Here is a 112,569-nt window from a genome sequence, read left to right as displayed (position 1 = left end):
ATGAGGCTCCTGCGCGGTGGGGACGGGCAGGGGTTATCAGAGCGCTTAATTGAAAATTGCGCACCTGTCAGATCTGACAGGTGGCGACGAGTGGTCATTGGCGCGAACATCAAAAGCAAAAGATCGCAGCCTTCGGCAGCTCCTACACCGGTCTATGTAGGAGCTGCCGAAGGCTGCGATCTTTTGAACTAAAAAGCGGGAAAGCTTCGTCGTGCCCCATTTAGCCGTTTGTGTTGGCGGTGAGATTGCCTTCGCGAGCAGGCTCGCTCCCACAGGGTTCGGCGTATAAAAACAGGTTTGTGATCGACGCCGATCCCTGTGGGAGCGGGCTTGCTCCGGGCGGCGATCCGACGAAGACGTCAGCCGCTGCACCGATTCATTCAAGGCTTGTCACCGAACCGTGCTACTGCGGCAATTCCAGATTATCCATCACCCGATTCACCGCCAGTTCGCCGAGCATGATCAATTGCGCAATCCCCAGCAGCGTTCTGCGCTGCGATGCGGGGATGAGGTGGGCGAAGTCATGGGCGATGGTTCTGGCTGAGGCGAGTGTTTCACTGGCATCGGCCAGCAGCTCCTCGTTCTTGAAGTCGGCGGTGACGGCGTACATCCGACGGGTTTTACGGGGCGGTGGGGTTGAGCCGGGTGGGCAGAGGTAGTGATCGAGGGCGCGGTCGGCGGCTTCGTGGAGTTTCTTTGAATCGAGGGATTCGTAGGGGGAGGTGGGGTCGGTTTCGGGTGGGTTTGGCGTTGGTTTGATCATCGGTAAAGCCTCTAGAGTAGTGAAGCTGCCACCGTTCGCTGCTAACGAAGGAGGTGGCGGCTGTACGCGGGTTAGCAGACCAGGACTCTAGAACCCGGCGCACCGAAGTGCCCCACGCAAAGCCGCCATAACTGCAACGGACTTTGTGCGTCTAGAGTTAATCCGGGCTGCTAAACCCGATCGCTGAAGTAATGAGCGACCGACCCACAATAGAACCCGCCCCCAAGGCGCACAAGCCGGCGGATTCTGGCTTGGCTGTAGGCAATGACGCAAGAATTTGTAGCCTCGAAGGCGTGTCTGGAGGTGTCTTTTAAACATCGTGGTTTAAAGGCAAAAGTTTGGGCGATCAGTCCAGATGAAAACGTTTTCTGTTCCTGAAGAAACCTCAAGGACAATTGGACGATCCCAACCGATTTACGGCGCGACTCAAGATTTACCTTTCGTCTGAAAAGACGTCGCACCTGTCAGGTTTTACAGGTGTGGAATAGATTTCTTTGCGATTTGATTGTTGGTGATGCCGCACGCTTTGTGCGCGCACTTCTGCACGAAAGGGAGAGATAAAATGAAAGGTACATTCGTAAGGTATGACGAGAGCACGGGTACGGTCTTTATCAAGGCTAACGCCGAAGCCGAAGCCGAAGTCGAAGCCGATGCTGAAGCTGAAGCTGATTTTGACTCCCGAGCTTCCTTCATTCGAGACGCAAGAGAGCTGGCGCGGCAGATAAAAAAAGCCCCGGGCTCTCAGCTACTTTCTGAGCTTGAGGATGAAAATTACTACCTCATCGTTCCGGAAGAGCATCGGCGCCAGATGAGTATCAAACCGGGCGCGGAGGTCGACTTTGATCTTGTGGGAAATGGGTCGAAGGAAGTGGCCAGGATGCGTTTCTAGAAAATCTGATTTTGTTGAACAAGGGGGAGCAGCAGGCAGATTTTCAGTCTTTCAACGAGACTTTTCCGATTCCGTTTGATTCACGGAGGCTGCTCGCCAGCCAACAGAACAATCCTCGGTAAAATCCCTCTGTTTGATTTCGCGGCAAAAGTCGGAAGGCTTGTTGATCATTCCCACGCTTCGCGTGGGAATGATTTTCTGTCGTGTGATCAGGCGTTAATTCGGTAATTCCAGATTATCCATCACCCGATTCACCGCCAGTTCCCCGAGCATGATCAATTGCGCGATCCCCAACAGCGTCCTGCGCTGCGATGCGGGGATGAGGTGGGCGAAGTCATGGGCGATGGTTCGGGCTGAGGCGAGTGTTTCGCTGGCATCGGCCAGCAGCTCCTCATTTTTGAAGTCCGCGGTGACGGCGTACATCCGGCGGGTTTTGCGTGGCGGTGGCGTGAAGCCGGGCGGGCAGAGGTAGTGATCGAGGGCGCGGTCGGCGGCTTCGTGGAGTTTTTTGGAATCGAGGGATTCGTAGGGGGAGGTGGGGTCGGTTTCGGGTGGGTTTGGCGTTGGTTTGATCATGGTGAAGCTCCTGGAGTCATTGGAGCTGCCAGCGTTCGCTGCGAGACGAATGAGGGTGGCAGCTATACGCGGGTCGCAGACCGGGACTCTAGAGCCGGCAGACCCGAAGGTCTCCCACGTACAGCCGCCATAAGCAAAGCGGATGTTGTGCGTCCAGAGATCGACGGGCTGCGAGACCCGATCGCTGATGTGTCAGCGACCGACCCACAATAGAACCCGACCCCAAAGCGCACAAGCCGGCGGATTCTGGCTTGGCTGTAGGCAATGGCGCAAGGATTTGTAGCCTTGAAGGCGTGTCTGGAGGTGTCTTTTAAACACCTGAGTTTAATAGGTGATTTGCGCTGACTTCACTGGCCCCTTCGCGAGCAAGCTCGCTCCCACATTTGGATTGCATTCCAATCCCACCTTTGGTTGCATCACATTCCCAATTTGGAATGCATTCCCCTGTGGGAGCGAGCCTGCTCGCGAAGGGGGCATCCCGGTCAGTAGAAAACTCTCGGTTAAACCTCTCTGTTTCAATCCTTGGCAAAAGTTGGAAAGCTTCTTGCAGTACCCGCCGTGAGCCCGCTCTGGGCGTCAAAAGTTTGCTTTAAAGGAACGGGGAAAACCGGTGGATCGCTCTCAGTTATTCAACACTGCTCGCACGAATGTTGCCGACCTCAGTCGAGGCAATCTGGGCGTGCCGTTGTTGCTGCTGGTCATGTTGGCAATGATGATGTTGCCGATTCCGCCGTTCCTGCTCGACGTGTTTTTTACCTTCAACATCGCGCTGTCGATTGTCGTCCTGCTGGTCTGCGTGTATGCACTGCGGCCGCTGGATTTCGCCGTGTTCCCGACGATCCTGCTGGTCGCGACGTTGTTGCGGCTGGCGTTGAACGTGGCTTCGACGCGGGTGGTGATGCTCCACGGTCAGGATGGCCACGCCGCTGCCGGTAAGGTGATTCAGGCCTTCGGTGAGGTGGTGATCGGCGGTAACTACGTGGTCGGTATCGTGGTCTTCGCGATCCTGATGATCATTAACTTCGTCGTGGTAACGAAAGGTGCCGGGCGGATTTCCGAGGTGAGCGCGCGTTTCACCCTCGATGCGATGCCCGGCAAACAAATGGCGATCGACGCCGACCTCAACGCCGGTCTGATCGACCAGAACCAGGCCAAGGCGCGCCGTCAGGAAGTCGCCCAAGAGGCTGAGTTCTACGGTTCGATGGACGGTGCCAGCAAGTTCGTCCGCGGTGACGCCATCGCCGGCCTGCTGATTCTGTTTATCAACCTTATCGGCGGCATGGCCGTCGGTATCTTCCAGCACAACATGAGCTTCGGCGATGCGGGCCGGGTTTATGCCTTGCTGACCATCGGTGACGGTTTAGTGGCGCAATTGCCATCACTGTTGTTGTCGACAGCGGCAGCGATCATGGTGACCCGTGCTTCCGGTTCGGAAGACATGGGCAAGCAGATCAATCGTCAGATGTTCGCCTCGCCGAAAGCGCTGGCGGTGGCGGCCGGTTTGATGGCAGTCATGGGCCTGGTGCCGGGCATGCCGCACTTCTCCTTCCTGACCATGGCGGCGCTGGCCGCTGGCGGCGCGTACCTGTTCTGGAAAAAGCAGAACGTGGCCAAGGTCGTAGCGCTGGAAGAGGTCAAGCGTCAGCAGGAACTGCTGCCGTCGCCGGCCCGCGCCATGGAAACCAAAGAGCTGGGCTGGGACGACGTGACACCGATCGACATGATCGGTCTGGAAGTCGGCTATCGCCTGATCCCGCTGGTGGATCGTAATCAGGGCGGGCAATTGCTGGCGCGGATCAAGGGTGTGCGCAAGAAGCTCTCGCAGGATCTGGGCTTCCTCATGCCGACCGTGCACATCCGCGACAACCTCGATCTGGCGCCCAGCGCCTATCGCCTGACCCTGATGGGGGTGATCCTCGCTGAAGCCGAGATCTATCCGGACCGCGAACTGGCGATCAACCCGGGCCAGGTCTACGGCACGCTCAACGGTATCAACGCCAAAGATCCGGCTTTCGGCCTCGAGGCGGTGTGGATCGAAATCAGCCAGCGCGCGCAGGCACAATCGCTCGGTTACACCGTGGTCGATGCCAGCACCGTGGTTGCGACGCACTTGAACCAGATTCTGTACAAGCACTCCAGTGAGCTGATCGGCCACGAAGAAGTGCAGCAACTCATGCAATTGCTGGCCAAAAGCTCGCCGAAGCTGGCTGAAGAGCTGGTGCCGGGCGTGGTCACGTTGTCGCAGTTGCTCAAAGTGCTGCAAGCGCTGCTCGCCGAACACGTGCCGGTGCGCGATATCCGCAGCATTGCCGAAGCCATCGCCAACAACGCCGCGAAGAGTCAAGATACCGCCGCGTTGGTGGCTGCCGTGCGGGTCGGCGTATCGCGCGCCATCGTCCAAAGCATTGTAGGCACTGAGTCCGAGCTGCCTGTGATCACCTTGGAACCAAGGTTGGAACAAATATTGCTCAATAGTCTGCAGAAGGCAGGACAAGGCTCGGAAGAGGGCGTTCTGCTGGAGCCAAGCATGGCCGAGAAGCTGCAGCGTTCGCTCATCGAAGCGGCGCAGCGTCAGGAAATGCAAGGTCAGCCGGTGATCCTTTTGGTCGCTGGCCCGATCCGCGCGATGCTCTCGCGCTTTGGCCGCCTCGCAGTCCCTGGATTGCATGTGCTGGCCTACCAGGAAATACCGGACAACAAGCAAGTGACCATCGTTGCGACAGTAGGGCCCAACGGCTGAGGTAGTGGTTTATGCAAGTTAAGCGTTTCTTTGCCGCCGATATGCGTCAGGCCATGAAGCTGGTTCGTGATGAGCTGGGCGCTGATGCCGCCATCATTGGCAACCGCCGCATTGCCGGCGGTGTCGAGCTGACGGCGGCACTGGATTACAAATTGTCGGCGCTGGCGCCACGGGTTCCGAACATGGAACTCGAAGACGAGCTGCGCAAGACCCAGTCGCGCATCGTCACCGCCCAGGCCGAGCTGAGCCTGCGTGGCGAAGCCGACGGCAATAGCAATCGCCAGATTTTCGCCGGGCTGCCGTTGACGGCCGGCCTGCCGCTGACCGCCGCTGAACCGCTGAGCGAGCCGACCTATGCCGCACCGGCGCGTCCAGCCCCGGCGCCTGCGCAGTCCTCCGGCGGTGTTGATCCGCGTGCACTGGATTCGATGCGTTTCGAATTGAACAGCCTGCGCGAGCTGATGGAAGTTCAGCTCGGCACCCTGGCCTGGAATCAGCTGCAAGGTAGCCGTCCGGCGCAAGCCAACCTGTATCGTCGTCTGCAACGTATCGGTCTGTCCGGCCCGCTGTCGCGCGATCTGCTGGCGATGATCACTGATATCGAGGAGCCGCGTCAGGCTTGGCGCATGCTGCTCGCGCACCTGGCGCGGATGATTGCCGTACCGGAAGTCGAGCCGCTGGAAGAGGGCGGTGTGATCGCCATGGTCGGCCCTGCCGGCATGGGCAAGACCACCACGCTGGCCAAGCTCGCCGCGCGTTACGTGCTCAAGTACGGCGCGCAAAACGTCGCGCTGGTGAGCATGGACAGTTTCCGCATCGGTGCGCAGGAACAACTGAAGACGCTGGGGCGCATTCTCAATGTGCCGGTGACCCACGTCGATCCGGGCCAATCGTTGGTGCAAGCGCTTGATCCACTGCTGCGCAAACGCGTGGTATTTATCGATACTGCCGGCCTGCAAGCCAGCGATCCAGCCCTGCGCATGCAGCTCGAAAGTCTGGCCGGGCGTGGCATTCGTTCAAAAAATTATCTGGTCTTGGCAACCACCAGCCAGAAACAGGTTCTAACCGCCGCTTATCACAGTTACAAGCGTTGCGGGCTAGCCGGCTGCATCCTGACTAAACTGGATGAAACGGCCAGCCTTGGCGAAGTGTTGAGCCTGGCGATCAGTCATGAATTGCCGGTCGCGTACCTGACCGATGGCCCACGGATTCCGGATGATTTGCATCTGCCGCGCCGTCATCAATTGGTCAGCCGCGCCGTCAGCGTGCAAATGCAGGAAGAACCCAGCGAAGAAGCCATGGCTGACATGTTCGCTGATATCTATCACAGCCCGACCAAGCAGGTTGGCTGAGGTATTCATGAACAGTTTTTGTACCTACATCGATGGTCTGCCATGCATTGTTCCGGTTGTGAACGCGCAGCCAGTAATGTGGCCTCCGTCTATGCAAGACAAGGTAAAGAAATAACATGGGCAGCATGCATCCCGTACAGGTGATCGCGGTGACCGGCGGCAAAGGTGGCGTCGGCAAGACTAACGTGTCAGTGAACTTGTCTCTGGCGCTGGCAGAGCTTGGCCGTCGGGTCATGCTGCTGGACGCCGATCTGGGACTGGCGAACGTCGACGTTTTGTTGGGTCTGACTCCTAAACGCACATTGGCCGACGTGATCGAAGGCCGCTGCGAATTGCGCGACGTGCTGTTGCAAGGCCCCGGTGGCATTCGCATCGTCCCGGCCGCGTCCGGCACGCAAAGCATGGTGCACCTGAGCCCGGCGCAACACGCCGGTCTGATTCAGGCGTTCAGCGATATCGGCGACAATCTCGACGTACTGGTGATCGACACCGCTGCGGGTATTGGTGACTCGGTAGTCAGTTTCGTACGCGCAGCGCAAGAAGTGTTGCTGGTGGTCTGCGACGAGCCGACCTCGATCACCGACGCCTACGCGCTGATCAAATTGCTTAACCGCGACTACGGCATGAACCGCTTCCGCGTCCTCGCCAACATGGCGCAGAGCCCGCAGGAAGGGCGCAACCTGTTCGCCAAGTTGACCAAGGTCACGGATCGCTTCCTTGACGTGGCCCTACAATACGTCGGCGCCGTGCCTTACGACGAAAGCGTGCGTAAAGCGGTGCAGAAGCAGCGTGCGGTGTACGAAGCCTTCCCGCGTTCCAAGTGCGCACTGGCGTTCAAGGCGATCGCGCAGAAGGTCGACACCTGGCCGCTGCCCGCCAACCCGCGTGGCCACCTTGAGTTTTTCGTCGAGCGCCTCGTGCAGCAAACGGCAGGGCCCGTGCTATGACCGCAAGCGGTATGAACTACTACAAGAAGTCGGCACGTGACGCGCAGTACGAACTCATCGAGCGTTACGCGCCACTGGTCAAACGCATTGCCTACCACTTGCTGGCACGCTTGCCGGCCAGTGTGCAGGTCGAAGACCTGATCCAGGCCGGGATGATCGGCCTGCTCGAAGTCTCGACCAAATACGACGCCAGCAAAGGCGCCAGTTTCGAAACGTACGCGGGCATACGAATCCGCGGCGCGATGCTCGACGAAGTGCGCAAAGGGGACTGGGCGCCACGCTCGGTTCACCGCAATACCCGTATGGTCAGCGACGCAATTCGCTCAATTGAAGCTAAAACCGGCCGTGATGCTAAAGATCACGAGGTTGCGGCCGAACTCCAATTGAGTCTCGACGATTACTACGGGATTTTGAATGACACCTTGGGCAGCCGCCTGTTCAGTTTCGACGACCTGTTGCAGGACGGCGAACATGAAGGGCTGCACGAGGATGGCGCGAGTGCTCATCTTGAGCCGTCACGCGATCTGGAAGATGAGCGTTTCCAGGCGGCGTTGGCGGACGCGATTGCCAATTTGCCGGAGCGTGAGCGACTGGTGTTGGCGCTGTACTACGACGAAGAGCTGAACCTCAAGGAGATCGGTGAAGTCCTTGGCGTCAGTGAATCGCGGGTCAGCCAGTTACACAGCCAGTGCGCGGCCCGTTTGCGGGGGCGTTTGGGAGAGTGGCGAGCGCGCTGAAGGCAGTGTGGGGACACTGCGAACGAGGCTGGTGCGGTGGTGAACGGCACCGGTCTTGCTCTGTTGTGCTCCAGACAGTCTTTGAGTGCTGCGCCGATTGATTGAAGTGGCGCGTCCAGGTGCTGGGCGCGTTTAAGACTGCTTGGAGGTCGAATTGAACAAAGACATGAAAATCCTCATCGTTGATGACTTCTCAACGATGCGGCGGATCATCAAGAACCTGCTGCGTGATCTTGGGTTCACCAACACCGTCGAGGCTGACGATGGCGTGACTGCCATTCCAGTGCTCAACAGCGGCAGCATCGACTTTCTGGTAACGGACTGGAACATGCCGGGCATGACCGGTATCGACCTGCTGCGCCACGTGCGTGCCGATGAAAAACTCAAGCACCTGCCAGTGCTGATGGTGACTGCAGAAGCCAAGCGCGAGCAGATCATCGAGGCCGCTCAGGCCGGTGTGAACGGCTACGTAGTCAAACCTTTCACGGCTCAGGCGTTGAAAGACAAAATCGAGAAGATTTTCGAACGCATCGGCTGATGAACGCGCGGGGGAGCTATGGAGCATAACGAATCTTCACAGGGCGATTTCGAGTCGACCCTGAAAAAACACGCGGTCGAACTGGTCGAAAGCCTTGAAAAAGGCAGGTTCGGCGACGCTGTGCAACTGATCCATGAGCTCAATCAGACCCGTGACCGTGGCCTGTATCAGGAAGTCGGCAAGCTCACACGTGAACTGCACAGTGCGATCGTCAATTTCCAGATCGACCCGAACATGCCGCAGGCCGAGGAAGTGTCGCAAATCACCGACGCCACCGAACGCCTGGGTTATGTGGTCAAGCTGACAGAGGCCGCGGCCAACCGCACCATGGATCTGGTGGAAAGCGCCACGCCGGTGGTCAACAGTCTGGCTGATGAAGCCCAGACCTTGAGCGCCGATTGGGGTCGTTTCATGCGTCGTGAGGTCGGGGCTGAAGAGTTCCGTGAACTGGCGCGCCGGGTCGACGGTTTTCTGTCACGCAGCAGCACGGACAACCGTGCGGTGTCGAGCAATCTCAACGACATCCTGCTGGCCCAGGATTACCAGGACCTGACCGGTCAGGTGATCAAGCGTGTGACCCAACTGGTCACCGAAGTCGAAAGCAATTTGCTCAAACTCGTGCTCATGGCCAGTCAGGTCGACCGCTTTGCGGGCATCGAACATGACCGCGCCGCGATGCTTGCAGAAAAAGATCCACAAAAACATCTCTCGCAGGGTGAAGGTCCGCAGATTCATGCCGATAAACGAGAAGACGTTGTGTCCGGTCAGGACGATGTGGACGATTTGTTATCCAGCCTTGGATTCTAGAGTTTTTTGGAATTTCAGGTTTTTTGGGTTTTTAGACCTGTAGGAGCACCCCATTAATGAGCTTCGGCGCCGATGAAGAGATCCTTCAGGATTTCCTGGTTGAGGCCGGCGAGATTCTTGAGCAACTGTCTGAACAACTGGTCGAGCTGGAAAGCCGCCCGGATGACGCAGATCTGCTCAACGCAATTTTTCGCGGTTTCCACACTGTAAAAGGGGGCGCCGGCTTCCTTCAGCTCAATGAGCTGGTGGAGTGCTGTCACATCGCCGAAAACGTGTTCGACATCCTGCGTAAGGGTGAGCGTCGCGTTGATGCAGAACTGATGGACGTTGTCCTCGAAGCACTGGACGCGGTGAACAGCATGTTCACTGAGGTTCGTGAGCGTGCTCCGATCACCGCCGCTACCCCGGAACTGCTGGCCGCTCTGGCGCGCTTGGCCGAACCGCAATCGGCGGACGCGGCCCCGGCTTCGCCAGTGGCCGAGATGATCGAAGAACTCGTCGTTGAAGGCGACGCGTCGGGCGACATCACCGATAACGAATTCGAACAGCTGCTGGATTCGCTGAACGCCGTCAAGGCTGAAGCTGAAGCCCCGGCTGCTGCCGCACCTGCGCAAACGGCTGCTGAAGCTGCGAGCGATGAAATCACCGATGCCGAGTTCGAGTCGTTGCTCGATCAACTGCACGGCAAAGGTCAGTTCGCGGTGGACGCAGTTGCACCAGCGGCGGCAGCCCCTGCGGCACCGGCCAAGGGCGACAGCTCCGACATCACCGACGACGAATTCGAAGCCCTGCTCGATCAGTTGCATGGCAAGGGCAACTTTGCCGTCGATGCGCTGGAGTCGGCGATTGCCTCGGCACCTGCGCCTGCTGCTCCAGCGGCCGCCGCGGCTGGCAGCGATCTGATCAGCGATCACGAGTTCGAGTCGCTGCTCGACGAATTGCATGGCAAAGGCAAGTTCTCCGAAGTCGGCACCGCCGCTGCTGGCAGTGCTTCGACCGTCGCCACGCCAGCCGCCAAGGCACCGGCCGCTGTTGCTGCGCCCAAGCCTGCCGCCAAGCCTGAACCGAAAGCCGAAGCACCGAAACCGGCCGCCGCTGCTGCCCCGGCTCCGGCCCGTGCGCCGGCGACACCGCCACCGGAAAAACCGGCGAGCGAAGCCGAAACCACCGTGCGCGTCGACACGGCACGTCTCGACGAAATCATGAACATGGTCGGCGAACTGGTGCTGGTGCGTAACCGTCTGGTGCGCCTGGGTCTGAATAGCGGCGATGAAGCCATGCAAAAGGCCGTGTCGAACCTCGACGTGGTCACGGCTGACTTGCAGACCGCCGTAATGAAGACGCGGATGCAGCCGATCAAGAAGGTCTTCGGGCGCTTCCCGCGTCTGGTTCGTGACCTTGCGCGTCAGCTCAAGAAAGAGATCAACCTGGAACTGGTGGGTGAAGAAACCGACCTCGACAAAAACCTTGTCGAGGCCCTGGCCGACCCGCTGGTCCACTTGGTGCGCAACGCCGTCGACCACGGCATCGAGTCGCCGGAAGAACGCGAAGCCTCGGGCAAGGCCCGTGGCGGTCGCGTGGTGCTGGCGGCCGAGCAAGAGGGCGACCATATCCTGCTGTCGATTTCCGATGACGGCAAAGGCATGGACCCGAACGTCCTGCGCGCCATCGCGGTAAAACGCGGTGTGATGGACAAGGACGCGGCCGATCGCCTCAGCGATACCGAGTGCTACAACCTGATTTTCGCCCCGGGTTTCTCGACCAAGACCGAGATCTCCGACGTGTCCGGCCGCGGTGTCGGCATGGACGTGGTGAAAACCAAGATTTCCCAGCTCAATGGTTCGATCAACATTTACTCGACCAAGGGCCAGGGCTCGAAGATCGTCATCAAGGTGCCGCTGACCCTCGCGATCATGCCAACCCTGATGGTCATGCTCGGCAATCAGGCGTTTGCGTTCCCGTTGGTCAACGTCAACGAAATCTTCCACCTCGACCTGTCGACCACCAACGTCGTCGACGGTCAGGAAGTGGTGATCGTGCGGGACAAGGCGCTGCCATTGTTCTACCTCAAGCGCTGGCTGGTCAGCTCCGCCGCTCACGAAGAGCAGCGTGAAGGCCACGTGGTGATCCTTTCGGTGGGCACGCAGCGGATCGGCTTCGTCGTCGATCAACTGGTCGGTCAGGAAGAAGTGGTCATCAAGCCATTGGGCAAAATGCTGCAGGGCACTCCGGGCATGTCCGGCGCCACCATCACTGGTGACGGCCGCATCGCGCTGATTCTCGATGTTCCAAGCATGCTCAAGCGTTACGCCGCACGGCGTATTTGAATCCGGGGCGGCGGGGCGGCAACGTCCCGCTGCACCTAATGGAGTGTTTATGGCAGTCAAAGTCCTGGTGGTGGACGATTCGGGTTTTTTCCGCCGCCGCGTCTCGGAAATTCTTTCTGCGGATCCGAGCATTCAGGTGGTCGGCACCGCAACCAACGGTAAAGAGGCGATCGATCAGGCGCTGGCACTCAAGCCGGACGTGATCACCATGGACTACGAGATGCCAATGATGGACGGCATCACGGCAGTGCGGCACATCATGCAGCGCTGCCCGACCCCGGTGTTGATGTTCTCCTCGCTGACGCACGAAGGCGCCCGGGTCACCCTCGATGCGCTGGACGCCGGCGCGGTGGATTTCCTGCCGAAGAATTTCGAAGACATCTCGCGCAATCCCGAGAAGGTCAAGCAACTGCTGTGCGAAAAGGTGCATAGCATCTCGCGCAGTAATCGTCGTTTCAGTGCTTATAGCGCACCGGCTCCCGTTGCTGCCCCAGCACCGACGCCTGCTCCGGCGCCGTCGAGTTTCGGCAGCCACAGCAGCAGCCACAGCACCAGCGCACCGGCACGTCCGGCACCCGCGCCTGTGCATGCACCTGCTCCAAGCCGTGCCCCAGCCGCCAGCGCGTCGTCGCCGGCACCGAAACGCAAAGCCTACAAACTGGTTGCCATCGGCACCTCGACGGGCGGCCCGGTTGCCTTGCAACGCGTGCTGACTCAGTTGCCAGCGAACTTCCCTGCGCCGATCGTGCTGATCCAGCACATGCCGGCAGCATTCACCAAGGCCTTCGCCGAGCGTCTTGACAAGCTGTGCCGCATCAGCGTCAAGGAAGCCGAGGATGGCGATATCCTGCGTCCGGGCCTGGCGTTGCTGGCTCCGGGTGGCAAGCAAATGATGATCGATGGCCGTGGCGCGGTGAAAATCCTGCCGGGAGACGAGCGTCTGAATTACAAGCCGTGCGTGGATATCACCTTCGGTTCGGCGGCGAAATCCTACGGTGACAAAGTTCTGGCGGTGGTGTTGACCGGTATGGGCGCCGACGGCCGTGAAGGCGCGCGTCTGCTCAAGCAGGGCGGCAGCGCGGTGTGGGCGCAAGACGAAGCCAGTTGCGTGATCTACGGCATGCCGATGGCCATCGTCAAAGCTGATCTCGCCGACGCGGTGTACAGCCTCGACGACATCGGCAAACACATTGTCGAGGCGTGTATCTGATGGATGTTTTAAGCCTTATCGGGATCATCATGGCGTTCGTCGCCATCATCGGTGGTAACTACCTTGAAGGTGGTCACCTCGGTGCGCTGGCCAACGGCCCGGCGGCATTGATCGTACTGGGCGGCACCATCGGCGCCGCACTGCTGCAATCGCCGATGAGCGCGTTCAAACGCGCCATGCAGATCCTTGCTTGGATTCTGTTTCCGCCACGGGTCGATCTGGCCGGTGGCATCGATCGCGTCGTCAACTGGAGCCTCACCGCGCGCAAGGAAGGCCTGCTGGGTCTGGAAGGCGTGGCCGATGCCGAGCCCGACAACTACTCGCGCAAAGGCCTGCAACTGCTGGTCGACGGCGCCGAGCCGGAAGCGATCCGCAGCATCCTCGAAGTGGATTTCTACACTCAGGAAGCCCGCGACATCGAAGCCGCGAAAGTCTTTGAAAGCATGGGCGGCTATGCGCCGACCATCGGCATCATCGGTGCAGTGATGGGCCTGATCCACGTGATGGGCAACCTCGCCGATCCGACGCAACTGGGCAGCGGTATCGCCGTCGCCTTCGTCGCGACCATCTACGGCGTGGCCAGTGCCAACCTGGTGTTGCTGCCAATCGCCGCCAAGCTGAAGTCAATCGCGTTGCGGCAGTCGCGTTATCGCGAAATGTTGTTGGAAGGGATCCTGTCGATCGCCGAAGGTGAAAACCCTCGCTCCATTGAGTTGAAGCTGCAAGGCTTCATGGATTAAGGGAATAACCTCATGGCTCGTCGTCGCCACCAGGAAGAGCATGTAAACCACGAACGCTGGCTGGTTTCCTACGCTGACTTCATCACGTTGCTGTTCGCGTTCTTCGTGGTCATGTACTCGATTTCGTCGATAAACGAAGGCAAGTACAAGGAAATTTCCGAAGCGCTGGTCGGTGTCTTCAAAGACTCCGATCGCGCGCTCAAACCGATCCAGATCGGCGACGAACGGCCGAAAACCGTGACCCCGGCCAAGCCACTGGTCAAGGACGCCGAGCAGATCGATGCCGGTATAGCCGGTGCCAGCGATCCGCTGAAAAGCATCGCCGATGACATCAGCGCCGCATTCGGCGACTTGATCAGCTCCAACCAGATGACCGTGCGCGGCAACGAGTTGTGGGTCGAGATCGAACTCAACTCCAGCCTGTTGTTCGGCAGTGGCGATGCCATGCCAAGCGACATCGCCTTCAACATCATCGACAAGGTTGCAGCGATTCTGAAACCGTTCGACAACCCGATTCACGTCGAAGGCTTCACGGATGATCAACCGATCCGCACCGCGCAGTACCCGACCAACTGGGAGCTGTCCTCGGCGCGTTCGGCAAGCATCGTGCGCATGCTGGCGATGCAGGGTGTCAATCCTGGCCGGCTGGCGTCGGTGGGTTACGGTGAGTTCCAACCGGTGGCCAATAACGCCACTGTTGAAGGCCGCGCGAAAAACCGTCGCGTGGTGCTGGTGGTGTCGCGCAATCTCGATGTGCGTCGCAGCCTGACGGGCACTGGTACCGCTAATGCGCAACCGGATGCCGCGTTGAAGCGTGCTGGCACACAAACTGCACCGACCCCGGTCAAGACGCCGGGACGCGAGAGTGCCGTCAATTCTCCGTCACCCGCATTAACACGCTGAGCTATGTCTCGGTCGAGCATATCGGCCGGGAGGAACGAACTGAATGAGAGTCTGGGCAGTCGCCAATCAAAAGGGTGGTGTCGGTAAAACCACATCTTCCATCGCTTTAGCCGGATTGCTGGCCGAGGCGGGCAAGCGCGTGGTTGTGGTCGATCTCGACCCGCACGGCTCGATGACCAGCTATTTCGGCTACGACCCCGACAGCCTGGAACACAGCAACTACGACCTGTTTCTGCACAAGGGCAGCGTGCCGCAAGGCCTGCCAGGGCAGTTGCTGTTGTCGACCAGTGACGAACGTATTTCCCTGCTGCCGTCGAGCACCGCGCTGGCAACCCTCGAGCGTCAGTCGCCGGGGCAGAGTGGTCTGGGTCTGGTGATCGCCAAGAGTCTGGCGCAACTGTGGCAGGACTTCGATTACGCGGTGATCGACAGCCCACCGTTGCTCGGCGTGCTGATGGTCAACGCCCTCGCAGCGAGCCAGCAATTGGTGATCCCTGTGCAGACCGAACACCTGGCCGTCAAAGGTCTGGAGCGTATGGTCAACACCCTGGCGATGATCAACCGCTCGCGCAAACAGGCATTGCCGTTCAGCATCGTGCCGACCCTGTTCGATCGCCGTACGCAAGCTTCGATGCATACCTTGCGCGTGCTGCGTGACAAATTTCCCGACGAGATCTGGCAGGGTTATATCCCCGTCGATACCCGTCTGCGCGACGCCAGCCGGGCCGGTGTCACGCCTTCGCAATTCGACGGCAAGAGCCGTGGCGTGCTGGCGTATCGCGCGCTGCTCAAGCATCTGTTGGCGCAACAACTTGTTCCGCAGGTGGCTTGAATGATTTTGACTTGTGTAGGAGCTGCCGAAGGCTGCGATCTTTTGATCTTGCTTTGTGGTGTTTCTGAAAAGATCAAAAGATCGCAGCCTGCGGCAGCTCCTACAGGGGACTGTGCATGAACCGGCCTTTGAAGTTCACGTCGAAGCCGCAGTTGGCCTTGCAGTCGTATCTGGACAGTTTGCTCCAGGAAATTCCTGACGCGTTGCCGACGCCAGTCGAAGTTGTCGAAGAAAGCACCGAAGCGCTGGACGAGTTCCAGGCAGCGGTGCTGGAAGAGCAAGCGCGTGATGCGCAGAAGGCTGCCAAACCTGTCGCACCGGTTATCGCGCCTGCCGCCGCACCGGTCGCCAAAGCGCCGGTGGCATTGATCGAAGAGGCCGAGCCGGTTCGCGCGCCAGTTTCGACGCTCGCGCCGTTGCTGCAAACCCAGTTGCTGAAAACCGCGCCGGAACCCGCAGTGGTCGAACCGTCTCCAGCTCCGGTTGCACCCGCACCCGCTGAGCAGACACTGGTCCCGCCGCTGGTGGAAGTGCATCTGCCGCCGAACAACACGCCGCCACCGGTGGAAACCGATGGTCGTCCGGCCTGGGCTTCGGAAGCGTTCGAATGTCTGCTGTTCGACGTCGCCGGCCTGACGCTGGCGGTGCCGCTGGTGTGCCTTGGTTCAATCTATTCGCTGGCCGGCCACGAGCTGACGCCGCTGTTCGGTCAGCCGGAATGGTTCCTCGGGATCCTGCCGAGTCAGGCCGGCAATCTGAAAGTGTTGGATACCGCGCGCTGGGTCATGCCGGATCGCTATCGCGATGACTTCCGTCAGGGCTTGCAGTACGTGATTTCGGTACAAGGTTACGAGTGGGGGCTGGCGGTGCATCAGGTCAGCCGCTCGTTGCGTCTGGACCCGAATGAAATCAAATGGAGAAGTCACCGGGGTCAGCGGCCATGGCTCGCCGGCACCGTGATTGAGCACATGTGTGCATTGCTTGACGTTTCCGCACTGGCCGAATTGATCGCCAGCGGTGGGGCAAAGCACCTCGGCGGCCACAAGCCGCTACATAAACCGACATAGCAGCCGACATAACAATCAGGCGACGGCATTGTTGAATGCCGCCACACAGAACACACACCGCTCAGCGCGGTTTTTTCGAGGGGTCAGGGTATGAGTAGTCAGGCGACGAATGCAAAAGGTTCTGAAGATCCGATCCTGCAATGGGTGACCTTCAAACTGGACAACGAAACCTACGGCATCAACGTGATGCGCGTGCAGGAAGTGTTGCGCTACACCGAGATCGCTCCGGTGCCGGGCGCGCCGAGCTACGTGCTGGGTATCATCAACCTGCGCGGTAACGTGGTTACCGTGATCGACACCCGTCAGCGCTTCGGCCTGAACAGCGGCGAGATCAGCGACAACACCCGTATCGTCATCATCGAAGCCGACAAGCAAGTCGTCGGCATCATGGTCGACAGCGTGGCCGAAGTGGTTTACCTGCGTCAGTCGGAAATCGAGACGGCGCCGAACGTCGGCAACGAAGAGTCGGCCAAGTTCATCCAGGGCGTGTGCAACAAGAACAACGAACTGCTGATCCTCGTCGAACTCGACAAGATGATGAGCGAAGAAGAATGGTCGGATCTGGAGAACATCTGATTGATTCTCGAGGTTGCGGTCATTGTCCTGTTCCTCTTCTGGGCAGGCACGCTGGCAATGTTTGTGTCGTACATCAAGGCGCAGCGGGTAATCGCTGCGCAACAGGCTCAGGGCGATGCGCTGCGTGATCAGCGCATCAAGGACCTGGCCAAGCGTGTCGACGACTACCAGAACGGCAACGTGCGCATGGGCGAAGCTCTGCACGAGTTGCGTGCGGTCGTCAGTCCGTTGCCGGACAAGATTGTTGCGCTGGAACAGCGCGACCCGTCTAGCCTGTCATTCGCCCAAGCGGCGAAACTGGTGGGCATGGGCGCAAGCGTCGATGAACTGACTCAGTCCTGCGGGTTGACCCAGGCTGAGGCGGAGTTGATGCGCAAGTTGCATAAAAGCAGCTAAGAGCTTCGAACTTCGAGCTTTTAGCGGCAAGCAAGATCAAAAGATCGCAGCCTTCGGCAGCTCCTACAGGGGAAACGCTAATCCCGATGTAGGAGCTGCCGAAGGCTGCGATCTTTTGCTTTTAAGGCTTAATAATCATCCCCGCGATCGGTGACGTCCTTCTCGACCATCGGCGCATTCGGGTCCTGCCCCTCAGGGAATTTGCCCTTCAGATTCCACGCAAACGCGATGATTTCGGCGATCGTGCGATACAACTCCTCTGGAATGCTGTCGCCCAATTCCATCCGCGCCAGCAAGCGCACCAATTCAGCATTCTCATAAATCGGCACCTCGCAATCGCGAGCAATGCGCAGGATTTCTTCGGCCAGTTCGTCATCACCTTTGGCGGTGAGGGTCGGGGCGTGGTTGCCGTCGTATTTGAGGGCGATGGCCTGGCGTGGGGTAGTGGAATCGTTCATGCGGTTTCGTCGACCCAGCGGTGTTCAAGACGGGTTTGGTTGCCTTGCGGCGGGGTGCCGAGGTGGCAGTCGATGTCGCCGACGTTGAGCCCGCGATCAAGCAGGCGCTGGCGCAGGGCGAACAGGTTGTTTTCGATCAGGTCCGCGGTGTACGGCCGTTCGGCCCACAGTTGGCTGGACAGGCTGCCGGCGATCAACTGCGCCTGAATTTGCATAGGCCCGAGCGGCTCCATGTCGAACGCCAGATCGACGCGCCACAGTTGTTGCTTGGGCTCGCGCTCATCGCGACGTTCGTTCGGCTGCGGTTCGCGCTCCGGCGCTTCTTCACGCTGGAACTTGACCTGCAACGGCACGATGTCCTGCAGGTTGCGCATGGGAATTTCCAGCTGCCAGGTGCTGAGCAGGCGCCCGTCGTCGGTGACGCCGGTTTGTTCCAGGCTCGACAGTTGATGGCTTTGCAGGCGCGAAACAGCGGCGGCGGCGAGGCGCAACAATTGTTCCAGATCACCTTCGTCGTCCAGACTTTGCAACAGGCGGTCGGGCAGCGGGAAGCTGCTCGGTACCGGTTTCGCGCTGACCTGGCCGAGCATGCCGAGGGCGTTGCGGACGAAACTCGGCAGCGCTTGCGCCAGGGTGTTGGCGGCGATGATCGCATTGAAACTGGTACTGCTCGGCAGGCCCGGAGTCAGCTGCGCGATCAGCTTGAGCAGGTCGGCTTTCATGTCCGGGGCCAGCGTCGGGTTTTGTCCGCTCAGCAGTTTGGCTTCGAGGAACGCGCCGCTGTTGGCCAAGGCCAGTGCCACGCCTTTGGCGGTACTCAGTTGTTGCACGTCCGGGAGGTTGGCGAGCAGTTTGTCGACCACGGCGCGCAAATCCTGCGATGTCTGATCGCTATCGCTCGGCAGATTTTGCAACGCGTTCAGTAACCCCGTCAGGGAGGCCTGGCGACTTTGCTGACCGAGCAGTTGCTGACTCACGGCCAGTTGTTCCTGGCGACTGCTCATCGGCAGAAACTTGAGAGTTTGAGAATCTTCGACCAACGCCGAGAGCAAAGTGCCGATGCGCAGCGGCTGCGGGCTGTCGATGGTCAGTGTGCTGCCGCTCTGCGCGGTGTTGAGCAGGCTGACCAACGAGCGGAACACGGCTGCCTGCCCCGGCGTCTGCGGCAGCGCCTGCGAGGTCAGCACTTTGCCTTGCAACAGCGTACCGACCGGCAATTGCGCGGTGTCGATGCGGGTGAGGGCGGCGACGCTGCTGGCAATGGCTTGCTGCACGGTAATCGCCAGATTGCCCGCCGAGGGCTGAGTGATCGCCAGACTGGTGCCTTGGGGCAACGGCAGATTGCTGGTCGCTTGCACGGTGGTCTGGCGGCCACCGTCGACGGTGACCTTGAGCAATAACTGAAAGGTCTGATCCGCCTGCTTGAGCGACAACACCTCGGCCTTGGCGCTTTGCCCGGCGCCGATCAGGCCTTCGACCGGGGTCAGCAGCTTGAGCAGCTCACCGACCTGCGGGCGAACGGTCGCCGGGGCAGTGGGCGGGAGCGGGAGGATGTTCATTTCGCCTGTCATACGCGGACACAACCTGAGGAAAATGCACTCTTGAGAGTAAGGCACGACATGTATAATGCCGCCCGTCTTGCGCTTCGAATAAAAAACATAGCAATTGTTTGACCCAGCTCTCTAGATCGAGCCGTCAATGCATCTATGCTGCATCTCTTTAACGGCCGCGCCAGAGCCGACTTGAACCGTATAAGGCCCGTGATCCCTTGACCAGTCCTGTCCTGCAAACCGTTGCTCTCGCGTGTGAACGTGATCTGCGGCTGCTCTTCGAAAATCTCGAATTGAGACTCGCCGGTGGCGATATGGTGCAGATCAGCGGACCCAACGGTAGCGGCAAGACCAGCCTTTTGCGCCTGTTGTCCGGGCTGATGCAGCCGACCGCCGGGCACGTCCTGCTCAATGGCCAGCCGCTGACCGAACAACGCAGCGAACTCGCCCGCAACTTGCTGTGGATCGGCCACGCCGCCGGGATCAAGGATTTGCTGACCCCCGAAGAGAACCTCTCTTGGCTCTGTGCCCTGCATCATCCCGCCGAACGCGAGGCCATCTGGCAAGCGTTGGCAGCTGTAGGATTGCGCGGTTTCGAAGATGTTCCCTGCCACAGCCTGTCTGCCGGTCAACAACGCCGCGTGGCGCTGGCACGCTTGTATCTTGACAGCCCGCCGCTGTGGATTCTCGATGAGCCGTTCACCGCGCTGGACAAGCAAGGCGTGGCGCAGCTCGAAGAACATCTGGCTGGGCACTGTGAGCGCGGTGGTCTGGTGGTGTTGACCACGCACCACACGCTGAGCCGCATGCCGGCCGGTTATCGCGACATCGATCTGGGGAACTGGGCAGTATGAGTGTGTTCGGCCTGCTGGTTGCCCGTGAATCCCGTCTGCTGTTTCGCCGCCCGGCGGAGCTGGCCAATCCGCTGATTTTCTTCGCCATCGTCATCGCTTTGTTCCCGCTGGCCGTCGGCCCGGAAACTCAAGTGTTGCAAAACCTGTCCCCCGGGTTAGTCTGGGTGGCGGCGCTGTTGTCGGTCCTGCTCTCGCTGGACGGGCTGTTCCGCAGTGATTTCGAAGACGGGTCCCTGGAACAGTGGGTCCTTTCGTCGCACCCGCTGCCACTTCTGGTCTTGGCCAAGGTGCTGGCACACTGGCTTTTCTCCGGTCTGGCGCTGGTTCTGCTCTCACCGCTGCTGGCGTTGATGCTCGGTTTGCCTGCCGCCTGCCTGCCGGTTTTGCTGTTTTCGTTGCTGCTGGGAACACCGGTGCTGAGCTTGCTCGGCGCGGTGGGCGCGGCACTGACGGTCGGCTTGAAGCGTGGCGGCCTGTTGCTGGCGCTGCTGATTCTGCCGTTGTACATCCCGGTGTTGATCCTTGGCAGTGGCGCCTTGCAGGCCGCCTTGCAAGGCATGCCGGCGACCGGGTATCTGCTGTGGCTGGGTAGCCTGACCGCCCTGGCGATCACCCTGACACCCTTTGCAATAGCTGCTGGCCTGAAGATCAGCGTCGGCGAATAATGAGGTCTGGTTAAAATTTAACCAGCAAAGACCCTGAGACTGCTCACACCGATGAGCGGCACCCGTGATGGAAACAGTATGAACTGGACCTGGTTTCACAAGCTCGGCTCGCCCAAGTGGTTCTACGGCATCAGCAGCAAGTTCCTGCCGTGGTTGAGCATCGCAGCGTTGCTGCTGATTGGCGTCGGCGTCGTTTGGGGCCTGGCCTTTGCGCCGCCGGATTATCAGCAAGGCAACAGCTTTCGCATCATCTATATCCACGTGCCTGCTGCGATGCTCGCTCAGTCGATCTACGTGATGCTGGCGGTGTGCGGTGTGGTCGGGCTGGTGTGGAAAATGAAACTGGCCGACGTCGCCCTGCAATGCGCCGCACCGATCGGCGCGTGGATGACCGCCGTAGCGCTGGTCACCGGGGCGATCTGGGGCAAACCGACCTGGGGTTCGTGGTGGGTCTGGGACGCGCGCCTGACTTCGATGCTGATTCTGCTGTTCCTGTATTTCGGCGTGATCGCGCTGGGCAATGCGATCAGCAACCGCGACAGCGCCGCCAAGGCCTGCGCGGTGCTGGCCATCGTCGGTGTGATCAACATTCCGATCATCAAATACTCGGTGGAATGGTGGAACACTCTCCACCAGGGCGCGACCTTCACCCTCACGGAAAAACCGGCAATGCCGGCGGAAATGTGGCTGCCACTGTTGCTGACGGTGTTGGGCTTCTACTGTTTCTTCGGCGCCGTGCTGTTGCTGCGCATGCGTCTTGAAGTGCTCAAGCGCGAAGCCCGCGCCAGTTGGGTGAAAGAAGAAGTGCAGCACAGTCTGGAGGCTGCTCGATGAGTTTTGCTTCATTCGGCGACTTCCTCGCCATGGGCCATCATGGCCTGTATGTCTGGTCGGCTTACGGCATCTGTCTGGCGGTGCTGATCCTCAACGTGGTGGCGCCGATCGCGGCCCGCAAGCGCTATCTGCAACAAGAGGCGCGTCGTCTGCGCCGGGAGAACGGCAAGTGAATCCGCTGCGCAAGAAACGTCTGATCATCATTCTGGCCATTCTGGTCGGGGTCGGCGCTGCCGTCGGCCTGGCCCTCAGCGCCCTGCAGCAGAACATCAATCTGTTCTACACCCCGACCCAGATCGCCAACGGCGAAGCGCCGCAAGACACGCGCATCCGCGCCGGCGGCATGGTTGAGGCCGGTTCGCTGCAGCGCTCGAAGGATTCGCTGGACGTCAAATTCGTTGTCACCGACTTCAACAAGTCCGTGACCATCGCCTATCGCGGCATCCTCCCGGATCTGTTCCGCGAAGGGCAGGGCATCGTCGCCCTCGGCAAGCTCAACGCCGACGGTGTGGTGGTGGCCGATGAAGTGCTGGCCAAGCACGACGAGAAGTACATGCCGCCGGAGGTGACCAAAGCCTTGAAAGACAGTGGTCAATCCGCACCAACGCCAGCGAAGGAGGGTTGATCGATGACGTCGACGATTTTTATTCCTGAGCTCGGTCATCTGGCGATGATTCTGGCGCTGTGTTTCGCGCTGGTGCAGGCCGTGGTGCCATTGATCGGTGCCTGGCGCGGCGACCGTTTCTGGATGAGTCTGGCCCAGCCTGCCGCGTGGGGTCAGTTTGCGTTTCTGCTGTTCGCCTTCGGCATTCTGACCTACGCGTTCATGACCGATGACTTCTCCGTCGCGTATGTGGCGAACAACTCCAATACCGCGTTGCCGTGGTACTACAAATTCAGTGCAGTGTGGGGCGCCCACGAAGGGTCGTTGCTGCTGTGGGCGTTGATCCTCGGTGGCTGGACCTTCGCGGTGTCGGTGTTCTCCCGGCAGTTGCCGCAAGTCATGCTGGCGCGGGTGCTGGCGGTGATGGGCATGATCAGCACCGGTTTCCTGCTGTTCCTGATCCTCACGTCCAACCCGTTCAAACGCATCCTGCCGCAAATGCCCAGCAACGGCGCTGACTTGAACCCGTTGTTGCAAGACATAGGCCTGATCGTTCACCCGCCGATGTTGTACATGGGTTACGTCGGTTTTTCGGTGGCGTTTGCCTTTGCCATCGCGGCGTTGATGGGCGGTCGACTGGATGCCGCGTGGGCACGTTGGTCGCGGCCATGGACCATCGTCGCCTGGGCCTTCCTCGGCATCGGCATCACCCTCGGTTCGTGGTGGGCCTACTACGAACTCGGCTGGGGCGGCTGGTGGTTCTGGGACCCGGTGGAAAACGCTTCCTTCATGCCTTGGCTGGTCGGCACGGCGCTGATTCACTCGCTGGCGGTCACGGAAAAACGTGGCGTGTTCAAGAGCTGGACGGTGTTGCTGGCGATTGCCGCGTTTTCGCTGAGCCTGCTCGGGACGTTCCTCGTCCGCTCCGGCGTGCTGACCTCGGTACACGCGTTTGCCTCCGATCCTGAGCGCGGCGTATTCATCCTGATCTTCCTGTTGTTCGTGGTTGGCGGCTCGTTGACGCTGTTCGCCCTGCGCGCGCCAGTGGTCAAGAGCCAGGTCGGCTTCAACCTGTGGTCGCGCGAAACCCTGCTGCTGGGCAACAACCTGGTGCTGGTCGTTGCCGCCTCGATGATTCTGCTCGGCACGCTGTACCCGCTGATTCTCGATGCCCTCAGCGGCGCGAAAATGTCGGTCGGCCCGCCGTACTTCAACGCACTGTTCATTCCGTTGATGGCGTTGCTGATGATGGTGATGGCGGTCGGTGTGATCGTGCGCTGGAAAGACACCCCGGTGAAATGGCTGGCCAGCATGCTGACGCCAGTGCTGCTCGGCAGCGTCGCGCTGGCCGTGGTGGCCGGTGTCGCTTACGGCGATTTCAACTGGGCAGTGATCGCGACCTTCCTGCTGGCCGCGTGGGTGTTGCTCGCGGGCGTGCGCGACATCGTCGACAAGACTCGCCACAAAGGTTTGATCAAAGGCCTTCCAACCCTGACCCGCAGCTATTGGGGCATGCAGATCGCCCACCTCGGCATCGCCGTGTGTGCGCTGGGCGTGGTCTTGTCGAGCCAGAACAGTGCCGAACGAGACCTGCGTCTGGCGCCGGGCGAGTCGATGGACCTGGCCGGTTATCACTTCATTTTTGAAGGCGCCAAGCACTTTGAAGGGCCGAACTTCACCTCCGACAAAGGCACTATTCGGGTGATCCGCGACGGCAAGGAAATCAGCGTACTGCATCCGGAAAAACGCCTGTACACCGTGCAGAACTCGGTGATGACCGAAGCCGGGATCGACGCCGGTTTCACTCGCGACCTTTACGTTGCCCTTGGCGAACCGCTGGACAACGGCGCGTGGGCGGTGCGCGTACACGTCAAACCGTTCGTGCGCTGGATCTGGTTCGGCGGCTTGCTCACTGGTTTTGGTGGATTGCTGGCGGCGCTGGATCGACGTTATCGGGTCAAGGTGAAAGCCAAGGTGCGTGAAGCACTGGGCATGACGGGAGCGGCGGCATGAGACGTTGGTTGATGCTGGTGCCACTGGCGATTTTCCTACTGGTGGTGGTATTTCTTTATCGCGGTCTGTACCTCGATCCGGCGGAACTGCCGTCGGCGATGATCAACAAGCCGTTCCCGGAGTTTTCCCTGCCAAACGTGCAGGGCGACAAGAACCTGACCAAGGCTGACATTCTCGGCAAGCCGGCGCTGGTCAACGTCTGGGGCACCTGGTGCATTTCCTGCCGGGTCGAGCATCCGGTGCTGAACAAACTCGCCGAGCGTGGCGTGGTGATCTACGGCATCAACTACAAGGACACCAACGCCGATGCCTTGAAATGGCTGGCCGAATTCCACAATCCGTATGCGCTGGATATTCGTGACGACGAAGGATCGCTGGGCCTGAACCTCGGCGTCTACGGCGCGCCGGAAACCTTCTTCATCGACGCCAAGGGCATCATCCGCGACAAGTACGTCGGCGTGATTGACGAACAAGTCTGGCGCGAAAAACTCGCCGCGAAATATCAGGCGCTGGTCGACGAGGCCAAGCCATGAAGCGCTTTATGGCTGCGCTGATATTGGGTTTGAGTCTGGTCGGTGTCGCCCAAGCCGCCATCGATACTTATGAGTTCGCCAAAGAAGGCGATCGTGAGCGTTTCCGCGAATTGACCAAGGAACTGCGCTGCCCCAAGTGCCAGAACCAGGACATCGCTGACTCCAACGCACCGATTGCTGCGGACTTGCGCAAAGAGATTTTCCGCATGCTCGGCGAGGGCAAGGACAACCAGCAGATCATCGACTTCATGGTGGATCGCTACGGTGATTTCGTCCGCTACAAACCGGCGCTCAACGCCAAAACCGCACTGCTGTGGTTCGGCCCGGCCGGGCTGCTGCTCGGTGGTCTGGTGGTGATCGCGGTGATTGTCCGTCGTCGCCGCGGGCAACGCGCCGAGACTCCGCAAGCGCTGTCCATCGAAGAGCGTCAGCGCCTCGACCAACTGTTGGATAAAAACCAAGAATGATTGATTTCTGGCTTGCCGCAGGGCTGTTGCTTCTGGTCGCCCTGAGTTTTCTGCTGATCCCGGTTTTGCGTGAGCGTCGCGCCCAGCGTGAAGAGGATCGTACTGCCCTGAACGTTGCGTTGTATCAGGAGCGTGTCGCCGAGTTGCAAGCGCAACAGGCTGAAGGTGTGCTCGACGCGGCGCAAATGGACAGCGGTCGTGCCGAGGCTGCGCGTGAATTGCTGGCAGATACCGAAGGGGTTGCCGCACCGCGTATCTCGAAACTGGGCAAACCGTTGCCGTTGCTGGCGGCGGTGTTGGTGCCGGTGTTGGGCCTGGGCCTGTATCTGCATTTCGGCGCTGCCGACAAGGTCGAACTGACCCGCGAATTCGCCCAGGCGCCGCAGTCGATGGAAGAAATGACCCAGCGTCTGGAACGTGCCGTCGCGGCGCAACCGGACTCTGCGGAAGGCTTGTACTTTCTCGGCCGTACTTACATGGCGCAAGAGCGCCCGGCGGACGCGGCGAAGATGTTCGAACGCGCCGCCAATCTGGCCGGTCGCCAGCCGGAACTGCTCGGCCAGTGGGCGCAGGCGCAGTATTTTGCTGACGGCAAGAAGTGGTCGGCGAAGATTCAGGCGCTGACCGACGAAGCGCTGAAGGCTGATCCGAAAGAAGTGACCAGCCTTGGTTTGCTCGGTATCGCCGCCTTTGAGGGTGAGCGTTATCAGGAAGCCATCGATTACTGGAACCGCTTGCTGGCGCAATTGCCGCCGGAGGATAGCTCCCGCGCCGCACTGCAAGGCGGAATCAAACGCGCCGCCGAGCGTCTGGAAGCCAGTGGCGGCAAAGTCGCTCAGGCACCCGTAGCCGCGAAAGCCGCGCTGTTGAAAGTCAGCGTCGATCTGGCCAGCGAACTCAGAAGCAAAGTGCAACCGGGTGACAGCGTGTTCATTTTCGCCCGCGCCACCTCCGGCCCACCGGCACCGCTGGCGGCCAAACGCCTGACCGTGGCCGATTTGCCGGTGACCGTTGAACTGGGCGATGCCGACGCAATGATGCCGCAGTTGAAACTGTCGAACTTCCCTGAAGTCCAACTGGTTGCGCGCATCTCCCGCGCCGGCCAACCGACTGCCGGCGAGTGGGTCGGTCGCAGCGGCCCTCTGGCCAGCAGCACCACCGCGCTACAAAAACTGACCATCGACAGCCCGGACAAATAGCCGGACACAACAGGAAAGCACCGCCATGCACACCATCGCCCGAATCACAGTCCTCACACTGGCCCTGGGCTTGAGTGCATGTGCGGTGCAACGACCGGAACCGACGACGAATTTGCCACCAATCCCGCCGTCGCAACCAAGCCCGACCCCGTCGACCTCACCGACCCCGGGCAAAAGTATCCCGGCGAAACCGGCCAAACCAGTGCCGCGCACCTCGGCCAGCTTCGCCCCGCCACCGGGCGGCAACAGCCACTGGGATCAGAAACTCGGCGTCTACGTCCTCGACGACCAGACCAACACCTTCTACCGCCAGCGCACCTACTACCGCTGGAACAACGGCTGGAGCCGCTCCGTCAGCCCCAACGGCCCGTGGGAAGACACCAACATCCACGGCGTGCCACCTGGGTTGGGCAAACAGTTCGGGCAGTGAATGCAAACGGCGATCTTCGGATCGCCGTTTTTTTGTCTGTCGATTGCGTTGGTGATTTCACAGGATCGCGCGATAGCTGCCGAGCGCTTGAATCGACTTCTTCAACCCCTGACGTTGCAGCAAACTCAGAAACGATTCGACGTCCATCGTGGGTGCTTTCAATTGTTTGCGTTGGTGCTGCGCGGCTGCGACAACGGCTGCCGAATCCAGATGAAACAGGTTTTCGACGAACTCATCCGGGTGTTGCGCCTCAATACCGAAAGGGGCGAGGTATTTGTCGGGAAAATCTTTCAAATTAAACGTCACGATCACGCCAGCATTGCAACGAATCGCTGCTGCCAGAACATGGCGGTCATCCAGATCGGGCAATGACAATCCACTGACCAAATTTTCATAGTCGTAGACGCAGGCATCGGGAATCGCCTGATCCATCAGCTCCGAGGTGCGATCCAATTGCTCGATTGTCAGGTCAGTGCGGTTCTTCAACAGATTGCGTTTCCATTCGCCGTGAATCTCCTTGGTCCATCGTGCCCGGAATAGCCCTGAGAGGGCTAACCACATCAAAAAGTCTCTCAATGGGGCTGGGTACAAAACACATGCATCGGCTCTTTATTGGCGAGGCAGCAGTGAAAGAGGAATGCCTCACTCGTAACCTGTCCTTAACGCTTGTGCCTGCTCTGCGAGAAGCATCATTGCCTGCTCGCTGGCGCTGTCACGCCGGGTCTTATAATCCATCAGATCGGCAAAGCGCACACGTCGGTGCTTGCCGGTTTTGTGGTAGGAAATCTCGCCACTTTCCAGCAGTTTAATCATGTGCGGGCGTGAGACGTTGAGCAGGTCGGCGGCTTCCTGGGTAGTTAGTTGGGCGTGTATTGGCACGACTTTAACGGCGTTACCTTCTGCCAGCGCCGCGAGAATATCGGCTAGCAGGCGCAACGCGGAGGTGGGCAACTCGACACGATGGGCTTCGTTCTGCTCATCGAAGATCTGGATGTGCTGGGTTTCGAATTGAGTTGCCAAGTAAGCGGCCAGGGTTCGTTGGCCTTCAATGGCTGCTTTGATCTCGCGTTCTACGGGGAGGTTGATGGGGGGATGAACAATGATCGACATGACTTTTCCGACATTTTGAATAAGGAATGCCGGAACGTTATTCGAAATAAACGAATATCGCAATAAACGAAACGCTTGGTGTTAATGCTCGCTGTTCAGAATCCCCCTGCACAAACTCAACAAACGCCCGCGCCTTGGCGCTCGCCATTCTTCCCGTCGGAAATACCGCCCATAAGGCCGCGAGTCGAGCGCAGGAGCAGGCTGACGGCCAGGCGTTTTTCCAGATGCGCGATGGTTTTCGAGGCGGCGGGCTGACCGGTATTCAGGCGCCGGGCGGCGGCAGAAAACGAGCCGGTTTCGACGATGCAGACGAAGGTTTCCATGGCGGCGAGGCGGTCCATCAATGCTCCTTTAAAAGTCTGGAAGTTATCGTGGATCCCTGTGGGAGCGAGCCTGCTCGCGAAGCTTTCGCCAACTTACGCCGTTGCCAATGAACCACGCTGCGAAACACTCAAAAACCGCAACAACGCCAACAGCGGAAACACACTGCCGACAATCACGATCCACAACCAGCCGCCATGCTCATACACCGCGCTGGCCACCGACGAACCAAAGGCGCCACCAATGAAGATGCTGGTCATGTACAGCGCGTTGAGGCGACCACGGCTTTTTGCGTCCAGCGAGTAGACCGCGCGCTGGCCGAGGACCATGTTCATCTGCACGCAGAAGTCGAGCACCACGCCGGTCACGGCCAGGCCTATCACGCTGTAGGCGGGGTGAATGAAGGCGGGCAGGAAGCTCAGGCTGGCGAACAGCATGGCCAGCAGCGAGGCGATGCGGGTGTGGCCGGCGTCAGCCAGGCGTCCGGCGATGGGTGCGGCGATGGCACCGATGGCGCCGACCAGAGCGAAGATCGCGATGCCGCTTTGCGACAGGCCATGGTTACGCGCCAGTTCCAGCGGCACCGCCGTCCAGAACAGGCTGAACGTGGCGAACATGCAACCCTGGTAAAACGCGCGCTGACGCAGCACCGGTTGCTGGCGCAGCAGCGTCCACAGCGAACCGATCAGTTGGCCATACGTGGCGCTGTGATCCGGCTGGCGCTTGGGCACGGTCAGCGCCAGCACTACGCTGATCACTGCCATCAGCGCTGCGGCAATCATGAACATCGCCCGCCAGCCCAAGTGGTCGGCCACCACGCTCGACACCGGCCGCGCCAGCAGAATCCCCAGCAGCAAACCGCCCATGATCCCGCCGACCACCCGGCCACGGGATTCTTCCGGTGCCAGATGCGCCGCCAGTGGAATCAGGATCTGTACCGATACTGAACTGAAGCCGACCAGCAGCGAGATCAGCAAAAACACATTCGGCTGATCGGTAAACGCCGCCGCCAACAGGCTGGCAATCGCCACCACGGTGGTGATGATCATCAACCGACGGTTTTCCAGCAGATCGGCCAGTGGCACCAGGAAAAACAGGCCCAGCGCATAGCCGATCTGCGTCAGCGAGACGATGAAGCTGGCCATGGTGTCGCTCAGGCCGATATCAGGGGCGATCAGGCCGATGATCGGCTGTGCGTAGTAGATGTTGGCAACGATCGCGCCGCAGCAGAAGGCGAACAGGAGCACCATGCCTCGGGTCATTGCGTGAGTGGTGGTGGTCATAAGGTTTCTCGATCCAGCGAAAGGGGATGCGCTAAGGCTAAGGAGCAAACCGCAGGGGCAGAAGGCGCCTTCGGTTGATATCAGTTATTCCGTTGCGGAATCACTGGGTGCTATCGGTTTGTCATCCATCGGCGAACCTTGCGTCCGACCGTCGGGGGTCGATGATACATTCACTTACATACTGTTCGATAGCGTGCTTATGTTTGTATTGGCTTGTTCAACATTGATGACCGGAGGATTGCAATGTTTCGTCAGACGCTTCGCCACACCGTAACGATTGCCCTGATCAGCCTGCTCGGCGCGATGAGCGCACAGGCCGCCGACGCACCGGGGATGCGCATCGGTGTGCGCGGCGAGATCACCGGGGTCAGTGCCGACTCACTGAAAGTCCACGTCAACAGCGGTGAAAACGTGGTGATTCAGTTGACCGGTGACACCAAGGTTCGCGCCGTCACCCTGGCCAATATCGAAGACATCAAACCCGGCAGTTACATCGGTTCGGCGGCCATGCCGCAGGAGGACGGCACGCTCAAGGCGCTGGAAGTGCATGTGTTTCCGCCGGAGCTGGCGGGGAGTGGCGATGGCCATCGACCGTTCGATCTGGCCAAGGGCAGCAGCATGACCAATGGCAGCGTCGGCGATCTGGTGGTGAGCAACGGGCGGGTGCTGACGGTGAACTACAAGGGCGGGCAGCAGAAGATTCTGGTGCCGGAGGATGTGCCGATTGTGAATTTGGTGCCGGGGGATCGGGGTTTGTTGAAGGTTGGGGTGAAGATTGTCACGTTTGTCACGCAGAGTGCGGATGGCACGCTGACGGCGCAATCGATTTCTGCCGGCAAGGACGGTGTCACTCCGCCGATGTAAAAGCCCCTCACCCTAGCCCTCTCCCAGAGGGAGAGGGGACTGACCGAGGTGTCTGGCGCTATACATCGACCTGAAAGACTTGCAGCGATTATGGATTCACAGCAGCACTTTCAGGTCGGCAAATCTTTTGAGCATCCCACGGTCGGCCCCCTCTCCCTCTGGGAGAGGGCTGGGGTGAGGGTAAAGCGGCCACAAAAAAGGCGACCTTAGTGGGTCGCCTTTTTCGTTGCACTTAAACCTTACTGCCCGCTGTAAATCTGATCAAAAACCCCACCATCATTGAAGTGAGTCTTCTGCACCGTACGCCAGTCACCAAAGGTCTTCTCCACCGAAAGGAAATCCACTTTCGGGAAACGATCGGTGTACTTCGCCAGCACCGCCGGATCACGCGGACGCAGGTAATTTGCCGCGGCAATCTCCTGACCTTCCGGCGACCACAGGTACTTCAGGTACTCATCAGCCGCCGCACGCGAGCCTTTCTTGTCGACCACTTTATCGACTACGGAAACCGGTGGCTCAGCCTCAGCGGACACACTCGGGTAGATCACTTCAAACTGATCACGACCAAACTCGCGGGCAATCATTTCCGCTTCGTTTTCGAAGGTCACCAGCACGTCGCCGATCTGGTTGGTCATGAACGTGGTAGTCGCGGCGCGGCCACCGGTGTCCAGTACCGGCGCTTGCTTGAACAGTTTGCCGACGAAGTCCTTGGCCTTGTTTTCGTCGCCACCGTTCTTCAGCACATAACCCCAGGCTGACAGGTAGGTGTAGCGGCCGTTACCCGAGGTTTTCGGGTTTGGCACGATCACTTGTACGCCGTCCTTGAGTAGATCCGGCCAGTCTTTCAGCGCTTTCGGGTTGCCTTTACGCACGATGAATACAGTGGCCGAGGTGAACGGTGCGCTGTTGTTGGGCAGACGCGTGACCCAATTCTCCGGCACCAGTTTGCCGTTGTCGGCGAGGGCGTTGATGTCGGTGGCCATGTTCATGGTGATGACGTCTGCCGGCAGGCCATCGATCACCGAGCGCGCTTGCTTGCTCGAACCGCCGAAGGACATCTGTACCGTGATGTTTTCGTTGTGCTCGGCCTGCCAGTGTTTCTGGAACGCAGTGTTGTAGTCCTTGTAGAAATCGCGCATCACGTCGTAGGAAACGTTGAGCAGCGTCGGGGCTGCCTGAGCGATGTTGGCCAGGGCCAGACCGGCGGCGAGAAGTGAGGCGCCAAAGAGTTTTTTCACTGCGCATTCCTTGTTTTATCTGTGTAGGAGCAGGGGGTGATGTTCAATTGCCACTGACTATAACGGGGCACGCATAGTCGTTTAAAGATTAAAAAGCTCTTTGCTTATTCCAGTTTCTTGAACAGTGCATTGCCGCATCGCGAGCAAAATGCCGCGCCGTGTTCATGGCTGTTTTTCTTGCACACCGGGCAGTCGTGTTGCAGCTGTTCGCCGCGCATGGCATTGGCCAGTTCAGCGGTGAAAATCCCCGTAGGAACGGCGATGATCGAGTAACCGGTGATCATCACCAGCGACGAAATCACCTGGCCCAGCGGGGTCTTCGGCACGATGTCGCCGAAGCCGACGGTGGTCAAGGTGACGATAGCCCAATAGATGCCTTTGGGAATGCTGGTGAAGCCATGCTCCGGGCCCTCGATCACGTACATCAAGGTGCCGAACACCGTCACCAGGGTGCAGACGCTGACCAGAAACACGACGATCTTCTGCTTGCTGCCACGCAGCGCCGACATCAGGTAATTGGCTTGCTTGAGGTACGGGCTGAGTTTGAGCACACGGAAGATCCGCAGCATGCGGATGATCCGGATGATCAGCAGGTACTGCGCATCGCTGTAATACAGGGCGAGGATGCCGGGCACGATCGCCAGCAAATCCACCAACCCGTAAAAGCTGAAGGCGTAGCGCAAGGGTTTCGGTGAGCAGTACAGACGCAAGATGTACTCGCCGAGAAAGATGATCGTGAAGCCCCACTCGATGTAGGCCAGCACGTCGGCGTAGTTCTGGTGAATGCTGTCGATACTGTCGAGCATCACGATCACCAGACTGGCGAGGATGATCAACAGCAGGATGCCGTCGAAGCGACGCCCGGCGCGGGTGTCGCTCTGGAAAATCATCACGTAAAGCCGTTCGCGCCAACTGTTGCTGCTGTCCATGGATAACGCCTGAATCGAAGATCAGCGCAGCCTAGGTTGATTCTCCCCGTGAGCGCAAGGCGCACGCTCGACGGTGGCTTTGCCGAGCATCTGAATCCCGGCGCGGATCAGCCAGCCGGCGAGGATGAATGGCGCGGTCAACGTGGCGAGCCCCACCGCTGCAAACAGCGGTGTAACTAGCAGCGCTAACACGATGCCGACCAGCGGCAGCCAAGGTTGTTGACGTTGCGTGCTGAAGGCGAGGGCGGCGAGCACGGCGTTGTAGCTGCCAAGACCGAGCAAAGCGGCGCTGGTTTCGTGATGCAACAGGCTCGAACCTAGGCCGATCGCCGACGCCAGCAGCGCCCAGCAGAATGCACGGCGATCAGCGATCAGCAAACCAATGGCGATCAATGCGCCGGCCAGTGGATGACCAAGGAACATCACCTGGCCCAAACCGCGCAATTCGGCGGCAAGCACGTTCAGCGTGTTCATCTCGATGTGCGCCATCGGCGCCGACGGTTCGGCAAACAGCAGCAATACCCAGCTCATGGCCACGAACGGCGAGGTGTAGGCCGGAATCGATCGGCTGCTGTAGACATGTTTGAGCCATTGCTGCGTGACCATCGCACTCAAGCCGCCGGCGGCGAGAATCAGCGGTGGCAGCAGCGGCGACCACGGGAAATACAGGCTCAGCAACAGGCCAAGCAAAATGCCGTTGTAGCTGAACAGCCCGGCCTGGCGATCAGCCTTGGCGTAGTTGCGCCGTTGCGCAGTGAGCAATCCGGCGACGGCACCGAGCAGCGCTCCGGCGAACAGCACCGGCGCGGTCAGCAGGATCGCCAACAGGCACAGCAGGCCGCACAGGGGATGGCGCTGGAGGAATATTTGACTGAAACCGTTGAGCAAAGCCTCGGCCCAGTCGGGGCAGTGGGTGTTGAAATGATTGGCAGGCATGGCAGGTCATTCGATACTGATCGTTCCCACGCTCTGCGTGGGAATGCCTCAAAGGACGCTCTGCGTCTGCTCTTGGGACGCAGAGCGTCCCGGGCCGCACTCCCACGCAGAGCGTGGGAACGATCATGGTGGGGGGCTTAAATCAATGTTTCGATCCGCAGCGAGTTAGTCGAGCCCGGCTGGCCGAACGGCACGCCGGCAGTGATCAACAGTGTGTCGCCACGCTCGGCCATGCCTTGGGCCTGGGCGATTTCCAGCGCGGTCGAGCAAACCTCATCGACCTGACGCAGGCGATCGTTGACCACCGAGTGAATCCCCCATGCCACGCTCAAACGCCGCGCGGTCTGCAGGTTTGGCGTCAGGTTGAGGATCGGCGCTTTCGGCCGTTCCCGCGCCGCACGCAAACTCGACGTACCCGACTCGCTGTAATTGACCAACACCGCTACCGGCAGCACGTTGCTGATACGCCGGATTGCGCAACTGATCGCATCGGAAACGGTCGCTTCAGCTTTCGGCCGACTGACGTCGAGCTGGGTCTGATAATCCGGGCCGTTTTCCACCTGACGAATGATCTTGCTCATCATCTGCACGGCTTCCAGCGGGTACTCACCGGAGGCGGTTTCCGCCGACAGCATCACCGCATCGGCACCTTCGGCCACGGCGTTGGCAACGTCAGTCACCTCGGCGCGGGTCGGAGCAGGGGAGAAACGCATCGATTCCAGCATCTGCGTCGCCACCACCACCGGTTTGCCCAGTTCACGGCAAGTGGTGATGATGTTTTTCTGAATCTGCGGCACGCTTTCCGCCGGCACTTCGACGCCGAGATCACCGCGAGCGACCATGATCGCGTCGCTCAATTCAGCGATTTCACGCAGTTGCTCAACGGCCGAAGGCTTCTCGATTTTCGCCATCAAAAAGGCTTTGTCGCCGATCAATGCGCGCGCTTCGATGATGTCCTGCGGACGCTGCACAAACGACAGCGCAACCCAATCCACACCCAGCTCCAGACCGAAGCTCAGGTCGCGGCGATCCTTGGCGGTCAGCGGGCTGAGATCGAGCACCGCTTGCGGCACGTTGACGCCTTTGCGATCCGACAACTCGCCGCCGTTGAGCACGGTGGTGTCGATGGCGTCGGCGTATTTGGTGACCACGCGCAGACGCAGTTTGCCGTCGTCGAGCAGCAGATCCATGCCCGTTTCCAGCGCGGCAATGATCTCCGGATGCGGCAGATTCACCCGACGCTCATCGCCCGGTGTCGCGTCCAGATCCAGACGGAACGCTTGCCCACGATGCAGCTGTACTTTGCCGTCGGCGAACTTGCCGACGCGCAGTTTCGGCCCTTGCAAGTCCATCAGAATGCCCAGCGGATAGTTGAGCTGGCGCTCGACTTCGCGGATCCACTGATAGCGCTTGGCGTGGTCGGCGTGATCGCCGTGGCTGAAGTTCAGGCGGAAGATATTCACCCCAGCCTCGACCAGCTCACGGATGTCTTCGATGCCATCAACAGCAGGCCCGAGGGTGGCGAGGATTTTGACCTTTTTATCAGGCGTCATGATTTGCAGTTCTCAAGGATCAGAATGGCGCGGAAGTCGTTGACGTTGGTGCGGGTCGGCTCGGTGACGATCAGCGCATCGAGCGCCTGGAAATAGCCGTAGCCGTTGTTGTTATCCAGCTCGTCGCTGGCGCTCAGGCCAAGGGCGGCGGCGCGGGCGTAGCTGTCCGGGGTCATGATCGCGCCGGCGTTGTCTTCCGAGCCGTCGATGCCGTCGGTGTCACCGGCCAGCGCATAGATGCCGGGCTGGCCTTTAAGGTTTTCGGTCAGGCTCAGAAGGAACTCGGCGTTGCGCCCGCCACGGCCATTGCCGCGCACGGTTACCGTGGTTTCACCGCCGGAGAGAATCACGCACGGCGCTGCCAATGGCTGACCGTGATGGATGATCTGGCGGGCGATGCCGGCGTGGACTTTCGCCACTTCCCGGGATTCGCCTTCGAGGTCGCCGAGGATCAGCGTGCTGAAACCGGCCTGACGGCATTTCACCGCAGCGGCATCCAGCGATTGCTGCGGGCGGGCGATTAGCTGGAAGTGACTGCGCGCCAAGGATGGGTCACCGGGTTTGACGGTTTCCGACTCCGGGCTTTGCAGCCAGTTGCGTACGGAAGCGGGTATCTCGATGCCGTAGCGTTTGATGATCGCCAGCGCTTCAGCGGAAGTGCTTGGGTCGGCCACGGTCGGGCCGGACGCGATGACCGTGGCGAGGTCGCCCGGGACATCGGAAATCGCGTAGGTATAAACAGTGGCAGGCCAGCAGGCCTTGCCGAGACGGCCACCCTTGATCGCCGAGAGGTGCTTGCGCACGCAGTTCATCTCGCCGATGGTCGCGCCGGATTTGAGCAAAGCTTTGTTGATCGACTGCTTGTCGGCGAGGGTGATGCCTTCGGCCGGCAACGCCAGCAGGGCAGAGCCGCCACCGGAGAGCAGAAAGATCACGCGGTCGTCCTCGGTCAGGTTGCTGACCAGCTCCAGCACGCGTTTGGCCACGGCCAAGCCGGCAGCGTCCGGCACCGGGTGCGCGGCTTCGACCACTTCGATTTTTTCGCACGGGGCGCCGTGACCGTAACGGGTCACCACCAGGCCAGACACTTCACCTTCCCAGCAACGCTCGACCACTTGCGCCATCGCGGCGGCGGCTTTGCCGGCACCGATGACGATCACCCGACCGGTACGATCGGCAGGCAAATGGGCTTCGAGGACTTGGTTCGGATGAGCCGCGTCGATGGCTGTGGCAAACAGCTCGCGCAGCAGTTGTTGCGGATCGACCGACATGGCGGGCTCCCGGAATTCTTGTTATTCGAAAGGGCAACTCGGAACCCTTGTGGGAGCGAGCCTGCTCGCGAAGGCGGTGTGTCAGCCAACATGGATGTTGAATGTGCAACCGCTTTCGCGAGCAGGCTCGCTCCCACAGGGTTTTGTGCAGGCTTTATTTGTTGTCGCGAATCGAGAAGTTGGCCATGTGCTCCAGACCCTTGATCAGCGCCGAGTGGTCCCAGTTGCTGCCACCGATGGCCGCGCAGGTGCTGAACACTTGCTGAGCGTTGGCGGTGTTCGGCAGGTTGATGTTCAGCTCTTTGGCGCCTTGCAGGGCCAGGTTCAGGTCCTTCTGGTGCAGGCTGATGCGGAAGCCTGGATCGAAGGTGCCTTTGATCATGCGCTCGCCGTGCACTTCAAGGATCTTCGAGGAAGCGAAACCGCCCATCAGTGCTTCACGCACCTTGGCCGGATCGGCACCGTTTTTCGAAGCGAACAGCAGGGCTTCAGCAACGGCCTGAATGTTCAGGGCAACGATGATCTGGTTGGCGACTTTGGCGGTCTGACCGTCGCCGTTGCCTCCGACCAAAGTGATGTTCTTGCCCATGGCCTGGAACAGCGGCAGAGCGCGTTCAAAGGCATCGGCGTCGCCACCGATCATGATGCTCAGGGTCGCGGCTTTGGCGCCGACTTCACCACCGGAAACCGGTGCGTCGAGGTACTGCGCGCCTTTCTCGTTGATCTTCGCCGCGAACGCTTTGGTGGCAGTCGGCGAAATCGAGCTCATGTCGATAACGATTTTGCCTTTGCTCAGGCCGGCTGCAACGCCGTCGGCGCGGAACAGGACGTCGTCGACCTGCGGGGTGTCCGGGACCATGACGATGATGAATTCAGCTTCCTGCGCCACTTCGCGCGGGTTGGCCAAGGCGACGGCGCCAGCGGCCACCAGATCGGCAGGGGCAGCGTCGTGGTGCGCCGACAGGAACAGGCTGTGACCGGCTTTCTGCAGGTTCGAAGCCATTGGGTGGCCCATGATGCCGGTGCCGATAAATCCGATTTTAGCCATGAGAAAATCCTCTTGTTTTTATAAACAGCCGTAGGAGCTGCCGCAGGCTGCGATCTTTTGATTCTGCTTTTGAAGGTCAAGATCAAAAGATCGTCCGAACGCGGCCCGAGCCTTCGGCAGCTCCTAAAGGGTCATGTGTTCGTTTAGATTGCGTTGTGGGTTTTCAGCCAGCCGAGGCCTGCTTCGGTGGTGGTCAGCGGCTTGTATTCACAGCCAACCCAACCCTGATAACCGATGCGGTCGAGGTGTTCGAACAGGAAGCGGTAGTTGATTTCACCGGTGCCTGGTTCGTTACGGCCCGGGTTGTCCGCGAGCTGCACATGGTTGATCTCGCCCAGGTGCGATTGCAGGGTGCGGGCCAGATCGCCTTCCATGATTTGCATGTGATAGATGTCGTATTGCAGGAACAGATTGGCGCTGCCGACCTGCTCGCGAATCGACAGGGCTTGCGCCGTGTTGTTCAGGTAGAAGCCTGGAATGTCGCGGGTGTTGATCGCTTCCATCACCAGTTTGATGCCCGCGGCCTGCAGCTTGTCGGCGGCGTATTTGAGGTTGGCAACGAAGGTTTTTTCTACGGTTGCATCGTCAACGCCTTGCGGACGAATACCGGCCAGGCAGTTGATCTGGGTGTTGCCCAGCACTTGTGCGTAAGCGATGGCCAGATCGACACCGGCGCGGAACTCCTCAACCCGATCCGGTAGGCAGGCGATGCCGCGCTCGCCCTTGGGCCAGTCACCGGCCGGCAGGTTGAACAGCACTTGGGTCAGACCGTTGGCCTCCAGTTTTGCCTTGATTTCGGCGGAGCTGAAGTCGTACGGGAACAGGTACTCGACACCGCTGAAACCAGCCTTGGCGGCGGCGTCGAAACGGGCAAGGAAATCCTGTTCGGTGAACAGCATGGACAGGTTGGCTGCGAAACGCGGCATGGTGGTCTCCTAAAAACGGATGTGACACGGTTGGTCAGACTGAACGCGATCAAGTCCCCTCTCCTGGGGGAGAGGGTTAGGGTGAGGGGGAATCCTGAGTCTGATCCGAATTTTGCGAGCACCGCAAAACCTTTCCCTCACCCCAACCCTCTCCCGGAGGGAGAGGGGGCTAGTTACGATCAATCAAGCAGCGAAATCGCCGTTGGCGCATCGTTGCCGACCAGCGCCAGGTCTTCGAATTCGTTGACGGCGTTGATCTCGGTACCCATGGAGATGTTGGTCACACGCTCCAGAATGATCTCGACGATCACCGGCACTTTGAACTCTTCGATCATCTGTTCGGCCTTGCGCAGGGCAGGGGCGATTTCCGATGGTTCGAACACACGCAGTGCCTTACAGCCGAGGCCTTCAGCCACTGCGACGTGGTCAACACCGTAACCGTTGAGTTCCGGCGCGTTCAGGTTATCGAAGGACAGCTGCACGCAGTAGTCCATTTCGAACCCGCGCTGTGCCTGACGGATCAGGCCCAGGTACGAGTTGTTCACCACGACGTGGATGTACGGCAGTTTGAACTGAGCGCCGACCGCCAGTTCTTCGATCATGAACTGGAAGTCATAGTCCCCCGACAGGGCCACGACTTTGCGGTTCGGATCGGCCTTCACCACGCCCAGCGCTGCCGGAATGGTCCAGCCCAACGGGCCTGCCTGGCCACAGTTGATCCAGTGACGCGGCTTGTAGACGTGCAGGAACTGCGCGCCGGCAATCTGCGACAGACCAATGGTGCTGACGTAGCAGGTGTCTTTGCCGAACACCTGGTTCATTTCTTCGTAAACGCGCTGCGGTTTTACCGGCACGTTGTCGAAGTGGGTCTTGCGGTGCAGGCTGGCTTTGCGCTGCTGGCAATCTTGCAGCCAGGCACTGCGGTTTTTCAGCTTGCCGGCGGCTTGCCATTCACGAGCGACTTCGATGAACACGGTCAGTGCTGCAGCGGCGTCGGAAACGATGCCCAGATCCGGCGTGAACACACGACCGATCTGCGTGCCTTCGATGTCGACGTGAATGAACTTGCGGCCTTCGGTGTAGACGTCAACCGAACCGGTGTGACGGTTGGCCCAACGGTTACCGATACCCAACACCACGTCGGATTTCAGCATCGTCGCGTTGCCGTAACGGTGCGAAGTCTGCAGACCGACCATGCCCACCATCAGCGGGTGATCGTCCGGGATGGTGCCCCAGCCCATCAGGGTCGGGATCACCGGAATGCCGGTCAGCTCAGCGAATTCAACCAGCAGATCGCTGGCGTCGGCGTTGATGATGCCGCCGCCGGCCACCAGCAATGGACGTTCAGCCTGATCCAGCAAAGCCAGAGCCTTTTCGACCTGCACGCGGGTGGCGGTCGGTTTGGCCAATGGCAGCGGCTGGTAAGCGTCGATGTCGAATTCGATCTCGGCCATCTGCACGTCGAACGGCAGATCGATCAGCACCGGGCCTGGACGGCCGGAACGCATTTCAAAGAACGCTTTCTGGAACGCGTAAGGCACTTGGCCCGGCTCCAGAACAGTGGTTGCCCACTTGGTGACTGGCTTGACGATGCTGGTGATGTCGACAGCCTGGAAGTCTTCCTTGTGCATACGGGCGCGGGGTGCCTGGCCAGTGATGCAGAGGATTGGAATCGAGTCGGCCGAGGCGCTGTAGAGCCCGGTGACCATGTCGGTACCGGCAGGGCCGGAAGTCCCGATGCACACGCCGATGTTGCCGGCCTTGGTGCGGGTGTAGCCCTCGGCCATGTGCGAGGCGCCTTCAACGTGGCGAGCAAGGACGTGATCGATGCCACCGACTTTCTGCAAGGCGGAGTACAGCGGGTTGATGGCAGCGCCCGGGATGCCAAAAGCGGTATCAACCCCTTCACGGCGCATCACCAGAACGGCGGCTTCGATTGCTCTCATTTTGCTCATGGTTTTGTGCCTCTTTACGTTTTGTAATTGTATACAAGTGGCTTTGCGCAGAGTGTATTCACGGCGGACGGCGCAGGTCAATCCATTTTCTCAAGCACCTGTTTCATTCGTCGGAAGCCTTTCTGAGTGTGGCTTTTCGTCGCATGTGGCGCTTTTCGAGAATTATTGTATACAAAAAAATAACTCATTGTGTTCTATTTGTTGCATCGGCCTGCGGCACAAAACCGCAGGCCCACGACTTTCCCTATAACAAAATGAGGACGGCACCATGAGCGCTTTAACCTTGAAAGTCGCAGTCAACCTGGTCAATGAAGCCATCAGTGCAGGGCGCGGCATCAACGCCGCGCCGCTGACCATCGCGGTACTCGATACCGGCGGCCACCTGATCACCCTGCAACGCGAAGACGGCGCCAGCCTGCTGCGCCCGAACATCGCCATCGGCAAAGCCTGGGGCGCGATTGCCCTGGGAAAAGGTTCACGCCTGCTGGCACTCGACGCGCAACAACGCCCGGCGTTTATTGCCGCACTCAACAGCATGGGCCAAGGCAGCGTCGTGCCAGCACCGGGTGGTGTGTTGATTCGGGATCAGGCGGGGAATGTGCTGGGCGCGATCGGCATCAGCGGCGATCTGTCGGATATTGATGAGCAGGTGGCGATCAGGGCGGTGGAGGCGTTGGAGTTGCGGGCGGATGCGGGGGTGGCTGCTTGATCTATAGCGTCTGATTAACCGCCTTCGCGAGCAGGCTCGCTCCCACATTGGATTTGTGCTCAGACACAAAATGTCTGAATACCCCAAGTCCCCTGTGGGAGCGAGCCTGCTCGCGAATACGATCTCAAAAACACATCCTGCTAAAAACCTGGCACTTGCTCCCACATTCACAGAACTAGCCTTTTCATGATCAAGACATGAAAAGGCGAAGGAATGCTGAATCCATCTGCTTCAAATCGTTTGCGCATTGGTCGTTACTCCGAACACAACCGCATCTACCTGCTGACAACCAATACGGCGGGAAGGCAGCCTGTTTTCAGCGACTTTGCACTGGGTCGATTGGTCGCCAGCCAATTTCACGTCGCAGAGGAAATGGGCATTGCCAGTACGTTGGCCTGGGTAGTCATGCCAGATCATTTTCATTGGCTGATTGAATTGAAGCGCGGTTCGCTCGGCGAGTTGATGCAGCGTACAAAATCCCTCAGCACCAAAGCCGTGAATCTCTCGACGGGTCGACAGACCAGTCTTTGGCAATCAGGCTTTCATGATCGTGCATTGCGCAGAGAGGATGATCTGGTGAAGTTGGCTCGGTATGTCGTGGCTAACCCGTTGCGGGCTGGTTTGGTTAAGAAGCTTGGCGACTATCCGCTGTGGGATGCGATTTGGGTTTGAGCGTTATTCTGTGTTGCCGCCATTCGCGAGCAGGCTCGCTCCCACAGGGGATTTGTGAACGCCACAGATCCAATGTGGGAGTGAGCCTGCTCGCGAAGCCGTCACTGCGGTCTATCAGTCCGGCTCACACCCCTTCAACACCAACCGGATAATCGTCTGCGCCGCCGCTTCATAATCCGCCTCGTCCAGCTTGTCCTTCCCCGTGACCGCAGAAATCTGCCAGTCAAAGTCGGCGTAGGTCTGGGTTGCGGCCCAGATGCTGAACATCAGGTGATTGGGGTCAATCGGGGCGATCTGGCCGCGATCGATCCAGCTCTGGATACAGTCGATGTTGTGCTTGGCCTGACCGTTGAGCTGTTCGACCAGGTCGGCACTCAAATGTGGCGCGCCGTGCATGATTTCGCTGGCGAACACCTTGGAGGCGAAGGGCAGGTCGCGGGAGATGCGGATCTTCGAGCGGATATAGCCGCTCAGCACTTCGCTCGGTACGCCGTCCGGGTTGAACGGGGTCGAGGCCTGCAAAATCGGCACGATGATGCTTTCCAATACCTCGCGGTAGAGGTTTTCCTTGGACTTGAAGTAGTAGTAAACGTTGGGCTTGGGCAATCCCGCCTTGGCGGCGATGTCGCTGGTTTTGGTCGCAGCGAAGCCCTTGTCGGCAAACTCCTCACTGGCGGCACGCAGGATCAGTTCTTTGTTGCGCTCGCGGATTGTGCTCATAAACCCGGTGGTTCCTTGCCTGTTCTGGCGGTTGCGCATGGTAGCACCGGCCTCGCGCAGCGCTCAAGAATGCCCCGCGTGGTCTAAGGTCGCGTTATGCTTCGCAACATTCATACATAAAAGGAAACAGGATTCATGGCAGGAAGCAGTTTGCTGGTGCTGGTCGACGATATTGCCACCGTGCTGGACGACGTGGCGTTGATGAGCAAAATGGCCGCCAAGAAGACCGCCGGCGTGCTCGGCGACGATCTGGCGCTCAACGCCCAGCAGGTCTCCGGCGTACGTGCCGAGCGGGAAATTCCCGTGGTCTGGGCCGTGGCCAAAGGTTCTTTCGTCAACAAATTGATCCTCGTGCCGTCGGCGCTGGCGATCAGTGCGTTTGTACCGTGGCTGGTAACACCGTTGTTGATGGTGGGTGGTGCGTATCTGTGTTTCGAAGGTTTCGAGAAGCTTGCGCACAGGTTTCTGCACAGCAAGGCTGAAGACGAGGCCGAACATGCGCAACTGACTGAGGCGGTAGCTGATCCGGCGACCGATCTGGTGGCGTACGAAAAGGACAAGATCAAAGGCGCGATTCGCACTGACTTTATCCTGTCGGCAGAGATTATCGCGATCACTCTGGGCACCGTGGCAACGGCCTCGCTGACTCAGCAAGTGATCGTGATGTCGGGCATCGCTATCGTCATGACTGTCGGCGTTTACGGTCTGGTGGCGGGCATCGTCAAACTCGACGATCTCGGCCTGTGGCTAACCCAGAAGCCTGGGCAGGTCGCGAAGAAAGTCGGCAGCGGCATTCTGAGCGCGGCACCGTACATGATGAAAACCCTGTCGGTGGTCGGTACGGCAGCGATGTTTTTGGTCGGCGGCGGCATCCTCACCCACGGCGTGCCGGTGGTGCATGACTGGATTGAAGGTGTTGGCGCAGCGGCCGGGAGTGCCGGGTTTGCGGTGCCGATGTTGCTCAATGGTGTGGCGGGGATCATTGCCGGTGCGGTGGTGTTGGCGGTGGTTTCCGTCGTCGGCAAGATCTGGAAAGCCGTGAAGGGCTAACCAGCGACACAAAGCAAATGTGGGAGCGAGCTTGCTCGCGAAAGCGGAGTATCAGTCGACTTAAGTATTGACTGGATTACCGCATTCGCGAGCAAGCTCGCTCCCACAGTGTTTTGTGGCAACCGTTTTTACTCGGCGATCTGCAACTTGCGCGCTTCGGTGTACACGTAACGCACTTTCTCGTACTCGAACGGCGAGTTCATCTGACCATATCGGAAACTGGTCTGATAACGCTTGTCGACCGCACGCAGGGCCCAGACTTCCGGATGGTTGGAGCTGACCTCCGAGACGTTGAGGAAGTTGATCGCCGACTCGGCGGTGTAATCGACAGCCAGGCCTGCAGTGTCACGGATGTTCGACGGGCCGAAGATCGGCAGTACGAAGTAGGCACCGCCCGGTACACCATAGAAGCCCAACGTCTGACCGAAGTCTTCGCTCTGACGCGGCAGGCCCATGGCGGTGGCCGGGTCCCACAGGCCGGCGATGCCGATGGTGGTGTTGAGCAGCAGGCGCGCGGTGGTTTCCATCGAGCGCTGGCCCTTGAACTGCAACAGGCTGTTGACCAGGTTCGGCACGTCACCAAGGTTGTTGAAGAAGTTGCTCACCCCGGTGCGCACGAAGCTTGGCGTAATGTAGCGATAGCCATCGACCACCGGCAGGAACACCCATTGGTCGAAGCGATAGTTGAAGTGGTAAACCCGGCGGTTCCACGATTCCAGCGGGTCGTAGACGTTCAGCGCGTTGAGCGTCGAGCGCTCGAATTCGCGCTGATCCAGACCCGGGTTGAATTTGAGTTTGGACAGCGGCTCCTTGAAGCCGTCGCTGTCGACGACGACCGGCGCGTTGGCTTTACTGTTATCGGCCTGGGCCACGCCTGCGCAGAGAAGCGCTGCAATCAGCAGGAGATATTTAGCCACGGAAGAACTCCAGCATGGCGTCGCTGTTGACGCGGTAGTTAAGGTTGCCGCAGTGGCCACCCAGTGGGTAAACGGTCAGGCGATCACCGAAGGTCTTGCGCAGGAAACCGAGGTCGCCCGGGCCGAGGATCACGTCGTCGGCGTTATGCATCACAGCGATTTTCGGGCTGTCATGCAGATAATCCTTCAGCGCATACAGGCTGACCTGATCGATCAGTTGCAGCAGGCTGCCGCCATCGGTGCGCGCACGCCACATCGGAATCACTTGATCGGTCAGGTAGCAATCGAAATCGCATTGCAGCGCACGCTTGAGGAACGGCGTGAGGCTGGTGCCTTCGGTGATCGGGAATTTCGGCGGGGTAATCAGGCCACGGCGGTTGATCAGGTCCGAGGTGAAGGCGATATCGGCCGCGGAGAAGCGGAACGAGGTGCCAATCAACATCGCCATCTGTTCGTTGGTCAGGTGTTGCTTGGACTGCTGGAAGTCGTAGAGCAGCGCATCGTTGAGGTCGATGTAGCCTTTCTGCTGGAAGTAGCGGGTCAGTTTGGACAGCACCAGCTCGTAGAATGTGGTGCTGGTGTTGATGCCTTTGACTTCGGTCTGCACCAGTTTGTCGAGGTTGGTGACCGAGGTGTAAAGGTTGACCGGCGGATTGAGCAGCAAGACTTTCTTGAAGTTGAAGCTGCGGCGCGTCTCGTCCAGATGCGCGACGAACGCAGCATCAAGAGCACCGAGGCTGTAGCCGGTCAGGTAATACTCGGTCACCGGCAGTTTCGGATTCTGCGCCCGTACGGCCTGCATCACCCGGTACATGTCTTCGGCGTCTTCCTTGGTTACGCCCGGGGTGGCGAAACGCGAGGCGGCGCTGATGAAGTCGAAACTGGTCGGCGACGACAACTGCACGACGTGGTAGCCGGCCTTGTAGTAGAGCTTTTTCAGATATTCGTTGAGCGTGCTGTCATAGCGTGCGCCGGTGCCGGCGATCAGGAAAATCAGCGGTGCCGGTTTGTCTTGGGTGGCGATGCGATAGGTGAGCTTTTTCACTGCCCAGAAGTTGTCCGGCAGGATGAACTCTCGCTCCGGGCGCAACGTCAGGCTGCGGTCCGACTGATTGATATCGTCGTCCAGTGGCAGCTCCGGGCGTAAATCGGGCGGGGTCGTGGCGATGGTCGCCTCGAACGGATTGGTCAGCGGGTAGCCATAGCTGGCGGCATCGATATCCACCGCCAGTGCGGACGCACTCAAAATAAGGCCGCTGAACAGCGCGGCGAAGCGCAAGGAACGGAGCATGACTAGATCCCTTAGAGGAAGGTGCCGAATGAAGTTCGCAGGCTATGACCACCGGGCTTGCGCCAAAGTGCCATGCTGCGGCACCAAACAGGCAGAATTCGGAGTAATAGTAGCTGGACGATACACTTTGCACGCCCCGAATGAACAGTTAACAGTTGTTAGTTCTTGCACACGGCTGGCGGCAGATTAAGCTGGCCGCCGATTTCCGAAGATTGGAGTGTTTCATGTCCCGCCGCTTGCCCGTGATTCTGCTGCTCGTTCTGTTGCCGTTATGGTTGGCCGCCAGCTATGGCACGCGTTATGGCTTTATGGAAGACGGGCGGTGGGTCGGTATCTGCGTGGATGAGGCCAGTCGCTGGGAATGCCAGCTGCGTTCGAACCTTGGGTTGATGATTCATTTCAAGGTATTGGGCTGGACGGCGTTGGGTGCGGCGTTGATCGGTTTTGTCTTGCCGGGGCGGGCAGGGTGGTGGCTGGCGGTGCTGGCGCTGGTATTCGGAGTGCCAGCTCTGGCGTTGTACAACACGACGTTGGCGGTGTTTGCGTTGGTGATTGCCGGGTTGCGGTTGGTCAGAGCAACTCGCAGCGCCTGACAATCAGTCTTCGCGAGCAAGCTCGCTCCCACATTTGGAATGCATTCTCCTGTGGGAGCGAGCTTGCTCGCGAAGAGGTCTTTAGCCTCGCTGAAAATCAGCCCTTGCGAACGCGCAGGCAGCGCCACAGTGCAGCAACCATCAACAAACTCGCCAACGCCCAACCCCACGCCTGCTGATTCTGCAACCCTTCCTGATACAACTGCGGCGCAATCCCCGCGCCGACAATAAACGTCAGCAGGGCAATCTCGCGACGCGGCACGCTGACCGGCCGACACAGATAAACCAGCGCCGGCAGCACAAACGCCATGCTCGCAAAGCTGCGATAACGCGGATCGAAGACCATCTCCAGCATCATCACCGCCGCAGCAAAACCTGTCGCCGCAACCAGCCAGCCAGCGCGACGTTCCAGCAGATTGAACGCCCGTTGACGCCAGCCAGTGCGCGCGCTCAGCGTCAGTGCCGCATGGGCCAACACCAACAGGTTCAACGCGGTCAGCAAGCCGACCCACAGCCATTCGCTGGTAAACCGTGTGGTCAACCGCGCCAGATCACCCCAGGCGCCCATCGAGCAAGCGGCGAGGGCGCCGAGCAATGGCAACACCAAAGCCGAGCGCGTGGTACGAACACGACCGCCAAGGATCAGTGTGCCAAGAAAAATCAAACCACCGACCGCCAGCCATTCCTTCCAGTACGGCACGTTGGTCATCGGCCCGGCCAGCACACCCTTGTCCTGACGATCGGCATCGAACAGGCCCCAATAACCGCCAACCGCACCTTCGCTGCCGCGCTTCCACGGCTGGTCAAAGGCTTCGATCAGGTTGTAGTGCCAGCCTTCCTTCTCGGCCATCGCGACAAAACCACGAATGAATTTGGCCTCGTTGACCCGGCTCGGCAGGGCGGTCTCACGCTGGCGGCCTTCGCTCGGCCAGCCGGTTTCACCGATCATCACGTCTTTCGGTGCGAACTTATTGCCGAACACTTGGCGCACATCCGCGACATGCTGCAGGGCGACGTCGATGTTCGATGGATCATCTTCCCAGTACGGCAGGAGGTGAATGGTCAGGAAGTCCACCGCCGGCGCGACCTCCGGATGCTTGAGCCAGAACTCCCAGACATCGGCGTAGGTGACCGGTTGCTTGATCTGGCTCTTGACCTTGTTGATCAGTCGAACCAGTTGCGCGCCGGTGACTTCTTTGCGCAGCAGCGCCTCGTTACCGACGATCACTGCACTGACCACGTCCGGGTTGGCGTTGGCCGAGGCGATCAGCAGGTCGACTTCTTTCTCGGTGTCCACCGGGTTGCTGTTGACCCAGGCACCGATCATCAATTTCAGACCATGTTTACGCGCCAGATCCGGCAGCGCCTCAAGGCCCGTCATCGAATAGGTACGAATGCACTCGAAGCGAGTCGCCAGCAACGCAAGGTCGGCGTCCATGCGCTCCGGGCGCAGTTTGAATGGCACGTCGAACGGTGATTGGTCTTTATCGAACGGTGTGTACGAGGCGCACTGCAGCTTGTGCGTCGGCGTCGCCGCATCCGGCAGAATCACCGGTTGGCCGAGGCCGTACCAGAAGCCCCCGAGGGCAAACAGCCCGAGCAGGCAGGCGAAGAGATAAGGCAGAAAGGGGAAACGGGAAGTCGCGGACATGGTCAGGCCGAGTGGCTGCAAAGCGAGGCATGTTACCTGCATTTATAGAGGGGTTGGTGACCTGCATGATTTGCACATGCAAAGTTCGGGCGGATTATCTGGCGTCATTTATATAGCCGCGATTAATGGCCTTCTGATGTCGTTTCTCGTTGCCTTGAGGTCGCTGACAGAGCAGGTCGCCTGCGGCGTCAGGTTGATGATCATGGCATCAGTACTCCGCTGATGTTCGAGTTGGTTTGCGGTCAGGCGTGATGGGGGCGCTGTGCACCATAACAATACGTTGACGATGCCCGGCATCCGTCGGGCGCAGCATTTCGGGGAAGTAACGATGAAGATGCGACGACTTTTAGGCGCAGGTGCCGCTCTGGTGCTTGCGATGAGCTCCACTTTCGCCAGCGCAGAAAAACAGACCCTGAACATCGGTTACGTTGACGGTTGGTCCGACAGCGTCGCGACCACCCACGTGGCGGCCGAAGTGATCAAACAGAAACTCGGCTACGACGTGAAGCTGCAAGCCGTCGCCACCGGGATCATGTGGCAGGGCGTAGCCACCGGCAAACTCGACGCCATGCTCTCGGCCTGGCTGCCCGTGACTCACGGCGAATACTGGACGAAGAACAAGGATCAGGTCGTCGATTACGGCCCGAACTTCAAGGATGCGAAAATCGGCCTGATCGTGCCGGAGTATGTGAAAGCCAAGTCGATCGAAGACCTGAAAACCGATGACACCTTCAAAAACCGTATCGTCGGCATCGATGCCGGTTCGGGTGTGATGCTCAAGACTGATCAGGCGATCAAGGATTACGGCCTCGACAAGTATTCCCTCAAGGCCAGTTCCGGCGCCGGCATGATCGCCGAGCTGACCCGTGCCGAGAAGAAAAACGAATCCATCGCCGTCACCGGTTGGGTGCCGCACTGGATGTTCGCCAAGTGGAAACTGCGCTTCCTCGACGATCCGAAAGGCGTGTATGGCGCGGCTGAAACCGTGAACAGCATCGGCAGCAAAGAGCTGGCGACCAAAGCACCGGAAGTGGCCAAGTTCCTGAAGAACTTCCAGTGGGCGTCGAAAGACGAAATCGGCGAAGTCATGCTGGCGATTCAGGACGGCGCCAAGCCTGACGCAGCGGCCAAGGATTGGGTGGCCAAGCACCCGGATCGCGTGGCTGACTGGACTAAATAAAAGCTTTACCGCCTAAACCTGTGGGAGCGAGCTTGCTCGCGAATGCGATTTGTCAGTTGATGCAAATATCGACTGATCCGACGCCCTCGCGAGCAAGCTCGCTCCCACAGTTGTTTTGTGTGTACCGGAAATTGGCAAAAGTGTCATGGCGTTCTACTACTAAGGTCGTCTGTTACCGCGCTCGCAGCCGCATACATTAGCTATGTTCCAACAATAATCTGTGCTGCGAGGATAAAAACAATGAACGACAGCATTTACCTCTCGATTCAAAACAGTCCCCGATTCAAGGAGCTGGTGCGAAAAAGGGAAAAGTTCGCCTGGATACTCTCGGCGATCATGCTCGGGCTTTACTCTGGCTTCATTCTTCTGATCGCTTACGGGCCGCATATTCTGGGCGCGAAACTCAGTCCTGAGTCCTCGATTACCTGGGGCATCCCGATCGGTGTCGGACTGATTCTTTCGGCATTCATCCTTACCGCTATCTATGTGCGCCGCGCCAATGGCGAGTTTGACGATCTGAACAATGCGATTCTCAAGGAGGCTCAGCAATGATCCGGCGTCTACTGGCTTTATTGAGTGTTGCAGCGTTCGCACCGGGTGTCTGGGCGGCGGATGCATTGACGGGGGAGGTGGCCAAACAGCCGCTGAACATTCCGGCGATCCTGATGTTCGTCGCCTTCGTTGGCGCGACGTTGTACATCACCTACTGGGCCTCGAAGAAAAACAACTCGGCGGCCGACTACTATGCGGCGGGCGGCAAGATCACCGGTTTCCAGAACGGTCTGGCGATTGCCGGTGACTACATGTCGGCGGCGTCCTTCCTGGGGATTTCCGCACTGGTGTTCACCTCCGGCTACGATGGCCTGATCTACTCGATCGGCTTCCTGGTGGGCTGGCCGATCATCCTGTTCCTGATCGCCGAGCGCCTGCGTAACCTGGGTAAATACACTTTCGCCGACGTGGCGTCCTACCGCCTCGGGCAAACCCAGATCCGCACCCTGTCGGCCTGCGGTTCGCTGGTGGTGGTGGCGTTCTACCTGATCGCGCAAATGGTCGGTGCCGGCAAGCTGATTCAGCTGTTGTTCGGTCTGGACTACCACGTCGCGGTGATTCTGGTCGGTGTGCTGATGTGCATGTACGTGCTGTTCGGCGGCATGCTGGCGACCACCTGGGTACAGATCATCAAGGCTGTGCTGTTGCTGTCCGGCGCCTCGTTCATGGCGCTGATGGTGATGAAGCACGTAGGCTTCGACTTCAACACGCTGTTCTCCGAGGCGATCAAGGTTCACGCCAAAGGCGAAGCGATCATGAGCCCGGGCGGTCTGGTCAAAGATCCGATTTCGGCCTTCTCGCTGGGTCTGGCGCTGATGTTCGGTACCGCTGGCCTGCCACACATTCTGATGCGCTTCTTCACCGTGAGTGACGCAAAAGAAGCTCGCAAGAGCGTGCTCTACGCCACTGGCTTCATTGGTTACTTCTACATCCTGACCTTCATCATCGGCTTCGGCGCGATCCTGCTGGTCAGCACTAACCCGGCCTTCAAAGATGCGGCTGGCGCGCTGTTGGGCGGCAACAACATGGCGGCGGTGCACCTGGCCAACGCGGTCGGTGGCAGTATTTTCCTCGGCTTTATCTCGGCGGTGGCGTTCGCGACCATTCTGGCGGTTGTCGCCGGTCTGACTCTGGCGGGTGCTTCGGCGGTTTCTCACGACCTGTATGCCAGTGTGATCAAGAAGGGCAAGGCGAACGAGAAGGACGAGATTCGTGTCTCGAAGATCACCACCATTGCCTTGGCGGTGCTGGCGATTGGCTTGGGCATCCTGTTCGAAAGCCAGAACATTGCCTTCATGGTGGGCCTGGCGTTCTCGATCGCGGCTAGCTGTAACTTCCCGGTGCTGCTGCTTTCGATGTACTGGAAGAAGCTGACCACTCGTGGTGCGATGATTGGCGGCTGGTTGGGTCTGGTGAGTGCGGTTGGCTTGATGATCCTTGGCCCGACCATCTGGGTGCAGATTCTGCATCACGAGAAGGCGATCTTCCCTTACGAGTATCCGGCGCTGTTTTCGATGATCATTGCCTTTGTGGGGATCTGGTTCTTCTCGATCACTGACAAGTCGGCGGCTGCGGATAACGAGCGGGCGCTGTTCTTCCCGCAGTTTGTGCGTTCGCAGACGGGGTTGGGGGCGAGTGGGGCGGTTTCGCATTGATGGTTTGATGGTTTTGTAATGTTGTGCTGAATGCCCCGGTTGAGAGATCGGGGCATTTTTTGTGGGCGGTTATCGGACTTTGGTGTGTTTTTTATTGGGTGTATATCCGTTGCTGCGGTAACGGCGGCTTAGGGTTTCGCCCTTACGGCGACTCACTTTTTTTCAAACGCCAAAAAAAGCAAGCAAAAAACGCTTGCACCTACGTACAGCCCGCTCGCTGGGGCTCGGGGTCCCTTCGCTCCGGAATCGATCCGGGCGCAGCGCCTACGGTTTGCTTCGCTGCACCTCCTCTCGCTGTGTTTGGCTTCGCCAAACGGTCGCTGCGCTCCCACGCCCGGATCAATCCCTCCACTCAGCCTTCCGACGTCGCCTTACAGATCAAGATCAAGAGCAGGCGAGCTGACACTCGGCCTATTGAGTGGTTAAGAGCGGATGTTCGGCTTTTGATTTGCGTTGTTGCTGCCCCTCACCCCAGCCCTCTCCCGAGGGAGAGGGAGCCGATTTGTGAGCTTTTCAGAATCTGAGTTCAACGCGGTATCGCACGTCGGCGTAGCTCTCCCAAACACCTCAATCAGTCCCCTCTCCCTCCGGGAGTGGAAGGAGAGGGTGCTGATTTCGGTGCTTTTCAAAGCCTGAGTTCAACGCGGTATCGCACGTCGGCGTAGCTCCCCCAAACACCTCAATCAGTCCCCTCTCCCTCCGGGAGAGGGCTAGGGTGAGGGGCTCTTGATCTGGCTTTTGATCTTGCTTTGGCTTTGGCTTTTGATTTTTTGCCCCATCGGCAGGCCGAGCGGAGGTGTTCATCCGGGGGTAGGCGCGAAGCGCCGTGCGGCGCAGCCGCATACATCGAGAGGAGGTGCAGCGAAGCAAACCGTAGGCGATGCCCCCGGATGGACACCGTAGCGAGGGAACACTGAGCCTCAGCGAAGTGCCGTACGCCGGGGCGAGCCTTTTTGGTTACTTTTTCGGCGTTTGGAAAAAGTGACCCGCCGTAAGGGCGGAACCCTAAGCAGCCATAACCGCAGCAACGGATATGCCCCCAAATCCCAAACCCAAACAAACAAACAAAAACGGCCCCTTTATAAATAGAGGCCGTTCCCGGTACAACTTTAAGACGTTATCGCAAGACAGGTCTTATTTGCGGTCTTCCAGCTTGGTAATGTCACGCGACTCGTAGCCAGTGTACAACTGGCGCGGACGGCCAATCTTGTACGGGCTGGAGAGCATTTCTTTCCAGTGGGAGATCCAGCCAACAGTACGTGCCAGCGCGAAAATCACAGTGAACATGCTGGTCGGAATGCCGATCGCCTTGAGGATGATCCCCGAGTAGAAGTCGACGTTCGGGTACAGCGAGCGTTCGATGAAGTACGGGTCAGTCAACGCAATCTCTTCCAGGCGCATCGCCAGTTCGAGTTGCGGATCGTTATTAATGCCCAGTTCCTTCAACACTTCGTCACAGGTCTGCTTCATTACAGTCGCGCGAGGGTCGCGGTTCTTGTAAACGCGGTGACCGAAGCCCATCAGTTTGAACGGATCGTTCTTGTCCTTGGCCTTGGCGATGAACTTGTCGATGTTCGACACATCGCCAATCTCGTCAAGCATGGTCAGAACGGCTTCGTTCGCACCGCCGTGGGCAGGGCCCCACAGTGCGGCGATACCGGCGGCGATACAGGCGAACGGGTTGGCACCCGAAGAACCGGCCAGACGCACAGTAGAAGTCGATGCGTTCTGCTCGTGGTCGGCGTGGAGGATGAAGATCCGGTCCATGGCCTTGGCGAGCACCGGGCTGATCGGTTTGATCTCGCACGGAGTGTTGAACATCATGTGCAGGAAGTTTTCCGCGTACGTCAGGTCGTTGCGCGGGTACATCATGGGTTGGCCCATGGAGTACTTGTAAACCATCGCTGCCAGGGTCGGCATCTTGGCAACCAGGCGGATCGCGGAGATTTCGCGATGCTGCGGGTTATTGATGTCCAGGGAGTCGTGGTAGAAGGCCGAGAGGGCGCCGACTACACCGCACATGACGGCCATTGGGTGGGCGTCGCGACGGAAACCGTTGAAGAAGGTTTTCAGCTGCTCGTGAACCATGGTGTGGTTTTTCACGGTGCTGACGAACTGGGCCTTCTGTTCTGCGGTCGGCAGTTCGCCGTTGAGCAGCAGATAGCAGGTTTCCAGGTAGTCCGACTTTTCAGCCAGCTGTTCGATCGGGTAGCCGCGGTGCAACAGAATGCCGTTGTCGCCGTCGATATAGGTGATCTTCGATTCGCACGAGGCGGTCGACATGAAACCAGGGTCGAAAGTGAAGCGGCCCGTGGCCGTCAGGCCCCGAACATCGATTACATCGGGACCAACGGTGCCGGTTAAAATGGGCAGCTCGACGGGGGCTGCGCCCTCGATGATCAACTGCGCTTTTTTGTCAGCCATGTGGCCTCCTATTTATGCTTGAACCATCAGACAGACCCCCCACGCAGGGCCCGCACCACTATAGTGAGATAAATTCGAATGTCAATTTGCCTAAAGTCTTGCTCCAGAAGGCTTTAAGCGCACTTTTTCCTCGAAATTGACTGCCATTTACGCCTTTTATACGACTTGTGCAATCAGCTATTTGGGGTAGGTGATTGCGTTGTCATTAGTAACCTAACTGTCTATACTCGGCCACCGACCGCCAAGGGCTTTTGGGCCTGCTTTATTGGGGGTCGCATCCCTGGGTGGTGGTTACCTGACCAGTGCACTCCCCAACAACTTTGCCCTGATTGTTAGGGGCTCTTCAGTGTGAAAAAAAAGCCGTGAAAAGCCAACGACCTGTAAACCTAGACCTAAGGACCATCAAACTCCCCATCACCGGCGTTACGTCGTTTCTTCACCGTGTTTCCGGCATCATCCTCTTCCTGGGTATCGGCTTCATGCTTTATGCATTGGGCAAGTCTCTGGGTTCCGAGGAAGGTTTTGCCGAAGTGAAGGCATGCTTGACCAGCCCGCTGGCCAAGTTCGTAGCATGGGGCCTCCTGTCCGCTCTGCTGTATCACCTGGTAGCCGGTGTGCGCCACTTGATCATGGACATGGGCATCGGTGAGACGCTGGAAGGCGGCCGCCTGGGCTCGAAAATCATCATCGCCATTTCCGTGGTGCTGATCGTTCTGGCAGGAGTTTGGATATGGTAACCAGCGTTACGAACCTTTCGCGTTCGGGCCTCTATGACTGGATGGCGCAACGTGTGTCTGCGGTTGTTCTCGCGGCTTATTTCATCTTCCTGATCGGATACCTTGCAGCGAATCCGGGCATTGGCTACGACCAGTGGCACGGCCTGTTCGCTCACAACGGGATGCGTATCTTCAGTCTGCTGGCCCTCGTTGCCCTTGGCGCTCACGCCTGGGTCGGCATGTGGACCATCGCGACCGACTACCTGACGCCAATGGCGCTGGGCAAGTCCGCGACCGCAGTACGTTTCCTTTTCCAGGCAGTTTGCGGCATCGCGATGTTCGCTTACTTCGTCTGGGGTGTGCAGATTCTCTGGGGTATCTGAGTCATGGCTAACATTCCAACGATTTCTTTCGACGCCATCATTATTGGTGGTGGCGGTGCCGGCATGCGCGCTGCGCTGCAACTGGCACAGGGTGGTCACAAGACTGCCGTGATCACCAAGGTCTTCCCGACCCGCTCGCACACTGTATCCGCCCAAGGCGGCATCACTTGCGCGATCGCGTCCGCTGACCCGAACGATGACTGGCGCTGGCACATGTACGATACCGTCAAGGGTTCCGACTACATCGGTGACCAGGACGCTATCGAATACATGTGTCAGGAAGGCCCGGCTGCCGTTTTCGAACTGGACCACATGGGTCTGCCGTTCTCGCGTACCGAGCAAGGCCGTATCTATCAGCGTCCATTCGGTGGTCAGTCCAAGGATTACGGTAAAGGCGGTCAGGCTGCACGTACTTGCGCTGCTTCCGACCGTACCGGTCACGCCTTGCTGCACACCCTTTATCAGGGCAACCTGAAAGCCGGTACTACGTTCCTGAACGAGTACTACGCTGTCGATCTGGTGAAAAACCAGGAAGGCGAATTCGTCGGTGTGATCGCGATCTGCATCGAAACCGGCGAAACCACCTACATCCGCGCCAAGGCCACCGTACTGGCTACCGGCGGTGCAGGTCGTATCTACGCTTCCACCACCAACGCCCTGATCAACACCGGTGACGGCGTCGGCATGGCTCTGCGTGCTGGCGTGCCGGTACAAGACATCGAAATGTGGCAGTTCCACCCGACCGGTATCGCCGGCGCCGGTGTACTGGTTACAGAAGGTTGCCGTGGTGAAGGTGGTTACCTGATCAACAAGCACGGCGAGCGTTTCATGGAGCGTTATGCTCCGAACGCCAAAGACCTTGCCGGTCGTGACGTGGTTGCTCGCTCGATGGTTAAAGAAATCATCGCCGGCAACGGTTGCGGTCCGAATGGCGACCACGTAATGCTCAAACTCGACCACCTGGGCGAGGAAGTGCTGCACAGCCGTCTGCCAGGCATCTGCGAACTGTCGAAGACTTTCGCTCACGTTGACCCGGTTGTTGCGCCGGTTCCGGTTGTTCCGACTTGCCACTATATGATGGGCGGCGTTGCCACCAACATTCACGGCCAGGCGATCACCCAGAACGCCGAAGGCGTGGATCAGATCATTCCTGGTCTGTTTGCGGTAGGTGAAGTGGCTTGCGTATCGGTACACGGTGCCAACCGTCTGGGCGGCAACTCGCTGCTCGACCTGGTGGTATTCGGCCGCGCTGCTGGTCTGCACCTGGAAAAGGCGCTCACCGACGGCATCGAATACGACGACGCTACCGAAGCCGATATCGAAGCTGCCCTGTCGCGTCTGAACGCACTGAACAACCGTACCGATGGTGAAGACGTCGCTACCCTGCGTCGCGAGCTGCAAAGCTGCATGCAGAACTACTTCGGCGTATTCCGTACCGGCGAATACATGCAGAAAGGTATCGCTCAGCTTGCTGACCTGCGTACCCGCATTGCCAACGTGAAGATCAACGATAAGTCGCAGGCGTTCAACACTGCCCGTATCGAAGCGCTGGAACTGCAAAACCTGCTGGAAGTGGCTGAAGCTACCGCCATCGCTGCCGAAGTACGTAAAGAGTCGCGCGGTGCTCACGCCCGTGAAGACTTCGAAGATCGTGACGACGAAAACTGGCTGTGCCACACCCTGTACTTCCCGGGTGACAAGCGCGTCACCAAGCGTGCCGTGAACTTCTCGCCGAAGACTGTTCCGACTTTCGAACCTAAAGTCCGGACTTATTAAGGGTGACCGCCATGTTGAAAGTCAGTGTTTATCGCTACAACCCTGATCAGGACGCTGCGCCGTTCATGCAGGAATTCCAGGTCGATACCGGTGGTAAAGACCTGATGGTGCTGGACGTGCTGGCCCTGATCAAAGAGCAGGACGAGGGTTTCTCCTATCGTCGCTCTTGCCGTGAAGGCGTCTGCGGCTCCGACGGCATGAACATCAACGGCAAGAACGGTCTGGCGTGCATCACGCCGCTGTCCGCCGTTGTAAAAGGTAACAAGTTGATCGTTCGTCCGCTGCCAGGTTTGCCGGTTATCCGTGACCTGGTTGTCGATATGAGCATCTTCTACAAGCAATACGAGAAGGTGAAGCCTTACCTGCAGAACGACACGCCGGCTCCGGCCATCGAGCGTCTGCAGTCGCCAGAAGAGCGTGAAAAGCTCGACGGTCTGTACGAGTGCATCCTGTGCGCTTGCTGCTCGACCTCTTGCCCGTCCTTCTGGTGGAATCCGGACAAGTTCCTGGGTCCAGCTGCGCTGCTGCAAGCCTATCGCTTCCTGGCAGACAGCCGTGACACCAAGACCAACGAGCGTCTGGCTTCGCTCGATGACCCGTTCAGCGTATTCCGCTGCCGGGGCATCATGAACTGCGTCAACGTATGTCCGAAAGGCCTGAACCCGACTAAGGCCATCGGTCACATCCGTAACATGCTGCTTTCGAGTGGCGTGTGATTCAGCTGCTGTAACCGCTGCACCGTAGAGGCTGTGGCGCGGGCTTCAACCCGCGTCATGGCTATAACCAGAGCAGTAGCCATAAGCTGCGGCTCTTATTTTGAAGAAATGAGACAAGCAGGGGCATCCGGGCTGGTACCCGGACTATCAGTGTGATCCTAAGTGGCTTGTTTTAGTCGCTGCATTCGGACTTCTGCAAGTTTGCTCGGTGTCGACATCGATGGTGTTCCCCTAACCGAGGGTGACCAAGCATGCAAGAAAGCGTGATGCAGCGCATGTGGAACAGCGCCTACCTTTCAGGTGGAAACGCTGCCTATGTGGAAGAGCTTTATGAGCTCTACCTGCACGACCCTAACGCTGTGCCAGAAGAGTGGCGCACCTACTTTCAGAAGTTGCCTGCCGACGGCAACTCTGCCACTGATGTTTCGCACTCGACAATTCGCGATCATTTCGTGCTGCTGGCAAAGAACCAGCGCCGCGCCCAACCGGTTTCCGCCGGCAGCGTGAGCAGTGAGCACGAGAAGAAGCAAGTTGAAGTGCTGCGATTGATCCAGGCCTACCGTATGCGTGGCCACCAGGCAGCCCAGCTTGACCCGCTGGGGCTGTGGCAGCGTCCTGCACCTGCAGACCTGTCGATCAATCATTACGGCTTGACCAATGCCGATCTTGATACGACCTTCCGTGCCGGCGACCTGTTCATCGGCAAAGAGGAAGCGAGCCTACGCGAAATTCACGAAGCGTTGCAGCAGACATATTGCCGCACCATCGGCGCTGAATTTACGCACATCACCGATTCCGAGCAGCGCCAGTGGTTCCAGCAGCGTCTGGAAAGCGTGCGTGGTCGTCCGACGTACTCCGCCGACATCAAGAGCCACCTGCTTGAGCGCGTGACTGCCGGTGAAGGCCTGGAAAAATACCTGGGCACCAAATACCCGGGCACCAAGCGTTTCGGTCTGGAAGGTGGCGAAAGCCTGATTCCGATGCTCGACGAACTGATCCAGCGTTCCGGTTCCTACGGCACCAAGGAAGTCGTCATCGGCATGGCCCACCGTGGCCGTCTGAACGTACTGGTCAACACCTTCGGCAAGAACCCGCGCGAGCTGTTCGACGAGTTCGAAGGCAAGAAGAAGGTCGAGCTGGGTTCCGGTGACGTTAAGTATCACCAGGGCTTCTCGTCCAACGTGATGACCGCCGGCGGTGAAGTTCACCTGGCCATGGCGTTCAACCCGTCCCACCTGGAAATCGTTTCCCCGGTGGTAGAAGGTTCGGTTCGCGCCCGTCAGGATCGTCGTAACGACCCGACCGGTGAGAAGGTTCTGCCGATCTCCATCCACGGTGACGCTGCATTTGCAGGTCAGGGCGTGGTCATGGAAACCTTCCAGATGTCGCAGACCCGCGGTTTCAAGACCGGCGGTACCGTGCACATCGTGATCAACAACCAGGTCGGTTTCACCATCAGCAACCCGCTGGACTCGCGTTCCACCGAGTACGCCACCGACGTTGCGAAGATGATCCAGGCGCCGATCCTCCATGTGAATGGTGATGATCCGGAAGCCGTGTTGTTCGTGACCCAGCTGGCCATCGACTACCGCATGCAGTTCAAGCGTGACGTGGTGATCGACCTGGTCTGCTACCGTCGTCGCGGCCACAACGAGGCCGACGAGCCAAGCGGCACCCAGCCTCTGATGTATCAGCAGATCACCAAGCAGCGCACTACCCGTGAGCTGTACGCTGATCGTCTGACCCAGGGCGGTGTGCTGGACGCAGAGCGTGTTCAGGCGAAAGTCGACGAATACCGCAACGCGCTGGACAACGGTCTGCACGTAGTGAAATCGCTGGTCAAAGAGCCGAACAAAGAGCTGTTCGTGGACTGGCGTCCGTATCTGGGCCACGCCTGGACTGCGCGTCACGACACTCGCTTTGATCTGAAGACCCTGCAAGAACTGTCCGCCAAGCTGCTGGAAATTCCGGAAGGCTTCGTGGTTCAGCGTCAGGTTTCGAAGATCTACGAAGACCGTCAGAAGATGCAAGCCGGCGGCCTGCCGATCAACTGGGGTTACGCCGAAACCATGGCGTACGCGACCCTGGCGTTCGAAGGTCACCCGATCCGCATGACCGGTCAGGACATCGGCCGCGGCACGTTCTCGCACCGTCACGCTGTGTTGCACAACCAGAAAGACGCGGGCACCTACATTCCGCTGCAGCACCTGTACGACGGTCAGCCACGCTTTGACCTGTACGACTCGTTCCTGTCGGAAGAAGCGGTACTGGCGTTCGAATACGGTTACTCGACCACCACGCCGGATGCGCTGGTGATCTGGGAAGCCCAGTTCGGCGACTTCGCCAACGGTGCACAGGTTGTAATCGACCAGTTCATCACCAGCGGCGAGCACAAGTGGGGCCGTCTATGCGGTCTGACCATGTTGCTGCCACACGGTTATGAAGGTCAGGGCCCTGAGCACAGCTCGGCACGTCTTGAGCGTTACCTGCAATTGTGCGCCGAGCACAACATTCAGGTCGCCGTACCGACCACGCCAGCACAGATCTACCATTTGCTGCGTCGTCAGGTGATTCGTCCGCTGCGCAAGCCGTTGATCGTTCTGACTCCAAAGTCGCTGCTGCGCCACAAGCTGGCCATCTCGACCCTGGAAGATCTGGCCGAAGGTTCGTTCCAGACCGTGATCCCGGAAATCGATACTCTGGACCCGAAAAAGGTCGAGCGTGTTGTTCTGTGTAGCGGCAAGGTCTACTACGACCTGCTGGAAAAACGCCGTGCCGAAGGCCGTGAAGATATCGCCATCGTGCGTATCGAGCAGCTGTACCCATTCCCTGAGGACGACTTGAAAGAAGTCCTGGCTCCATACACCAACGTCAAAAATGCCGTTTGGTGTCAGGAAGAGCCGATGAACCAGGGCGCCTGGTACTGCAGCCAGCACCACTTGCGTCGCAGTATTGCGAACCTCGACAAGTCTCTCGTACTTGAGTACGCGGGCCGTGAGGCTTCTGCTGCCCCAGCTTGTGGTTACGCATCGATGCACGCCGAGCAGCAGGAAAAACTCCTGCAAGACGCGTTCACCATTTAACGCCTTCGCGCACCTGAAACCGAATTTAAGGAACCACAGATAATGGCTATCGAGATCAAAGCCCCCACTTTCCCGGAATCGGTTGCCGATGGCACCGTTGCCACCTGGCACAAACAACCGGGCGACGCCGTCAAGCGTGACGACCTGATCGTCGACATCGAAACCGACAAAGTCGTACTGGAAGTTCTGGCTACCGCTGATGGCGTGCTGGGCGCAATCGTCAAGAATGAAGGCGACACCGTTCTGTCCGACGAAGTGCTGGGCTCCATCGAAGCGGGTGGCGCTGCTGCCGCTGCTCCAGCCGCCGCTGCTGCCCCGGCCGCTGCTGCCGCTGCCCCGGCTGCTGCCGAAGGCGAAGACGATCCTGTTGCTGCTCCTGCTGCGCGCAAGCTGGCTGAAGAAAACGGCATCAACATCGCTTCCGTTGCCGGCACCGGCAAAGGCGGTCGTGTGACCAAGGAAGACGTGGTTGCTGCTGTTGCTGCCAAGAAAGCCGCTCCGGCTGCTGCGCCTGCCAAGGCTGCTGCTCCTTCGGCCGCCGCTCCTGTGTTCGCTGCTGGCGACCGCATCGAGAAGCGCGTACCGATGACCCGCGTTCGTGCCACCGTGGCCAAGCGTCTGGTTGAAGCTCAGTCGAACATGGCGATGCTGACCACTTTCAACGAAGTCGACATGACTGAAGTCATGGCTCTGCGTTCGAAGTACAAGGACCTGTTCGAGAAGTCCCACAACGGCGTACGCCTGGGTTTCATGTCGTTCTTCGTCAAGGCTGCCACTGAAGCGCTGAAACGCTTCCCGGCTGTCAACGCGTCGATCGACGGCGGCGACATCGTTTACCACGGCTACGCGGACATCGGCGTTGCCGTTTCCAGCGACCGTGGCCTGGTTGTTCCGGTTCTGCGTAACGCCGAGCTGATGAGCCTGGCTGAAATCGAAGGCGGCATCGCCACTTTCGGCAAGAAAGCCCGTGACGGCAAACTGTCGATGGACGAGATGACCGGTGGTACCTTCACCATCACCAACGGTGGTACCTTCGGTTCGATGATGTCGACCCCGATCGTCAACCCGCCGCAGGCAGCGATTCTGGGCATGCACAACATCATCCAGCGTCCTATGGCCATCAACGGTCAGGTCGTTATCCGTCCGATGATGTACCTGGCACTGTCCTACGATCACCGTCTGATCGATGGCAAAGAAGCTGTGACCTTCCTGGTGACCATCAAGAACCTGCTGGAAGATCCGGCTCGTCTGTTGCTGGATATCTGATAGAAGCAGTCGCGGGCTTCAGGTTTCAAGCTGCAGGAAAGGGCAGCTTGGCTTGGGGCGCGCGGCTTGAAGCTTTTCGCTAAAGAGGATTTTTTGAATGTCGCAGAAATTTGACGTAGTAGTGATCGGTGCTGGCCCTGGTGGCTACGTGGCTGCCATCAAGGCCGCGCAGCTGGGTCTGACCACTGCCTGCATCGAGAAGTACACCGACGCAGAAGGCAAGCAAGCCCTGGGCGGCACCTGCCTGAACGTGGGCTGCATTCCTTCCAAGGCGCTGCTCGACAGCTCCTGGAAATACAAGGAAGCGAAAGAAAGCTTCAACGTTCACGGTATCTCGACTGGCGAAGTCAAAATGGACGTCGCTGCGATGGTTGGCCGCAAGGCTGGCATCGTCAAGAACCTGACCGGCGGCGTTGCCACCCTGTTCAAGGCCAACGGCGTTACTTCGATCCAGGGTCACGGCAAACTGCTGGCTGGCAAGAAAGTCGAAGTTACCAAGCCAGACGGCTCGGTTGAAATCATCGAAGCTGAAAACGTCATCCTGGCTCCAGGTTCGCGTCCGATCGACATTCCACCGGCTCCGGTTGATCAGAAAGTCATCGTCGATTCGACTGGCGCTCTGGAATTCCAGACCGTACCTAAGCGTCTGGGCGTGATCGGCGCTGGCGTGATCGGTCTGGAACTGGGTTCGGTGTGGTCGCGTCTGGGCTCCGAAGTTGTTGTTCTGGAAGCGCTGGACACTTTCCTGATGGCAGCGGACACCGCTGTTTCCAAGGAAGCGCTGAAAACCCTGACCAAACAAGGTCTGGACATCAAACTGGGCGCTCGCGTAACCGGCTCGAAAGTCAACGGCGACGAAGTCGTTGTGAACTACACCGATGCCAACGGCGAACAGACCATCACTTTCGACAAGCTGATCGTAGCCGTTGGTCGCCGTCCGGTGACCACTGATCTGCTGGCTTCCGACAGCGGCGTGACCCTCGACGAGCGCGGTTTCGTGCACGTTGACGATCACTGCGCGACCACCGTACCGGGCGTTTTCGCCATCGGTGACGTGGTTCGCGGCATGATGCTGGCTCACAAGGCATCGGAAGAAGGCATCATGGTTGTCGAGCGCATCAAGGGCCACAAAGCCCAGATGAACTATGACCTGATCCCTTCGGTTATTTATACTCACCCGGAAATCGCGTGGGTTGGCAAAACCGAGCAGGCCTTGAAAGCTGAAGGCGTTGAAGTTAACGTCGGCACCTTCCCGTTCGCCGCTTCCGGCCGTGCCATGGCCGCCAACGATACCGGTGGTTTCGTCAAGGTCATCGCAGATGCCAAGACTGACCGCGTATTGGGCGTGCACGTGATTGGCCCGAGCGCTGCAGAACTGGTTCAGCAGGGCGCGATCGGTATGGAATTCGGCACCAGCGCTGAAGACTTGGGCATGATGGTTTTCTCCCATCCGACCCTGTCTGAAGCCTTGCACGAAGCTGCTCTGGCTGTGAATGGCGGCGCCATCCACATTGCCAACCGCAAGAAGCGTTAACAGACAATAAGAAACCACGGCGGTAACGGCCCGTCGTGAGCCTTGCGAGCAAGACTCACCGCGGAATGTCCGCTGGACGCAGTCTTGCGTAGCTCAGCTACGCAAGCAGCAGTCACAGGTGGCGCGGCACTCAAACGAGCGCAGCGCCGAATGCGCAGTACCTAACGAAGACGGTAAAAAGCATGAATCTTCACGAGTATCAGGGTAAGCAGCTGTTCGCTGAATACGGCCTGCCAGTTTCCACTGGTTACGCAGTAGACACCCCGGAAGCAGCAGCAGAAGCTTGCGACAAAATCGGCGGCAGCGAGTGGGTTGTCAAAGCCCAGGTCCACGCCGGTGGTCGCGGTAAAGCGGGCGGCGTCAAGCTGGTTCGCAGCAAAGAAGACGCCAAAGCCTTCGCACAGCAGTGGCTGGGCAAGCGTCTGGTGACTTACCAGACTGACGCCAATGGCCAGCCAGTCACCAAGATCCTGGTTGAATCGTGCACTGATATCGCTAAAGAGCTGTACCTGGGCGCTGTCGTTGACCGTTCGAGCCGTCGCATCGTGTTCATGGCTTCCACCGAAGGTGGCGTGGACATCGAGAAAATCGCTCACGACACGCCAGAAAAAATTCTTAAAGCCACTATCGATCCACTGGTTGGCGCTCAGCCATTCCAGGGTCGCGAGCTGGCATTCCAGCTGGGTCTGGAAGGCAAGCAGGTTGCTCAGTTCGCCAAGATCTTCGTAGGTCTGGCCAAGCTGTTCAAGGATCACGACCTGGCTCTGCTGGAAGTGAACCCGCTGGTGATCAAGGCTGACGGCGATCTGCACTGCCTGGACGCCAAGATCAACATCGACGCCAACGCCATGTACCGTCAGCCTAAGCTGAAGACTTTCCACGATCCGTCGCAAGACGATCCGCGCGAAGCGCACGCTGCCAAGTTCGAACTGAACTACGTAGCACTGGAAGGCAACATCGGCTGCATGGTCAACGGTGCTGGCCTGGCCATGGGTACCATGGACATCGTCAACCTGCATGGCGGCAAGCCAGCCAACTTCCTCGACGTAGGTGGTGGCGCTACCAAAGAACGCGTAACTGAAGCGTTCAAGATCATTCTGTCCGACACCAACGTCGCTGCAGTACTGGTCAACATCTTCGGCGGCATCGTTCGCTGCGACATGATTGCCGAAGGCATCATCGGCGCTGTGAAAGAAGTCGGCGTGAAAATCCCGGTTGTTGTTCGCCTTGAAGGCAACAACGCTGAGCTGGGCGCTAAAGTACTGGCAGAAAGCGGTTTGAACATCATCGCTGCTACCAGCCTGACCGACGCTGCTCAACAAGTTGTCAAAGCTGCGGAGGGCAAATAATGAGCGTCCTGATCAATAAAGACACCAAAGTTATCTGCCAGGGTATTACCGGTTCGCAAGGTAGTTTCCACACCCAGCAAGCCATCGAATACGGCACCAAGATGGTTGGCGGCGTAACTCCTGGCAAAGGCGGCACCGAGCACCTGGGTCTGCCAGTGTTCAACACCGTTAAAGATGCAGTAGAAGCCACTGGCGCTACCGCCAGCGTGATCTACGTTCCGGCTCCTTTCTGCAAGGATTCGATCCTGGAAGCGGCATTCGGCGGCATCAAGCTGATCGTCTGCATCACCGAAGGCATTCCTACCCTGGACATGCTGGACGCTAAAGTTAAGTGCGACGAGCTGGGCGTAGTCCTGATCGGCCCTAACTGCCCAGGCGTTATCACTCCGGGCGAGTGCAAGATCGGCATCATGCCAGGTCACATTCACTTGCCAGGCAAGGTCGGTATCGTTTCGCGTTCCGGCACCCTGACCTACGAAGCTGTGAAGCAGACCACTGACGCCGGTTTCGGTCAGTCGACTTGCGTCGGCATCGGTGGTGACCCGATCCCGGGTTCGAACTTCATCGACATCCTGAAGCTGTTCCAGGAAGACCCGAAGACCGAAGCGATCGTGATGATCGGTGAGATCGGCGGTTCGGCTGAAGAAGAAGCGGCTGCCTACATCAAGGCACACGTAACCAAGCCGGTTGTTTCCTACATCGCTGGTGTGACTGCTCCTCCGGGCAAGCGCATGGGCCATGCTGGCGCAATCATCTCTGGCGGCAAAGGCACTGCAGACGAGAAATTCGCTGCGCTGCAAGACGCAGGTGTTAAAACCGTGCGTTCGCTGGCAGACATCGGCAAGGCCCTGGCCGAGCTGACTGGTTGGGCTGTCAAGTAAGCCTCGCGCTTAACTGACGCTTCACCAAACAAAGGCCACCTTCGGGTGGCCTTTGTCGTTTCTGGCACCTGCGTCATCAGTGATATCGCTTTCGCGAGCAAGCTCGCTCCCACATTTGTACGCATTCCCAAGTGGGAGCGAGCTTGCTCGCGAAGGCGATTTATAGACATCTACCCAATTACATGCAAAAACGCGACACGGAAACGTCGCGTATCGGATAGTTCGCCCTCTAACAGTGCGTTCGCGGGCCAAATTCGTTAGGCTAGCAGCCATTTTTGCGTCTGCCGCCCACAAGGCATGCAACGCGCTTTAAGGGTCAGTCCCATACGGATCGACAGCATTTCCCTAATTACACAGGGCAATCCCCCTCTAAATTCCGATTCAGTAGTGTGGTATTACCTTAATGAAAGTTTTGAAAGGTCAGGACATCCTGGCACTTGGTTTTATGACGTTTGCTCTGTTCGTTGGGGCTGGCAACATCATTTTCCCGCCGATCGTTGGCTTGCAGGCCGGACCTCACGTCTGGATGGCCGCGCTGGGCTTCCTGATCACCGCGGTCGGTCTGCCGGTGATCACTGTCGTTGCACTGGCCAAGGTCGGTGGGGCGATGGATGCGCTGAGCAGTCCGATCGGCAAGATTGCCGGCGGCATTCTCGCGGCTGCGTGCTACCTGGCGGTCGGCCCGTTGTTCGCCACCCCGCGCACCGCGACCGTGTCGTTTGAAGTCGGTCTCGCACCGCTGACCGGCGAGAGTCCGCTGGCGCTGTTCCTCTACAGCTCGGTGTACTTCCTGCTGGTGTTCTTCATCTCGCTCTACCCTGGGCGTTTGCTGGACACCGTTGGCCGTTTCCTTGCGCCGCTGAAGATCATCGCACTGGCGGTACTCGGCATCGCCGCATTCGCCCTGCCGGCGGGTGATATCGGCCATGGCACGCCAGAATACGTGGCAGCACCGTTCTCCCAGGGCTTCATCAATGGTTACCTGACCATGGATACCCTCGGGGCGCTGGTGTTCGGCATCGTCATCGTTAACGCGATCCGCTCCCGTGGCGTCGAGTCGCCGGCGCTGATCACCCGTTATGCGATCATCGCTGGCCTGATCGCCGGTGTCGGTCTGGCGCTGGTGTATGTCAGCCTGTTCCGCCTCGGTTCCGGCAGCCACGAAGTAGCGGCGGGCGCAACCAATGGCGCGGCGGTATTGCACGCTTACGTGCAGCACACCTTCGGTTCGCTGGGCAGCGGTTTCCTTGCCGTACTGATCTCGCTGGCGTGTCTGGTGACGGCGGTCGGTCTGACCTGTGCTTGCGCTGAATACTTCAGCCGAGTGCTGCCACTGTCCTACAAGACCTTGGTGATCATTCTGGCGGCGTTCTCGCTGCTGGTGTCCAACCTGGGCCTGACCAAGCTGATCGCATTCTCGATTCCGGTGCTGACCGCGATCTATCCGCCGTGCATCGTGCTGGTGGCGTTGAGCTTCTGCAAAGACTTCTGGCATGAGCACGGCCGGATTCTCGGCCCGGTGATGCTGGTGTCGTTCGTGTTCGGCACCATCGACGCGCTGAAAGGCGCTGGTCTGGCCGGCTGGATGCCATCGCAACTGTCGCACCTGCCGCTGAGCGAGCAGGGCCTGGCATGGCTGGTGCCGTGCGTGATGACCCTGGTGGTCGCAGTCGTTTGCGATCGCCTGCTGGGCAAGCGCAGCGAAGCGGTTGCCTGACGTTGTCTGACCCGCCACAAGCGGGTCCTCAAGGCTTAAACAGAAATGCCCCGTATCAATCGATACGGGGCATTTTTTATGCGCGTCAGGCAGTGTCTTTTTCCCTAAGCTAACGTCGAAGGGTTGCCGAAGTCCTAATGTGGGAGCGAGCCTGCTCGCGAAAGCGTTGTGTCAACAGCCATCAATGTTGCGTGATACGCCGCTTTCGTCGGAACGCCGCCCGGAGCAGGCTCGCTCCCACAGGTAGCATCCATACTCCACAGGGAATTGCATGTCGTTCATCCAAGCCAACCTGATCCACCTGCTCGCCGCCATCTGGTTTGTCATCTGCTGGGGCGGCTATACCCGTTATGCCTCCTGGAAGGGCCGCGACACGGCGTGCCTGGCCAGCGTGCTGCACCTGTACCGCGAAGACTGGATGCGCCGCATGCTGCTGCGTGACAACCGTATCGCCGACGCCAGCGTGATCGGCAACCTTGAGCGCAACGCTTCGTTCTTCGCCTCGAGCACGCTGATTATCCTCGCCGGTATTCTCACCGTGCTTGGCGCGTCCGAGCGGGCAGTGTCGTTGCTGGCAGACATTCCGATGGTGCAACAGGCGTCACAGGGCATGTCGGAAATCAAGTTGCTGTGTCTGGCGATGGTGTTCGTCTACGCGTTTTTCACCTTCAGTTGGTGTATGCGGCAGTACAACTTCGCGGCCGTGTTGGTTGGCTCGGCGCCGATGATCGGTGAGCGACATGTCTCCGAACAGGAGCGCAAGGCGTTCGCTGCGCGGGCGGCGCGGGTAATATCGATGGCGGCTAACCAGTTCAACTTCGGGCTGCGCTCTTACTACTTCGGCATGACCATGCTGGCGTGGTTTGTCAGCCCTTGGTTGTTCATGCTGATGAGCGCCGGGGTGGTATTGGTTTTGTACCGTCGCGAGTTTCATTCCGACGTTCTCGATGTCATGGTCTATACCCCTACAGAAGCCCCCATTCCCGAGACAAACAAAGAGGTCGCTTGATGAGTATTCCGTTCTGGTGTGTGTTTATCAGTGCGTTGTTGATTTACATCGCGCGTATGCCGGTGGGCAAGGCGATGAAAGAGCAGGGGGGGTACAACAATCACCTGCCGCGCCAGCAGCAGGCGCAACTGACCGGTTACGGTGCGAGGGCGCTGGCGGCTCACCAGAACAGTATCGAAGCTTTCATCCTGTTCGCAGTCGGTGTGTTGATGGCGCACACCACGCAAACGGCAGGCTGGCTGATCGATACATTGGCGATCATCTTCGTGATCGCGCGGATCCTCTACTTGTGGTTCTATCTGGCCGATCTGTCCAAGCTGCGCAGTCTGGTATGGCTAGTTGGTTTAGTCTGTTCGCTGTTGCTAATGATTAGTCCGACTTTTAGAACTGTCTTGCTCTAAGCCGAGCGTGCCGCTAAATCGCAGGCAAAAGAAAACCCGCACTTGGCGGGTTTTCTTTTTTCTGCAGCAAAAAGCGGATTATTGCTTCTTGGCAGCTTCTTCTTGTGCAGCAGCGTTCGATTCAGCCTGAGCTTTGGCAGCTTCGGCGTTTTCTTTCGCAGCGTCGTTCACTTTATCCTGAGCTTTGTTCATGTCTTGCTGAGCTTGTTCAGCATGTTGGTTGGCATCTTGAGCTTTGTCCTCGGATTTTTTATCGCAAGCAGCGAGACCGAGGGAAGCGGTCAACATCAAGGCAATAGCAAAAGTCTTACGCATGGGGTGTTTCTCCTTATGGAAAATAACTACTGGCCTTAAGAACTCGACGCCACAGGTTAAGTTCCTCATTTCTTTCAGATATATAAGTTTGTTTTTACACGGAACTTTTGCTGTATTGCTTACTACTGGCAAAAGGCTCTAACGAGAGTAATTATCAAATGGCCGAAAACCCCGTTTTTGAGCGTGCGACGCGATTTCTATCAGCGTTGCGTCACTGTCAGGTATTGGGTTTGCAGGTGCACAGCGCCTCGAGCGAAGGGCTGACCGTGATCCTGCCGTACAGCCCACAAATCGTCGGCAACCCCGAAACCGGCGTGATCCATGGGGGCGCCATTACTTCATTGATGGACACGGCCTGCGGGATGTCGACGTTGTGCGTGCTGCCGGAATTCGAGGTGTGCCCGACCCTCGACCTGCGCATCGACTACATGCACGCCGCCGAGCCGAACAAGGATGTGTATGGCTTCGCCCAGTGCTATCGCGTGACGACCAATGTGATCTTCGCCCGTGGCTTCGCTTACCAGGATGATCCCGAGCAACCCATCGCCCATGTGGTCGGCACTTTCATGCGCATGGGCAAAGGCCTTAAAGGCACTAAAGGTTTCGGCGGCGCGATCAAGGGAGAAAGTCGGTGAGCGAAGACCTCAAGCAACAACTGCAACAGGCCCATGCAGAGGGTGATTACGCGCCGTTGCTGAAACTGATCCCATACGCAGGCTTGATCGGCATTGAATGCTCGCGAGTCGGCGATGAACTGTTGTTCAAGCTGCCGGCGAACAAGGACAACATTGGTAACCCATTATTGCCGGCAATTCATGGCGGGGTGATTGCCGGATTCATGGAGCTGGCCGCTGCCCTGCATCTGTTGATTTTCACCGGCGCGCCCGGCGTGCCGAAGATCATCGACTTCTCCCTCGATTACTTGCGTGCCGGGCAATTCCGCGATACCTGGGCCAAGTGTCAGGTCTGCCGCCAGGGCCGGCGCGTCGCCAACGTCGCGATCACTGCCTGGCAAAGCACCGAAAGCGAACCGATTGCAACTGCACGTGCGCACTTCAAAATCGATGAGCCCTTGAAATCCTGAACAGCGCCCCAAACTCACAAGACAACCCGCCGCCGACCATTTCGGGTCGCGGCCACTGCCATCTGATTGGAGTTTGATGACCATGAGTGTGGAAACTCAAAAGGAAACCCTGGGCTTCCAGACCGAGGTGAAGCAGCTGCTGCACCTCATGATCCATTCGCTGTATTCCAACAAGGAAATCTTCCTTCGCGAATTGATCTCGAACGCCTCTGACGCTGTCGACAAGCTGCGCTTCGAAGCCCTGGCCAAGCCAGAGTTGCTCGAAGGTGGCGCTGATCTGAAAATCCGTGTGAGTTTCGACAAGGACGCCAAGACCGTCACCCTCGAAGACAACGGTATCGGCATGAACCGTGACGATGTGATCACCCACTTGGGTACCATCGCCAAATCGGGCACTGCCGATTTCATGAAGAATCTCTCGGGCGATCAGAAGAAAGATTCGCACCTGATCGGCCAGTTCGGTGTGGGCTTTTACTCCGCCTTCATCGTTGCCGACCAGGTTGATGTGTACAGCCGTCGCGCCGGCACCCCGGCCAGCGAAGGTGTGCACTGGTCGTCGAAAGGCGAGGGCGAGTTCGAAGTCGCCACCATCGAAAAACCAGAGCGTGGTACCCGCATCGTCCTGCACCTGAAAGCTGCAGAAGACGAATTCGCTGATGGCTGGCGTCTGCGCAACATCATCAAGAAGTACTCCGACCACATCGCTTTGCCGATCGAGCTGCCGAAAGAAGCTGTAGCTGCCGAAGGCGAAGAGGCTCCGGCCGTTGAATGGGAAACCGTCAACCGCGCCAGCGCCCTGTGGACCCGTCCGCGCACTGAGGTGAAGGACGAGGAATACCAGGAGTTCTACAAGCACATCGCTCACGACTTTGAAAACCCGCTGGCCTGGAGCCACAACAAAGTCGAAGGCAAGCTCGAATACAGCTCGCTGCTGTACGTACCGGCCCGCGCACCGTTCGACTTGTACCAGCGTGAAGCGCCGAAAGGTCTGAAGCTGTACGTGCAACGCGTGTTCGTCATGGATCAGGCCGAGTCGTTCCTGCCGCTGTACCTGCGCTTCATCAAAGGCGTGGTCGATTCCAACGACCTGTCGCTGAACGTATCGCGTGAAATCCTGCAGAAAGACCCGATCATCGACTCGATGAAGACCGCGCTGACCAAGCGCGTGCTCGACATGCTGGAAAAACTGGCGAAGAACGAGCCTGAGCAATACAAAGGCTTCTGGAAGAACTTCGGTCAGGTCATGAAAGAAGGCCCGGCAGAAGACTTCGCCAACAAAGAGAAAATTGCCGGTCTGCTGCGTTTCGCATCGACCAACGGCGACGATGGCGAGCAGATCGTCGGTCTGGCTGACTACCTGGCACGCGCCAAGGAAGGTCAGGACAAGATCTACTACCTCACCGGCGAAACCTACGCGCAGGTCAAGAACAGCCCGCACCTGGAAGTCTTCCGCAAGAAAGGCATCGAAGTGCTGCTGCTGACCGACCGTATCGACGAGTGGCTGATGAGCTACCTCAGCGAATTCGACGGCAAGACCTTTGTCGACGTGGCACGCGGTGATCTCGATCTGGGCAACCTGGACTCGGAAGAGGACAAGAAAGCCGCAGAAGAAGTCGCCAAGTCGAAAGAAGGTCTGGTTGAGCGTCTGAAAACCGCGCTGGGCGATTCCGTGGCTGAAGTACGGGTTTCCCATCGTCTGACCGATTCGCCGGCGATTCTGGCCATCGGCGAGCAAGATCTGGGTCTGCAAATGCGCCAGATCCTCGAAGCCAGCGGGCAGAAGGTGCCGGATTCGAAGCCGATCTTCGAATTCAACCCAAGCCACCCGCTGATCGAGAAGCTCGATGGCGAGCAGAGCGAAGAGCGTTTTGGCGACCTGTCGCACATCCTCTTCGATCAGGCAGCATTGGCTGCTGGCGACAGCTTGAAGGATCCGGCCGCTTATGTGCGCCGTCTGAACAAGCTGCTGGTTGAGCTGTCGGTTTAACCAAGTCGTAGAAAAACCCGCTTCGGCGGGTTTTTTCATTCTGGTGTTTAACAAATCAGGAGTCAGAAATGAGCCAAGTCACTGTACGTTCCGTGGTCTATCAGATTGACGGCCAACCTTATGAAGGTCGCCTGGCGTTCGACGCCGAGCACAAAGGTGCGCGTCCGGGTTTGTTGATGGCGCCGAACTGGATGGGTGTCAGCGCTGGTGCCGAAGAAATCGCCAAGTCGGTGGCGGCCGAGGGCTACGTGGTGTTGATTGCTGACGTTTACGGTCAGGCTGTGCGTCCGCAGAACGCTGATCAGGCGGGCGCGGCGATGATGCCGTTGAAGGATGACCGTGCGCTGCTGCGCAAGCGTATGCAGGCGGCGTTCGAGCAGTTGCAGAAGCAGGGTGACGCGGCGGTTGATACTTCGAAACTGGCAGTATTCGGTTTCTGCTTCGGCGGTTGCTGTGCGCTGGATCTGGCGCGCACTGGCGCGCCGGTGAAGGCTGCGGTGTCGTTCCACGGTACGCTGGACTCGCCGAATCCTGCTGATGCGCAGAACATCAAAGGCTCGGTGCTGGTGTTGCACGGTGCTGCCGATCCGTTGGTGCCGAAAGAGCAATTGCCGGCGTTTGAAGACGAGATGAACGCGGCAAATGTCGACTGGCAACTGCTGAGCTACGGCGGTGCGGTGCACTCGTTTACTGACCCGCACGCGAATGTGCCGGGCAAGATGATGTACGACGCGAAGACCGCCAAGCGTGCGTTCAAATCGATGCATGATTTGCTGGATGAAGTGTTCAAGGGCTGAAGCCTGAAAAGCAAAAGCCCCTCACCCTAACCCTCTCCCGGAGGGAGAGGGGACTGATTGGGGGATGCTCAAGGACAATGCCGACCTGATAGCGCATTACCGAATCCATAATCGATAAGGTCTTTCAGGTCGGCGTATAACCTGAGACCACTCGGTCGGCCCCCTCTCCCTCCGGGAGAGGGCTGGGGTGAGGGTAGCTTTTCAGCGTGGTAATTCAATCCGCTCAACTTCCCCCTGCACCGTCGGCCAATCGCCCGCCGCCCATTTACGCCGCGCTTCATCGATCGCCGCCGGATCGCTCGCGACAAAATTCCAGTTGATTCGCCGAGGCCCGTCCAGTGCCGCGCCGCCAAACACCACCGCGTGCACATCGCTTTCGGCAAACAGGCTCATCTCTTCCCCAGCCGGCAACACGACCAGCGCATGCGGCTCAATCGCCTCGCCATTCAACTGAGCATCCCCACTCAGTACATAAACCGCCCGTTCTTCATGCTCGGTCGGAATCAGCAAAGTGGTGGCCGTTTGCATCTTCACTTCTGCATACAACGTAGGAGAAAGCACCGGCACCGGCGATTCCAGGCAAAAGCCTGACCCGGCAATCATCCGGATCTGTACGCCGAGGTTATCGCTGACCGGCAAGGTCGCCGCCGGGTGATGGCTGTAATGCCCCGGACCTTGTTCATGGTCCTTGGGCGATGCCAGCCAGATCTGCAAACCGTGCATCGTGAAACTCTGGTCCCACAACGGCTCAGGCGTGCGTTCAACGTGAGCAATCGCGCTGCCAGCGGTCATCCAGCTGACGTCGCCGGCACTGACTACCTGATCGGAGCCAAGGCTGTCCTTATGCTGGATCTGCCCTTCAAACAAATACGTGAGCGTCGACAGACCGATGTGCGGATGCTGTCGGATGTTCATGCCTTTGCCCGTCGGATAAACCGTCTCGAGCATGTGGTCAAAAAACACGAAAGGCCCGACGCTGCGGCATTTTGCTGACGGCAACGGGCGCAGAATCGGCTGGCCTTCGACGTCTTCGGCGCGCGGGCGGATGATCAGAGGTTGCGTGTCCATGGTGCATTCCAGGCTGAGCGGGTGATGCCAGAAGCATAACCCGCCGCTGGCATGAGGAGGATTACTGGCTATCGAAGCCTTGCGGAGCGTGGGTTTCGATGCTGACGTCGGTGGTGGTCATCAGCTTGTGAATCGGGCAGCGGTCGGCGACGCGCAGCAATTCCTCGCGCTGGGCGTCGGTGAGTACGCCTTTTAGGGTGAGAGTGACGTGCAGGACGTATTTGCCTTTTTGTTCTTCGCTGTTATCGCGTTTGACGTCGACCCCGACGCCGGTCAGCGGAATGTCTTTCTTCTTCGCGTACATCTTCAGGGTCAGGGCTTTGCAGGCGCCGAGGGCCGCATCGAAATAATCGTGCGGCTCAGGCGCCGAGCCTTCGCCTCCGGCAGATTTCGGTACGTCGGCAAACAGTTCGTGATCATCAATCTGTACGGTGTGACGGAAACCTTCAGCGGAGACGGTATTGACGGTAACGGTCATGGGAACCTCACTGGCAGTAGGAAAAGTCGTTCGATCAAAAAGGACCTTGCAGTTATAGAGCATTCCCACCGGTACGCGTTCCACTTTCCTGTGGGATGAACCCTTGTCGTCAGGGCGGGGTCTAGGCTATGCCTACTTCCTGGAGATTACTTGTGTCCCTGTATCGTTTGAGTCTTGCCTGTTTTTTGGTAATTGCCGGCAACGTCAGCGCCCGCGAATACACCTACAGCGATGCGCACCTGCATTACGTGGATTTTTTCCAGGAAAGCGCAGGCATGGCGAAATTGCTGACAGCCATGCAGGACAATTCCATCGAGCATGTGATGATTTCCGGCATTCCGGTCGCCAAGAAGTGGCATGAGGACGAACCCAAGCGTCCGCGCTATTACGCAGGTGATGATGCCGATGCCTATTGGTACAGTGCGACCGACGTGATCGTTGCCGATGCGGTGCAGAAACTGCCAGTCGAGAAACGTCCCTACTTTCATCCGTTCCTCTCGGGCTTCAACCCCAACGACAAGAACTCCGCCGCGCACATCCAGCGCATGCTCGATCTCTATCCGGGGCTGTGGCAGGGCATCGGCGAGGTGTTCACCCGGCATGATGACCTCACGGCGCTGACGTCCGGCGATACGCCGCGCGCCAACAACGAAGCCATGACCAAGATCTATCATCTGGCCGCCGAGAACGATCTGCCGGTGATGCTGCATTCCAACATCACCTCCAAGCGTGAGAAAAATCCGCTCTACCTGAAGGAAATCGAAGAACCGCTGCGTAATCACCCGCACACCCGATTCATCTGGGCACACGCCGGGACCAGCGCGGAGATTCATCGACATCAGACCCAGCTGACATTCCTGCTGCCGACCCTGACGCGCATGCTTGAGGCGTATCCCAATCTTTTTATAGATCTGTCATGGAGCATGCTCACGCCGTATCTGCTGGATGAGCAGGGTAAACCGCGACCGGAATGGCTGGCGTTGGTCGAGAAATACCCCGAACGCTTCATGCTTGGCTCCGATGTGGTGGGACGTTTCAATAAACTCGGTCAGGAAATGCACAGCTTCAAGCCGTTCCTCGATGCGCTGCCGGAGAACATTGCGCGAAAGATCGCGAGAGATAACTTCTTGGCTATCTTGCCGCGAACGGTGTTCAAGTCCGGCAAAACCACGCTGAATCGTTAATGCCGACAGTTCGAAGGATCAAGGCCTTTTGATATCGCCTTTTCGTCTTACGCAAATTTTCACCGGGCCGATACCTTCTAAAGCAACCAGCTGCAGGGTTGATGCAGCGCTTTTGGAAGGAACCAGAGCAATGAGTATCCGTAGTCTCAATATTGCCCCGCGCGCCGGCCTCGGTTTCGGCTTGTTGGCGTTGATGGTATTTGCCTTGGGCGCGTTCGCCCTGCTGCAAATGTCGAACATGCGCGCGCAGTCAGACGAGGTTGATAACAATTGGCTGCCGAGTGTCATGGCGGTCGGTGAGATGAGTCAGGACATGCTGCGCCTGCGCGCATTGACCATGCGCCTGTTGCTCAATCGGGATCCGCAGGCGCTCGAACAGAACGTTGCCAAACTCAATGAACTACGCGGCGTGCTCAGTGAAGCCCAGCAGCGATATGACGTGCTGATCGTACTGCCCGAGGAGCGCAAGCTGTTCGACCGCTTCAAGGTTGCCGAGCACCAGTATCTGGAGTTTCAGGCACAGGTGATGCAGTTGTCGGCGCAGAATCGGGTCGAGGAGGCCGCGACCATTCTCAATGGTCAGATGAGTCCCTTGGCCGATGAAATCGCAGTGCTTTTGCGCGAGCTGGTTGAGCTGAATAAACACAATGCCAATCTCGCCACCGAAGCAGCGCGGCTGGTGTTTACCAATTCGCGGGTTTGGGTCGGGGTGATGATCGGCGTTACCGCGCTGATCACCATAGGCCTGGCCCTGCTGCTGACGCGCAGCATCGTGCTGCCGCTGGCGCAATCGCTGGGTGTCGCCGAGGTGGTGGCCGGTGGTGATCTGACTGGCGATATCAGCATCAGTGGCAAGGACGAGCCGGCGCGACTGCTGCACGCACTCAAGAGCATGCAGCACAACCTGCGCGACACGATTCGGCAAATCTCCGAGTCCTCCAGCCAGTTGGCCTCGGCGTCGGAGGAGCTGAGTTGCGTCACGGAAGACGCTACGCGCGGGTTGCACCAGCAGAGCCTGGAAATCGAACAGGCGGCTACGGCGGTCAATCAGATGACGGCCGCAGTGGAGGAAGTGGCAAGCAATGCCGTGGCCACCTCCGAGGCGTCTCGTGAATCCGATCGCATTGCCCAGCATGGCCGCGAGCAGGTGCATCAAACGGTGCTGTCCATTGAGTCGCTGGCCGATGATGTGACAGCCAATGCGAGTCAGGTGGAAGATCTGGCGCAGAAGGTCTACAGCATCAGCAAAGTGCTGGATGTGATTCGTTCGATTGCCGAGCAGACCAATCTGCTCGCTTTGAATGCTGCGATTGAGGCGGCGCGGGCCGGTGATGCCGGGCGCGGTTTTGCCGTGGTGGCGGATGAGGTGCGGGCGTTGGCCCATCGCACGCAGCAGTCGACCCAGGAAATCGAGCAGATGATTGGCGGCATTCAGCAGGGCACCGATTCGGCGGTCAGTTCGATGCAGCAGAGTAATGTGCGCGCGCGTTCGACGCTGGAGCTGGCCAAGGCTGCCGGGACTGCACTTGAAGAGATCGCCTCGGCATTCACGCTGATTAACGAGCGTAATCTGGTGATCGCCAGTGCCTCGGAGGAGCAAGCGGCGGTGGCGCGCGAGGTGGATCGCAATCTGATGAACATCCGCGATCTGGCGATGCAGACCTCGGCGGGTGCCAATCAGACCAGTGCGGCGAGTCAGGAGTTGTCGCGGTTGGCGGTGGATTTGAACAGCATGGTGGCGAAGTTTTCGGTTTGAGTTTCGCCTTCAAAAGCCCCTCACCCTAGCCCTCTCCCAGAGGGAGAGGGGACCGACCGTGCGATGCTTTGTATATAAGTCGACCTGAAACTGCCTGGGTGAATCCATAATCGACTCGATCATGCAGGTCGATGCATGGCGCCAGACAACTCGGTCGGCTCCCTCTCCCTCGGGAGAGGGCTGGGGTGAGGGGCGAGCCAGGCACAAATCTCCAATCCAGCAGACAAAAAAAGCCCCGCTTTCGCGAGGCTCTTTGATGTAGTGGCGGATCAGCTGCCTTTAACGGTTTTGCCGTTGACGGTGCCGTCCTGGAGCATGATGTTGTACTCCTTGCCGTCGGTTTCAACCTGTTGCAGGCGAACCAGCAGGTAATCCCAGTCCTTGGCGAACCACAGCACGGTGGTGCGCTTGCTTTGTGTCGGGTCGCGTACGCGCTCGACCTTGATCGCATCGATCTTGCCAGCCTTGGTCTCGACTTTTTCCGAGCCCAGCACGCGGAAGTCGTAGGTATCGACCTCACCATCATCGACCACTTGATAACTCATGGTCTTCTTGCCAGCAGCGACGTCATGCTGCAGCGCCAGCTGATAGGTGGACTTGTCGACCATGCCACGGTTCAACGGGATTTTCACCGCGTCGCCACGGTCGGTGCCGGTGACCATTTTGCTGTTCCAGTCGAAATCCAGATCAGCCTTTTTCGCTTTGCCCAGACCACCACGTTCAAAGTGGTAGGACTGCGGCAGCAAAGTGTCCTTGTCCAGGGTCAGGGTGCTTTCTTCCGTCAGGCTGGCGATCATCATCGAGGCCTTGAAGCTGAGCTTCCAGACACCGTTGGCTTCCTTGACCAGGCTGCGCTCGGCAGTGCCGCTCATAGGCAACTGCTTCCAGTCGGCGGTGTAGCTGGCGGAGAACGGTTGAAGGTCCGCTGCCTGCGCGAAAGGCAGGGCGAGCAGAGCGCAAGCGAAGAGCAGGGCGCGACGCATAATATCTCCTAGTTTCGAATCAAGTGGCCGCTGGCCGCGAGTAACTGTCCGTCGAGTAAAGCACCGTGCTCACCGAGTGCCAGTCTGCCCTCGGCGAACCAGCGAACTGCCATCGGGTAGATCAGGTGTTCCTGAACGTGTACTCGCTGCGCCAGACTCTGCGGCGTGTCGTGCAACTCTACCGGTAATACTGCTTGTACGACCAGTGGTCCGCCATCGAGTTCCTCGGTGACGAAGTGCACGGAGCAGCCATGCTCAGTGTCACCGGCCTCCAGCGCGCGCTGATGAGTGTGTAACCCTTTGTATTTGGGTAGCAGCGACGGGTGGATGTTGAGCAGGCGACCCTGGTAGTGGCGAACGAAATCAGCGCTGAGAATGCGCATGAAGCCGGCCAGCACCACAAGTTTCGGATTGAATTCGTCGATCAGTTCGATCAGAGCAGCATCGAAGGCCTCGCGACCTTCGAATGCCTTGTGATCCAGCGAGCGGGTAGCGATACCCGCGTCACTGGCGCGTTGCAGGCCGTAGGCGTCGGCGCGATTGGAAATCACTGCAGCGATGCGGACCGGGTTGTCGCCGGTCCGCGTGCTGTCGATCAGAGCCTGCAAGTTACTGCCGGTGCCGGACAACAGCACCACGACATTACAGGTTGCGGACATTAATGAGCCTTAAGGTTCTGCAGATCAACCTGGGCAGCGCCTTCAGCGGCAGCAGCGATCTGGCCGATGACCCAAGGCTGCTCGCCAGCGTCACGCAGGGTGTTCAGCGCAACTTCTACGTGCTCCTGAGCCACGCAGATGACCATGCCGACGCCGCAGTTCAGCACGCGGTGCATCTCGGTCTCGTCAACGTTGCCTTTTTCTTGCAGCCAGTCGAACACGGCAGGGCGAGTCCAGCTAGCCACGTCAACCACGGCCTGAGCGCCTTTTGGCAGAACGCGCGGGATGTTGTCGAGCAGGCCGCCACCGGTGATGTGGGCCATGGCTTTGACGGCGCCGGTGTCTTTGATCAGCTTGAGCAGCGGCTTCACGTAGATGCGGGTCGGGGCCATCAGCAGGTCGGTCAGCGGTTTGCCGTCGAGCTGGATGTTTTCGATGTCGGCGCCGGAAACTTCGATGATCTTGCGGATCAGCGAGTAGCCGTTGGAGTGCGGGCCGGACGATGGCAGCGCGATCAGCGCGTCACCGGTGGCGACTTTCGAGCCGTCGATGATTTCCGATTTTTCCACGACGCCGACGCAGAAGCCGGCCAGGTCGTAGTCTTCGCCTTCGTACATGCCTGGCATTTCAGCGGTTTCACCGCCGACCAGCGAGCAACCCGACAGTTCGCAGCCAGCGCCTATGCCGGTGACAACCTGGGCAGCGGTGTCGACATTGAGTTTGCCGGTGGCGTAGTAGTCGAGGAAGAACAGTGGCTCGGCGCCGCACACCACGAGGTCGTTGACGCACATGGCAACCAGGTCGATGCCGATGCTGTCGTGCTTGTTCAGGTTCAGCGCCAGACGCAGCTTGGTGCCAACGCCGTCGGTGCCGGACACCAGCACTGGCTGCTTGTAGCCGGCCGGGATTTCGCAGAGGGCGCCGAAACCGCCCAGGCCGCCCATGACTTCCGGGCGCGCAGTGCGCTTGGCGACGCTCTTGATGCGTTCGACCAATGCTTCACCGGCGTCGATGTCTACACCGGCGTCCTTGTAGCTCAGGGAGGGTTGCTTGCTCATGATCCAGGCCTTTAGGGGAGGGGATTCAGGGGTAACGACCGAGTTCAGCGGGAACTTCGAAATCGTGGGGGCGATGGCCTCACGCGAGTTTCGAGGTGCCCGGCTGTTGCCGGTCTGCGAAGGCGCGCGATTTTATCAGGCTTGAGGGGCAGCGGCCATCCTCGCACCGACGGGCAGGGCCATATCAGCGGAAATTTTTTGCAATTGAGGTGTATGAACGCCTGTATAAGGTGGGGCGATTAACCGTCTATCGTTATCACTGTGCAAAAACTTACCGCTGTCGTGTGAATGTTTGGTGCTGGCAGATTGTCACAGCCTTGCTCAACCGGTTCACGCGGCGTGTTCCAGCCGCTCCTGTCGACGGGAATTCTCCATGCGTTTTTGTAAATTGTTGTTTGTGGGTTGTTTGTCTCTGATCAGCCTGGCGAGTCACGCCGAAAACCTCAAAGGCCTTTATCAAGTGCGCGAGCCGGTCAACGGTCAGGCGCCGGAAGAACGTGATCGCGCCACGCAGGCAGCGCTCGATACCCTGGTGTTGCGCCTGACGGGTGATCCCAAAGCCCCGCAGAGTCCGGGGCTGGCGGCGATTCGCAAGGATCCGCAGCAAATCATCAGTCAGTTCGGTTTTGATGCCGGGCCACCGGAGGTGCTGAAGGTCGATTTCGATCCGGCGACCACCGAGCAGGCGTTGCGGCGTGCCGGGTTGTCCGTGTGGGGCGCCAGTCGCCCGTCGATTCTGAGCTGGTGGCTGAACGATTCGGCTGAAGGTTCGAGTCTGGTCGGTGATGGTCAGGCTGCTGCGGCGCCGTTGCGTACGGCCGCGCAACACCGCGGCTTGCCGTTGCGTCTGCCGCTGGCTGATTTGAGTGAGCAGTTGGTTGCCACTGCGCCAGCGCTTGAGGGCACGGATCCGGCGCCACTGCGCGGTGCTTCCGAACGCTACAACGCTGACGCTTTGCTGGCAGTGCATGCCCGCGAAGAAGGTGGACAGTGGCAAGCCAAGTGGCACTTGTGGCTGGGCGATCAGAAAGAGGCGGGCAGTGTGCAGGGCGCCGATCAGGCTGCTGTCGCGGACGCGGTGATGCTGGCGGTGGCTGAGCGTCTGGCGCCACGTTTCGTGGCCAAACCCGGCACTTCGGGTCAGCAGACCCTGGAAGTGCAAGGTATGAATCTTGAGCATTACGCAGCGCTGTTACGGTTACTCGAACCGTTTGGCGTGCGTCTGCAAAGTGTTGACGGCGATCGCATCGTCTATCGGGTCAATGGCAGTGCCGATCAGATTCGTGCGCAGTTGTCGCTGGCGAAGTTGCAGGAGTTGCCGGCCGAGGCGCCGGTTCCGGTGGTGCCGCCACAGCCTGCGGTTGCAGGTGCCGCACCGGTCGCGGCTTCGGCCCCGACCCCGGCGGCACCGTCGTTGCGGTTCCGTTGGTAAGTCTTTCCTTATATAGAAGCAACAGGAGTGGTACATGGCCGATACGCGGCGTTGGTTCTGGCTCGGTGGGGTTGTCCTGCTTTGCGCATTTGTATGGTTGCTGCACCCGATCCTTACGCCGTTTCTGGTGGCGCTGCTGCTGGCTTATCTGTTCGACCCGCTGGTGGATCGCCTGGAGCGGCTCGGTTTGTCGCGAACCTGGGGCGTGATCGCGGTGTTTGCCTTGTTCACGTTGATCGTCACGGCGTTGCTGCTGGTGTTGGTGCCGATGCTCGCCAAGCAGTTACTGCGTTTGTACGAACTGGCGCCGCAAATGCTCGACTGGCTGCAACACACGGCGTTGCCGTGGGCGCAGGCGAAGCTGGGGCTGTCGGATGGTTTCTGGAAGTTCGACAAGGTCAAAGCGGCGATCAGCGAACACATGGGCCAGACCACCGACATCGTCAGTGTGGTGCTGAGCCAGGCCACGGCATCGAGCCTGGCGCTGATCGGTCTGCTTGCGAATCTGGTATTGATCCCGGTGGTAAGTTTCTACTTGCTGCGCGACTGGGACGTGATGATGGCCAAGATCCGCAGCCTGCTGCCGCGTGATCGGGAAGAGACCATCGTATCGCTGGCCGGCGAATGTCATGAGGTACTGGGCGCGTTTGTTCGCGGTCAGTTGTTGGTGATGGTGGCGCTGGGCGTGATCTACGCAGCGGGCCTGATGATTGTCGGGCTGGAATTGGGGCTATTGATCGGTCTGATCGCGGGTCTGGCGGCGATCGTGCCGTACATGGGCTTCGTGATTGGTATTGGCGCGGCGCTGATTGCCGGGTTGTTCCAGTTCGGTGGCGACCTGTACCCGATGGTCGGGATCGTCGCGGTGTTCATGGTCGGTCAGGCGCTGGAAGGCATGGTGCTGACACCGTTGCTGGTGGGCGATCGTATCGGTCTGCACCCGGTGGCGGTGATCTTTGCGATTCTGGCCGGCGGCGAGCTGTTCGGTTTCACCGGCGTGTTGCTGGCGTTGCCAGTGGCGGCGGTGATCATGGTGCTGGTGCGCCATGTGCACGATTTGTACAAGGACTCTGACATTTATAGCGGTATGGACGAACCGGAGTTGTAATCGGGCGGGGCGGCCCGGCGAATAGCCGGGTTGGCCCGCGTCCTGCAGGCGCTGGCGCCAAAGAATCTGCCATAAAACCAGCGTGTTAACGCAAACCTTTGATTTTGCTTGGACTCTGTCGCATTGTGCGCTCAGCTTCACGGGTATAAACTTCGCAAACTTTACACAGAGGCCACTAACGGTTCCTTGAGAACTGTTCAGTCAGCATGAAACCGATTCAGCTGCCCCTAGGTGTGCGTCTGCGTGACGACGCCACCTTCATCAACTACTACCCAGGCGCCAATGCCGCTGCACTCGGCTATGTCGAGCGTCTATGCGAAGCCGACGCCGGTTGGACAGAAAGCCTGATCTACCTGTGGGGCAAGCACGGCGTAGGGCGTACGCATCTGTTGCAGGCGGCGTGTCTGCGATTCGAGCAGATGGGCGAGCCGGCGGTGTACTTGCCGTTGGCCGAGTTGATGGATCGCGGCGTCGAAATCCTCGATAACCTTGAACAGTACGAACTGGTTTGCCTGGATGACTTGCAGGTGATCGCCGGCAAGGCTGACTGGGAAGAGGCGATGTTTCATCTGTTCAACCGTCTGCGTGACAGCGGTCGGCGCTTGCTGATTGCCGCTTCCACTTCTCCGCGTGAATTGCCGGTCAAACTGGCTGACTTGAAATCGCGCCTGACGCTGGCGCTGATTTTCCAGATGCGTCCGCTTTCCGATGAAGACAAATTGCGCGCCTTGCAATTGCGCGCGTCGCGTCGCGGTCTGCACCTGACCGATGAGGTCGGGCATTTTATTCTGACTCGCGGCACCCGCAGCATGAGTGCGCTGTTTGATTTGCTTGAACAGCTCGATCAGGCCTCTTTGCAGGCTCAACGCAAGCTGACAATTCCCTTTCTGAAAGAAACGCTAGGCTGGTAACGGCGCGGCTTTCAGCGTGTCTCGGCATATTTCAGGCGCCAGAAAATCCGCTTTCCTGCAGGGTGTGCAGGCCGCGTATCGATTCAAATGGGCTTAAGCGCTTAGATGTAAACGAGAAACCGAGAAGTCACAAAAAGATCGATTGAATTTGCAAATGAGGTTGATAGCGGGCATAGTCTCGGCTTCTTTACAACTATCAGCCACGGTCGTGCCCATGCTAAAGCGCTTCGCACCCCTCGTGCCTCTCGCACTCGTCACCCTGTTGTACGGTTGCGCTGCTCATTCTCCAGTTCAAGAGCAGCCTCAACAGGTTAAAAATTCTGCCACGGCCCAGTCTTCCGTTATTTACCAGGAAGAGCTGGACACCGAAAAAGAACTCAATGAATTCAATGGCAAGAAGCCTTATCAGCTTCCTGTTCTGGCCGACAGCATCCTCGAGCGCGGCATGTCCCTGATCGGTACCCGTTACCGTTTCGGCGGTACCTCTGAAGCCGGTTTCGATTGCAGCGGTTTCATCGGCTACCTGTTCCGCGAAGAAGCCGGCATGAACCTGCCGCGCTCGACTCGCGAAATGATCAACGTCGATGCGCCACTGGTCTCGCGCAGCAACCTTGAGCCGGGCGATTTGCTGTTCTTCGCCACCAACGGTCGTCGCGGTCGTGTCAGTCACGCCGGGATCTACCTCGGTGACAACCAGTTCATCCACTCCAGCAGTCGTCGCAGCGGCGGTGTTCGCATCGACAGCCTGGGTGACAGCTACTGGAGCAAGACTTTCATCGAAGCGAAACGCGCATTGGCCAACGCTCCGACTGTAGTCACTGCTCGCAAGTAATCCTCCGTTGTCGCTGCGTTCGCGGCGACAATCGGGCTTCCGGCAACGGAGTAGACGTATACTTTACAAGGTGAAGTTAAAGTCTTACTTGAAGTTTGCCGCGTAGCCGCTAGAATCCTGAATCTATATTGATGGCAAACCGCCTGCGTGCTCACGCAGGCGGTTTTCTTTTCTGTCCATCGGCAGAAAAAGCCGCAGCCAGATCAGGATGTTCTGCTTATGACGATGTCGGCCCGCCTCACATTGATGCTCTGCGTAGCGCTGCTCAGCGCCTGCGCCAGTCGCACACCGCCACCTGCGCCGGTGGTTCGCGCGCCGGTCGTGTTCGGCCCCTCTCAGGCTTTTTCGCCGGCTGCTGAAGACGTGCTGTTTCGCGCGCTTGGCCTGGTCGGCACGCCTTATCGCTGGGGCGGCAACACGCCGGATTCGGGTTTTGATTGCAGTGGGCTGATCGGGTTTGTCTACCGTGATGCGGCGGGGATTTCACTGCCACGCTCCACGCGCGAAATGATCGTCATGCAGGCGCCGAACGTTGGCAAAGAAGGTTTGCAGACTGGCGACCTGATTTTCTTCGCCACCAATGGCGGCTCGCAGGTCAGTCATGCGGGGATCTACGTCGGAGAAGGGCGCTTTGTGCACGCACCGGCCACCGGTGGCACGGTGAAGCTGGACAGTCTGTCGAAGGCGTATTGGCAGAAGGCTTATCTGAGTGCCAAGCGGGTGTTGCAGCCGGAGCATCTGGCGCATAACCCGTAGTAAAAATCGCAGCCGTTCTAGTGTGGGAGCGAGCCTGCTCGCGAAAGCGGTGTATCAGACAACTCAATGGAGGCTGACACTATGCATTCGCGAGCAGGCTCGCTCCCACAGTTGTTTCAGGTCACATTCAACATCACTTCGTGGCTGAGACTCGCCACACCTTGTTACCAACATCATCCGCCACCAGCAGACCACCCTGCTGATCGATCACCACGCCCACTGGCCGGCCCAATGCATTCTCGTCCTTGTCGAGGAAGCCGGTCAGGACATCCACCGGTTTGCCGCTCGGCTTGCCGCCGGTAAACGGCACGAAAATCACTTTGTAGCCACTGTGCGGTTTGCGGTTCCACGAGCCGTGCTGGCCGATAAAGGCACCTTCCTTGAACTGCGCCGGAAGGTTGTTGCCCTCAGCGAACGTCAGGCCCAAAGACGCAGTGTGCGGTCCGACGGCGTAATCCGGGGCAATGGCTTTGGCCACCAGCTCAGGCTTTTGTGGCGACACACGCACATCGACATGCTGACCGTAGTAACTGAACGGCCAGCCATAGAAACCGCCATCCTTCACAGAGGTGATGTAGTCCGGCACCAGATCACTGCCGATCTCGTCGCGCTCATTCACTGCTGTCCACAGCGCGCCACTTTTCGGCTCCCAGGCCAGGCCATTGGGGTTGCGGATGCCTGAGGCGAAGATGCGGTGATTACCGGTCGCCCGATCGACTTCCCAGATCGCCGCGCGGCCTTCTTCTTTATCCAGACCATTTTCGCCGACGTTGCTGTTCGAGCCGACCGTGACGTACAGCTTGCTGCCGTCCTTGCTGGCAATGACGTTTTTGGTCCAGTGGTGATTCAGCGTGCCGCCGGGCAAATCGACAACTTTGATTGGCTGCGACTTGATCTCGGTCGCGCCGGGTTCGTAGTTGAAGCGCAGCAGGCGATCAGTATCGGCGACGTACAGGTCGTTGCCGACCAGCGTCATACCGAAAGGTGAGTTGAGGTTTTGCAGGAACACCGTGCGCGTCTCAGCGACGCCATCGTGATCGGCGTCACGCAGCAAAGTGATGCGATTCGGGCTCGGCACGCCCGCGCCAGCTTTACCCATGACTTTCTTCATCACCCAGCCACGAATGCCGCTGCTGTCATCAGGCTTCGGCGGGGCGTTGGTTTCCGCCACCAGAACGTCGCCGTTGGGCAGCACATAGAGCCAGCGCGGATGATCGAGGCCTTCGGCGAATGCTGCGACCTGAGTGCCGGCGGCCGCGGTCGGTTTGCCGCCCTCGGGCCAACCGATCGCCGGGGCGATGTTCACCGTCGGGATCAGGGTCTTGTTCGGTTCGGGCAGTTTCGGTGACGGGCCGGTGCCGTCGGAGACTTGCAGGCTGGAGGTTTCACCGCAGGCGGCGAGCCCTCCGGCGAAGGCGATGACAAAAACGAGCTGGGGCTTGCGCATTGCTGATCTTCCCTATGAATGCATTCCTAATCATAGACGAGGGCGCAAGCCCGATGGTTCAACTGCTCAGCCGCGGGCTTCCTTGAACAGCACGGCAATGCCCGGGTGATAGTTGCCTGCTTCGCTGCGCAATTTGCGATAGGCGTAAGGGAAATACCAGGCGACAGCGCAAGTGTGTTCCTTTTGCAGGTCGTCGACCATGTCCTGCAGCTCTTCGGGGCTGGCGCTGTGCTGGGCTTTTTGCGGCGCGACAAACAGGCAGCCGAGCTTGAGGTCGCTGGCATAACTGATGCGTTTGGCGTCGTTGGTGATGTCGAGCAGGGCTTGGGTCAGGTTGAGGTTGGTAACCTTTGGCCAGCGCTGGGTGGCCTGGATAAAGGCGCGGTCTTCGGCGCCGGCGAGGAGCAGATCCGCGCGGGCATTGCGCTCGCCTTCTTCATTCTGTTTGCGCGTGACAGTGTCGTTCAAAGTGACCAGCTCGGCCATCCAGGCCGCCGCCGAGAGCAATCCGAGATTGGCTTTCTCGTCGTGCCAGTAAGGGGTGTCGCTGTCGCCGCGCACGGCGTTGTAACGGTCGATACAGTCAAACCAGCGTTCAAGCACCGGGCGCAGGAATTCCAGGCGCGGGTTGCTGATGATCATGCCTTGCATCGTCATCATCCTTTATTGTTGTGGTAGGCTTTTCGGGAAAAGCATGGCTCTTTGATATCACTTGTATCAGTGTGGCACAAGATTGGCGGCAGATAATTGATCGGCGGCAGTTATTCGCCCGATGGCCGCCTCTTTAATTGACGCTCCACCCCCAACCCTCTAACCTTCGCGGCTTGTTTCAGGTGCTCTGTGACCTGCGTCGACAGAGTGAAACAGGGAAGCCGGTGAGGGTTGTCTTCAAGCGAAGAACTACCACGATCCCGGCGCTGCCCCCGCAACGGTAAATGAGTGAAAACTGCGCCTTGAGCCACTGCCTCGAAAGAAGCGGGAAGGCGCGCAGTCAGGCCAACGCCGCTCATGAGCCCGGAGACCGGCCTGATCCATCCAGCGGCATCACGGTGGGCGATGCCAGGCTTTTTGCCGTCTATTCTTGTGCCTGCCCGCCGTTATCCAGCCTCAACGGAGAGCTCCCCATGACTGATTCCCCCGAGCGCGACGAACGCCATCTGGCGCGTATGCAGCGCAAAAAAGCCGTGATCGACGAACGCATCGCCAACTCGCCTGACGAGTGTGGCCTGGTGCTGGTGCTGACCGGCAACGGCAAAGGCAAAAGCAGCTCGGCGTTCGGCATGCTCGCCCGCGCCATGGGCCACGGCATGCAGTGCGGCGTGGTGCAGTTCATCAAGGGCCGTAACAGCACCGGCGAAGAATTGTTTTTCCGCCGCTTCCCCGAGCAGGTGCGCTTCCACGTGATGGGCGAAGGCTTCACTTGGGAAACCCAGGATCGTCAGCGCGACATCGCCGCTGCCGAAGCGGCGTGGGCCGTCTCCCGCGAACTGCTGCGCGATCCGTCGATCGGGCTGGTGGTGCTCGACGAATTGAACATCGCCCTCAAGCACGGCTACCTCGATCTCGATCAGGTGCTCAGCGATTTGCAGGCGCGTCCGCCGATGCAGCACGTGATCGTCACCGGTCGCGCGGCCAAGCCGGAAATGATTGAAATGGGCGACACCGTGACTGAAATGGGCATGCTCAAACACGCCTTCCAGGCCGGCATCAAAGCGCAGAAAGGCGTCGAACTTTGAATCAACCACGTCACTGCCCGGCGGTACTTATCGCCGCGCCGGCCTCCGGTCAGGGCAAGACTACCGTCACCGCCGCGCTCGCCCGTTTGCATCGCAATCAGGGGCGCAAGGTGCGCGTGTTCAAATGCGGCCCGGACTTTCTCGACCCGATGATTCTCGAGCGCGCCAGCGGTGCGCCGGTGTATCAATTGGATATGTGGATGGTCGGCGAGCAGGAAAGTCGTCGTCTGTTGTGGGAAACCGCCGCCGAGGCGGATCTGATTCTGATTGAAGGCGTGATGGGTCTGTTCGACGGCACGCCATCCAGCGCTGATCTGGCGCGGCACTTCGGTGTGCCAGTGCTCGGGGTGATTGACGGAACGGCGATGGCGCAGACCTTTGGTGCGCTGGCACTGGGCTTGGCGAAGTATCAGCCGGACCTGCCGTTTGCCGGCGTGTTGGCCAATCGTGTCGGCACCTTGCGTCATGCGCAATTGCTCGAAGGTAGCCTTACTGAAGGTTTGCGCTGGTACGGCGCACTGTCCCGCGAGACCGGTATCGAACTGCCGAGCCGCCATCTCGGCCTGGTCCAGGCCAGCGAACTGAATGACCTCGATGTGCGTCTCGACGCCGCTGCCGACGCTCTCGCCAGCAGCTGTGAGGTAGCGCTGCCACCGGCGGTTGAGTTCGCCGCGCCTGACATCATCGCTGTCGAGCCACTGCTGAAGAATGTACGAATCGCCGTCGCCCGTGATGAAGCGTTTGCCTTCACCTACGGCGCGAGTCTCGATCTGTTGCGGGCGATGGGCGCCGAGTTGAGTTTCTTCTCGCCGATCCGTGACACGCAATTACCTGAAGCGGACAGCGTGTATCTGCCCGGTGGTTATCCGGAGTTGCACCACGTTGCGCTGGCGCAGAACACCGCGATGGTTGAAGCGATTCGCGCGCATCATGCAGCGGGTAAACCGTTGCTCGCTGAATGTGGCGGGATGCTGTATCTGCTCGATTCGCTGACGGACGTTGAAGGCACTCGCGCCGAACTGGTCGGCCTGCTTAAGGGCGATGCGGTGATGCAGAAGCGTCTGGCGGCGTTGGCGTTGCAAGCGGTCGATCTGCCGGAGGGCTCGCTGCGTGGGCACACTTATCATCATTCCCTGACCACCACCGAACTGACGCCGATTGCCCGTGGCTTGAGCCCGAATGGCGGGCGCGGTGCTGAGGCGGTTTATCGGGAAGGGCGGATGACGGCTTCTTATGTGCACTTCTATTTTCCGTCGAATCCGACTGCGATTGCCGCGTTGTTTGCGCCAGACCGTGAGGCCGCCTTCGCGAGCAAGCTCGCTCCCACAGGGGATCGCGTTTCTTGAGCAAGCACCCCGTCCAATGTGGGAGCGAGCTTGCTCGCGAAGAGGCCATGACCGACAACACATTTTCCGAAGCCGAACGCGAAGCGGTTTATCGAGCCATCGCCGAACGCCGCGACATGCGCCACTTCACTGGCGGCACGGTCGAGCCGAAGCTGCTGCGCCGACTACTGGAAGCCGCCCACCAGGCCCCGAGTGTCGGCCTGATGCAGCCCTGGCGCTTCATCCGCATCAGCGACCGCAGCCTGCGCGGGCAGATCCAGAACCTCGTGGAAGAAGAACGCGTGCGCACCGCTGAAGCCCTCGGCGAGCGCAGTGACGAGTTCATGAAGCTCAAGGTCGAAGGCATCAACGACTGCGCCGAAGTGCTGGTCGCGGCGCTGATGGATGATCGCGAAAAACACATTTTCGGGCGCCGCACGCTGCCGGAAATGGACATGGCGTCGTTGTCTTGTGCGATCCAGAATCTGTGGCTGGCCTCGCGCGCCGAAGGCCTCGGCATGGGTTGGGTTTCACTGTTCGAGCCTCAGGCACTGGCTGATCTTTTGAAGTTGCCCGAAGGCGCAAAACCTCTGGCGGTTTTATGTCTGGGTCCGGTCAAGGAATTCTATCCGGCGCCGATGCTGGTACTCGAAGGGTGGGCGCAGGCGCGTCCGCTCAATGAGTTGCTGTTTGAGAATTATTGGGGAGTGAGTCAATGAGTGTGGCGTTGTTGAGTGTCGCTGCGGTTGCGCTGGATGCGCTGCTCGGTGAACCGAAACGCTGGCATCCGCTGGTGGCGTTCGGCAATTTTGCCGGGCGCATCGAGCAACGTTTCAACGCCGGTGGTCGTGGCTGGCGCAGCCATGGCGTCACCGCGTGGGTGATCGCGGTGCTGCCGCTGACCTTGCTCGCCACGGCGTTTTCCTGGGCGCCGTACGTGGGTTGGGTCGTCGAGATTCTCGCGTTGTATTGCGCCCTCGGCATGCGCAGCCTCGGCGAGCATGTCGCGCCGGTCGCCGCCGCGTTGCGCGCGGAAGATCTGGACGAGGCGCGCAAACGCGTCGGCTATCTGGTCAGCCGCCAGACCGATGAACTCGACAGCACCGCCGTCGCCCGCGCCGCCACCGAATCGGTGCTGGAAAACGGCAGTGACGCGGTGTTCGCCGCGCTGTTCTGGTTTGTCGTGGCGGGTGCGCCGGGCGTGGTGCTCTATCGCTTGAGCAATACGCTCGATGCGATGTGGGGCTATCGCAACGAACGCTTCGAGCGTTTCGGTTGGGCGGCGGCGAAAATCGACGACGTGCTCAACTACATTCCTGCGCGTCTGGTGGCGTTGACCTACGCGCTGCTCGGCAAAACCCGACTCGCGCTGAAGTGCTGGCGCACCCAGGCGCCGCAATGGGACAGCCCCAACGCCGGTCCGGTGATGGCGGCCGGCGCTGGTGCACTGGGCGTGGAATTGGGTGGGCCGGCGATTTACCACGGCGAACTTCACGACCGTCCTCAGCTTGGCGAGGGCGCAGCGGCTGACGCAGATTCCATTGATCGTGGCTGGCAATTGGTCCAGCGCGGCGTATGGTTATGGCTGCTGATTCTCTGCGTGGGGGCTGAATTCTATGCTTGAGCACGGTGGCCGGCTGCGCAAGGCGGCACTCGATTACGGCATCGCCGAAGCGGATTGGCTCGACCTGTCCAGCGGCCTCGCGCCATGGCCATTTCCGATTCCGGACATCCCGCTGCGCGCCTGGGCGCGTTTGCCGGAAACCGACGACGGTCTGGAACAAGCTGCGTGCGATTACTACGGTGCCGCGCAGGTGCTGCCGGTGGCCGGTTCGCAGATGGCTATCCAGTTGCTGCCGCGTTTGCGCCGCGCCGGCAAAGTCGGCGTGTTGTCACCGTGTTATGCCGAACATGCCGAAGCCTGGCGCCGCAGCGGCTATATTGTGCGCGAAGTGCTGGAGCAGGAAGTCGAGTTCTTTCTCGACAGCCTCGATGTGCTGGTGGTGGTCAATCCGAACAACCCGACCGGCCTGAGTCTGACCCCGGCACGCCTGCTCGACTGGCATGCGCGGCTCGCCCGGCGCGGTGGCTGGCTGGTGGTCGATGAAGCCTTTATGGACAACACGCCGCAACTGAGCCTGGCGCCGCATGCGCATCAAGTCGGGCTGATCGTGTTGCGTTCGTTCGGCAAGTTTTTCGGCCTCGCCGGCGTGCGTCTGGGTTTTGTGCTAGCCGAGCGCAAGTTGCTCAAGCTGCTCGCCGAACAGGTCGGGCCATGGGCGGTGAGTGGGCCGACGCGGGTGCTCGGTCAGGCCTGTCTGCAAGACACCGAAGGGCACACACGCCAACGGATTCGCAGCGATGAGGCCAGTGAGCGGCTGGTGGCGCTGCTTGAACGCTACGGCTTCAAGCCGCAGGGCGGTTGCGCGCTGTTCCAGTGGCTGATCACCGAACACGCCGAGGCGTTGCACGGGTTCATGGCCCGTCGCGGCATTCTCCTGCGCATCTTTACCCACAACAGCAGTTTGCGTTTTGGCCTGCCCGCCGACGCGGCTGAAGAGGCGCGTCTCGAACACGCTTTAAGCGCTTTCGCCAAGGACCACCCATGACCACCCTGATGGTGCAAGGCACCACCTCCGATGCCGGTAAAAGCACACTGGTGACGGCGCTGTGCCGCTGGGCGACCCGCCAAGGTGTCGCGGTCGTCCCGTTCAAGCCGCAGAACATGGCGCTCAACAGCGCGGTGACCGCTGATGGCGGTGAGATTGGCCGCGCGCAAGCGGTGCAGGCGCAAGCGGCATTTCTCGATCCGCACACCGACATGAACCCGGTGCTGCTCAAGCCGAACAGCGACACCGGCGCACAAGTGATCATCCATGGTCGCGCCGTGACTTCGATGAATGCCGTGGCTTATCACGACTACAAAGCCATCGCCATGAAAGCGGTGCTCGCATCCCACGAACGGCTCAGCGCTACGTATCCACTGGTGATGGTTGAAGGCGCAGGCTCGCCGGCAGAGATCAATCTGCGCGCTGGCGACATCGCCAACATGGGGTTTGCCGAGGCGGTGGATTGCCCGGTGCTGCTGATCGCCGACATCAATCGCGGCGGGGTTTTCGCGCATCTGGTCGGCACCTTGGAGTTGCTCTCGCCGAGTGAACAGGCGCGGGTCAAAGGTTTCATCATCAACCGTTTTCGCGGCGACATCGCCTTGCTGCAACCGGGCCTTGACTGGCTGGAACAGCGTACCGGCAAACCGGTGGTGGGCGTATTGCCCTACGTGATGGATCTGCATCTGGAAGCCGAGGACGGCATCGATCAGCGCCAGACCGACAAGGCTGAGCAGGTGTTGAAAGTGGTGGTGCCGGTGCTGCCGCGCATTAGCAACCACACCGATTTCGATCCGCTGCGCCTGCATCCGCAAGTTGATCTGCAATTCGTCGGCCCGGGGCAGGCGATTCCGGCGGCTGACCTGATCATTCTGCCGGGCTCGAAAAGCGTGCGCAGCGATCTGGCTTATCTGCGCGCCAATGGCTGGGATACGGCGATCTCTCGGCACTTGCGTTACGGCGGCAAAGTGCTGGGGATCTGCGGCGGTCTGCAGATGCTCGGCGAGCAGGTGCATGACCCGCTCGGCCTCGAAGGCGCGCCGGGCACGAGTGCCGGTTTGGGCTTGCTGGCGTTCGAAACCACACTTGAAGCCGAGAAGCAGTTGCGCAATGTGCGTGGACGGCTGGCGCTGGAAGATGCCGACGTCAGCGGCTATGAAATTCATGCCGGCGTGACCAGCGGACCGGCGCTGGAGAGTGCTGCGGTGCATCTGGATGATGGCCGTTGCGACGGTGCGCAGAGTGCTGACGGGCAGGTGCTCGGCACGTATCTGCATGGTCTGTTCGAATCGCCGGCGGCGAGTGCGGCGTTGCTGCGCTGGGCCGGGTTGAGCGATGTGCAGACGGTGGATTATCACGGCTTGCGCGAGCGCGATATCGAACGGCTGGCGGATCTGGTGGAGAAGCATCTGGATACTGATCTGTTGCGTCGGCTCTGTGGGATTTGAGTTGCCTGTGCTGGCCTCTTCGCGAGCAGGCTCGCTCCCACAGTGAATGCGGTTAGCCAAACATTTTGAGTACAACTCATAACCCTGTGGGAGCGAGCCTGCTCGCGAAAGCGGCGGTTGTCTCACTTGAATTTTCCTGGATGAACCCATGCTCCAACTGATCCTCGGCGGCGCCCGCTCCGGCAAAAGTCGCCTGGCAGAAAAACTAGCCAGCGATAGCGGCCTGGCCGTGACTTACATCGCCACCAGCCAACCCCTCGATGGCGAGATGAGCGATCGCGTCGCCCATCACCGCGCCCGCCGTCCCGTCGAATGGGCACTCATTGAAGAACCCTTGGAACTGGCCCGCGTCCTGCGCGAAAGCGCCAGCGCCGAGCGTTGCCTGCTGGTCGATTGCCTGACCTTGTGGCTGACGAATCTGCTGATGCTCGACGACGCCGAACGCCTCGTCGCCGAGCGCGAAGCCCTGCTCGAATGCCTGGTCTCGCTGCCGGGTGAAATCATTTTTGTCAGCAACGAGACCGGAATGGGTGTCGTGCCGCTGGGCGAATTGACTCGCCGCTACGTCGATGAAGCCGGTTGGCTTCATCAAGCTCTGGCCGAGCGCTGTCAGCGTGTTGTCCTGACCGTTGCCGGCCTGCCCCTGACTTTGAAAGGACCTGCGTTATGACTCAAACCTGGTGGCTGAACCCGTGCAAACCGGTCGATCTCAGCGTTGTTGAACAAGCGACGGCACGGCAACAGCAACTGACCAAACCGGCGGGTTCGCTGGGGCGTCTGGAATCGGTCGCGGTGCAACTGGCCGGTCTGCAAGGCCAGGTCAAGCCGACACTCTCGCAAGTGTGGATCGCGATTTTTGCCGGTGATCATGGCGTGGTCGCTGAAGGTGTTTCGGCGTTCCCGCAGGAAGTCACCGGGCAGATGCTGCTCAACTTTGTCAGCGGTGGTGCGGCGATCAGTGTGTTGGCGCGGCAGCTCGGCGCGCAGCTGGAAGTGGTCGATCTGGGTACCGTGAATCCAGCGCTGAACCTGCCGGGTGTGCGTCATTTGAACATTGGCGCGGGCACGGCGAACTTCGCTCAGGGCGCGGCAATGACTCAGGCCCAGGGCGAACTCGCGTTGCAGGCCGGTCGCGACAGTCTGCTGCGAGCAAAAGCGGCGGGCGCGCAGCTGTTCATCGGTGGCGAAATGGGCATTGGCAACACCACCGCGGCGAGCGCATTGGCCTGTGCCTTGCTCGATTGCCCGGTGGCGCATCTGACCGGTCCCGGCACCGGGCTGAATGCCGAAGGTGTCAGCCATAAAGCACAAGTGATCGAGCGTGCGCTGGCATTGCACGCGGCACAGCGTGGCGATGCCTTGCAAACCCTGTTCAATCTCGGCGGTTTTGAAATCGCCGCGCTGATCGGTGCGTATCTGGCAGCGGCTCAAGAAGGCGTCGCGGTGCTGGTCGACGGTTTTATCTGCACAGTCGCGGCGCTGGTGGCGGTGCGTTTGAATCCGGCCTGTCGCGAGTGGCTGTTGTTCGGTCACCGTGGTGCCGAGCCGGGGCATCGCCATGTGCTGGAAACCCTGAAGGCCGAGCCGTTGCTGGAACTCGGTTTACGTCTGGGTGAGGGCAGTGGCGCTGCGCTGGCGGTGCCTCTGTTGCGCTTGGCTTGCGATCTGCACGGGCAGATGGCGACGTTTGCTGAAGCTGCGGTAGCGGATCGTCCGGCATGACCCTGCAACTGGATCTGCTGCGCCATGGTGAAACTGAGCTCGGCGGTGGTTTGCGCGGCAGCCTCGACGATGCGCTGACCGAAAAGGGCTGGACGCAAATGCGTGCAGCCGTGGTCGAGGGCGGGCCGTGGGATCGGATCGTCAGTTCGCCGTTGCAACGTTGCGCACGGTTTGCCGCAGAGCTGGGTGAGCAACTGAACCTGTCAGTGCATCTGGACAAGGATCTGCAGGAACTGCATTTCGGTGCGTGGGAAGGGCAGAGCGCGGCCGCGTTGATGGAGACCGATGCCGAGGCCTTGGGGTTGTTTTGGGCCGATCCGTATTCGTTTACGCCGCCGCAGGGTGAACCGGTCAGCGAGTTCGCGGCTCGGGTGCTGGCGGCAATTGCGCGTCTGCACAGTGCTTACGCCGGTGAGCGGGTGTTGCTGATCAGTCATGGCGGCGTGATGCGCCTGTTGCTGGCGCAAGCGCGCGGGCTGCCGCGCGAACAACTGCTCAATGTCGAAGTCGCTCACGGAGCGTTGTTTGCGCTGACGGTCGATGCTGACGGTTCGCTCAGGGACGGTCACTGATATGTTGCCGATGTGGATCGCCCTGCAATTTCTCAGCAGCCTGCCGATTCGGTTGCCGGGGATGCCCGAACCGGAACAGCTTGGGCGATCGTTGCTGTTTTATCCGTTGGTGGGGTTGCTGTTTGGCTTGATCCTGTGGGCGCTGAATCTCGCCTTGAGCGGCGCGCCGTTGTTGCTGCATGCGGCATTACTGTTGACGGTTTGGGTGCTGCTCAGCGGTGCACTTCATCTGGATGGTCTGGCTGACAGCGCCGATGCCTGGCTCGGTGGTTTTGGTGATCGCGAGCGCACGCTGACGATCATGAAGGACCCGCGCAGCGGGCCGATTGCGGTGGTCACGCTGGTGTTGGTGTTGTTGCTCAAGTTTGCGGCGCTGTTGGCGCTGATCGAGCAACAGCAAGGCCTTGCGTTGATCATCGTGCCGTTGCTCGGACGGGCGGCGTTGCTTGGGTTGTTTCTGACTACGCCATATGTGCGCGCGGGTGGATTGGGGCAGGCGTTGGCGGATCATTTGCCGCGCAAGGCCGGGTGGTGGGTGCTGGGCTTCAGTGCGCTGGCTTGCGTGGTGATTGCCGGGTTCAGTGCCGTCGTTGCGCTGGTGATTGGTGTCTGTGTGTTTGTCTGGCTGCGGCAGGTGATGATGCGGCGGTTGGGCGGGACGACGGGCGATACGGCGGGGGCGTTGCTGGAATTGCTGGAGATGGTGGTGTTGGCTGGATTGGTTTTGGTCTGACAGTTTTGGATTGTCTGTGCTGGCCTCTTCGCGAGCAGGCTCGCTCCCACAGGGGATCGCATTGCAAATGTGGGAGCGAGCCTGCTCGCGAAAGCGGTTTGTCAGGCAGCACAATGTTATGGGTAAACTCATCTGTAACTTGATTTAACACAGTCGCGGGTATATACACGCATCATGCTTCCATCTCAGTGTTTGTGCACCAACCTGCGTCGCGCCGCTCGTGGCGTCAGCAGGCATTACGACGGCGCTCTCGACGGCTTCGGGATCAACGTTGCCCAGTATTCTTTGCTGTGCAATCTGCAGCGTCTGGATCAACCGAGCATCTCGGAACTCGCCGAAGCGATGGGGCTGGACCGCAGCACCCTCGGGCGCAATCTGCGGGTGCTGGAAGGCGAGGGGCTGGTGGCGCTGGCCGAGGGTGAGGACATGCGTAACCGCATCGTCAAACTCACCGAAACCGGCGTGCAACGCCTGGCAGCAGCACTGCCGGCCTGGGAAGCGGCGCAGCAGCGGTTGATCGATCGACTGGGTGCCGAGAAGCGTGAAACCTTGCTCAGATTGCTGGATGAACTGGCCTGAGGCCGGTTTTTTCCAAACTCAAGCGGGTATATACCCGCAAGCGGAGAATAACAATGACATCGATGTGGCGTACGTGCGGTTGGGTGTTGGTCGGGAGTGCGCTGATCCTGGCGTTGTCATTGGGCGTGCGGCATGGTTTCGGTCTTTTCCTGTCACCGATGAGTGCGCAGTTCGGCTGGGGGCGTGAGGTGTTCGCCTTCGCCATCGCTTTGCAGAATCTGATCTGGGGTCTGGCGCAGCCGTTTACCGGTGCGCTGGCCGACCGTTTCGGCGCGGCCAAAGTGGTGCTGATCGGTGGTGTGCTGTATGCGCTGGGTCTGGTGTGCATGGGGCTGTCGGACTCAGCGGTGACGCTGTCGCTGAGCGCCGGTTTGCTGATTGGTATCGGCCTTTCCGGCACCTCGTTCTCGGTGATTCTCGGCGTCGTCGGCCGCGCCGTGCCGCCGGAGAAACGCAGCATGGGCATGGGCATTGCCAGCGCCGCCGGTTCGTTCGGCCAGTTCGCCATGTTGCCGGGCACCCTCGGGTTGATCGGCTGGCTCGGCTGGTCGGCGGCACTGTTGGTCTTGGGGCTGCTGGTGGCGATGATCGTGCCGTTGGTGAGCATGCTCAAGGACAAACCGCTGCCGGTGCTGGGTCATGAACAAACCCTCTCCGAAGCCCTGCGGGAAGCTTGCTCGCATTCCGGATTCTGGTTGTTGGCATTCGGCTTTTTCGTCTGCGGTTTTCAGGTGGTGTTCATCGGTGTGCATCTGCCGGCGTATCTGGTCGATCAGCATCTGCCAGCCAGCGTTGGCACGACGGTGCTGGCGTTGATCGGCTTGTTCAATATCTTCGGCACCTACACCGCCGGTTGGCTCGGCGGGCGCATGTCCAAGCCGCGCTTGCTGACCGCGTTGTATCTGCTGCGCGCCGTGGTGATCGTGCTGTTCCTGTGGCTGCCGGTGACGACCATGTCGGCGTACCTGTTCGGCATGGCCATGGGCTTCTTGTGGTTGTCGACGGTGCCGTTGACCAACGGTACGGTGGCGACCTTGTTTGGTGTGCGAAATCTGTCCATGCTCGGCGGTATCGTGTTCCTGTTCCATCAGTTGGGTTCGTTCCTCGGCGGCTGGCTGGGCGGGGTGGTGTATGACCGAACCGGGAGTTATGACTTGATCTGGCAAGTGGCAATTCTTCTTAGCTTGCTGGCGGCCGCGCTGAACTGGCCGGTGCGCGAGCGGCCGGTCGCGCGCCTGCAAGCCGCTGCGAGCGCCGTATGAGTCAACTCTGGCCACGAATCGTCATCAGCGCACTCGGCGCCGCATTGCTGGCGCTGGTGTGGTGGGGCTGGCATCAGGGTGGTCTGGCCCTGATGCAGTTGGACATGAGCATTTGCTAGAAACAGGCATGGCGAGTACCGTCAAACTCTGATGACTGCTCAAGGATATTCGACATGCTGATGCGCTGGTGTGCTGTTCCCGCGTTGCTGATGGCGTTGACTGGTTTGGCCCAGGCCGCTGACTGTCCCGAATTGCTGCAAGGCTCGCTGCCCAAGTTGCGAGCCAAGGAATCCATCGATCTGTGCAAGCAGTACGCCGACAAACCGTTGGTGGTGGTCAACACCGCGAGTTTCTGTGGTTTTGCGCCGCAGTTCGAAGGCCTTGAGGCGCTGCATAAGCGCTTTGAGTCGCAAGGGCTGCAAATGCTTGGCGTGCCTTCCAATGACTTCAAGCAGGAGTCCAAGGACAGCGCCGAGACCGCCAAGGTTTGCTACGCCAATTACGGCGTGACGTTCAATATGACCGAGCCGCAGAAGGTCCGTGGCGATGACGCTACGCATCTGTTCCAGGTGCTGGCCGCACAGAGCAGCGCGCCGAAGTGGAATTTCTACAAATATGTGGTCGATCGGCAAGGCAAGGTCATCGCCAATTTCTCCAGCCTGACCAAGCCCGATGATCCGGAATTTATTGCTGCGATCGAGAAGGCCATCGCCTCAAAACCGCTGAAACCTTGAATCCGAAGGCCGGCGATGATTTTGTAGGAGCTGCGGCACGCTGCGATCTTTTGACTTTAAAAAACAGATCAAAAGATCGCAGCCTCGTTGCACTCGACAGCTCCTACAGATCCCACAAATTTCAGGCATAAAAAAGCCCCGCCTCTGCAAAGAGAGCGGGGCTTTTTTGTGGGCGAGGGGTCAGCCTCGCCGCGCAGCATCAGAAGCGGTAAGTCGCGCCGACACCGAAACCGTTTGCCGAGTTTTCATACTTGGCGTCGTAGGTCTGGCCACGATTGTTTTCGTTGCGGATCTTCACCGACTCTTCCTTCAGGTACGAGTAAGCGACATCGATGGTCAAGTCGTCGGTCGGGCTCCAGCCGGCACCGATACTGAAGATGGTGCGGTCGCCAGTCGGAATGCGTGGCGACCGGTCTTCGTTATTGGTCGGCGACTGGTCGAAGGTCAGACCGGTACGCAATACCCATTCCTTGTTCAACTGATACGACGTACCCACGGCGTACGCCCAGGAATCATGCCAGTTCTGGTCTTCGTTGATCGAACCGAACTGGCCGGCCAGCAGCGGCTGAACGCCAGAGTTTTTCACGGTGATTTTTTCCAGCTGGCTCCAACGGGTCCAGGTGGTACCGGCATACACGTTCCAGCGATCGTTGATCGCTTGGGTAACCGAGAGGTCGACCGATTCAGGTGTGGTGATCTTCAGCGAAGCGTCGTACTTCTGGCTGGCGCCCAGACCGACTGCGGCCAGTGCGCCGTAGTTGACCTTGGTGTTGCCTTCGAGTTTATAGTCGACTTTCGAGTGATAGGTCAGGCCCACGCGAGTGGTGTCGGTGGCTTGTACCAGCAGGCCGACGTTGTAGCCCACAGCGGTGTCGTCACCCTTGATCTTGACCTTGCCGTCCGGCAGGGCTTGGGTGATCGACAGGTTGGATTCCAGCGAACCGTCAATGCGGTTGATGGTTGGGCCGAAACCGATCGACACCTTGTCGTTGAAGGCGTAGCTGACGGTCGGTTGGAAAGTGATGACTTGCACTTCGGACTTGCTGCCGAAGTAACGGCCGGCAAAGCCGTTTTCATAATCAGTGATCAGGCCGAACGGCACATAAACGCCGAGGCCGAATGCCCAGTGATCATCAATCGGTTTGACGTAGAAGCCCATAGGTACAGCGGTGAAGGGCACCATATCGCCCTTGTTGCTGCCGCCATTGGGGCTGGAACTGGCATTGCTGATATCGGTGTGAGCATCGACAACGGCTACGCCACCGGTAACCTGTTCGCGCTTGATGCGCGACATGCCGGCAGGGTTGCCATAAACAGTGCTTGCGTCGTCGGCAGAAGAAGATCGCCCGGCAAAACCAGTCCCCATCCCACTGATGCTTTGTTCGTTGAGGGCAAAGCCGGCCGCGAAAATTTGCGTGGAGGCGAGGGTAACGGCGAGGCTAAGGGTGGTTTTGAGCATGACTTTTTTCATTATTAGAACTCCTGGTGATCACCGGGGCGAAAATTACCAACATTTTCGTCCCAGCGCTATAGTCCGTATGCCTTGAGTTAGAGCGGTTTTGTAGGACAATCAGACCAGATTCGCGGCCTGTTGGCAGATCTTCGGAAACCGGTCGGTCAGCACGCGACCTGATTCACCGGTGAAACACAGGTGCGCCATGCGTAAGTGAAATCACGCAGACGACCCTGGGGTTGAAAGGTCTGACGCCAGATTCGCGCCATTGCGAGCAAATCGTTCGGATCGGGGAGGGTGGGGTTTTGCTCTTCAATCAGGAGCCACGCGATGGCGGTGGCGTAACGCAGATTTACCGTCAATTCCAGGTGTGGGCCGGTCAGGAATGCATGCTGACTGGCGAGGCCGCGAACCAGGCTGGCGCGTTCCGGATCGAGCGCCAGATAGTCATCCCACAGGGCTTGGTGGCGATGCTCGGCGATGCGGTAGAGGCCGTGGCCACGGCGGTCATGCAGGGCGGATCCGAGGGCCGACTGGCTGGCGGCGATGCCCAGCAGCAATGATTCGGCGGTGGCGCAGTGACGTCCCAGATAGATCAGCGTTGGACGGATCACATATCGACACAGTTCGCTGGCAGCGATACCCATAAAACCCTCGGATCTTGTTAGGAGTGGCGAGTCCTGAAGGGGGCTTGGCAGCAGTGGATCGGTTCAGGCTCGCCGCAAGCGGATCACGCCGCTTGAGTTGAAGTGTAGTGTCATATTCGCGACGTAAAGGCCTGTTTTTAAAATATTTCCGGCTCCGAGTTATAACCGTTATACCCATTGGTGCTTAGGCGCCAAGGGCAAAAAGTGAAACATCGGGCAATAAAAAGCCCCGCATTGTGTGCGAGGCTTTTGCTTTTGCAGCCTTTTCGGCTCTCAGGCAATCAATGCCTGACGGGTACGGTCGATCACGGCCTGCAGCGGTTCGGCGCTGGAGTACTGATCGGGGTACAGACGCTCGCTGTGGCGGGCGATACCGTGTTCGTTGACCAGTGTGAAGCTGAAGCAGCCTTTGCGAGCGGCCATGATCAGGCAGTTCATTGGTGCAAAAGCGTTGGTTAGGGTGCGAATGGCATCCTGAGTGTGGATTTGAGTAGACATAGTTATTAGGTGTTCCTACAAATGACACGGATAAGAACCGTGCAACGTTAAAACGTTCCAGTAACGTCGACCACCATTGGTCGAACGAAGAACCCGACTGGAACAAAGCAGCCAGTTTGAAGCGCAATTAAGTTGGCGCGCTTGGGCTGGCAGGTAGGTACTTAGGAGGGCAGGCAGCACAACGAGGGCAAAGGTTCTGGGCCCGGGGTGAAGATCCTGATCAATTTGCAGGTTGGTTCGGTCAGAGTAAGTGGTCTTCGCAACACCCTTCGCATCATTGGAAGGCAGTGTTGTCGCAAGATTTACCTGGAAACCATCGAGGGGTCGGTCCCGCTTTTTTCGATAAGGCTTCTTGGTAGAAGGCTGACCGTGGGGATATGTTCGACCGGAATTGACTTTCAGCTTGGTACTAACGCCGCGGATACTAACGGATCGAAACCGGTAACGCAAACTTCCTGTGGAAAAAGATTGCAGTGACTGACCGAGTCTGCTTTGCCGGTCGCTCGATTGCGCGTAATTGGCGCATTTTTTGACCGCCGGTCGGTGAAGATATCTTCATCAAAGCGTGCGCCAGACTGGCTTATCCCCAGACCGACTGCCAAAACGACCCGAAAAAGCGCACCGATATAACCGGGTAACAGGTACTTGTGCACATTAGTTGCGCAAGCTGTAACGGCATTGTCACATCAATCCTGACCCCGATGGCTGCCTGTATCGAAAGTTTAAGTCAATGAAAAACATCGCTTTTTTTTGTTGGTGAAAAAATCGTCAGTTTGACTGCGAGCCCCATTCCATAAGGCTTTGCGAGGGTTGGAGAGCGGTTGTCCACTGAGTTATCCACAGCTTCTGTGGATTGTCCCGAGCGCTTGCTCTAGGACGGGCGTGCCGGGTTGTTTTTCGACTTTACCTGTAAGAAAAAGAGAGTAGAGTGGCGCGCCTTCCGATTCGTCCCGCAGTGCTTTATGAAGTTTCGCTCAGTATCAGACTCTGTTACCTCACAACCTTCTCCTGTTACCTCGCCCAAGCGATTTTCCGTTCGTGTTGCAGAGTGGCTGCTCGACAGCCCGCGCCTGAGCGACAGTCATAATGCCAAACACCTTGCTGGCCGCCTCCTCAAGCAACCGGCACGGGAAGGTGTGGTGGCCGCGCAAAGCCGTCTTGGGCAGTTGATGTGCCGTGAGTGTGGTAACGCCCGTGATCGGCGCATCGGTCAGGATCTGCTGCGGCAGGCCGCTCGTGCCGGCGATCGTCGCGCGCAGCAGGAGCTGGGTCTGCTCGAAGACTGAGCTGTCCAAGACCTGACACCTTGGTTAACCTTCAGGCTTTATAAGATCGGCGGGAGTGGCTATGGCTATGGACTTGACCAGCGTCTTGCTGGGCCTTGCAGGGGCGGGACTGCCACTGTTGGCGCTGGCCTGGCAACTGCAACGCCGGGCGAGCAGCGGCCAGGCTGAGGTCGCTTTGCTCGAAGAACGGCTGGCCATGGCGCAACTGGCGCAGGACGGACTCAACGCGCAGCTCGACGCCAGCCGTGATGAAATCGCCGATCTTGGCCAGGCCAACGCCGCCAAACAGGCTGATCTGGCCGCTCTGCGCCGGGAAGTCGAACTGCTGCAGATCGAGCGTGACGATGCCCGTGACGCCTCCCACGCCTGGAACCTCGAACGCGCCAACAAGGAAGCTGAACTGCGCCGCCTCGACGCACAGGCCGCTTCGCTGAACGCCGAGCTGCGCGAGCAACAGGAAAGCCACCAGCAACGCCTCAGCGACCTGCAAGGCTCGCGTGATGAACTGCGTGCGCAGTTTGCCGAGCTGGCTGGCAAGATCTTCGATGAGCGTGAACAGCGCTTTGCCGAGACCAGTCAGCAACGACTCGGCCAGTTGCTCGATCCGCTGAAAGAACGCATTCAATCCTTTGAAAAGCGTGTGGAAGAAAGCTATCAGGCCGAAGCCCGCGAGCGCTTCTCGCTGGCCAAGGAGCTGGAGCGCTTGCAGGCACTCAATCTGCGTCTGAGCGACGAAGCCACCAACCTGACCCGTGCCCTCAAAGGCCAGAAAACCCAAGGCAACTGGGGGGAGCTGATTCTCGAACGGGTACTTGAACACGCCGGTCTGGAGAAGGGTCGCGAGTATCAGACTCAGGTAAACCTCAAGGGCCCGGATGGCGAGCGCTTCCAGCCTGACGTGATCATCTATCTGCCGGGCGACAAGCAAGTGGTGGTGGACTCCAAGGTGAGTCTCACCGCCTATCAGCAATACGTGGCTGCCGACGATGACACCCTTGGGCAGATCGCAATCAAGCAGCATGTGCTGTCGTTGCGTAATCACGTCAAAGGCTTGGCCGGCAAGGACTACAAACGCCTGGAAGGCCTGCACAGCCTCGATTTCGTTTTGCTCTTCGTGCCGATCGAAGCGGCGTTTTCGGCGGCGTTGCAGGCGGAGCCATCGCTGTTTCAGGAAGCCTTCGACCGCAACATCGTCATCGTCAGCCCGACCACCTTGCTGGCGACTCTGCGCGTGATCGACAGTCTGTGGAAGCAGGAGCGTCAGAGCCAGAACGCCCGGGAAATCGCCGAGCGCGCCGGGTGGCTGTACGACAAGTTCGTGCTGTTTATTCAGGATCTCGACGAGGTCGGCAATCGTCTGCAGCAGTTGGATAAAGCCTACAGCTCGGCGCGTAACAAGCTGACAGAGGGGCGCGGCAATCTGGTCAGTCGCAGTGAGCAGCTGAAATTGCTCGGCGCGCGGGCGAGCAAGAGTTTGCCGGCGGATTTGCTGGAGCGGGCGATGACCGATGTCGATGGTCTCGTCGAACTCCCCGAGTAACCCCAAAAGCTTCGCGAGCAGGCTCGCTCCCACAATTTGAAATGCATTCCAATGTGGGAGCGAGCCTGCTCGCGAAGAGGCCAGTGCAGCGCATACATATTTAGAGCGGCAAATACCGACTCAACAACGCCCGCAGCGCCGCCGGTTTCACCGGTTTCGGCAGATAATCCAGCCCCGCCGCATGCACCTGCGCAACCATCTCCGGTCGCCCGTCAGCACTGATCACCACCCCCGGCACCGGCTCGCCCAACGTGGTGCGTAACCACGCCATCAACTCGGTGCCGGTATCACCGTGATCGAGGTGATAGTCGACCAACGCCAGTTGCGGTCGCACGCCGTCGTTCAACAACGCCGCACATTCCTCACGATTGCGCGCAGTCCACACCTGGCAGCCCCAGCGGCTCAGCAGGCTGTTCATGCCGATCAGAATGCTGTCTTCATTGTCGATGCACAGCACCTGCGCGCCGCTCAGCAACTTGCCATTCAGTTCGACAGCGGCGCTGACCGGCACGGCTTGGGAGCGGGCCAGCGGCACGCTGACACTGAACACGCTGCCGCGCCCCGGCCACGAGCGCACACGCAAGGTATGCCCGAGTACGCGACACAAACCATCGGCAATCGCCAAACCCAGCCCGAGGCCTTTTTCGGCGCGGGTCTGATGACTGTCGAGGCGCTTGAACTCCTCGAATATCACCTGTTGTTTGTCTTCCGGAATGCCTGGTCCGCGATCCCACACTTCCAGACACAGTTCGCCGCCCCGGCGGCGTACGCCCAGCAACACCGGACCTTTGGCGTAGCGGAACGCGTTGGTGAGGAAGTTCTGCAAAATCCTGCGCAGCAATTTGATGTCGCTGTCGATGCGCAAATGGCTGCCGCGCACGCGGAAGGTCAGGCCTTGTTCCTGCGCCAATGCCTTGAACTCGGCGCCGAGAATATCGAACAGCTCATTGACCGCAAACGGCTTGCGATCCGGGTTGATCTTGCCGTTTTCCAGTCGGGAAATATCCAGCAGATCACTGATCAAATCCTCGGCCGAGCGCAACGAACTGTCGAGATGCTGCACCAGTTTCTGCGCCTCGCCGCTCAAGCCGTCGTCCTGATGGGAGAGGGCGGCGGAGAACAGTCGGGCGGCGTTCAGCGGCTGCATCAAGTCATGGCTGACGGCGGCGAGGAAGCGGGTTTTCGACTGGTTGGCGGCTTCGGCGGTGCCCTTGGCTTCGGTCAGCGCGACGTTGAGTTGCGACAGTTCCTGGGTGCGCTCGCTGACCCGTTGCTCCAGCCCTTCGTTGGCTTCGGTCAGCGCCTGCTCGGCTTCGCGGAATGCGGTGATATCAGTGAAGCTCATAACGAAACCGCCACCGGGCATTGGGTTACCGATCAGCTCGATCACTCGGCCGTTGGGGAACAGCCGCTCAGACGTGTGGGCGCGGCCCTGACGCATCCAGTGCAAACGGCGGGCAACGTGCACTTCGGCTTCACCGGGGCCGCACAGACCACGCTCGGCGTTGTAGCGAATGATGTCGGCAATCGGCCGGCCGACGCTGATCAAGCCATCCGGGTAGTTGAACAATTCCAGATAACGCCGGTTCCACGCCACCAGTTTCAGCGACTGGTCGACCACGCTGATACCTTGGGTGATGTTTTCGATCGCGCCTTGCAACAGCGCGCGGTTGAACTGCAGCACTTCAGAAGCTTCGTCGGCGATGCGGACTACGTCCTCCAGTTGCATTTCCCGACCTTCGATGGCGGCTTTTACTACAGCACGCGTCGAAGAAGCGCCAAGCACACCGGCCAGCAAACGCTCGGTATGAGCAATCCATTCGCCGTCGGCATTCTGGTTCGGGTTGAAGCCTTTGCCCTGGCGATAGGCGAAGCGAATAAAACTCTGGCGCGCACGTTCCTCACCGACGAAGCGTGCCGCCAGTTGCAGCAAGTCGTCGATCTGCACCGCCAGCATCGAGCGTGCGCTCGGCCGCGCGCTGATTTCCTGACCGATGAAACGCCCGGCCTGCCAGTGCTCCGAGACGCGTGTGCGCGACAGCACCGAGACCCAGGCGAACAGTGTGAAGTTACCGGCCAGCGACAGCACCACACCTTGGGTCAGCGGGGTAATCGGCAGGTTCAGCGGATTGCTGTGCAGCCACGCCAGCCCCGGAAAACTGCTCAGCGACCAACCGAGACTGTGCGCGGCAATCGGCAGAATCAGCGTGTAAAACCAGAGGAAAGTGCCCGCAGCCAAACCTGCGAAAACGCCGCGACGGTTGGCCTGTTTCCAGTACAAGGCGCCGAGCATGGCCGGTGCCAGTTGGGTGACTGCCGCAAAGGCAATCTGGCCGATGGTCGCCAGGCTAGCGGTCGAGCCGAGCAAGCGATAGCTGACGTAGGCCAGCAACAGAATCACCACGATGCTCACCCGGCGCACCGAGAGCATCCACTGACGGAACACTTCGAACGGGCGCTCGGCGTTATTGCGGCGCAGCAACCACGGCAACAGCATGTCGTTGGAGACCATGGTCGATAGCGCCACGCTGGCGACAATCACCATGCCCGTGGCCGCCGACGCGCCGCCGATAAACGCCAGCATCGCGAGTGCCGGATGCGCCTGCGCCAAGGGCAGGCTGATCACGAAGGAGTCTGGCAGTACGTCGCTGGGCAACATCATCTGACCGGCTAAAGCGATCGGGACTACAAACAAAGCAGCCAGTGCGAGGTAGGCCGGAAACACCCATTTGGCCAGACGCAGATCCTGCGGATCGATGTTCTCCACCACGGTGACGTGAAATTGCCGGGGCAGGCAGATGATCGCCATCATCGCCACGCCGGTCTGCACCACCATCGACGGCCAGTTGATGGTTTCTTTCCAGTATTCCTCAAGTCGCGGGGCGAGCATGGCCTGGTTGAACAGGTCTTCGAAACCGTCATACAGCCCATACGTGACGAAGGCGCCGACGGCGAGAAAGGCGAACAGTTTGACCAGCGATTCGAAGGCAATCGCCAGCACCATGCCGCGGTGGTGCTCGGTGGCGTCGAGGTTGCGCGTACCGAAAACGATGGTGAACAGCGCCAGCACCAGCGACACGATCAGTGCGGTGTCCTGAGCGCGAGTGCCCATGGCGTCGGCACCGGCACCGATCAACAGGTTCACGCCGAGGACGATGCCTTTGAGTTGCAGGGCGATATAAGGAAGGACGCCGACCAGACAGATCAGCGCAACGACCACCGCCAGCGATTGCGATTTGCCGTAACGTGCGGCGATAAAGTCCGCGATCGAGGTGATGTTCTCCTGCTTGCTGATCATCACCATTTTCTGCAGGACCCACGGCGCGCCCACCAACAGCAGGATCGGCCCGAGGTAAATCGGCAGGAATGACCACAGTTGTTCGGCTGCCTGGCCGACCGCGCCGAAGAACGTCCAGCTGGTGCAGTAAACCGCCAGCGACAGGCTGTACACCCAGGCACGCATACGCGGCGGCAACGGCGCGCTGCGGCGGTCGCCGTAGAAGGCGATGGCGAACATGATGGCCATATAGGCCAGGGCGACGGCGGCGATCAGCCCGGTGGACAGCGACATGCAACACTCCCGACAAAAGACTCCCCGGCACTCCTGCCCGGGCGGACAGTCTCGCATGCGCGGGGCGGTTAGTCAGTGTCGACCAAGGTCGTGGCGTGGCGGGGTGTCGCAGGTGGGGAACCGGTCGGTTTCTGGGGTGACCGGGTGGGGCCCTTCGCGAGCAGGCTCGCACACATATGAGATGCATTCCACTGTGGGAGCGAGCCTGCTCGCGAAGGCGTCAGTCCTGACGCAGCGCAATATCGATCAGACGATGAAGCTCATCCACCTCCAGCGCCGCCGCCGAAAACAGGATCCGGAACACCACCGGCGCCACCACCAGATTGATCAACCGATCAACACTCGGCGCCGCCTCATTCGGGTGCCGCTCAATGATTGTCTGCAATTGCGCGCCAATGATCGTCACGCAATACCCCGGCGTAGCGCTGGCTTGTACGTCGCGCATCATGTTGCGCCCAGGCTCCGAACTCATCTCATCGAGATACTGCTCGGCCCACGCACGAATATCGCTGCGCAAGCTGCCGGTTTGCGCCGGCTCGCTGTCCGGGCGCATGCGGGCGAGGGCGACGTCGGCCAACAACGCCGACAAGTCCCCCCAACGCCGATAAATCGTCGATGGCGTAACCCCCGCACGTGCGGCGATCTGCGGGACGGTCACGGTCGAACGCTCCTGTTCTTGCAAAAGCGCGCGGACTGCCGAATGAATTGCATCTTGCACCCGGGCACTGCGGCCGCCGGGGCGTAAACCTTCTTTAATAGCCATGGCGCAGACCTTAACACAAAGAATTTGCTTTAAGCGCGAGGCGGTAGCACACTCCGCAAAAGCAAAAAATTAGCTTTTGCGGAGTGTGCACATGAACAGCCTTGCTTCCAATCGATCCAGCCTGTGGTTTCTGGCGATCACTTTACTCAGTTTTCTCGCCGCCTCCACGGCGCCGACGCCGTTGTATCACCTGTATCAGGATGAACTGCACTTTTCCGCTGCGGTGCTGACGCTGATCTTCGGCGTTTATGCGCTCAGTCTGTTGGCGGCCTTATTAACCGTCGGCTCGCTGTCCGATCACCTTGGACGCAAACCGGTGATCTTCACCGCCGTGCTGCTAAACGCCTTGGCGATGCTGCTGTTTATCTATGCCGACAGCGTGGCATGGCTGATCAGCGCGCGAGTTCTGCAAGGGTTTGCCACTGGCATGGCCACCGCTGTTTTAAGCGCGACATTGCTCGACACTGATCGTCAGCAAGGGCCGCTGATCAACAGTGTTGCACCGTTGCTCGGTATGGCATTGGGCGGTATGGGCTGCGGTTTGCTGGCCGAGTTTGCGCCGGCGCCGTTGCAACTGACCTATTGGCTGCTGCTCGCGCTCTTTGTGTTGCAGGGCGTCTATGTCTGGCGCTTGCCGGAAAGTGTCTCGCCTCAGGCAGGCGCGTGGGCCTCGCTACGACCCACGTTGCATGTGACGGTTCAAGCGCGCTCAACCTTGTGGCGAGTCCTGCCTTTGAACACCGCAACCTGGGCGCTCGGCGGTTTCTATGCATCGTTGGCGCCATCGCTGGTGCGCACCGCCACCGGCTCGACGTCCAACCTGATCGGCGGCGCGACCGTGGCAGCCTTGACGGTGACCGGAGCATTGATGATTTTCACGCTGCGCAATCGTCCTGCCGTACGGGCGTTGCAGTTGGGTGCAAGCCTGTTGCCGATCGGTCTGGTGTTGATTCTGCTGGGTGTGCACAGCGCCAGCCTGGCATTGTTTTTCCTCGGCACGCTGGTGGCCGGTTGCGGCTTCGGTTCGGGTTTTCTCGGCGCCGTGCGCAGTCTGGTGCCGCTGGCCTTGCCACATGAGCGCGCGGGATTGATGGCGGCGTATTACGTGCTCAGTTATCTGGCGTTCTGCCTGCCGGCGTTGCTCGCCGGGCACTTGTCGCGCAGCTACGGTTTGCTGGCGACCACTGATGGGTACGGGGTGGTGTTGATTGTGTTGGCCGTCGGCGCACTGTTGCTCAGTCTGCGTCCCGTGGCAGCCAAGGCGTGCAGCGCTCCATAAGCGTTGCGGTTTCGGTTAGCCTTGGCCACCTTGTTCTCACGGATCGACTCATGAAGATTATTCGCAGCAAGACCTTCACCGCCGAGCGCGCCTGGGGCGCGCTGGACATCGCCAACATGAACGGCATCACCACGCGCCTGCACTGGACGGATCAGCCGTACAAATGGCACGTCAACGATGGCGAGGAAGTGTTCGTGGTGCTCGACGGCCAAGTGCTGATGCATTACCGCGAGCAGGGCGAAGAAAAGCAGGTGCAACTGGATGTCGGTGACATCTTCTACGCGAGCGTCGGCACCGAGCACGTCGCCCATCCGCAAGGCGCAGCGCGGATTCTGGTGATCGAGAGCGAAGGCAGCATTTAACTGCTTATTGATAAAACAGATAACAGTTAGAGAAATTACCCGTTATATAGATATTCGATTCGGTTCTACCATGGACTCAACCTCACCAGAGGACAGGAGTTCATGATGATTTGCCCCAACAGCACCAAACCCGGCATCAAGCCGTTCCGCCAGCTTCAGCATCCGCGCGAAGTGATCCGCCAGTTCACCCCGAACTGGTTCGCCGCCACCATGGGCACGGGTGTGTTGGCATTGGCGCTGGCGCAATTGCCCTTGGCCATTCCAGGCCTGCACGCCATCGCTGAAGGTTTGTGGTTGTTCAACATTCTGTTGTTCAGCCTGTTTACCGCTGCCTACGCTGCGCGCTGGATCTTGTTCTTCGATGAAGCGCGGCGGATCTTCGGTCACTCCACGGTATCGATGTTCTTCGGCACGATTCCTATGGGGCTGGCGACGATCATCAACGGCTTTTTATTGTTTGGTCTGCCGCGTTGGGGCGACGGTGTGATTCATCTCGCCGAAGTGCTGTGGTGGATCGATGTGGCCATGTCGCTGGCTTGCGGCGTGTTGATTCCGTACATGATGTTTACCCGTCAGGAACACAGCATCGACCAGATGACCGCCGTTTGGCTGCTGCCGGTGGTGGCGGCAGAAGTGGCGGCGGCCAGCGGTGGTTTGCTCGCACCGCATCTCAGTGATGCCCACTCGCAACTGGTGGTGCTGACGACGAGCTACGTGCTCTGGGCCTTTTCCCTACCGGTAGCGTTCAGCATTCTGACAATCCTGCTGCTGCGCATGGCTCTACACAAACTGCCCCACGAAAACATGGCCGCTTCGAGCTGGCTCGCACTCGGTCCGATCGGCACCGGAGCGCTGGGCATGTTGCTGCTGGGTGGTGATGCGCCAGCGATTTTCGCGGCGAACGGTCTGCCGGGCATCGGCGAGATCGCTTCGGGTCTGGGGCTTATTGCCGGGATTACCCTGTGGGGCTTTGGTCTGTGGTGGATGCTGATGGCGCTGTTGATCACCGTGCGTTACTTGCGTGACGGCATCCCGTTCAACCTCGGCTGGTGGGGATTCACCTTCCCGTTGGGTGTGTACTCGCTGGCAACCCTGAAACTGGCGAGCACCCTGAACCTGACGTTTTTCAGCATCGTCGGCACACTGTTGGTGATGTTCCTGGCGGTGATGTGGCTGATCGTCGGCAAGCGCACCGTGCAGGGCGCCTGGCGTGGCGAGCTGTTTGTCTCGCCGTGCATCGCAGGTTTGAAGAAATAACCTGAAAAGTTTAGGTAAGGTGTGGCCTGGATCGCGCTTCGAGAATCCAATAAGCAGTACCCAGGCCTCTCTACCTTAAACATCAGGGAAACACGGAAGATGAGTCACCCCTCACAGTTCAACCTGCTGCGCACCCGGCGCTTCCTGCCGTTCTTCATCACGCAGTCACTTGGCGCGTTCAACGACAACGTATTCAAGCAGTCGCTGATTCTCGCCATTCTTTATCGGCTGACCATCGAGGGTGACCGTTCGATCTGGGTCAACCTGTGTGCGCTGCTGTTTATCCTGCCGTTCTTCCTGTTCTCGGCGCTGGCCGGGCAATTTGGCGAAAAGTTCGCCAAGGACGCGCTGATCCGTCTGATCAAGCTCGCGGAAATCGCGATCATGGCCGTGGGATCGGTCGGTTTCCTCTTCGATCATTTGTCGTTGATGCTGGTGGCGCTGTTTGCCATGGGCACCCACTCGGCGCTATTCGGGCCGGTGAAGTATTCGATTCTGCCGCAGGCCTTGCGCGAGGATGAACTGGTGGGCGGCAACGGCCTGGTGGAAATGGGCACGTTTCTGGCGATTCTTGCCGGGACGATTGGTGCCGGGGTCATCATGTCTTCCTCGCACTATGCGCCGTTGGTGTCCTGCGCGATCGTCGGGATTG

Annotated in this window: 109 protein-coding genes, 1 pseudogene and 1 riboswitch (1 of these 111 cut by a window edge); of the genes and pseudogenes, 76 read left to right on the top strand and 34 right to left on the bottom strand. The window is 59.3% G+C overall.

Annotation, left to right across the window (positions count from 1 at the left end):
* Positions 1-403: 403 nt before the first annotated feature.
* A complete protein-coding gene (locus tag F8N44_RS06130) occupies positions 404-763 on the bottom strand; it encodes a DUF6124 family protein (RefSeq protein WP_102900463.1) in 360 nt (119 codons plus the stop codon).
* A 562-nt stretch (positions 764-1,325) separates the two neighbouring features.
* Between F8N44_RS06130 and F8N44_RS06125 the strand changes: the two genes are divergently transcribed.
* Positions 1,326-1,652: a hypothetical protein gene (locus tag F8N44_RS06125; protein WP_150649702.1), complete on the top strand. Its 327-nt coding sequence runs from the start codon at positions 1,326-1,328 to the stop codon at positions 1,650-1,652.
* 216 nt (positions 1,653-1,868) lie between these two features.
* On the opposite strand, the gene F8N44_RS06120 is transcribed toward F8N44_RS06125, so the two are convergent.
* The gene (locus F8N44_RS06120) at positions 1,869-2,228 is read right to left on the bottom strand and encodes a DUF6124 family protein (protein WP_150649701.1); all 360 of its coding nucleotides are present in this window, start codon (positions 2,226-2,228) and stop codon (positions 1,869-1,871) included.
* 610 nt (positions 2,229-2,838) lie between these two features.
* On the opposite strand from F8N44_RS06120, the gene flhA reads away from it, so the two are divergent.
* From flhA to F8N44_RS06050, 14 genes are all read left to right on the top strand, one after another.
* Positions 2,839-4,968, top strand: coding sequence for a flagellar biosynthesis protein FlhA (flhA, locus tag F8N44_RS06115; RefSeq protein WP_150649700.1), 2,130 nt, complete (start codon positions 2,839-2,841; stop codon positions 4,966-4,968).
* An 11-nt stretch (positions 4,969-4,979) separates the two neighbouring features.
* The gene (gene flhF, locus F8N44_RS06110; RefSeq protein ID WP_150649699.1) at positions 4,980-6,320 is read left to right on the top strand and encodes a flagellar biosynthesis protein FlhF; all 1,341 of its coding nucleotides are present in this window, start codon (positions 4,980-4,982) and stop codon (positions 6,318-6,320) included.
* Between the two features lie 116 nt (positions 6,321-6,436).
* Entirely contained in the window at positions 6,437-7,267 is an 831-nt protein-coding gene (fleN, locus tag F8N44_RS06105; protein WP_003222917.1) for a flagellar synthesis regulator FleN, read from the top strand.
* Positions 7,264-8,004 (top strand): RNA polymerase sigma factor FliA, encoded by a 741-nt coding sequence (fliA, locus tag F8N44_RS06100; RefSeq protein WP_007920004.1) that lies wholly within the window; start codon positions 7,264-7,266, stop codon positions 8,002-8,004. The genes fleN and fliA overlap by 4 nt, the downstream gene beginning before the upstream one ends.
* Before the next feature lie 166 nt (positions 8,005-8,170).
* The gene (locus tag F8N44_RS06095; protein ID WP_161986607.1) at positions 8,171-8,542 is read left to right on the top strand and encodes a chemotaxis response regulator CheY; all 372 of its coding nucleotides are present in this window, start codon (positions 8,171-8,173) and stop codon (positions 8,540-8,542) included.
* An 18-nt stretch (positions 8,543-8,560) separates the two neighbouring features.
* Positions 8,561-9,349, top strand: coding sequence for a protein phosphatase CheZ (locus tag F8N44_RS06090; RefSeq protein ID WP_007920000.1), 789 nt, complete (start codon positions 8,561-8,563; stop codon positions 9,347-9,349).
* A gap of 56 nt (positions 9,350-9,405) precedes the next feature.
* Positions 9,406-11,676, top strand: coding sequence for a chemotaxis protein CheA (locus F8N44_RS06085; RefSeq protein ID WP_150649698.1), 2,271 nt, complete (start codon positions 9,406-9,408; stop codon positions 11,674-11,676).
* A gap of 49 nt (positions 11,677-11,725) precedes the next feature.
* On the top strand, positions 11,726-12,886 hold the full coding sequence (locus F8N44_RS06080; protein ID WP_150649697.1) for a protein-glutamate methylesterase/protein-glutamine glutaminase: 1,161 nt from the start codon (positions 11,726-11,728) through the stop codon (positions 12,884-12,886).
* Complete coding sequence (locus tag F8N44_RS06075; protein WP_016987476.1) at positions 12,886-13,626, top strand: flagellar motor protein; 741 nt, start codon at positions 12,886-12,888, stop codon at positions 13,624-13,626. The genes F8N44_RS06080 and F8N44_RS06075 overlap by 1 nt, the downstream gene beginning before the upstream one ends.
* Positions 13,627-13,638: 12 nt before the next feature.
* Positions 13,639-14,529 carry a flagellar motor protein MotD gene (gene motD, locus F8N44_RS06070; protein ID WP_108226834.1) on the top strand — a complete coding sequence of 297 codons (891 nt, stop codon included), beginning with the start codon at positions 13,639-13,641 and terminating at the stop codon, positions 14,527-14,529.
* A 43-nt stretch (positions 14,530-14,572) separates the two neighbouring features.
* Positions 14,573-15,361 (top strand): ParA family protein, encoded by a 789-nt coding sequence (locus tag F8N44_RS06065; protein ID WP_008077691.1) that lies wholly within the window; start codon positions 14,573-14,575, stop codon positions 15,359-15,361.
* Between the two features lie 116 nt (positions 15,362-15,477).
* Positions 15,478-16,428, top strand: a complete 951-nt coding sequence (locus F8N44_RS06060) for a CheW domain-containing protein (RefSeq protein WP_150649696.1) — start codon at positions 15,478-15,480, stop codon at positions 16,426-16,428.
* 90 nt (positions 16,429-16,518) lie between these two features.
* The gene (locus F8N44_RS06055; RefSeq protein WP_007919980.1) at positions 16,519-17,004 is read left to right on the top strand and encodes a chemotaxis protein CheW; all 486 of its coding nucleotides are present in this window, start codon (positions 16,519-16,521) and stop codon (positions 17,002-17,004) included.
* Positions 17,005-17,400 carry a DUF2802 domain-containing protein gene (locus tag F8N44_RS06050; RefSeq protein WP_150649695.1) on the top strand — a complete coding sequence of 132 codons (396 nt, stop codon included), beginning with the start codon at positions 17,005-17,007 and terminating at the stop codon, positions 17,398-17,400.
* Positions 17,401-17,528: 128 nt separating this feature from the next.
* Here the strand turns inward: F8N44_RS06050 and F8N44_RS06045 are convergent, their stop codons facing one another.
* Together F8N44_RS06045 and F8N44_RS06040 are read right to left on the bottom strand one after the other, a co-directional pair.
* Positions 17,529-17,858 carry an EscU/YscU/HrcU family type III secretion system export apparatus switch protein gene (locus tag F8N44_RS06045; protein ID WP_150649694.1) on the bottom strand — a complete coding sequence of 110 codons (330 nt, stop codon included), beginning with the start codon at positions 17,856-17,858 and terminating at the stop codon, positions 17,529-17,531.
* Positions 17,855-19,429, bottom strand: coding sequence for a flagellar hook-length control protein FliK (locus F8N44_RS06040; RefSeq protein ID WP_150649693.1), 1,575 nt, complete (start codon positions 19,427-19,429; stop codon positions 17,855-17,857). The genes F8N44_RS06045 and F8N44_RS06040 overlap by 4 nt, the downstream gene beginning before the upstream one ends.
* A 197-nt stretch (positions 19,430-19,626) precedes the next feature.
* Here F8N44_RS06040 and ccmA point away from each other — a divergent pair, with 197 nt between their 5' ends.
* The 10 genes from ccmA (at position 19,627) to F8N44_RS05990 (ending at position 27,007) form a co-directional block, all read left to right on the top strand.
* Positions 19,627-20,262, top strand: coding sequence for a cytochrome c biogenesis heme-transporting ATPase CcmA (gene ccmA / locus F8N44_RS06035; RefSeq protein ID WP_150649692.1), 636 nt, complete (start codon positions 19,627-19,629; stop codon positions 20,260-20,262).
* Positions 20,259-20,927: a heme exporter protein CcmB gene (gene ccmB, locus F8N44_RS06030; RefSeq protein ID WP_008083427.1), complete on the top strand. Its 669-nt coding sequence runs from the start codon at positions 20,259-20,261 to the stop codon at positions 20,925-20,927. Before ccmA ends, ccmB begins: the two co-directional genes overlap by 4 nt.
* Before the next feature lie 78 nt (positions 20,928-21,005).
* Entirely contained in the window at positions 21,006-21,761 is a 756-nt protein-coding gene (locus F8N44_RS06025; RefSeq protein ID WP_016987487.1) for a heme ABC transporter permease, read from the top strand.
* Positions 21,758-21,934, top strand: coding sequence for a heme exporter protein CcmD (ccmD, locus tag F8N44_RS06020; protein WP_003222944.1), 177 nt, complete (start codon positions 21,758-21,760; stop codon positions 21,932-21,934). The genes F8N44_RS06025 and ccmD overlap by 4 nt, the downstream gene beginning before the upstream one ends.
* Positions 21,931-22,386, top strand: a complete 456-nt coding sequence (gene ccmE / locus F8N44_RS06015; RefSeq protein WP_007919964.1) for a cytochrome c maturation protein CcmE — start codon at positions 21,931-21,933, stop codon at positions 22,384-22,386. Before ccmD ends, ccmE begins: the two co-directional genes overlap by 4 nt.
* Positions 22,387-22,389: 3 nt before the next feature.
* Positions 22,390-24,378, top strand: a complete 1,989-nt coding sequence (locus F8N44_RS06010) for a heme lyase CcmF/NrfE family subunit (RefSeq protein ID WP_150649691.1) — start codon at positions 22,390-22,392, stop codon at positions 24,376-24,378.
* Positions 24,375-24,911 (top strand): DsbE family thiol:disulfide interchange protein, encoded by a 537-nt coding sequence (locus tag F8N44_RS06005; protein ID WP_150649690.1) that lies wholly within the window; start codon positions 24,375-24,377, stop codon positions 24,909-24,911. The genes F8N44_RS06010 and F8N44_RS06005 overlap by 4 nt, the downstream gene beginning before the upstream one ends.
* Positions 24,908-25,378: a cytochrome c-type biogenesis protein gene (locus F8N44_RS06000; protein WP_150649689.1), complete on the top strand. Its 471-nt coding sequence runs from the start codon at positions 24,908-24,910 to the stop codon at positions 25,376-25,378. Before F8N44_RS06005 ends, F8N44_RS06000 begins: the two co-directional genes overlap by 4 nt.
* On the top strand, positions 25,375-26,577 hold the full coding sequence (ccmI, locus tag F8N44_RS05995; RefSeq protein ID WP_150649688.1) for a c-type cytochrome biogenesis protein CcmI: 1,203 nt from the start codon (positions 25,375-25,377) through the stop codon (positions 26,575-26,577). The genes F8N44_RS06000 and ccmI overlap by 4 nt, the downstream gene beginning before the upstream one ends.
* Before the next feature lie 25 nt (positions 26,578-26,602).
* On the top strand, positions 26,603-27,007 hold the full coding sequence (locus F8N44_RS05990; protein ID WP_016987493.1) for a hypothetical protein: 405 nt from the start codon (positions 26,603-26,605) through the stop codon (positions 27,005-27,007).
* A 57-nt stretch (positions 27,008-27,064) separates the two neighbouring features.
* On the opposite strand, the gene F8N44_RS05985 is transcribed toward F8N44_RS05990, so the two are convergent.
* The 4 genes and pseudogenes from F8N44_RS05985 to F8N44_RS05970 all read right to left on the bottom strand — a co-directional run bounded on the left by F8N44_RS05985 (position 27,065) and on the right by F8N44_RS05970 (position 29,721).
* Positions 27,065-27,598: a PIN domain-containing protein gene (locus F8N44_RS05985; RefSeq protein WP_150649687.1), complete on the bottom strand. Its 534-nt coding sequence runs from the start codon at positions 27,596-27,598 to the stop codon at positions 27,065-27,067.
* A 51-nt stretch (positions 27,599-27,649) separates the two neighbouring features.
* Entirely contained in the window at positions 27,650-28,117 is a 468-nt protein-coding gene (locus tag F8N44_RS05980; protein WP_150649686.1) for a helix-turn-helix domain-containing protein, read from the bottom strand.
* A 173-nt stretch (positions 28,118-28,290) separates the two neighbouring features.
* Positions 28,291-28,458: pseudogene (locus F8N44_RS05975) on the bottom strand (helix-turn-helix domain-containing protein); the annotation flags it as partial.
* 75 nt (positions 28,459-28,533) lie between these two features.
* Positions 28,534-29,721, bottom strand: coding sequence for an MFS transporter (locus tag F8N44_RS05970; protein ID WP_150649685.1), 1,188 nt, complete (start codon positions 29,719-29,721; stop codon positions 28,534-28,536).
* A 243-nt stretch (positions 29,722-29,964) separates the two neighbouring features.
* On the opposite strand from F8N44_RS05970, the gene F8N44_RS05965 reads away from it, so the two are divergent.
* Complete coding sequence (locus F8N44_RS05965) at positions 29,965-30,585, top strand: DUF5666 domain-containing protein (RefSeq protein ID WP_150649684.1); 621 nt, start codon at positions 29,965-29,967, stop codon at positions 30,583-30,585.
* A gap of 239 nt (positions 30,586-30,824) precedes the next feature.
* On the opposite strand, the gene F8N44_RS05960 is transcribed toward F8N44_RS05965, so the two are convergent.
* The 8 genes from F8N44_RS05960 to gcl all read right to left on the bottom strand — a co-directional run bounded on the left by F8N44_RS05960 (position 30,825) and on the right by gcl (position 40,441).
* On the bottom strand, positions 30,825-31,823 hold the full coding sequence (locus F8N44_RS05960; RefSeq protein ID WP_034151535.1) for a sulfate ABC transporter substrate-binding protein: 999 nt from the start codon (positions 31,821-31,823) through the stop codon (positions 30,825-30,827).
* Positions 31,824-31,927: 104 nt separating this feature from the next.
* Positions 31,928-32,752, bottom strand: a complete 825-nt coding sequence (locus tag F8N44_RS05955) for an ion transporter (RefSeq protein ID WP_007919942.1) — start codon at positions 32,750-32,752, stop codon at positions 31,928-31,930.
* A gap of 21 nt (positions 32,753-32,773) precedes the next feature.
* The gene (locus F8N44_RS05950; RefSeq protein ID WP_150649683.1) at positions 32,774-33,688 is read right to left on the bottom strand and encodes an urea transporter; all 915 of its coding nucleotides are present in this window, start codon (positions 33,686-33,688) and stop codon (positions 32,774-32,776) included.
* 137 nt (positions 33,689-33,825) lie between these two features.
* Positions 33,826-35,241, bottom strand: coding sequence for a pyruvate kinase (gene pyk / locus F8N44_RS05945; protein WP_150649682.1), 1,416 nt, complete (start codon positions 35,239-35,241; stop codon positions 33,826-33,828).
* Complete coding sequence (locus F8N44_RS05940; RefSeq protein WP_150649681.1) at positions 35,238-36,512, bottom strand: glycerate kinase; 1,275 nt, start codon at positions 36,510-36,512, stop codon at positions 35,238-35,240. Before F8N44_RS05940 ends, pyk begins: the two co-directional genes overlap by 4 nt.
* Before the next feature lie 154 nt (positions 36,513-36,666).
* Positions 36,667-37,560, bottom strand: a complete 894-nt coding sequence (locus F8N44_RS05935) for a 2-hydroxy-3-oxopropionate reductase (RefSeq protein WP_007919937.1) — start codon at positions 37,558-37,560, stop codon at positions 36,667-36,669.
* A gap of 143 nt (positions 37,561-37,703) precedes the next feature.
* Entirely contained in the window at positions 37,704-38,486 is a 783-nt protein-coding gene (gene hyi / locus F8N44_RS05930; RefSeq protein WP_150649680.1) for a hydroxypyruvate isomerase, read from the bottom strand.
* A gap of 179 nt (positions 38,487-38,665) precedes the next feature.
* On the bottom strand, positions 38,666-40,441 hold the full coding sequence (gcl, locus tag F8N44_RS05925) for a glyoxylate carboligase (RefSeq protein ID WP_008083509.1): 1,776 nt from the start codon (positions 40,439-40,441) through the stop codon (positions 38,666-38,668).
* A 268-nt stretch (positions 40,442-40,709) separates the two neighbouring features.
* Between gcl and F8N44_RS05920 the strand changes: the two genes are divergently transcribed.
* On the top strand, positions 40,710-41,150 hold the full coding sequence (locus F8N44_RS05920) for a GlcG/HbpS family heme-binding protein (protein ID WP_150649679.1): 441 nt from the start codon (positions 40,710-40,712) through the stop codon (positions 41,148-41,150).
* A gap of 213 nt (positions 41,151-41,363) precedes the next feature.
* Positions 41,364-41,822: an REP-associated tyrosine transposase gene (locus F8N44_RS05915; RefSeq protein WP_150649678.1), complete on the top strand. Its 459-nt coding sequence runs from the start codon at positions 41,364-41,366 to the stop codon at positions 41,820-41,822.
* A gap of 114 nt (positions 41,823-41,936) precedes the next feature.
* Here F8N44_RS05915 and F8N44_RS05910 read toward each other — a convergent pair whose 3' ends face one another.
* Entirely contained in the window at positions 41,937-42,542 is a 606-nt protein-coding gene (locus tag F8N44_RS05910) for a TetR/AcrR family transcriptional regulator (RefSeq protein WP_007919931.1), read from the bottom strand.
* Positions 42,543-42,677: 135 nt separating this feature from the next.
* Here F8N44_RS05910 and F8N44_RS05905 point away from each other — a divergent pair, with 135 nt between their 5' ends.
* On the top strand, positions 42,678-43,592 hold the full coding sequence (locus tag F8N44_RS05905) for a DUF808 domain-containing protein (protein ID WP_150649677.1): 915 nt from the start codon (positions 42,678-42,680) through the stop codon (positions 43,590-43,592).
* A gap of 128 nt (positions 43,593-43,720) precedes the next feature.
* Here F8N44_RS05905 and F8N44_RS05900 read toward each other — a convergent pair whose 3' ends face one another.
* Together F8N44_RS05900 and F8N44_RS05895 are read right to left on the bottom strand one after the other, a co-directional pair.
* A complete protein-coding gene (locus F8N44_RS05900; protein WP_150649676.1) occupies positions 43,721-44,509 on the bottom strand; it encodes a VacJ family lipoprotein in 789 nt (262 codons plus the stop codon).
* Positions 44,502-45,800: a serine/threonine protein kinase gene (locus F8N44_RS05895; protein WP_034151543.1), complete on the bottom strand. Its 1,299-nt coding sequence runs from the start codon at positions 45,798-45,800 to the stop codon at positions 44,502-44,504. The genes F8N44_RS05900 and F8N44_RS05895 overlap by 8 nt, the downstream gene beginning before the upstream one ends.
* A gap of 224 nt (positions 45,801-46,024) precedes the next feature.
* Here F8N44_RS05895 and F8N44_RS05890 point away from each other — a divergent pair, with 224 nt between their 5' ends.
* A complete protein-coding gene (locus F8N44_RS05890; protein ID WP_150649675.1) occupies positions 46,025-46,393 on the top strand; it encodes a hypothetical protein in 369 nt (122 codons plus the stop codon).
* A 97-nt stretch (positions 46,394-46,490) separates the two neighbouring features.
* On the opposite strand, the gene F8N44_RS05885 is transcribed toward F8N44_RS05890, so the two are convergent.
* The gene (locus F8N44_RS05885; RefSeq protein WP_150649674.1) at positions 46,491-48,086 is read right to left on the bottom strand and encodes a beta (1-6) glucans synthase; all 1,596 of its coding nucleotides are present in this window, start codon (positions 48,084-48,086) and stop codon (positions 46,491-46,493) included.
* Between the two features lie 286 nt (positions 48,087-48,372).
* Here F8N44_RS05885 and F8N44_RS05875 point away from each other — a divergent pair, with 286 nt between their 5' ends.
* From F8N44_RS05875 to F8N44_RS05865, 3 genes are all read left to right on the top strand, one after another.
* Positions 48,373-49,224, top strand: a complete 852-nt coding sequence (locus tag F8N44_RS05875) for a glycine betaine ABC transporter substrate-binding protein (protein WP_095050217.1) — start codon at positions 48,373-48,375, stop codon at positions 49,222-49,224.
* Between the two features lie 240 nt (positions 49,225-49,464).
* Positions 49,465-49,776, top strand: coding sequence for a DUF485 domain-containing protein (locus F8N44_RS05870; RefSeq protein ID WP_007919908.1), 312 nt, complete (start codon positions 49,465-49,467; stop codon positions 49,774-49,776).
* On the top strand, positions 49,773-51,431 hold the full coding sequence (locus F8N44_RS05865; RefSeq protein WP_095050218.1) for a cation acetate symporter: 1,659 nt from the start codon (positions 49,773-49,775) through the stop codon (positions 51,429-51,431). Before F8N44_RS05870 ends, F8N44_RS05865 begins: the two co-directional genes overlap by 4 nt.
* Positions 51,432-52,565: 1,134 nt before the next feature.
* Here the strand turns inward: F8N44_RS05865 and gltA are convergent.
* On the bottom strand, positions 52,566-53,855 hold the full coding sequence (gltA, locus tag F8N44_RS05860) for a citrate synthase (protein WP_003222994.1): 1,290 nt from the start codon (positions 53,853-53,855) through the stop codon (positions 52,566-52,568).
* 362 nt (positions 53,856-54,217) lie between these two features.
* On the opposite strand from gltA, the gene sdhC reads away from it, so the two are divergent.
* The 12 genes from sdhC (at position 54,218) to F8N44_RS05800 (ending at position 68,686) form a co-directional block, all read left to right on the top strand.
* Positions 54,218-54,592: a succinate dehydrogenase, cytochrome b556 subunit gene (sdhC, locus tag F8N44_RS05855; protein WP_038363944.1), complete on the top strand. Its 375-nt coding sequence runs from the start codon at positions 54,218-54,220 to the stop codon at positions 54,590-54,592.
* Positions 54,586-54,954, top strand: a complete 369-nt coding sequence (sdhD, locus tag F8N44_RS05850; RefSeq protein ID WP_007919900.1) for a succinate dehydrogenase, hydrophobic membrane anchor protein — start codon at positions 54,586-54,588, stop codon at positions 54,952-54,954. The genes sdhC and sdhD overlap by 7 nt, the downstream gene beginning before the upstream one ends.
* 3 nt (positions 54,955-54,957) lie before the next feature.
* Positions 54,958-56,730 (top strand): succinate dehydrogenase flavoprotein subunit, encoded by a 1,773-nt coding sequence (sdhA, locus tag F8N44_RS05845; protein WP_038363946.1) that lies wholly within the window; start codon positions 54,958-54,960, stop codon positions 56,728-56,730.
* An 11-nt stretch (positions 56,731-56,741) separates the two neighbouring features.
* Positions 56,742-57,446 carry a succinate dehydrogenase iron-sulfur subunit gene (locus tag F8N44_RS05840; protein WP_007919888.1) on the top strand — a complete coding sequence of 235 codons (705 nt, stop codon included), beginning with the start codon at positions 56,742-56,744 and terminating at the stop codon, positions 57,444-57,446.
* 251 nt (positions 57,447-57,697) lie between these two features.
* Positions 57,698-60,529, top strand: a complete 2,832-nt coding sequence (locus tag F8N44_RS05835; RefSeq protein ID WP_150649672.1) for a 2-oxoglutarate dehydrogenase E1 component — start codon at positions 57,698-57,700, stop codon at positions 60,527-60,529.
* A 42-nt stretch (positions 60,530-60,571) separates the two neighbouring features.
* Positions 60,572-61,795, top strand: coding sequence for a 2-oxoglutarate dehydrogenase complex dihydrolipoyllysine-residue succinyltransferase (gene odhB, locus F8N44_RS05830; RefSeq protein WP_077571706.1), 1,224 nt, complete (start codon positions 60,572-60,574; stop codon positions 61,793-61,795).
* Between the two features lie 97 nt (positions 61,796-61,892).
* The gene (gene lpdA / locus F8N44_RS05825; RefSeq protein ID WP_150649671.1) at positions 61,893-63,329 is read left to right on the top strand and encodes a dihydrolipoyl dehydrogenase; all 1,437 of its coding nucleotides are present in this window, start codon (positions 61,893-61,895) and stop codon (positions 63,327-63,329) included.
* A 182-nt stretch (positions 63,330-63,511) separates the two neighbouring features.
* Positions 63,512-64,678, top strand: coding sequence for an ADP-forming succinate--CoA ligase subunit beta (gene sucC / locus F8N44_RS05820; RefSeq protein ID WP_007919879.1), 1,167 nt, complete (start codon positions 63,512-63,514; stop codon positions 64,676-64,678).
* On the top strand, positions 64,678-65,559 hold the full coding sequence (gene sucD / locus F8N44_RS05815; protein WP_008082972.1) for a succinate--CoA ligase subunit alpha: 882 nt from the start codon (positions 64,678-64,680) through the stop codon (positions 65,557-65,559). Before sucC ends, sucD begins: the two co-directional genes overlap by 1 nt.
* 403 nt (positions 65,560-65,962) lie before the next feature.
* Positions 65,963-67,276 carry a branched-chain amino acid transport system II carrier protein gene (brnQ, locus tag F8N44_RS05810; protein ID WP_016987868.1) on the top strand — a complete coding sequence of 438 codons (1,314 nt, stop codon included), beginning with the start codon at positions 65,963-65,965 and terminating at the stop codon, positions 67,274-67,276.
* 271 nt (positions 67,277-67,547) lie between these two features.
* On the top strand, positions 67,548-68,285 hold the full coding sequence (locus F8N44_RS05805) for a DUF599 domain-containing protein (protein ID WP_007919871.1): 738 nt from the start codon (positions 67,548-67,550) through the stop codon (positions 68,283-68,285).
* Positions 68,285-68,686: an MAPEG family protein gene (locus F8N44_RS05800; protein WP_150649670.1), complete on the top strand. Its 402-nt coding sequence runs from the start codon at positions 68,285-68,287 to the stop codon at positions 68,684-68,686. Before F8N44_RS05805 ends, F8N44_RS05800 begins: the two co-directional genes overlap by 1 nt.
* Before the next feature lie 78 nt (positions 68,687-68,764).
* Here the strand turns inward: F8N44_RS05800 and F8N44_RS05795 are convergent, their stop codons facing one another.
* Positions 68,765-69,001: a hypothetical protein gene (locus F8N44_RS05795; RefSeq protein WP_007919867.1), complete on the bottom strand. Its 237-nt coding sequence runs from the start codon at positions 68,999-69,001 to the stop codon at positions 68,765-68,767.
* Positions 69,002-69,159: 158 nt separating this feature from the next.
* On the opposite strand from F8N44_RS05795, the gene F8N44_RS05790 reads away from it, so the two are divergent.
* The 4 genes from F8N44_RS05790 to F8N44_RS05775 all read left to right on the top strand — a co-directional run bounded on the left by F8N44_RS05790 (position 69,160) and on the right by F8N44_RS05775 (position 72,869).
* Positions 69,160-69,636 (top strand): PaaI family thioesterase, encoded by a 477-nt coding sequence (locus F8N44_RS05790; protein WP_150649669.1) that lies wholly within the window; start codon positions 69,160-69,162, stop codon positions 69,634-69,636.
* Positions 69,633-70,085, top strand: coding sequence for a PaaI family thioesterase (locus tag F8N44_RS05785; RefSeq protein WP_150649668.1), 453 nt, complete (start codon positions 69,633-69,635; stop codon positions 70,083-70,085). Before F8N44_RS05790 ends, F8N44_RS05785 begins: the two co-directional genes overlap by 4 nt.
* 82 nt (positions 70,086-70,167) lie before the next feature.
* Complete coding sequence (gene htpG / locus F8N44_RS05780; protein ID WP_150649667.1) at positions 70,168-72,072, top strand: molecular chaperone HtpG; 1,905 nt, start codon at positions 70,168-70,170, stop codon at positions 72,070-72,072.
* Positions 72,073-72,140: 68 nt separating this feature from the next.
* The gene (locus F8N44_RS05775) at positions 72,141-72,869 is read left to right on the top strand and encodes a dienelactone hydrolase family protein (protein WP_150649666.1); all 729 of its coding nucleotides are present in this window, start codon (positions 72,141-72,143) and stop codon (positions 72,867-72,869) included.
* Between the two features lie 201 nt (positions 72,870-73,070).
* Here the strand turns inward: F8N44_RS05775 and F8N44_RS05770 are convergent, their stop codons facing one another.
* Together F8N44_RS05770 and F8N44_RS05765 are read right to left on the bottom strand one after the other, a co-directional pair.
* Complete coding sequence (locus tag F8N44_RS05770) at positions 73,071-73,937, bottom strand: pirin family protein (RefSeq protein ID WP_150649665.1); 867 nt, start codon at positions 73,935-73,937, stop codon at positions 73,071-73,073.
* A gap of 61 nt (positions 73,938-73,998) precedes the next feature.
* Positions 73,999-74,415, bottom strand: coding sequence for an OsmC family protein (locus F8N44_RS05765; RefSeq protein ID WP_007919858.1), 417 nt, complete (start codon positions 74,413-74,415; stop codon positions 73,999-74,001).
* A 152-nt stretch (positions 74,416-74,567) separates the two neighbouring features.
* Between F8N44_RS05765 and F8N44_RS05760 the strand changes: the two genes are divergently transcribed.
* Both F8N44_RS05760 and F8N44_RS05755 read left to right on the top strand, forming a co-directional pair.
* Positions 74,568-75,599, top strand: a complete 1,032-nt coding sequence (locus F8N44_RS05760; RefSeq protein ID WP_412071503.1) for an amidohydrolase family protein — start codon at positions 74,568-74,570, stop codon at positions 75,597-75,599.
* Between the two features lie 130 nt (positions 75,600-75,729).
* Positions 75,730-77,355, top strand: coding sequence for a methyl-accepting chemotaxis protein (locus F8N44_RS05755; protein ID WP_150649663.1), 1,626 nt, complete (start codon positions 75,730-75,732; stop codon positions 77,353-77,355).
* 269 nt (positions 77,356-77,624) lie between these two features.
* Here the strand turns inward: F8N44_RS05755 and F8N44_RS05750 are convergent, their stop codons facing one another.
* The 3 genes from F8N44_RS05750 to purM are packed head-to-tail and all read right to left on the bottom strand — an operon-like array spanning position 77,625 to position 80,055.
* The gene (locus F8N44_RS05750) at positions 77,625-78,338 is read right to left on the bottom strand and encodes a DUF3108 domain-containing protein (protein WP_127926356.1); all 714 of its coding nucleotides are present in this window, start codon (positions 78,336-78,338) and stop codon (positions 77,625-77,627) included.
* A gap of 8 nt (positions 78,339-78,346) precedes the next feature.
* Entirely contained in the window at positions 78,347-78,997 is a 651-nt protein-coding gene (gene purN / locus F8N44_RS05745; RefSeq protein WP_150649662.1) for a phosphoribosylglycinamide formyltransferase, read from the bottom strand.
* Positions 78,997-80,055, bottom strand: a complete 1,059-nt coding sequence (gene purM / locus F8N44_RS05740) for a phosphoribosylformylglycinamidine cyclo-ligase (protein WP_007919839.1) — start codon at positions 80,053-80,055, stop codon at positions 78,997-78,999. Before purM ends, purN begins: the two co-directional genes overlap by 1 nt.
* Positions 80,056-80,428: 373 nt before the next feature.
* On the opposite strand from purM, the gene F8N44_RS05735 reads away from it, so the two are divergent.
* The 5 genes from F8N44_RS05735 (at position 80,429) to F8N44_RS05715 (ending at position 85,094) form a co-directional block, all read left to right on the top strand.
* Positions 80,429-81,487, top strand: a complete 1,059-nt coding sequence (locus F8N44_RS05735; protein ID WP_150649661.1) for a DUF2066 domain-containing protein — start codon at positions 80,429-80,431, stop codon at positions 81,485-81,487.
* 34 nt (positions 81,488-81,521) lie between these two features.
* The gene (locus F8N44_RS05730; protein WP_150649660.1) at positions 81,522-82,595 is read left to right on the top strand and encodes an AI-2E family transporter; all 1,074 of its coding nucleotides are present in this window, start codon (positions 81,522-81,524) and stop codon (positions 82,593-82,595) included.
* Positions 82,596-82,801: 206 nt separating this feature from the next.
* A complete protein-coding gene (gene hda, locus F8N44_RS05725) occupies positions 82,802-83,506 on the top strand; it encodes a DnaA regulatory inactivator Hda (RefSeq protein ID WP_007919828.1) in 705 nt (234 codons plus the stop codon).
* A gap of 214 nt (positions 83,507-83,720) precedes the next feature.
* Positions 83,721-84,338, top strand: a complete 618-nt coding sequence (locus F8N44_RS05720) for a C40 family peptidase (RefSeq protein WP_007919826.1) — start codon at positions 83,721-83,723, stop codon at positions 84,336-84,338.
* A gap of 219 nt (positions 84,339-84,557) precedes the next feature.
* Entirely contained in the window at positions 84,558-85,094 is a 537-nt protein-coding gene (locus F8N44_RS05715; protein ID WP_150649659.1) for a C40 family peptidase, read from the top strand.
* 133 nt (positions 85,095-85,227) lie between these two features.
* Here the strand turns inward: F8N44_RS05715 and F8N44_RS05710 are convergent, their stop codons facing one another.
* Positions 85,228-86,541, bottom strand: coding sequence for a PQQ-dependent sugar dehydrogenase (locus tag F8N44_RS05710; RefSeq protein WP_150649658.1), 1,314 nt, complete (start codon positions 86,539-86,541; stop codon positions 85,228-85,230).
* A gap of 66 nt (positions 86,542-86,607) precedes the next feature.
* Positions 86,608-87,192, bottom strand: a complete 585-nt coding sequence (locus F8N44_RS05705) for a hypothetical protein (RefSeq protein ID WP_150649657.1) — start codon at positions 87,190-87,192, stop codon at positions 86,608-86,610.
* A gap of 163 nt (positions 87,193-87,355) precedes the next feature.
* Positions 87,356-87,586, top strand: a riboswitch (cobalamin riboswitch).
* Between the two features lie 79 nt (positions 87,587-87,665).
* On the opposite strand from F8N44_RS05705, the gene cobO reads away from it, so the two are divergent.
* The 14 genes from cobO to F8N44_RS05640 all read left to right on the top strand — a co-directional run bounded on the left by cobO (position 87,666) and on the right by F8N44_RS05640 (position 99,261).
* Positions 87,666-88,277 carry a cob(I)yrinic acid a,c-diamide adenosyltransferase gene (cobO, locus tag F8N44_RS05700; RefSeq protein ID WP_003223053.1) on the top strand — a complete coding sequence of 204 codons (612 nt, stop codon included), beginning with the start codon at positions 87,666-87,668 and terminating at the stop codon, positions 88,275-88,277.
* Positions 88,274-89,623 (top strand): cobyrinate a,c-diamide synthase, encoded by a 1,350-nt coding sequence (locus F8N44_RS05695; protein ID WP_150649656.1) that lies wholly within the window; start codon positions 88,274-88,276, stop codon positions 89,621-89,623. Before cobO ends, F8N44_RS05695 begins: the two co-directional genes overlap by 4 nt.
* A gap of 47 nt (positions 89,624-89,670) precedes the next feature.
* Complete coding sequence (bluB, locus tag F8N44_RS05690) at positions 89,671-90,321, top strand: 5,6-dimethylbenzimidazole synthase (protein ID WP_150649655.1); 651 nt, start codon at positions 89,671-89,673, stop codon at positions 90,319-90,321.
* On the top strand, positions 90,318-91,226 hold the full coding sequence (gene cbiB / locus F8N44_RS05685; RefSeq protein ID WP_150649654.1) for an adenosylcobinamide-phosphate synthase CbiB: 909 nt from the start codon (positions 90,318-90,320) through the stop codon (positions 91,224-91,226). The genes bluB and cbiB overlap by 4 nt, the downstream gene beginning before the upstream one ends.
* Positions 91,219-92,211 carry a threonine-phosphate decarboxylase CobD gene (gene cobD, locus F8N44_RS05680; protein WP_150649653.1) on the top strand — a complete coding sequence of 331 codons (993 nt, stop codon included), beginning with the start codon at positions 91,219-91,221 and terminating at the stop codon, positions 92,209-92,211. Before cbiB ends, cobD begins: the two co-directional genes overlap by 8 nt.
* On the top strand, positions 92,208-93,659 hold the full coding sequence (locus F8N44_RS05675) for a cobyric acid synthase (protein ID WP_150649652.1): 1,452 nt from the start codon (positions 92,208-92,210) through the stop codon (positions 93,657-93,659). The genes cobD and F8N44_RS05675 overlap by 4 nt, the downstream gene beginning before the upstream one ends.
* A gap of 148 nt (positions 93,660-93,807) precedes the next feature.
* Positions 93,808-94,329 carry a bifunctional adenosylcobinamide kinase/adenosylcobinamide-phosphate guanylyltransferase gene (gene cobU / locus F8N44_RS05670; RefSeq protein WP_150649651.1) on the top strand — a complete coding sequence of 174 codons (522 nt, stop codon included), beginning with the start codon at positions 93,808-93,810 and terminating at the stop codon, positions 94,327-94,329.
* On the top strand, positions 94,326-95,381 hold the full coding sequence (gene cobT, locus F8N44_RS05665) for a nicotinate-nucleotide--dimethylbenzimidazole phosphoribosyltransferase (protein ID WP_150649650.1): 1,056 nt from the start codon (positions 94,326-94,328) through the stop codon (positions 95,379-95,381). The genes cobU and cobT overlap by 4 nt, the downstream gene beginning before the upstream one ends.
* A complete protein-coding gene (cobC, locus tag F8N44_RS05660) occupies positions 95,378-95,953 on the top strand; it encodes an alpha-ribazole phosphatase family protein (protein WP_150649649.1) in 576 nt (191 codons plus the stop codon). Before cobT ends, cobC begins: the two co-directional genes overlap by 4 nt.
* Before the next feature lies 1 nt (position 95,954).
* The gene (locus F8N44_RS05655; protein WP_150649648.1) at positions 95,955-96,686 is read left to right on the top strand and encodes an adenosylcobinamide-GDP ribazoletransferase; all 732 of its coding nucleotides are present in this window, start codon (positions 95,955-95,957) and stop codon (positions 96,684-96,686) included.
* A gap of 174 nt (positions 96,687-96,860) precedes the next feature.
* On the top strand, positions 96,861-97,265 hold the full coding sequence (locus F8N44_RS05650) for a MarR family winged helix-turn-helix transcriptional regulator (protein WP_007919794.1): 405 nt from the start codon (positions 96,861-96,863) through the stop codon (positions 97,263-97,265).
* Positions 97,266-97,318: 53 nt separating this feature from the next.
* On the top strand, positions 97,319-98,527 hold the full coding sequence (locus F8N44_RS05645) for an MFS transporter (protein WP_150649647.1): 1,209 nt from the start codon (positions 97,319-97,321) through the stop codon (positions 98,525-98,527).
* A complete protein-coding gene (locus F8N44_RS32020) occupies positions 98,524-98,646 on the top strand; it encodes a hypothetical protein (RefSeq protein ID WP_263597098.1) in 123 nt (40 codons plus the stop codon). Before F8N44_RS05645 ends, F8N44_RS32020 begins: the two co-directional genes overlap by 4 nt.
* A gap of 54 nt (positions 98,647-98,700) precedes the next feature.
* A complete protein-coding gene (locus tag F8N44_RS05640; RefSeq protein WP_150649646.1) occupies positions 98,701-99,261 on the top strand; it encodes a glutathione peroxidase in 561 nt (186 codons plus the stop codon).
* A gap of 199 nt (positions 99,262-99,460) precedes the next feature.
* Here F8N44_RS05640 and F8N44_RS05635 read toward each other — a convergent pair whose 3' ends face one another.
* The 3 genes from F8N44_RS05635 to F8N44_RS05625 form a co-directional block, all read right to left on the bottom strand.
* Entirely contained in the window at positions 99,461-100,732 is a 1,272-nt protein-coding gene (locus tag F8N44_RS05635) for an OmpP1/FadL family transporter (RefSeq protein WP_150649645.1), read from the bottom strand.
* Positions 100,733-100,878: 146 nt separating this feature from the next.
* Complete coding sequence (locus F8N44_RS05630; protein WP_150649644.1) at positions 100,879-101,361, bottom strand: hypothetical protein; 483 nt, start codon at positions 101,359-101,361, stop codon at positions 100,879-100,881.
* Between the two features lie 273 nt (positions 101,362-101,634).
* Complete coding sequence (locus F8N44_RS05625) at positions 101,635-101,859, bottom strand: hypothetical protein (protein WP_034156218.1); 225 nt, start codon at positions 101,857-101,859, stop codon at positions 101,635-101,637.
* A 962-nt stretch (positions 101,860-102,821) separates the two neighbouring features.
* On the opposite strand from F8N44_RS05625, the gene F8N44_RS05615 reads away from it, so the two are divergent.
* Together F8N44_RS05615 and rmuC are read left to right on the top strand one after the other, a co-directional pair.
* Positions 102,822-103,145 carry a sel1 repeat family protein gene (locus F8N44_RS05615; protein ID WP_150649643.1) on the top strand — a complete coding sequence of 108 codons (324 nt, stop codon included), beginning with the start codon at positions 102,822-102,824 and terminating at the stop codon, positions 103,143-103,145.
* A gap of 175 nt (positions 103,146-103,320) precedes the next feature.
* Complete coding sequence (gene rmuC / locus F8N44_RS05610; protein ID WP_177413894.1) at positions 103,321-104,685, top strand: DNA recombination protein RmuC; 1,365 nt, start codon at positions 103,321-103,323, stop codon at positions 104,683-104,685.
* 100 nt (positions 104,686-104,785) lie between these two features.
* Here the strand turns inward: rmuC and F8N44_RS05605 are convergent, their stop codons facing one another.
* Together F8N44_RS05605 and F8N44_RS05600 are read right to left on the bottom strand one after the other, a co-directional pair.
* Positions 104,786-108,256, bottom strand: coding sequence for a PAS domain-containing hybrid sensor histidine kinase/response regulator (locus tag F8N44_RS05605; protein WP_150649641.1), 3,471 nt, complete (start codon positions 108,254-108,256; stop codon positions 104,786-104,788).
* Between the two features lie 220 nt (positions 108,257-108,476).
* The gene (locus tag F8N44_RS05600) at positions 108,477-109,019 is read right to left on the bottom strand and encodes a TetR/AcrR family transcriptional regulator (protein ID WP_150649640.1); all 543 of its coding nucleotides are present in this window, start codon (positions 109,017-109,019) and stop codon (positions 108,477-108,479) included.
* A gap of 91 nt (positions 109,020-109,110) precedes the next feature.
* Here F8N44_RS05600 and F8N44_RS05595 point away from each other — a divergent pair, with 91 nt between their 5' ends.
* The 4 genes from F8N44_RS05595 to F8N44_RS05580 form a co-directional block, all read left to right on the top strand.
* Positions 109,111-110,298 (top strand): MFS transporter, encoded by a 1,188-nt coding sequence (locus F8N44_RS05595; RefSeq protein WP_150649639.1) that lies wholly within the window; start codon positions 109,111-109,113, stop codon positions 110,296-110,298.
* A 50-nt stretch (positions 110,299-110,348) separates the two neighbouring features.
* Positions 110,349-110,660 carry a cupin domain-containing protein gene (locus F8N44_RS05590; RefSeq protein ID WP_123592718.1) on the top strand — a complete coding sequence of 104 codons (312 nt, stop codon included), beginning with the start codon at positions 110,349-110,351 and terminating at the stop codon, positions 110,658-110,660.
* Between the two features lie 105 nt (positions 110,661-110,765).
* Positions 110,766-111,917, top strand: a complete 1,152-nt coding sequence (locus tag F8N44_RS05585) for a TDT family transporter (RefSeq protein ID WP_150649638.1) — start codon at positions 110,766-110,768, stop codon at positions 111,915-111,917.
* 99 nt (positions 111,918-112,016) lie between these two features.
* On the top strand, positions 112,017-112,569 hold the beginning of the coding sequence (locus F8N44_RS05580; protein ID WP_150649637.1) for an MFS transporter. Its footprint extends 1,322 nt past the window's final position; 553 of the gene's 1,875 nt are visible here — the first part of the coding sequence; the start codon lies at positions 112,017-112,019; its stop codon lies beyond the right edge, outside the window.

This window comes from Pseudomonas fluorescens, assembly GCF_902497745.1.
In the GTDB taxonomy this organism is placed as follows: domain Bacteria; phylum Pseudomonadota; class Gammaproteobacteria; order Pseudomonadales; family Pseudomonadaceae; genus Aquipseudomonas; species Aquipseudomonas fluorescens_BM.
Note: the sequence above shows the minus strand (reverse complement) of the source record. Positions and strands in the feature narration are given on the sequence as shown.

What these genes read in the sequence shown, in the direction of transcription:
- F8N44_RS05915 (WP_150649678.1), top strand. Translation starts at nt 41,364, where the DNA reads ATGCTGAATCCATCTGCTTCAAATCGTTTGCGCATTGGTCGTTACTCC.
- F8N44_RS05970 (WP_150649685.1), bottom strand. Translation starts at nt 29,721, where the DNA reads ATGACCACCACCACTCACGCAATGACCCGAGGCATGGTGCTCCTGTTC.
- cobU (WP_150649651.1), top strand. Translation starts at nt 93,808, where the DNA reads ATGCTCCAACTGATCCTCGGCGGCGCCCGCTCCGGCAAAAGTCGCCTG.
- F8N44_RS05865 (WP_095050218.1), top strand. Translation starts at nt 49,773, where the DNA reads ATGATCCGGCGTCTACTGGCTTTATTGAGTGTTGCAGCGTTCGCACCG.
- F8N44_RS05645 (WP_150649647.1), top strand. Translation starts at nt 97,319, where the DNA reads ATGACATCGATGTGGCGTACGTGCGGTTGGGTGTTGGTCGGGAGTGCG.
- cobD (WP_150649653.1), top strand. Translation starts at nt 91,219, where the DNA reads ATGCTTGAGCACGGTGGCCGGCTGCGCAAGGCGGCACTCGATTACGGC.
- F8N44_RS05910 (WP_007919931.1), bottom strand. Translation starts at nt 42,542, where the DNA reads ATGAGCACAATCCGCGAGCGCAACAAAGAACTGATCCTGCGTGCCGCC.
- flhF (WP_150649699.1), top strand. Translation starts at nt 4,980, where the DNA reads ATGCAAGTTAAGCGTTTCTTTGCCGCCGATATGCGTCAGGCCATGAAG.
- F8N44_RS06005 (WP_150649690.1), top strand. Translation starts at nt 24,375, where the DNA reads ATGAGACGTTGGTTGATGCTGGTGCCACTGGCGATTTTCCTACTGGTG.
- F8N44_RS05600 (WP_150649640.1), bottom strand. Translation starts at nt 109,019, where the DNA reads ATGGCTATTAAAGAAGGTTTACGCCCCGGCGGCCGCAGTGCCCGGGTG.
- F8N44_RS05795 (WP_007919867.1), bottom strand. Translation starts at nt 69,001, where the DNA reads ATGCGTAAGACTTTTGCTATTGCCTTGATGTTGACCGCTTCCCTCGGT.
- F8N44_RS05890 (WP_150649675.1), top strand. Translation starts at nt 46,025, where the DNA reads ATGTCCCGCCGCTTGCCCGTGATTCTGCTGCTCGTTCTGTTGCCGTTA.
- F8N44_RS05905 (WP_150649677.1), top strand. Translation starts at nt 42,678, where the DNA reads ATGGCAGGAAGCAGTTTGCTGGTGCTGGTCGACGATATTGCCACCGTG.
- pyk (WP_150649682.1), bottom strand. Translation starts at nt 35,241, where the DNA reads ATGACGCCTGATAAAAAGGTCAAAATCCTCGCCACCCTCGGGCCTGCT.
- F8N44_RS05735 (WP_150649661.1), top strand. Translation starts at nt 80,429, where the DNA reads ATGCGTTTTTGTAAATTGTTGTTTGTGGGTTGTTTGTCTCTGATCAGC.
- F8N44_RS05980 (WP_150649686.1), bottom strand. Translation starts at nt 28,117, where the DNA reads ATGTCGATCATTGTTCATCCCCCCATCAACCTCCCCGTAGAACGCGAG.
- F8N44_RS06025 (WP_016987487.1), top strand. Translation starts at nt 21,006, where the DNA reads ATGAACTGGACCTGGTTTCACAAGCTCGGCTCGCCCAAGTGGTTCTAC.
- F8N44_RS05840 (WP_007919888.1), top strand. Translation starts at nt 56,742, where the DNA reads ATGTTGAAAGTCAGTGTTTATCGCTACAACCCTGATCAGGACGCTGCG.
- F8N44_RS05895 (WP_034151543.1), bottom strand. Translation starts at nt 45,800, where the DNA reads ATGCTCCGTTCCTTGCGCTTCGCCGCGCTGTTCAGCGGCCTTATTTTG.
- cobC (WP_150649649.1), top strand. Translation starts at nt 95,378, where the DNA reads ATGACCCTGCAACTGGATCTGCTGCGCCATGGTGAAACTGAGCTCGGC.
- F8N44_RS32020 (WP_263597098.1), top strand. Translation starts at nt 98,524, where the DNA reads ATGAGTCAACTCTGGCCACGAATCGTCATCAGCGCACTCGGCGCCGCA.
- sucD (WP_008082972.1), top strand. Translation starts at nt 64,678, where the DNA reads ATGAGCGTCCTGATCAATAAAGACACCAAAGTTATCTGCCAGGGTATT.
- F8N44_RS06045 (WP_150649694.1), bottom strand. Translation starts at nt 17,858, where the DNA reads ATGAACGATTCCACTACCCCACGCCAGGCCATCGCCCTCAAATACGAC.
- ccmI (WP_150649688.1), top strand. Translation starts at nt 25,375, where the DNA reads ATGATTGATTTCTGGCTTGCCGCAGGGCTGTTGCTTCTGGTCGCCCTG.
- F8N44_RS06125 (WP_150649702.1), top strand. Translation starts at nt 1,326, where the DNA reads ATGAAAGGTACATTCGTAAGGTATGACGAGAGCACGGGTACGGTCTTT.
- gcl (WP_008083509.1), bottom strand. Translation starts at nt 40,441, where the DNA reads ATGAGCAAAATGAGAGCAATCGAAGCCGCCGTTCTGGTGATGCGCCGT.
- F8N44_RS05730 (WP_150649660.1), top strand. Translation starts at nt 81,522, where the DNA reads ATGGCCGATACGCGGCGTTGGTTCTGGCTCGGTGGGGTTGTCCTGCTT.
- F8N44_RS06080 (WP_150649697.1), top strand. Translation starts at nt 11,726, where the DNA reads ATGGCAGTCAAAGTCCTGGTGGTGGACGATTCGGGTTTTTTCCGCCGC.
- F8N44_RS05935 (WP_007919937.1), bottom strand. Translation starts at nt 37,560, where the DNA reads ATGGCTAAAATCGGATTTATCGGCACCGGCATCATGGGCCACCCAATG.
- brnQ (WP_016987868.1), top strand. Translation starts at nt 65,963, where the DNA reads ATGAAAGTTTTGAAAGGTCAGGACATCCTGGCACTTGGTTTTATGACG.
- sucC (WP_007919879.1), top strand. Translation starts at nt 63,512, where the DNA reads ATGAATCTTCACGAGTATCAGGGTAAGCAGCTGTTCGCTGAATACGGC.
- F8N44_RS05595 (WP_150649639.1), top strand. Translation starts at nt 109,111, where the DNA reads ATGAACAGCCTTGCTTCCAATCGATCCAGCCTGTGGTTTCTGGCGATC.
- F8N44_RS06000 (WP_150649689.1), top strand. Translation starts at nt 24,908, where the DNA reads ATGAAGCGCTTTATGGCTGCGCTGATATTGGGTTTGAGTCTGGTCGGT.
- F8N44_RS05790 (WP_150649669.1), top strand. Translation starts at nt 69,160, where the DNA reads ATGGCCGAAAACCCCGTTTTTGAGCGTGCGACGCGATTTCTATCAGCG.
- F8N44_RS06010 (WP_150649691.1), top strand. Translation starts at nt 22,390, where the DNA reads ATGACGTCGACGATTTTTATTCCTGAGCTCGGTCATCTGGCGATGATT.
- F8N44_RS06075 (WP_016987476.1), top strand. Translation starts at nt 12,886, where the DNA reads ATGGATGTTTTAAGCCTTATCGGGATCATCATGGCGTTCGTCGCCATC.
- F8N44_RS05590 (WP_123592718.1), top strand. Translation starts at nt 110,349, where the DNA reads ATGAAGATTATTCGCAGCAAGACCTTCACCGCCGAGCGCGCCTGGGGC.
- fleN (WP_003222917.1), top strand. Translation starts at nt 6,437, where the DNA reads ATGGGCAGCATGCATCCCGTACAGGTGATCGCGGTGACCGGCGGCAAA.
- F8N44_RS06120 (WP_150649701.1), bottom strand. Translation starts at nt 2,228, where the DNA reads ATGATCAAACCAACGCCAAACCCACCCGAAACCGACCCCACCTCCCCC.
- F8N44_RS05715 (WP_150649659.1), top strand. Translation starts at nt 84,558, where the DNA reads ATGACGATGTCGGCCCGCCTCACATTGATGCTCTGCGTAGCGCTGCTC.
- F8N44_RS05635 (WP_150649645.1), bottom strand. Translation starts at nt 100,732, where the DNA reads ATGAAAAAAGTCATGCTCAAAACCACCCTTAGCCTCGCCGTTACCCTC.
- F8N44_RS05990 (WP_016987493.1), top strand. Translation starts at nt 26,603, where the DNA reads ATGCACACCATCGCCCGAATCACAGTCCTCACACTGGCCCTGGGCTTG.
- F8N44_RS05955 (WP_007919942.1), bottom strand. Translation starts at nt 32,752, where the DNA reads ATGGACAGCAGCAACAGTTGGCGCGAACGGCTTTACGTGATGATTTTC.
- F8N44_RS06065 (WP_008077691.1), top strand. Translation starts at nt 14,573, where the DNA reads ATGAGAGTCTGGGCAGTCGCCAATCAAAAGGGTGGTGTCGGTAAAACC.
- F8N44_RS05615 (WP_150649643.1), top strand. Translation starts at nt 102,822, where the DNA reads ATGAAGTTTCGCTCAGTATCAGACTCTGTTACCTCACAACCTTCTCCT.
- F8N44_RS05875 (WP_095050217.1), top strand. Translation starts at nt 48,373, where the DNA reads ATGAAGATGCGACGACTTTTAGGCGCAGGTGCCGCTCTGGTGCTTGCG.
- F8N44_RS05800 (WP_150649670.1), top strand. Translation starts at nt 68,285, where the DNA reads ATGAGTATTCCGTTCTGGTGTGTGTTTATCAGTGCGTTGTTGATTTAC.
- purN (WP_150649662.1), bottom strand. Translation starts at nt 78,997, where the DNA reads ATGTCCGCAACCTGTAATGTCGTGGTGCTGTTGTCCGGCACCGGCAGT.
- F8N44_RS06055 (WP_007919980.1), top strand. Translation starts at nt 16,519, where the DNA reads ATGAGTAGTCAGGCGACGAATGCAAAAGGTTCTGAAGATCCGATCCTG.
- F8N44_RS05920 (WP_150649679.1), top strand. Translation starts at nt 40,710, where the DNA reads ATGAGCGCTTTAACCTTGAAAGTCGCAGTCAACCTGGTCAATGAAGCC.
- F8N44_RS05585 (WP_150649638.1), top strand. Translation starts at nt 110,766, where the DNA reads ATGATTTGCCCCAACAGCACCAAACCCGGCATCAAGCCGTTCCGCCAG.
- bluB (WP_150649655.1), top strand. Translation starts at nt 89,671, where the DNA reads ATGACCGACAACACATTTTCCGAAGCCGAACGCGAAGCGGTTTATCGA.
- F8N44_RS05770 (WP_150649665.1), bottom strand. Translation starts at nt 73,937, where the DNA reads ATGGACACGCAACCTCTGATCATCCGCCCGCGCGCCGAAGACGTCGAA.
- F8N44_RS05750 (WP_127926356.1), bottom strand. Translation starts at nt 78,338, where the DNA reads ATGCGTCGCGCCCTGCTCTTCGCTTGCGCTCTGCTCGCCCTGCCTTTC.
- gltA (WP_003222994.1), bottom strand. Translation starts at nt 53,855, where the DNA reads ATGGCTGACAAAAAAGCGCAGTTGATCATCGAGGGCGCAGCCCCCGTC.
- F8N44_RS05755 (WP_150649663.1), top strand. Translation starts at nt 75,730, where the DNA reads ATGAGTATCCGTAGTCTCAATATTGCCCCGCGCGCCGGCCTCGGTTTC.
- F8N44_RS05775 (WP_150649666.1), top strand. Translation starts at nt 72,141, where the DNA reads ATGAGCCAAGTCACTGTACGTTCCGTGGTCTATCAGATTGACGGCCAA.
- F8N44_RS05640 (WP_150649646.1), top strand. Translation starts at nt 98,701, where the DNA reads ATGCTGATGCGCTGGTGTGCTGTTCCCGCGTTGCTGATGGCGTTGACT.
- F8N44_RS05710 (WP_150649658.1), bottom strand. Translation starts at nt 86,541, where the DNA reads ATGCGCAAGCCCCAGCTCGTTTTTGTCATCGCCTTCGCCGGAGGGCTC.
- odhB (WP_077571706.1), top strand. Translation starts at nt 60,572, where the DNA reads ATGGCTATCGAGATCAAAGCCCCCACTTTCCCGGAATCGGTTGCCGAT.
- purM (WP_007919839.1), bottom strand. Translation starts at nt 80,055, where the DNA reads ATGAGCAAGCAACCCTCCCTGAGCTACAAGGACGCCGGTGTAGACATC.
- htpG (WP_150649667.1), top strand. Translation starts at nt 70,168, where the DNA reads ATGAGTGTGGAAACTCAAAAGGAAACCCTGGGCTTCCAGACCGAGGTG.
- F8N44_RS06085 (WP_150649698.1), top strand. Translation starts at nt 9,406, where the DNA reads ATGAGCTTCGGCGCCGATGAAGAGATCCTTCAGGATTTCCTGGTTGAG.
- F8N44_RS05950 (WP_150649683.1), bottom strand. Translation starts at nt 33,688, where the DNA reads ATGCCTGCCAATCATTTCAACACCCACTGCCCCGACTGGGCCGAGGCT.
- F8N44_RS05805 (WP_007919871.1), top strand. Translation starts at nt 67,548, where the DNA reads ATGTCGTTCATCCAAGCCAACCTGATCCACCTGCTCGCCGCCATCTGG.
- lpdA (WP_150649671.1), top strand. Translation starts at nt 61,893, where the DNA reads ATGTCGCAGAAATTTGACGTAGTAGTGATCGGTGCTGGCCCTGGTGGC.
- sdhD (WP_007919900.1), top strand. Translation starts at nt 54,586, where the DNA reads ATGGTAACCAGCGTTACGAACCTTTCGCGTTCGGGCCTCTATGACTGG.
- F8N44_RS06090 (WP_007920000.1), top strand. Translation starts at nt 8,561, where the DNA reads ATGGAGCATAACGAATCTTCACAGGGCGATTTCGAGTCGACCCTGAAA.
- F8N44_RS05885 (WP_150649674.1), bottom strand. Translation starts at nt 48,086, where the DNA reads ATGCAGGTAACATGCCTCGCTTTGCAGCCACTCGGCCTGACCATGTCC.
- F8N44_RS05625 (WP_034156218.1), bottom strand. Translation starts at nt 101,859, where the DNA reads ATGTCTACTCAAATCCACACTCAGGATGCCATTCGCACCCTAACCAAC.
- cobT (WP_150649650.1), top strand. Translation starts at nt 94,326, where the DNA reads ATGACTCAAACCTGGTGGCTGAACCCGTGCAAACCGGTCGATCTCAGC.
- F8N44_RS05835 (WP_150649672.1), top strand. Translation starts at nt 57,698, where the DNA reads ATGCAAGAAAGCGTGATGCAGCGCATGTGGAACAGCGCCTACCTTTCA.
- F8N44_RS06130 (WP_102900463.1), bottom strand. Translation starts at nt 763, where the DNA reads ATGATCAAACCAACGCCAAACCCACCCGAAACCGACCCCACCTCCCCC.
- ccmD (WP_003222944.1), top strand. Translation starts at nt 21,758, where the DNA reads ATGAGTTTTGCTTCATTCGGCGACTTCCTCGCCATGGGCCATCATGGC.
- F8N44_RS05630 (WP_150649644.1), bottom strand. Translation starts at nt 101,361, where the DNA reads ATGGGTATCGCTGCCAGCGAACTGTGTCGATATGTGATCCGTCCAACG.
- hyi (WP_150649680.1), bottom strand. Translation starts at nt 38,486, where the DNA reads ATGCCGCGTTTCGCAGCCAACCTGTCCATGCTGTTCACCGAACAGGAT.
- motD (WP_108226834.1), top strand. Translation starts at nt 13,639, where the DNA reads ATGGCTCGTCGTCGCCACCAGGAAGAGCATGTAAACCACGAACGCTGG.
- F8N44_RS05655 (WP_150649648.1), top strand. Translation starts at nt 95,955, where the DNA reads ATGTTGCCGATGTGGATCGCCCTGCAATTTCTCAGCAGCCTGCCGATT.
- F8N44_RS05650 (WP_007919794.1), top strand. Translation starts at nt 96,861, where the DNA reads ATGCTTCCATCTCAGTGTTTGTGCACCAACCTGCGTCGCGCCGCTCGT.
- F8N44_RS05720 (WP_007919826.1), top strand. Translation starts at nt 83,721, where the DNA reads ATGCTAAAGCGCTTCGCACCCCTCGTGCCTCTCGCACTCGTCACCCTG.
- F8N44_RS06095 (WP_161986607.1), top strand. Translation starts at nt 8,171, where the DNA reads ATGAAAATCCTCATCGTTGATGACTTCTCAACGATGCGGCGGATCATC.
- F8N44_RS05870 (WP_007919908.1), top strand. Translation starts at nt 49,465, where the DNA reads ATGAACGACAGCATTTACCTCTCGATTCAAAACAGTCCCCGATTCAAG.
- F8N44_RS06040 (WP_150649693.1), bottom strand. Translation starts at nt 19,429, where the DNA reads ATGACAGGCGAAATGAACATCCTCCCGCTCCCGCCCACTGCCCCGGCG.
- fliA (WP_007920004.1), top strand. Translation starts at nt 7,264, where the DNA reads ATGACCGCAAGCGGTATGAACTACTACAAGAAGTCGGCACGTGACGCG.
- F8N44_RS06060 (WP_150649696.1), top strand. Translation starts at nt 15,478, where the DNA reads ATGAACCGGCCTTTGAAGTTCACGTCGAAGCCGCAGTTGGCCTTGCAG.
- F8N44_RS05940 (WP_150649681.1), bottom strand. Translation starts at nt 36,512, where the DNA reads ATGTCGGTCGATCCGCAACAACTGCTGCGCGAGCTGTTTGCCACAGCC.
- F8N44_RS05675 (WP_150649652.1), top strand. Translation starts at nt 92,208, where the DNA reads ATGACCACCCTGATGGTGCAAGGCACCACCTCCGATGCCGGTAAAAGC.
- cobO (WP_003223053.1), top strand. Translation starts at nt 87,666, where the DNA reads ATGACTGATTCCCCCGAGCGCGACGAACGCCATCTGGCGCGTATGCAG.
- ccmB (WP_008083427.1), top strand. Translation starts at nt 20,259, where the DNA reads ATGAGTGTGTTCGGCCTGCTGGTTGCCCGTGAATCCCGTCTGCTGTTT.
- F8N44_RS05765 (WP_007919858.1), bottom strand. Translation starts at nt 74,415, where the DNA reads ATGACCGTTACCGTCAATACCGTCTCCGCTGAAGGTTTCCGTCACACC.
- F8N44_RS05965 (WP_150649684.1), top strand. Translation starts at nt 29,965, where the DNA reads ATGTTTCGTCAGACGCTTCGCCACACCGTAACGATTGCCCTGATCAGC.
- F8N44_RS05705 (WP_150649657.1), bottom strand. Translation starts at nt 87,192, where the DNA reads ATGCAAGGCATGATCATCAGCAACCCGCGCCTGGAATTCCTGCGCCCG.
- hda (WP_007919828.1), top strand. Translation starts at nt 82,802, where the DNA reads ATGAAACCGATTCAGCTGCCCCTAGGTGTGCGTCTGCGTGACGACGCC.
- sdhA (WP_038363946.1), top strand. Translation starts at nt 54,958, where the DNA reads ATGGCTAACATTCCAACGATTTCTTTCGACGCCATCATTATTGGTGGT.
- cbiB (WP_150649654.1), top strand. Translation starts at nt 90,318, where the DNA reads ATGAGTGTGGCGTTGTTGAGTGTCGCTGCGGTTGCGCTGGATGCGCTG.
- F8N44_RS05605 (WP_150649641.1), bottom strand. Translation starts at nt 108,256, where the DNA reads ATGTCGCTGTCCACCGGGCTGATCGCCGCCGTCGCCCTGGCCTATATG.